Below are 115,343 nucleotides of genomic sequence, written 5' to 3' on the forward strand. Positions count from 1 at the left end.
CCGTCCAGACTCCAGCTCAAAAGTACCTGTATTAAGTCCCCGAACAGTTTTCTTAGTCTTACCATTCCGACGATTGGAATTACCTAATGCCTTATCTTCCTGAAGATGACTCTCTAGCTCGCCATCCATCATAGACTCTAGTAAATGCTTCATTAAGGGCGCTAGAACGCCGTCGTTCGGAGATAAACTCTTCCCGTTATAAAGACCTTGCATAGCTTCCTCTTTGAAGCGTTCAAAGTCAAATGGGGTCTTGTCTTTCATGACCATGTCGTTTGAATAATTAAATATAAAAAACCTTATTGAATTATTCCGCTGACACAGTTTACGTTACAGTCTCGTAGTAAATCTTAAAGTTGTACAACATTGTGCCTTTTTTATGCATACATTTACTCATGTTCAATAGTGTCTTGTTGTAGGAATAGAATTTTAACGTTTTATATACCAAGTAATCTCTAGTCCTGTACGATTTATCGTTAATGTGTTACCGGTTTGTCACAAACTCATACTAGTAAAGGTTTAGGTCTATATAGCTTGTACTTTCGCTACGTAACATGCGTTTAAAGAAATGTAAATCAATTACAAACGATAATAAGTTCGCTTTATAGTTAATTACCTGTGTCGCAACCTATATACAGTTCCTTTCCTATTTGTATGCGTACGAGACAAAGTAGGAGCAGTTTTTGGTCTATTTATATCTTTTTATTAAGCAAGTGTGGTTTCTTGTCAAATTGCTACGTAACGAGTATATATTTTGGGCTGAATATGGTAAATAACTATGCTAGACTGCGACAAAATTGTAGCAGATTAATTTTTATTGTCGTCAGTTTCTCGGATTCTTGAATGACTTTGTCTCACATTAGAACAAGGACACATTCATGTTACGTAGCATGGGTTTGCTATTTGATCTTTTTTTTGCCGTACACCGTCAAATGTGTGGCAGTGCGCGATACACTGTGTAAGTGGTTTATTTAAGTACTAGATTGTGTTTTTCAATGTCATTTGCCGCATTCCGATAAGTGTGGTAATATTTCGAATAGAGGTCGTAATCAAGAGGGGAGAAATAAAGCAAAACGCTATTCGTTAATTTGTTGCAGCCAATCAAGTATAAGCTATAGATATAAAAGCAGAACATCACCTAATTTCTCAGGTGCTGTTCTGCTTTTGTAAAAACATAAGATACTTTTTTGTTCGTACTTATTAAGTTAAAACTTATAAGTAATACCAGCGCCTAAGATCTGTTTTACTTGAAGTCTGGCTCCTGTTCCAACTTCTACATTGTTTTCAAAAATTGGGATTTTAGTATTATCATCATAGACTAATTGGACGCCCGCATTGACAGTGATGAATTTGTTAACCTTCATAAAAAGATTAGCCGTATAGTCGACATCAACATTTTGTGGTTTTTCCCTATAGTTCGAATAAAGTTTAAGTATGTTTTCAAACGATATATTTTCCATCAGATCTACTTTATAGTATGCATCTAAAGACGCGCCGAATTCGAATCTCGATTTTTTACCCTCCTCAAGACCATATGAGGTTTCGTCTATATCTTTGTTGGTCACAAAAACAAAACGTGCAGCAGCAGGAGAAACGTTTATTTTAAAGTTGTCCGATTCTTTAAATGCAATACCTGGACCAAAACTCAAGTAGGCTGGAGCAAATCCTGCAGACAAAAGTTTATTTGTACCATCGGTGTTGTACTTATATCCTTTGGCAAACTGTGTATTAAAGTTTGTGAAGAAGGTATATAGTAATTTTTCACTGATTTGACGGCCAACTAGAGAACTGTAAACAAAGCGATCATCATTCTTCCTCCAATCGGTTTCCTTTTGGAAAGTTTGACCGTAAGCTGCCAATACCTTGTTGTCCCAGCTCCATTTGTCTTTTTTGTAGTTAAAGTCGTAATTAAGTACAATATTTCCTGCAAACGAGTTTACTCCTCCGGCAGCCCAGTTCGAAAATGTACTTTGATTAATTAGAAACGTGTTTTCTCCTTTGATTGTCCAGTTTTTTGTGGAATCAGTTTGGGCCGTTGCACAACTGAGCCCTAAAATCATTAGTGTTGTTGAAAGTAAAAAAGTTTTTTTCATATGTGTATAATTATTTCATGATCCGCCAGCTGGCGGATCGGTTTGTCTTTCATTTGTGATAAGGCTATCAGATTTATTCAGTCCAACAAGGAAATGAATAGATCATGATGGTTTCATAAAGTCTATTTTTTGTTAATAACAAAAATAGTTGAGTTTTGTTCGGTTTGTGACGGGAGACATTCCCTTTTTTTAAACCTAAAGAAATAGTAGAGGCTTAATCTTCAAAATAAAAAAAATAATACATTAACTATTTGATAGTTATAAAAAACTTTTTACCTTTGCAATCCCTTATTGGGGAAAGTATGTCTTGAGCGAAGCCCTACTGCTTCGATGGACTTTAATTAATTTAATATAAAAAATGTCAGGAATTATTGGTAAAAAAGTAGGAATGACCAGCCTGTTCAACGCTGATGGGAAGAATATCCCATGTACAGTAATCGAGGCTGGGCCGTGCGTGGTAACGCAGATACGTACGGTAGAGAAGGACGGTTATTCGGCAGTTCAGCTTGGCTATGATGATGCTAAGGAAAAGAACACGACGGCCCCTTTAAAAGGACACTTTGCAAAAGCAGGAGTGGCTCCTAAGCGTAAACTAGTTGAATTCAAAACTTTCGAGGATGAGAAGGGACTAGGAGACATCGTTGATGTAACTTTATTTGAAGAAGGAGAGTACGTAGATGTAGTCGGTACTTCTAAAGGTAAAGGTTTTCAGGGTGTAATGAAGCGTCATGGATTTGGTGGTGTAGGTGGTGCGACTCACGGTCAGCACAACAGATTACGTGCTCCAGGTTCAATTGGTGCGGCTTCATGGCCTTCACGTGTATTCAAAGGAATGCGCATGGCGGGTCGTACAGGTGGTGACAGAGTGAAAGTTCAAAACTTACAGGTTTTGAAAGTTTACGCTGAGCAAAACCTAATCGTTGTTAGTGGTTCCATTCCAGGAGCTAAAGGTTCATATGTAATCGTAGACAAATAGTAGAGATGGAAGTTAACGTATTAAATTTATCAGGTAAAGAAACAGGTGCCAAGGTGCAACTTCCTGAATCGGTATTTGGTGTAACGCCAAACGACCATGCGATCTACTTAGATGTTAAGCAGTACCTAGCGAATCAACGTCAAGGGACGCACAAGTCAAAACAACGTAATGAGATTGCGGGTTCAACTCGTAAATTACACAAACAAAAAGGTACTGGTGGTGCTCGTGCGGGTTCTATCAAATCTCCATTGTTTAATGGTGGTGGTCGTGTATTCGGTCCTCAACCTCGTGACTATAGCTTTAAATTGAATAAAAAATTGAAGCAACTAGCACGTAAATCAGCGTTGTCGTACAAAGCACAAGAAAACAATGTAGTTGTTTTAGATGCAGTTAGTTTCGATACGATCAAAACTAAAAACTATGTGTCTTTAGTAAACGCATTAAATGTAGCTGACGAGAAAACACTTTTAGTGTTGCCAGCATACGATAACAATGTTTATTTATCAAGCAGAAACTTGAAGAAAGCAAAAGTTGTAGTAGCTTCTGATTTGAATACATACGATGTATTGAATGCTACTAAATTATTGTTGACAGCAGATTCTGTTAAAACTTTGGAGGAAGCATTAGCTAAGTAATATGGAAATTATTAAAAAACCTATCTTAACTGAGAAAGCTTCATTGTTAACGGAAAAATTAAACCGTTACGCTTTCAAAGTAGATCATAGAGCAAACAAAATCCAGATTAAATCTGCTATCGAAGAGATGTTTGGTGTGACTGTAGTTGCAGTAAATACTTCTGTTGTAGCTGGAAAAGCAAAAAGCCGTTATACTAAAGCTGGCTTTGTATCAGGAAGAGCTCCTAAATATAAAAAGGCCGTCATTACAGTTAAGGATGGTGAAACTATTGATTTTTACAGTGTTATATAAGTAAAGATGGCAGTTAAAAGATTCAAACCGGTTACCCCTGGTACTCGTTTCAGAGTAGGTGCTGACTATTCAGACGTTACAACAAACGTTCCTGAGAAATCATTAGTCGTAGGTATCAACAAGAAATCAGGTGGTCGTAATAAGTCCGGTAAAATGACTATGCGTTATCTCGGTGGGGGACATAAAAAAGTATACCGGATTATAGATTTCAAACGCGATAAAAAAGATATCCCTGCAACAGTAGCTACTATCGAGTACGATCCAAATCGTACAGCACGTATTGCTTTATTGCACTACGCAGATGGTGAAAAACGTTACATTATTGCGCCAACAGGATTACAAGTTGGTCAAGTTATAGTAGCGGGCGAAAAAGTTGCTCCAGAAGTTGGTAACACATTACCATTAGCAAACATTCCATTGGGTTCTATCATTCACAACATTGAATTGAACCCAGGTCAAGGCGGTTCAATCGCTCGTTCGGCTGGTACATATGCGCAATTGTCTGCTCGTGATGGTAAATATGCTATTATCAAATTGCCTTCTGGTGAGACTCGTATGATCTTGTTGACTTGTGTTGCTACTATTGGTTCTGTTTCTAACGCAGAGAGAGCAAATCAAGTATTAGGTAAAGCAGGACGTAAGCGTCACTTAGGTCGTCGTCCTCGCGTTCGTGGTGTTGCAATGAACCCAGTCGATCACCCAATGGGTGGTGGTGAAGGCCGTACTTCTGGAGGTCACCCACGCTCACGTACAGGTGTGTTGGCTAAAGGTTACAAAACACGCTACAAGAAGAAAACATCGAATCGTTACATCATTGAAAGAAGGAAAAAATAATGGCTCGTTCAATTAAAAAAGGTCCTTATATCGATCACAACTTAGAAAGAAAAGTTCTTTCTCAGAATGAATCAAACAAAAAATCAGTAATTAAAACTTGGTCTCGTAGATCAATGATTTCTCCTGATTTTGTTGGCCATACCTTCGCAGTGCACAACGGGAATAAATTTATCCCTGTTTATGTAACAGAAAATATGGTCGGTCACAAGCTTGGTGAATTTGCGCCTACGCGTACATTCAAAGGCCACGCAGAAAAGAAAAAATAATAGGTAATGGAAGCAACAAAAAAACTCAAAAAATCTGTCTTAATTAGACAGCGCAAAGAGCAGGAAAAGGCTCAAGTAGGAGGAGCTTCTACTGCCAAGTTATTGAATTGCCCTACTTCACCTCGTAAGATGCGTTTAGTAGTGGATCTTATCCGTGGCGAAAAAGTGGAAAACGCTCTTTACATTCTTAAGCATACAGGTAAAGAAGCTGCTGCTCGTGTTGAAAAATTGTTATTATCAGCAATTAAAAACTGGGAAGCTGCGAATGAAGGCTCTTCAGTTGCAGACAGCGCTTTGTTTGTGAAAGAAGTATCTGTAGGCGGTGGCCGTCAATTGAAAAGATTACGTCCAGCTCCACAAGGTCGTGGATATAGAATCCGTAAGCGTTCTAACCATGTAACTTTGGTAGTAGATAGTTTAAATAAAGTTAACAACTAATTTATTATAAGAATGGGACAAAAAGCAAATCCAATAGGTAGCAGATTAGGTATCATCAAAGGATGGGACTCTAACTGGTTCGGCGGAAAAAACTATTCCGATAAATTAGTTGAGGACGAAAAAATCAGAAAGTACCTTTCTGTACGTATCGCTAAAGGCGGCGTAGCAAAAGTAGTTATCGAAAGAACTCTAAAGCGTGTTACAGTTACTATCCATACTGCACGTCCAGGAATCGTTATCGGTAAAGGTGGTCAAGAAGTTGACAAGATCAAAGAAGAGTTGAAAAAACTGACTAAAAAGGATGTTCAAATCAATATTTTCGAGATCAAACGTCCTGAACTTGATGCTAAACTGGTAGCGGAAGGTGTAGCTAAGCAATTAGAAGCACGTATTTCATTCCGTCGTGCAATGAAAACTTCTATCGCTTCTACTATGCGTATGGGTGCTGAAGGGATCAAGATCATGTGTTCTGGTCGTTTAGGTGGTGCTGAGATGGCGCGTACGGAGCAGTATAAAGAAGGAAGAACTCCTCTTCATACATTACGTGCAGACATCGATTACGCATTGGCTGAAGCATTAACTACATACGGTAAAATCGGTATCAAAGTTTGGATCTGTAAAGGTGAGGTTTACGGTAAACGTGACTTATCTCCTAATATTGGTCAAACTTCGAACGTGAAAACTCGTGGTGGAAATGAAGGTGCTGCAGATCGTCGTGATAACCGTGGTGGTAATAACCGTGGCCCTCGTCGTGATAACAACAACAATCGTGGTGGAAACCGTGGCGGAAATAACCGTGGTGGAGCAGCAGCTAAAAGAGATTAATTAATAACAAGATTTAAAAGTGTCCCGTCACTGGCGGGACTTAAATAAAATACGAACATGTTACAGCCAAAAAGAACGAAGTTCAGAAAGATGCAGAAGGGCCGTATGAAAGGTAACGCTACGCGTGGTGCGGAGTTATCTTTTGGTTCTTTCGGTATCAAATCAATGGAAGAAGCATGGATCACCAGCCGTCAGATTGAGGCAGCTCGTATCGCCGTAACACGTTTCATGAAACGTGAAGGTCAAGTATGGATCCGTATCTTCCCTGATAAACCGGTTACTAAAAAGCCTGCAGAGGTACGTATGGGTAAAGGTAAAGGTGCTCCCGAGTATTGGGTAGCCGTAGTCCGCCCAGGTCGTATGTTATTCGAAGCTGAAGGTGTGCCTTTAGAGGTAGCAAAAGAAGCTTTGCGTTTAGCAGCTCAAAAATTGCCGGTACAAACTAAGTTTGTTATACGTAGAGATTACGTTGAAGCATAAAAATCGTTGGTAATGTCAACAGTTTAAGCCTTGTGGCCGTTACCCACAAGGCTCAACATAAACATCGTTGATAACCCAACACAACACTGAAAGAAAATGAAGAATTCAGAAATCGTAGAATTAACAACAGAAGCTTTAACAGCTAAACTCGTAGAAGAGAAAGCTGCTTTAAACAAGTTAAAATTTGCACACGCTGTTTCTGCTATTGAGAACCCTAATGTTCTTACAGCAGCTCGCAAAAATATCGCTCGTATCTCAACCGAGATCTCGAAACGTAAAAATGCAGCAAAATCTGAAACAGCCTCTGAGGCGTAAAATTTAAGTCGAAATGGAAAGAAATTTAAGAAAAACAAGAATCGGCTTAGTAGTTAGCGATAAGATGGACAAGTCTATCGTAGTAGCTGTAGAACGTAAAGTAAAACACCCTATCTACGGTAAGTTCGTTAAGAAAACTACTAAATTCAAAGCTCATGACGAAACAAATACCTGCGGTATCGGCGACACGGTATTAATTATGGAAACTCGTCCGCTGAGTAAAACAAAGAACTGGAGATTAGTTGAAATTTTAGAAAGAGCTAAATAACATGGTACAACAGGAATCAAGACTAAATGTAGCTGACAATAGCGGTGCTAAAGAAGTTTTAGTAATCCGTGTGTTGGGCGGTACGCGTAAGCGTTATGCATCGATCGGTGATAAAATTGTTGTTACCGTAAAAAGCGCTATCCCTTCAGGAAACGTTAAAAAAGGATCAGTATCTAAGGCTGTTGTCGTACGTACAAAGAAAGAAATCCGTCGTAAAGATGGTTCTTACATTCGTTTCGATGATAATGCGGCAGTATTGTTGAATAATAACGATGAACCACGTGGAACACGTATTTTCGGCCCAGTAGCTCGTGAATTACGTGAGAAGCAGTTTATGAAAATTGTATCACTAGCACCGGAGGTTTTATAATTATGGCACAGAAAACAAAAACAACTCACAAAATCAAAATTAAGAAAGGTGATTTAGTGAAAGTTATCGCTGGTAACTCTAAAGGTGTTCAAGGAAAAGTATTGTCTATTTTAGTGGACGCTAATAGAGCTGTCGTTGAAGGCGCTAACATCGTTAAAAAACACACTAAACCAAGTGCAGCTAATCCTCAAGGTGGTATCATTGAGAAAGAAGCTGCTATCACTATCTCAAACTTAGCGTTGATCGATCCAAAAACTGGAAAGACTACTCGTGTAGGACGTAGAGTTAATGAAGATGGTAAAATTGTTCGTTACGCTAAAAAATCAGGGGAGGAAATTAAATAATGACTTACGTACCAAGATTAAAAGCAAAATATGCGGAAGAGATCCGCACTGCGCTTAAAGAAAAATTCCAGTATAAAAGCGTTATGCAAGTTCCGAAGCTAGAGAAGATAGTAGTATCACAAGGTGTCGGAGCAGCTACAGCAGATAAGAAATTGATTGATAGCGCTATTGCAGAGTTATCAATGATTACTGGACAGCAAGCTGTTGCAACGAAATCGAAAAAGGATATATCGAACTTCAAACTTCGTAAAGGAATGCCTGTTGGTGCTCGCGTTACATTGCGTGACAACAACATGTACGAGTTCTTAGATCGTTTGATCGCTGTTTCTTTGCCACGTATTCGTGACTTCCGTGGAATCAACGATAAAGGATTCGACGGTAGAGGTAACTACAATTTAGGAGTAACAGAGCAGATCATCTTCCCAGAGATCAACATTGACAAGATCAACAAGATCACAGGTATGGATATCACTTTTGTGACTTCAGCTCAAAATGATATTGAGGCATTGGAGTTATTAAAACAATTCGGTTTACCATTCAAAAATCAAAACTCGAACAACAATGGCTAAAGAAGGATTAAAAGCACGCGAAGTAAAGCGTCAAAAATTGGTAGCTAAGTATGCAGCAAAACGTGCCGCTTTAAAAGAAGCTGGTGATTATGCTGGATTAGATAAATTACCAAAGAATGCTTCACCAGTTAGATTACACAATCGTTGTAAATTAACAGGACGTCCTAAAGGATATATGCGTCAGTTCGGCATCTCTCGTGTTACTTTCCGTGAGATGGCTTTAGACGGAAAAATCCCGGGAGTTACAAAAGCTTCTTGGTAAGGATTAAAAAAATACTTACTTTTGCCCGGATAAATCCTTTTTAAGGATTTATCGGGTTTTTTGTATTGCAAATTTTATTTACAGGTAGTAGGTCTTCTCCCGAGAGTCGGGATTTGAAACCATTATCACAATTTATATTACATAATGAATACAGATCCAATAGCGGATTACCTTACACGAGTAAGGAATGCCATTAAGGCCAACCATAGGGTTGTTGAAATTCCTGCATCGAACCTTAAAAAAGAAATTACTAAAGTTCTTTTTGACAAAGGTTACATTGCTAATTACAAGTTCGTAGAAGAAGGACCTCAGGGTTCTATCAAAATTGCGTTAAAGTATAACCCAATTAGCAAAGTACCGGCTATTCGCACATTGACACGTGTGAGTAAACCTGGTTTAAGAAAGTATGCAAGTGTTGAAAACATGCCTCGCGTTTTGAACGGTTTGGGTATCGCTGTCTTGTCAACTTCTAAAGGAGTAATGACAGATAAAGAAGCCCGCTTACAGAATGTTGGTGGTGAAGTTTTATGTTACGTTTATTAATCTAGGAAAAAACACACAAAGACATGTCAAGAATTGGAAAAGCACCTATCGCTATTCCTTCGGGAGTATCGATTTCTGTATCAGACAAGAATCTGGTAACAGTAAAAGGTCCTAAAGGTGAATTAACTCAGAAAGTAGATAGCGATATTTCTGTTAAAGAAGAAGATGGAAACATCATCGTATCTCGTCCTACTGAGCAGAAAAAACACAAAGCATTACACGGGTTATACCGCGCATTAATCCAGAATATGGTTGTGGGTGTAACAGAAGGTTATAAAACTACACAAGAATTAGTCGGTGTTGGTTACCGTGCTTCAAGCAATGGTAACACATTGGAGTTGACTTTAGGTTTCTCTCACCCGATCGTTTTCGTATTGCCACAGGAAGTTAAAGTTACAACAACTGCTGAGAAGGGTAAAAACCCTACTATCACTTTGGAGTCAACAGACAAACAATTAATCGGACAAATTGCTGCGAAAATCCGTGGCTTCCGTAAACCAGAACCATACAAAGGTAAAGGTGTTAAGTTTGTAGGTGAAGTATTAAGAAGAAAAGCAGGTAAATCAGCTAAAAAATAATAACCATGGCAGGAATTAAAACATCTCGCAGAGAGCGAATTAAAAAAGGAATAAGAAAACACCTGACTGGATCTACTGAACGTCCTCGTTTGTCTGTTTTCAGATCGAATAAAGGTATCTACGCGCAAGTTATTGATGATACTACAGGTAAGACCTTAGCATCAGCTTCAAGCTTGGCAAAAGACTTTGTAGCTTCTGGAAATAAAGTAGAGCAATCTAAAGCTGTTGGTAAATTGGTAGCTGAGAAAGCTGTAGCAGCAGGTATTAGTAAAGTAGTTTTTGACCGTAATGGGTACTTATATCACGGCCGTGTGAAATCATTGGCAGAGGGTGCTCGCGAAGGCGGTTTAGACTTTTAATTGATAGAAAAAATGGCATTAAGCAATATTAAAAGAGTAAAATCAAGCGAGATTGAATTGAAAGATCGCTTAGTAAGCATCCAACGTGTAGCGAAAGTAACTAAAGGTGGTCGTACTTTCAGTTTTTCTGCTATCGTAGTAGTTGGTGACGAAAACGGTATCGTTGGTTTCGGTTTAGGAAAAGCTAAAGAGGTAACTGAGGCTATCACTAAAGGTATCGATGATGCAAAGAAAAACTTGGTGAAAGTTCCGATTATTAAAGGAACTGTTCCTCACGAGCAATACGGTAAATTTTCAGGTGGTTCAGTATTGATTAAACCAGCTGTAGGTGGTACTGGAGTATTAGCAGGTGGTGCGATGCGTGCCGTATTAGAATCTGCTGGTATTAAGGACGTATTAGCAAAATCTTTAGGATCATCAAACCCGCACAACGTGGTAAAAGCAACAATTGATGCTTTAGCTAATATGCGTGACGCATATACAGTGGCTCAACACCGCGGTGTCGATTTAAATAAAGTATTTAACGGTTAATTATCATGGCAAAAATTAAAATCACCCAGATAAAGAGCGTTATCGACAGAAGCGAGCGCCAGAAGAAAACTATTGAGGCTTTAGGATTGAGAAAAATCAATCACTCAGTAGAAGTAGAGGCTACACCGGCTATTATCGGTATGGTTCGTAAAGTGAACCACTTAGTAGCTATTGAGACTATCTAAAAACAGTACTATGGAAAGAATTTCGGTTCTTTCCATTAGTTGTTTATAATTTAATTGTTAATCGTTGTGACCTGTTTAGTGAAAGCGAAGGCACAACATAATCTTAGTTTAAAATGAACTTAAGTAATTTAAGACCAGCAGCTGGTTCAACAAAAAGCAGAAAACGTATAGGTCGTGGACAAGGTTCCGGTCGTGGCGGTACATCTACACGCGGTCACAAAGGTGCTGGATCTCGTTCTGGTCACTCTACCAAAATCGGTTTCGAAGGTGGTCAAATGCCTTTGCAACGCCGTGTGCCTAAGTTTGGATTCAAAAATGCAAACCGTGTTGAATACAATGGTGTAAACTTAGATGTTCTACAAAGTTTAGTAGAAAAATACAACCTTACTGTAGTTGATTTCGATACATTGAAAGAGCATGGTTTAGTTTCTAAAAATGACTTAGTAAAAGTTTTAGGTCGTGGAGAATTTAGTGCTAAAGTTGAGGTTAAAGCACATGCATTTTCAGCTTCAGCTCAGAAAGCTATCGAAGCCGCAGGTGGTTCCATCGTAAAACTTTAATACATGAAGAAACTAATCACAACCTTAACCAATATATGGAAAATTGAAGATTTACGCAATCGTATCGTAAATACGTTGTTATTTCTTCTCATTTATCGTATTGGATGTCACGTGGTGTTGCCAGGTGTTAATCCAGATGCATTAGCTACAGGGCAAAAAGAAGGCCTTCTTGGACTTTTGGATATGTTTGCTGGAGGTTCATTCTCTAGATCAGCTATCTTTGCTTTAGGCGTAATGCCTTATATTTCTGCATCAATCGTTGTACAATTATTGGGGATTGCTGTTCCTGCGTTTCAGAAAATGCAAAAAGAAGGTGAGTCTGGACGTAAAAAGATGACTTCGATAACTCGTTATTTGACATTAGCTATCACATTAGTGCAAGCTATCGCTTACGTTAAGACACAAATCGAACCGGCTGCAAAAACTATTGCAGATCCTATGTTCACTATTCTTGCTGCTATTGTTTTGACTGCAGGTACACTGTTTGTGATGTGGTTGGGTGAGAAAATCACCGATAAGGGTATTGGAAATGGTATTTCTTTAATCATTATGGCAGGTATTATCGCACAATTGCCAGGCGGTGCCGTGGCTGAGTGGGCTTCAAGAATGAGTCCTAGCGGTGGTGGTATCATCCCTATTCTGATTGAAGCTATTGCGTTATTCTTTATAGTGATCTTTACTATTTTGATCGTTCAGGGAGTGCGTAAAATACCAGTGCAGTACGCTAAAAAGATAGTTGGTAATAAACAAGTAGGAGGTGTACGTCAGTATATACCTTTAAAGGTAAATGCGGCTGGTGTAATGCCAATTATCTTCGCTCAGGCGATTATGTTTTTGCCAATGTCCTTAGCACAGTTTTTCCCTAATCTTCAATCCGATTTCTTGACATCGTTAACGAATTTTACTTCAGTAGCTTATAATGTGACGTTCGCAGTTTTAATTATTGCCTTCACGTTCTTTTACACAGCTATTATGGTAAATCCTCAACAGATGTCTGAAGACATGAAGAAAAATGGAGGATTTGTACCAGGGATTAAACCGGGATATGATACGAATTTGTTTATAGACAATGTAATCTCTCGTATCACTTTTCCAGGTGCGGTTTTTTTAGCAATCATTGCTATTATGCCAGCTATAGCTAGTGCCGCTGGTGTGAATAATCAATTCGCACATTTTTATGGAGGTACGTCACTTTTGATTTTGGTGGGTGTAGTATTGGATACCCTTCAGCAGATCGAGTCTCATCTATTGATGCGTCATTATGATGGTTTGATGAAAACAGGACGTGTTAAAGGACGTTCGGCTGTAGGTGTTGAAGGATACGATCAATCTGCTATTTAATATCTTTAGATGTCTAAAGTAATCTATAAAACAGAAGAACAAATTGAGCAAGTGCGAGAGTCTGCAAATGTACTCTCGCGCTTACTTGCTGAAATAGCTAAAGTTATCACTCCAGGGATTACTACATTATCCCTTGATAAATTAGCTTATGATTTTATTCATGATAATGGAGGTACTCCAGCTTTCTTGAATTATCATGGTTTTCCTTTTTCTTTATGTATTTCGGTTAACGATCAAATAGTTCATGGTTTTCCAAGTGACTATGAGATTAAAGAAGGCGACTTAGTTTCAGTAGATGGAGGCGTTAACTTAAACGGTTTCATTTCTGATTCTGCATATACATTTGGAGTAGGCGAGGTTTCGCAGAAAGCTCAACAATTGTTGGACGTTACTAAAGCATCCCTTTATAAAGGGGTGGAACAGGCAGTGGCAGGTAAAAGAGTAGGAGATATTTCATCAGCGATTCAAGAATATGTTCAGCCTTATAATTTTGGAATTGTAAGAGAGTTGGTAGGTCATGGCGTAGGATTACATTTACATGAAAAACCAGAAGTTCCAAATTACGGTAAGCGCGGTTCTGGACCAAAGTTGGAATCTGGATTAGTGATCTGTATCGAACCAATGATAAATGCCGGTAAAGCTGGTGTTAAATTTTGGGACGACGGATGGACTGTTAGTACTATCGATGGCAAACTTTCTGCTCATTTTGAACAAATGGTGGCTATAAGAAAGGGAGAGCCCGATGTGCTGTTGAATTTTGATGAAGTAGAGAAAGTTTTGAATAAAAAGTAGTTAGCTTTCAATATTTTTATTTATCTTTGCACTCCTGTTGGTGCAGGCTATACAAACGTTAATTAGTAATTGATATATGGCTAAACAAGCCTCGATAGAACAAGACGGTGTTATCAAAGAAGCATTATCTAATGCGATGTTCAGGGTAGAGTTAGAAAATGGGCATGAAATTATTGCGCACATTTCTGGTAAAATGCGTATGCATTATATTAAAATTCTACCTGGAGACAAAGTTAAATTGGAAATGTCTCCTTATGATTTAACTAAAGGAAGGATAACATATCGTTATAAATAAGGTATTGCTCTGTGAAGAGCTTAACAATTTAGTAAAATGAAAGTAAGAGCATCAGTAAAAAAACGTAGTGCGGATTGTAAGATCATCCGTCGTAAAGGAAAGATTTTTGTGATCAACAAAAAGAACCCTAAATTCAAACAACGTCAGGGATAATTAATTAACAAAATCGCTTAAAATATTATATGGCAAGGATATCAGGTATAGATTTACCTAAAAACAAAAGAGGCGTTATTGGCCTTACCTACATTTTTGGTATTGGTAGTGCGACTGCTGCATATATCTTAGATAAAGCAGGAATTAGTCAAGATGTAAAAGTTTCGGAATGGAATGATGATCAATTGGCTGCTATTCGTACGATTATCAATGATGAAATTAAAGTAGAAGGTGCTTTACGTTCAGAGGTTCAATTGAATATCAAACGTTTAATGGATATTGGTTGTTACCGTGGTTTACGTCACCGTAAGCATTTACCAGTTCGTGGTCAGCGTACTAAAAACAACTCACGTACTCGTAAAGGAAAACGTAAGACAGTTGCAAACAAGAAAAAAGCTACTAAATAACAAGTAAGAAATGGCTAAAAGTAAAAAAGTCACAAAAAAACGTATCGTTGTTATCGAGCCTGTAGGTCAAGCTCATATCAATGCTACTTTTAACAACATTATTATTACTTTGACTAATAATTCTGGTCAAACTATTTCATGGTCTTCAGCTGGTAAAATGGGCTTCAGAGGTTCTAAAAAGAATACTCCGTATGCAGCAGGTCAAGCAGCAAACGATTGTGGTAAAGTTGCACATGATCTAGGATTACGCAAAGTAGAGGTTTTCGTTAAAGGGCCTGGTGCTGGACGTGAGTCTGCTATCCGTACGTTACAAACCGTAGGAATCGATGTAACGACTATCAAGGATATTACTCCACTTCCTCACAATGGTTGTCGTCCTCCAAAACGCAGAAGAGTTTAATAATATTATTGTTTAAGATTAAGATTCATCAGCTTTAGGCTGGTAGATACTTCAAACAGAGAAAAAAAATGGCAAGATATACAGGACCAAAGTCCAAAATCGCGCGTAAATTCAGAGAGCCAATTTTTGGCCCTGATAAGGCATTAGAAAAAAAGAATTATCCTCCTGGTCAACATGGCCCATCAAAAAGAAGAGGAAAACAATCTGAATATGCTATTCAGTTGTTAGAGAAGCAAAAAGCTAAGTATACTTACGGAGTTTTAGAACGTCAGTTTGCTAACTTATTTGTAAAAGCTGCTGCAAAGCAAGGTATTACAGGTGAAAACTTCTTGAAATTATTAGAAGCACGTTTAGATAACGTAGTATACCGTTTAGGTATCGCATCGACTCGCGCTGCTGCTCGTCAGTTAGTTTCGCACAAGCATATTACTGTTAACGGTAGTGTCGTTAACATTCCATCATATAGCATTCGTCCAGGCGACGTCATCGCTGTTCGTGAGCGCTCACAAGCTTTAGAGGCTATCTCTAATTCTGTAGCAGGAAGAACAATCAACAAATACGGTTGGTTAGAGTGGGACGCAAAAGCATTAACAGGTAAGTTTTTGACATACCCAGAGCGTGCTGACATTCCTGAGAATATCAAAGAGAACTTAATCGTAGAGTTATACTCTAAATAATAATTAATAACTATGCATAATTCCGATTCTCGGGATTATGCATCTGTTATTAAGATATACATTGTTGAAAAATATTAAAATATTATAAATGGCAATTTTAGCATTTCAAAGACCGGATAAAGTTATCATGCAAAAATCAACAGATTTTGATGGTACTTTCGAATTTCGTCCATTAGAGCCAGGTTTTGGTGTTACTATTGGTAATGCTTTACGCCGTATTTTATTGTCCTCTCTAGAAGGATATGCGATTACGTCGGTAAGATTTTCGGGCGTGTCACACGAATTCTCTACGATCAAAGGTGTAGCAGAAGACGTAACTGAGATCATCTTAAACTTGAAACAAGTTCGTTTTCAAAAGAGTGGTGAACAAGGCGACAGCGAGAAGATTTTTGTAGTTATCAATGGTCAAGAACAGTTTAAAGCAGGCGATATCACTAAGTTTTCTAACAACTTTACTGTATTGAATCCAGACTTCGTAATTTGTAACATGGAAAGCTCTGTAACTATTGAGGTAGAGTTGTCTGTTTCAAAGGGACGTGGTTACGTAAATGCGGAAGAGAATAAGGTAACTGATGGACCTGTAGGTTTAATCGCTATCGATTCTATTTACACTCCGATTAAGAATGTGAAATATACCATTGAAAATTACCGTGTAGAACAAAAAACTGACTACGAGAAATTGTTGTTAGATATATCTACAGACGGATCAATTCACCCGGAGGATGCTTTGAAAGAAGCTGCTCGTATTCTTATTCAGCACTTTATGTTGTTCTCTGATGAGAATATGCTGTTGGAGTCGCAAACGAAAGAGGAAACCAAAGTCGTTGACGAGGAGATCTTACATATGCGTAAGATTTTGAAAACAGAACTAGTAGACTTAGATCTTTCTGTGCGTGCATTGAACTGTTTAAAAGCGGCGGATATTCGCACATTAGCTGAGTTAGTTACTTACGACGTAGCTGATATGTTGAAATTCCGTAATTTCGGTAAGAAATCTTTAAGTGAAATTCAGGAATTGGTAAAATCAAAAGGTTTATCATTCGGAATGAACTTGTCTAAGTTTAAATTGGACGAAGAATAATAAATAAAAATAAAAGCGACCTGTTGCGTAATTCCTCGAACGAAGTGGATTAAGTTAGAGATTAGAATCTTCTCCTCTTATTGATTTCATTTCTTTAAGAACGGTACGCACGAAAAAACACTAAGAAAATGAGACACGGAAAAAAAGTAAATCACTTAGGCCGCACTGACAGTCACCGTAAGGCGATGTTAGCTAATATGGCGACTTCATTAATCAAGCACAAACGTATTACTACTACTTTAGCAAAAGCTAAAGCTTTACGTACTTATGTTGAGCCATTAATCACGAAATCTAAAAATGATACGACACACTCTCGTCGTACGGTATTTGCTTACTTGAAAGATAAGGACGCAGTAACTATTTTGTTCCGCGAAATATCTGAGAAAGTAGCAACACGCCCAGGCGGTTATACTCGTATTATTAAGTTAGAAAACCGTTTAGGTGACAATGCTGAGATGGCATTTGTTGAGTTGGTAGATTATAACGAGGTTTACGGCAAAGACGCTAAAGCTGAGAAGAAAACTACTCGCCGCCGCGGTGGTGCTAAGAAAAAAGCTGCTGAAGGTACAGAAACAGTGGAAGTTGTTGAAGAAGTAAAAGCTGAAGAAGCTGTTGCAACCGAAGAAGCTCCTGCTACAGAAGAGAAAAAAGACTAATTTTTTCTTTCCTTAAAAATATTAGGCCTATCATCAGCGATGATAGGCCTTTTTTTGTTTAATCTTTTATATAGCTAGTTATCACAGGTTTTTTCGTTTATTCATAGCGTATTAAGTGCGTCTTAGTTATATTTGTGCATAGTTTTGTTTACACTAATTATTATTTAATTGATGAATTTGTTTGATGTTTACCCCGTTAATCCTATTAACATCGTACGGGCCACAGGATCCAAACTTTGGGATGCTGCAGGTAATGAGTATTTAGATTTGTATGGTGGCCATGCAGTGATATCTATAGGGCATACACATCCCCACTATGTTAAATCTATTACCGACCAGTTAAATAACATTGGTTTCTATTCTAATTCAATTGAAATCCCTATCCAGAAGCGGTTGGCTACACAACTTGGAGTAATATCCGGGAAAGAGGACTATTCACTTTTTTTGTGCAATTCGGGAGCAGAAGCAAATGAAAATGCATTGAAATTGGCATCTTTTCATACCGGTAGAAAGAAAGTTATAGCATTTTCAAAGGCATTTCACGGTCGAACGTCATTGGCTGTAGCTGCTACCGATAACCCCGCAATAGTAGCTCCGGTAAATCAGACAGACAATGTGACTTTTTTGCCGTTTAATGATGAACAGGCATTGTCGGAGGCCTTTACATCTTATGGAAGCGAAGTTGCAGCTGTAATTATCGAAGGAATACAGGGAGTGGGTGGAATACGAGAGGCATCTATACCGTTTATTCAATTGATTCGAAACCTATGCGATCAATACGGGGCCGCTTTTGTCGCAGATTCTGTACAGTGTGGTTATGGACGTACTGGGTTATTTTATGCCCATGATTACGCAGGAGTTCAGGCTGATATTTATACGATGGCGAAGGGAATGGGAAATGGATTTCCTATAGGAGCCATCAGTATAGCGCCTCAGTTTAAGGCATCTTTTGGTTTGTTGGGAACAACATTTGGAGGTAATCATTTAGCGTGTGCGGCAGCGGTGGCTGTGTTGGACGTGATGGAATCTGAAAAGTTGATTGAAAATGCGAAAAGTATCGGCGACTACCTGATTTCTGAATTGAAAGGGTTTGATAGGGTTCAAGAAGTGAGAGGAAGGGGCTTGATGATAGGTATTGATCTTCCTGAAGAGTTAGCACATGTGAAGAAGGATTTACTGGTGAAAAATCGTATATTTACGGGAGAGGCTAAACCAAATGTTATTCGTATTCTCCCTGCTTTAAATATCGATAAAGGTATAGCTGATAGATTCTTGACCGCCTTAGACGAGCGTCTAAAGGCTTAAGATACTATAGTTTCAACGAATTGTATATTGACTATTGGTCATTGATAACTAATAATAAGATGAAGAATTTTTTCTCCGTTGCAGATGTTGATAATCTGAGCGATCTCGTAGAAGAGGCTCTAGCTATAAAAGCTAATCCTAATACCGAAGAATCTTTGGGTAAACATAAAGTGTTGGGTTTAGTGTTTTTGAATCCGAGTTTACGTACCAGGCTTAGTACGCAAAAAGCTGCCATGAATTTAGGAATGAATGTCATGGTAATGAATATGGACAAGGACGGCTGGGCATTAGAGACACAGGACGGCGTCGTGATGAATGGCACGACAGTAGAACATATTCGCGAAGCCGCTGCCGTGATGGGAGAGTATTGCGATATCCTAGGTTTGAGGAGTTTCCCCTCTTTGAAGGATAGAGAAGCAGATTATAATGAAGATTTGTTTAATAAGTTTATCAAATTCTGTGGCGTTCCCGTTGTTTCTTTGGAGAGTGCAACCCGACATCCCCTACAGAGTCTTACTGACCTTATTACGATTACAGAGTATAAACAGGTCGATAGACCTAAGGTGGTGCTTGCATGGGCTCCCCATGTTAAAGCCCTTCCCCAGGCTGTTCCTAATTCCTTTGCCGAATGGATGGTTAAAGCACAGGAACAGAACCTGCTCGATTTCACTATCGCACACCCCCCCGGTTATGAATTAGCCGAAGAGTTTACGACAGGGGCTACTATTACACATGATCTCAACGACGCTTTATCTGAAGCAGATTTCGTATATGTCAAGAATTGGTCCTCTTACAAAGAGTATGGTGAGGTCTATCCTGTGTCCGAAAATTGGATGATGGATAATGAGAAGCTTAAACAAACAAATGATGCTAAAGTTATGCATTGTCTACCAGTCCGTAGAGATTTGGAGTTATCAGCAGAGATCTTAGATGGCCCCAATTCATTAGTAATTAAAGAAGCTAGTAATCGGGTCTGGGCTGCGCAGGTTGTTTTGAAACGCATATTGGAAAGACTCAATAAAAATATCTAAAAGAGATCTCATTTTAGAGATCAATTAAAAATTAAACTATGTCGAATAGTACATTGAATATTATTAAGATAGGAGGCAACGTAATTGATGATGATATTCAATTAGAAGCATTTTTGGAAAAATTTGCTGCCATACCGGGCAAGAAGATCTTGGTACACGGAGGAGGAAAAATTGCCACTCGCATAGCCGCTAAGCTGGATATTGAAGCTAAGATGATTGACGGCAGAAGAGTTACTGATGAATCGATGCTTGATGTGGTCACTATGGTGTATGCCGGACTGACTAATAAGAAGATTGTTGCAAAATTGCAGAAGTATCAATGTGATGCTATTGGGTTGAGCGGTGCTGATGGAAATGTAATTAAATCAGTAAAACGCCCTGTGCGCGAAATTGATTATGGTTTTGTAGGTGATATTTTAGCCGATTCAGTGAATACCTTGGCCATTAAGAAATTTTTGGATGCGGGTTTCACCCCTGTTTTTTCAGCAATCACACACAACGGTGTTGGGCAGTTGTTAAATACAAATGCAGATACTATTGCTTCAGCGCTATCAACTTGTTTATCAAGATTGTATGAGACATCTTTGATTTATTGTTTTGAAAAAAATGGCGTTTTAGCCGATATCTCTGATGATAATTCGGTTATAGAAAGTATCACTGCTAAAAAGTTTGAAGATTATAAGCAAAAAGGGATTATTAGCGATGGGATGATTCCTAAGTTAGAGAATGCTTTTGATGCGATAAATAAAGGAGTAAAATCTGTTTATATTGGTAACGCAGCCAACTTACATTTATTTCAACAACAAAAATTTGGTACCTGTTTAGTTAATAAGTAATCAACCTAATACACAATATGAGTAAGCTAACTATAATCGGATCCGGTAATATAGGTCTTTCTTTAGCAAAAGGATTGGTCAAATCGGAGTACTATCAACCGAATGAGATTGTTTTGACAAGGCGGTCGCTTGCAGCCTTGGAAGAGGAGAAAGATCTTGGTTTTGAAATCAATATAGATAATAAAGTCGCTATTCAAAACTCCGAGATTGTCATATTGTGTGTCCTTCCGCAACAGATCCGAAAAGTGATGGAAGAAATCGCTAGTAGTTTGAAATCTCATCAACTTATAGTTTCCGTTGCCTCGGGAGTGTCGTGTCAGGATATTAAAGATATCTTAGGAGAAGACCGATTAGTGGTGAGAGCCATGCCAAATACAGCAATTGCAATTGGGCAATCGATGACTTGCATAGCCACCGATAATGCTCCCGATGATGCTGTTTCTAAAGTTGAACGTATCTTTAATGCTGTAGGCTCTGTGGTGGTGATTAACGAGGATTTGATGACCTCGGCAACGGCATTGTGTGCTTGCGGTATTGCTTTTTTTCTGCGCGCTATCCGTGCTGCTTCACAAGGAGGGGTAGAGATAGGTTTTCATGCCCATGATGCTCTGAAGATGGCTATACAGACAGCTAAGGGCGCAGCGGATCTATTATTGCAAACGAATAGTCATCCCGAAAGCGAAATTGATAAAGTCACGTCTCCAAAAGGCTGTACTATTGCGGGATTAAACGAGATGGAGCATAATGGGCTCAGTTCTGCTTTCATAAAGGGGATTAAGCTTTCAGCTTTAAAAGCAGGTGGTCTCTATAATGAATAGCAGTGTTACTTCGTTGATAGAAGACAGTCTTCAGTTACTATCAAATCTCGTTGCTACACCATCTTTTAGTCGAGAGGAAGATGCTACAGCAGATTTATTGGTAAAGTTCTTAGAAGAACACGGGGTCTGTAATGTGGAACGCATTGGAAATAACGTGATAGCTTATAATAAGTTTTTCCAAGTAGAACGACCTACTATTTTGCTAAACTCACATCACGATACTGTAAAACCAAACTCGGGCTATACAAACGACCCATTTCTACCTATAAGATCGGGTGGTAAGTTGTATGGATTAGGTAGTAATGATGCCGGTGGATGTTTGGTTTCCTTGATTGCTACTTTTCTCCATTTTTATGAGGTAAATGAACTAAAATATAATCTGTGCTTAGTTGCTTCTGCTGAGGAAGAAATTTCTGGTAGGAATGGTATAGAACAGGTTTATCAGCATATTGTTCCCTGTGAGTTTGCAATTGTAGGAGAGCCTACCTTGCTAGATTTGGCAATTGCGGAAAAAGGATTAATGGTGCTGGATTGTGTGGCACAAGGACAGTCCGGCCATGCCGCACGCGAAGAAGGCGTTAACGCTATTTATAAAGCCGTTGAAGACATCCGCTGGTTTAATTCCTATCAATTTCCCAAGCAGTCAGCGTACCTTGGGCCAGTAAAGATGTCTGTAACTATGATCGAGGCCGGTACTCAGCATAATGTTGTCCCCTCATCCTGTAAATTTGTGGTCGACGTGCGTACGACTGATGTATATACTAATGAAGAAGTACTCGAGCTTATCCGTGAACACGTTCAGTCTGAAGTAAGGGCCAGATCGACTAGACTAAATCCGTCTACAATAGCGATAACTCACCCTATCGTTCAGGCTGGACAGAAATTTGGGAAAAAGTTGTACGGTAGTCCCACAATGAGTGATCAGGCACTTTTGCCAATACCTTCACTAAAAGTGGGACCAGGGGATTCTGCGCGTTCACATGCCGCAGATGAGTACATTTATGAGCATGAGGTTGCGGAAGGTATAGCATTTTATATTCAATTGTTGGACGAGATTATACGTTAATTGAGGGAAAGCTCAAGCTAAGAGAAAAAAGAACCGCGCTATATCTATTTGATACAGCGCGGTTCTTTTTTAGTAGAATTATTACGTATCCGACTATAGAAGTTGATCCAATAAGTGGTTCCAGCTTACTAAATCACCAATAATATTTCTTAACTGGTCAATCGCCACGCGCTCTTGCTCCATAGTATCACGGTGACGTATTGTTACCGTATTATCTTCTAGCGTTTGGTGATCTACCGTAATACAGTAAGGCGTTCCGATAGCATCTTGACGACGGTAACGTTTACCGATAGCATCTTTCTCGTCATATTGCATATTGAAGTCCAATTTCAATCTGTTCATGATCTCTCTAGCCTTTTCTGGTAAGCCGTCTTTTTTAGTTAACGGGAAGATCGCGGCTTTAACAGGAGCAATTGCCGGATGGAATTTTAATACCACCCTAGAATCTTGTTTCTCTTCTGTGGACAAATCTTCGTGTACCAGGGAGTTTGCAAATACAGTCAAAAATAGGCGATCTAGTCCTACCGATGTTTCGACGACGTAAGGGATATAGTTCTGATTTATTTCCGGATCAAAATATTGCATCTTTTTCTTGGAGAACTCTTGGTGCTGCTTTAGATCGAAGTCAGTACGAGAGTGGATACCCTCTACTTCTTTAAAGCCAAAAGGAAAATCATACTCGATATCTACGGCAGCATTTGCATAGTGAGCCAACTTAACGTGGTCATGATAGCGGTATTTAGCCGGATCTGAACCGAGAGCTAAGTGCCATTTTAGGCGCGTCTCTTTCCACTTTTCATACCATTCCAATTCTGTGCCTGGACGCACGAAAAACTGAAGTTCCATCTGTTCAAATTCACGCATACGCATGATAAATTGACGTGCAATTACTTCATTACGGAAAGCTTTACCAATCTGAGCTATACCAAATGGGACTTTCATTCTTCCTGTCTTTTGGACGTTTAGAAAGTTCACGAAAATACCTTGAGCAGTCTCAGGACGTAAATATACTTGTTCAGCACCATCAGCCATAGCTCCCATTTGGGTAGCAAACATCAAGTTGAATTGTCTGACATCTGTCCAATTCTTAGTGCCTGAAATAGGGCATACGATGTTATGTTCTTCGATGATCGTTTTCAAACGAACTAAATCGTCTGCGTTTAAAGCATCATCCAGATCTTTTTGAAGCTGTGCTGCCTTATCCGACTTACCATCTTTTTCATAACGATCGATTTTATCTTCAATCAGTTGATCCGCGCGATAGCGTTTCTTTGAATCCTTATTGTCAATCATTGGGTCATTAAACCCATCTACGTGTCCCGATGCTTTCCAGATTGTAGGGTGCATGAATATAGCAGAGTCGATACCGACTATGTTTTCATTCAGTTGAACCATGGATTTCCACCAGTAAGTCTTTAGGTTGTTCTTTAGTTCTGAACCTAATTGACCATAATCGTAAACGGCGCTTAAGCCATCATATATTTCACTCGACTGGAATACAAAACCGTATTCCTTTGCATGCGATACTATATTTTTAAATAAATCGTCTGTTTGCTTGCTCATAAGGCGCAAATATATATAAAAGATTAAAACTAATACAAATCAAGAATCTGCTGGGACGCATTCTTATTATCTACTTTCTTGATGATATGTTCTATATTCCCTTTTTCATCGATTACAAAAGTAGTTCTTGCGGTACCCATATATTTCTTGCCGTACATATTTTTCTCTACCCAAACACCATAGTCATTGACTATCTTTTGATTTTCATCTGCGAGAAGGTTGAAGGGTAGTTCAAACTTACTGATGAACTTTTGGTGGGATTGCTCGCTGTCAATACTTATTCCCAAGACTTCGAATCCTTTTCCTAACAACGATTGGTAATTATCTCTAAAGTTGCACGCCTCAGTCGTACATCCCGGTGTATTATCTTTTGGATAAAAATATAAGATTACTTTTTTTCCAGCGAAGTCCGAAAGATTGATTAGATCTCCGTTTTGATTTTTCGCCTGAATCGGTGGAGCCTGATCTCCAATTTTCAAATTTGACATGTTTGGTTGAATTTATAGGCCAAAGTCCTAATTTATGAAATCTTATTTAATAAAGCTAGCTTCGTAGACCTTTTGATTGTCTTTCCAATCCTTTACAATAAGCTTAAAAGTATGCGTCCCCTTAGTTAATGAAGGATCGAAGGTATGCCAAAGGTGCCTGTTTTTCGAATCGTATTCCATTAGTACCCATCTGTCGTCAATATAAGCATCAAAGGACTTAATCCCCGATAGATTATCGGATATTGTAAAGTCTATTTTCCGTTGAGCAGACACATTCTTTCCCGAACTAAGATTGCGTGGTGTTATCGTAGGAGCTATTGTGTCAACAATAACGTAAAAGCTACCGAAATTTCTTGTATTTACACTAACCCAGCCGTTCTCAAATGAACCACCTTCAGCGCCATTTTCCACAGAGGCAAGCAAAGCTTTTCCTTGGAGGTGAAGAGGGAGCGACGTCGGTTTTATGGCGAGGTTGTACGCTTGAAAAATAGGTGTCAAATTATTATGAATTTTATGTAGCTGTGAATAGGAATTTGCCGGAGCAGAAGCCGTAGAATATTCGAAATCCAAATCATCATATAGTACCTTTTGTGGGATATTAACTTTAACATCTGACCTTTCAAAGGAATTTGTCTTGTCAAATTTGAACAGTTGCAAGCCTAGGAATTTATGGCCCGTAGTTCTGTTATTGATTTTATTATCAATTTTGAAATTCAACTCACTCGTATTTCCTGCCACATCTTTGACAATATATTTTACATCATATATTTTTTGTGCCTGTAGTTCTATTCCCCTTGTATTGGGCAATGTTTTGAATATTTCTATCGGGTTTCCCGGATCTTTAAAGCTCTTTTGAATTTTTACTTTTGTTTTTTTCCAGTGTGAGTAATCAATATAAGAATGAATTCCTCGTGAGGTATTAAAATCCAACTCTTCAAAAACTACTGTTGATATCGGCTTTTCATCAATCAAAAGTTCAATCGAATAAACTCCATTTTGAAATCCTCCGCTGCGATGTCTGTCTACAGTATTGATGCCTAGTCCGAAGCGGCCATTGACAGTGATTGGGTTAGCCTGAGTTAATGTATAAATGCCCGCCTGCGAAGCCTTTACACTTAATGATTTTCTAGGTGTGTGCTCGTTGAATAATGGTACGTTCAGGTCATACAGCATTATTCCGTTGATTGTAGGCTTGAAATTATCTGTAAACTTTAATCCAAAGAGTTGAGGATTTAGAGGGTGCTGACTTTTGGTATCACGTATCTCAAAGTGAAGATGTGGCCCCCCGGAGCCACCAGAATTGCCCGCGTGGCCGATTAGCATTCCTCTGCTGACGACGACTTGGTTCCGATTTAATGTTAAATCAACATCGAATCGCTGCTGTTTATATTGTTCTGCGCGAATAATGTTAGTGAGTACCTCATTGAAATTATCCATATGCAAGTAAACGGTAGAATAACCGTTAGGATGATCGATGTATACCGAGTTACCACCGCCTCCGATCTGAACCCGTACACGTGATACATAACCTTCAGCGGCAGCATGTAGAGGCAATCCTACCCGTTGCTGAGTTCTGTAATCGTCACCGGCGTGAAAGTGCGTCGAACGTAGCTCACCAAATGTTCCAGAAGCATCCATCGCGATTGATAAAGGATTTCGAAAATATCCCTGCGGATAGTTGCGAGAAGTAATAATTTCCTTCTTTTGACCAATTGACAATGACGACTGCAACAGAAGTAGTAGTACTAAATAGCCTATTTTTTTGCGCATCCTATTACTTGATATGTGTGGTAAACATTAATTTATCCGCTATAAAGCCTTCTAATTTATCGCCTATAACAACAGGCCCTACACCTGCCGGTGTACCCGTGTAAATTAAGTCACCTTTACGTAGCGTGATATAAGCAGAGATAAAGGTAATTAAACTATCAATATCAAATATCATATCCGATGTGTTTCCTGTTTGAACAGGGAGGCCATTTTTTGTTAGCGAAAAGGGAACTGTGTTGATGTCTGTTAACTCCTCTTTAGGTATAAGGGGGCTTACTACTGCCGAATGGTCAAAGGCTTTTGCTAGTTCCCAAGGTAAGCCCTTTGCTTTAAGTTGGCTTTGTAAGTCACGAGCTGTAAAGTCTATACCTAAACCAACAGCGTCATAATATTTGTGGGCAAATTTTTTGGACACATGTTTTCCTTCGTTACAGATACGCACTACGATCTCACACTCATAATGAATGTCTTTTGAGAACTCAGGAATATAAAAATCTTTATTGTCTTTCAGAACAGCAGTGTCAGGCTTTAGGAAGATGACAGGTTGATCTGGGACTGGATTATTTAATTCTTTTGCGTGATCGATGTAGTTACGGCCTACAGCTATTATTTTCATATATAAATAATTATTTCATGATCCGCCAGCTGGCGGATCGGTTTATTTTTTAACTGTCATTAACTTGTTCCGAATTATCGGAATGGAATATCCAAATTATATTATGCACGGTTTTATTGTCAGATAGTGTGCATGCTGCTTCTCGGTTCCTCTTGTTTGCGTTGTTACATGGATATTTCATATACTTTAGTTTCAAGGGATGAAGGAAGCTTTTGCGACGTAATTAGGACGAGTTGCATAAAATAATATGTGATATCTGAGGAAATCTTCTAGAACAAACTTAACCAAAATTGCTTTTATATCCAATAACATCATCATTGCTTACTTCCCAATTTTCCATTCTATTTTATATCTTTAAGATATGACAAAGTTTAAAGGTGTACTTTTTGATTTAGACGGTACCTTAATTAATTCGGAGTATTATTATTTTTCCAATTGGCAGCCAATCTTATCCCACAGTTTTGATTTAGAAATATCGTTCGATGATTGGTTAACTTATTTTGCGGGACATACCTTAAGTAGGAATGTTGCCTTTCTTAAAGAGAAGTGGGGTATAGAGACGGACGAAACATTTATGTGGACGGAGACGAGAGCGAGTTACGCCCAGTCAGATATGACCGTAATTCAATTGATGCCTTTTGCTAAAGAGATATTAGCGTATTTGAAGAAAACCGAAATTCGCGTAGGTCTGGTTACTTCTAGTTATGAGTCTACTGTTCAGACAGTTTTAGGACATCATAAGTTGTTGTCCCATTTCGATTTTTTTGTGACTCGAGAGAATGTTGAAAATCCGAAACCTAATGCCGAACCTTATCTACAGGGAATAGACCGAATGGGGATGCCGATATCGTCGATTTTAGCGATAGAAGATACGATCACCGGAGCGACATCAGCCAAAGCCGCAGGCTTGTATTGTATAGGTGTTAGTGCACATGCTGTTGAGCGTTCTCGTTTAGACAAAACCGTTGATCATTTGGTTACGAATCTGAGAGATGTGTTAGATTATGGAAGAAATACATCGTTTTTGTAATTAAAATCATTTTGCTAAAACGTTTTTTTAGAAAATAATCTTAAATTAGATTCCTGAATTATGAATGTAATGAACAGAAGAACAGCGTTAAAACAGCTTTTCATAGTCGCAGGAGGGCTAGTAATAGCTTCATCGTGTACACAGGGAGGAAAAGGCACTTCCATCGTACTAGAGAATATTAAGTTGTCTGCAGCTGATGAATCACTTATTGGTGATTTGGTGGAGGCTATAATTCCTAAAACAGATTCTCCGGGAGCGAAGGAACTAAACTTACATCTTTTTGTGATGAAAATGTTGGATGATTGTCACAGTCCAGAAGATCAACAGGCTTTTTTAGCGGGACTTAAACTTGTAAAGAAAGCTGAATTGAAGACAGATTCTGAACGATTGGCTTACCTGAATGGGCTTGAAAAAGACGTTTTTTACGAAATCTTGAAAAAGCGTACAATACAAGGATATCTTAATTCAGAATATGTGATGAAGAATAAGTTGGTTTACGAATTGGTGCCGGGACGTTATAACGGAGCCGTAAAAGTTAATGCATAAAAAAGTATGGCAAATCTAAATATAGATTCTGAGAAAGATAGAACTTATGACGCTATTGTAATTGGTTCGGGGATTAGTGGTGGATGGTCTGCCAAAGAGCTTTGTGAACGCGGATTAAAAACTTTGGTTTTAGAACGAGGAAGAGACGTAAAACATATCAAAGATTATCCGACGACCAATATGTTCCCCTGGGAATTTGAGCATCGCAATGAGATGACCTATCAAGTCAAACAAGATAATCCTATTGTGAGCAAGTGTTATGCATTTCACGAAGATGCAGCTCATTTTTTTGTTAAAGATCAAGAACATCCTTATATACAGGACAAACCTTTCGATTGGATCAGAGGCTATCAGGTAGGCGGTAAATCACTTTTATGGGCAAGACAGACACAACGCTGGTCCGATTTTGATTTTGATGGACCCGCCCGGGATGGGTTTGCTGTCGATTGGCCTATACGTTATGCTGATTTGAAGCACTGGTATGACCATGTTGAACGTTTTGCGGGTATTGCTGGCGATCGAGATGGGTTAGCAGAGCTACCCGATGGAGAGTTTTTACCAGGTTATCCTTTAAATGTTGTTGAAAAGTATTTTAAACAGACGATTGAGGGTAAATATCCAAAAAGAAAGGTCATATCCGCCCGCTGTGCTCATATATCCAAGCCACAGCCTATACATATACAGCAGGGAAGGACTCAATGCCAAAATCGAACACTCTGTCAACGCGGTTGTCCGTTTGGCGGTTATTTCAGTTCCAACTCGTCGACTCTGCCTTGGGCGGCCAAGACTGGAAATATGACCTTGAGACCCGATTCTGTGGTTCATTCTATTTTATACGATGAGGATAAAGGGAGAGCGATCGGTGTTAAAGTGATCGATCGTAACACAAAAGAGGAAATCGAGTTTTATGCGAAGGTTATTTTCGTTAACGCTGCAGCGATAAACACGAATTTGATACTTCTAAATTCTGTATCGAACCGTTTCCCGAACGGACTGGGAAATGATAGCGAGACTTTAGGTAAATACGTCGCTTTTCACAATTATAGTGCCCGTGTTTATGCCGAGTATGAAGGATTGTTAGATTTCAAGACCGAGGGACGTAATCCTGCTGGAGGAGGGTATATGCCACGTTTCCGTAATCTACACGAGCAAGAGACAGATTATTTGCGTGGATATGCTGCTGGTTTTGGAGCATGGCGTTCTGAATCGGCAGATCAATCTGGACTGGGAAAGGACTTGAAGACTTCCTTGTTAAATCCAAAGCTAGGCAATTGGGGGGTTGGATCCCACATGATGGGAGAGACTATTCCAAAGGCAGCTAACTATGTAGCACTGGATGCCAATAAAAAGGACGATTGGGGAGTCCCATTACTAAAGATTTCGATAGATTACGATGAGAATGATCATAAGATGAAAAAAGATTATCTTGACACGATGGAAGAAATGTTTAAGGTAGCCGGTTTTACAAATATTCGTAGAGATGAAGCCTCACAAGCTCCTGGTTTAGATATTCACGAGATGGGCGGCGTACGAATGGGGCATGATGCCAAGACATCGATGCTCAACAAATGGAATCAGATGCATGCAGTGCCAAATGTGTTTGTGACAGACGGTGCCTGTATGACATCGACCTCTACGCAAAATCCTTCATTGACTTATATGGCATTTTCGGCACGATCGGTTGATTATGCGGTCAGCGAGATGAAGAAAGGTAGCCTATAATAATAAAGGTCTGCACATTGTGCAGACCTTTGTTATTATAAAACATCTATCCGTTGACCGTTCCATCCTACAGCTTTGACCGATGTAAATCCATCCGGTATGTGTACAGTGGTCTTACTTGCATCTTCCGATCCCGCACCACGGAACGCTACTTTAATTAAGGTCTCATTTTTGTACGTTTCAAAGGCAACTGCGTTCGACCATTTCGTATTGTCGATAATTATTTTTCCCTGCTCCTTTTGATATCCTATATTCTTATTACCCGCTACAGGTTGCTGTAGTCTGTATATGTCTATACTGTTTGCCGTCAGGTAGTGCAATACAGGTGTACTTGGTTTAGGGTATTGTGCCGCATGAGACTTTATTTTATTTATGTCCTCTGTTGTTATTTTCATACGACCTACAGTATAATCGTCTACGATTAGATCGATAGGGGCCAAAATTCCTGACTTCTCAAAGAAATCTGTTAAATCTAATTTGGCTACATCACACGCGTTTTTTACAAATTGTAATTGGTAGTAACTATCTTGGGGAGCATGTACAACAGTGTCATCTATCGCTTTGATGAAGACATCTCCATAAAAATCTTTATTACCCCAAGCAAATCCTTTACCGACTTTAGCAAAGTATAGTTGCAACTGCCATAATGGTACGAGTTTCACAAAATGATCTCCGCCCCAATCGCGAGGCCTTTCCCTTTGCCAACGGTCCGGACCAGCCTGTGTCAACCATTGTTGACCATGTACAAAAGCAGACTCCATATATGATGTGATTCTTCCCCCAACTTTCGCCTCATCATAATCTTTCAATTTTTCCCGTTCTAGTTTGGGCTCTGTTGGATTATACAAATATTGTGTCCATACTGAATAGATATTATTGGTAACCTCTGTCGTGCCAACCCATTTCATATTAGGACGCACCTGGTTGACATGACCAAATTCATGGGCAACGCCCCAAGAGTTCTTACGCAGATTTGGGATATTGGCGACCGAAGACATGGTGTTATCATGAAAGGCAGCACCGATCCCGTCGGCATGCATGAAGCCCTTCCAAATTACCCTGCCAAACATATGGTTTTTAGGCTCACGGTGGTACTTGACCAGTCCCATGATTTCATGTTGAATATTTATGATGGAATCATAGAGCTGCATCAAACCTACTCCATTCTCTGGGGTTTCCTTTTTCAAGGAGCTGACAGCATAGGCGAGTTGTACTTTCTTACCTACAAGATCTAAAATGGGACCTGGTGCTTGGGCCAATAGAGTTTGGTATTTTTTGTTGTCGTCTTTTGATAGGTCAAATACGCCATTGACCTTACCCGAAAGAATATGAATATCAATCGGATTTCCTGATTTGTTGTCCTTTCTAAAATATTGGATATACGAATTCCCTTTATTCTGAAGTGTAAATGTATTTATGCCTTCTTTCAGTTCATATTTACTTTGTTTGAAATGCTCATCATCCCAGTTTACAACAACTAGATTAATCACTTGACCTTTAGTTTTTCCAACCCAGATTATAGCTTCTTCTCCTGCGGTGAAATAGATCCCAGTCGGATTTTCGTATTGTGAATATGAGCTGGTTTTTAGTTGTTCCGCCAAAATTTTAGGATCAAGGTAAGCGAAATAAGTTTTGTATCTATCTTTGAGCGGATAGCTTTTATCCACCAACTGTAGAGCGGTGTTTCGTAAGCTAGGAGAGGTGATTCCTGCTAGTTGAGCATTCGTACTTCCTTTCTTTATGGCAGTAAGGTTTTCTTTCGAAAAGAATTTGAGATCATTATCTGTTTGTGCGAAGCCCAGGGATAAGCAAGTAGATAATAATAATGATAAGGCGATTTGTTTCATAATCGATAGTTTCAGGTTTACTAATGAAGATACATATATAGTTGTAATACTTAAGATGAGTAGATTATAACAAACGTTTGTGTAATACGTGTTTTACAAAGAACACCAAAATAAAACCCCCTTTCCGAATAAACGAAAAGGGGGAGAATAATTCTGTTTGAGAACTAATTAAATATCTACTGTTGCATCCATTTCAAAATCTTCATGTTTTAGATGAACAATTTCCATAGATTTTTCGTAATTCGTAGACTTCTTAGAGAAAAAGTCGTGCTGTGTAGTTTCAGTATTTAGACCGTTCAAAACAATTGGATTAACCTGTTTTACTTCAAATATAGGGTCAAATCCGAGATTCATCAACGCTTTATTGCCGTTGTAGCGAACATATTCTTTTACCTCAGAGGTCAGTCCTACGACGGTATACAGTTCTTCAGTATATTTGATTTCGTTTTCATAAAGCTCATTCAAGAGATTCAGAAAACGTTGTTTAACTTCTTCTTTATTCGGAAGTTTGGAATAGACTTCTTGTGCCATTAACCCTACGAATACACCGTGTATGGACTCATCAGCGACAATTTTTTTGATGATATCAGCCGAAGCTACCATCTGCCCTTGACCGCATAGCCATAATGGTAAGAAGAATCCTGAATAAAATAAGAAAGATTCTAAAAGTACAGATGCAGCCAAGGCCATAAACAATTCCTCATCACTAGGGTTTTGCTTATCTATACCACGGTAATATTTGTCGATAGTATTGGCTTTAAACTGCAAAAATTTGTTTTGCGAAACCCATCCAAATACATCGTTAATCTCATTGGTAGTTGATACCGTAGTGAATATTGTGGAGTACGATTTAGCGTGAATTGCTTCCATCATACACATATAGGATAGTACAGCCTTATTTTGGAGCGAGTCGATATGGTCTATAATCTTAGGCATACCAGTATGACTCTGTAATGTATCTAACAAGGTCAACCCACCTAATGCCTTTTTATAACACTCTTTCATATCCCAGCTTAGGCCCTTCCAGCTATCGATATCTTTAGATGGGATATATTCCGTGTCAATCCAAAACTGTTTGATATTTTGCTCCCAAAACATCAGGGCATAATCATTATCAGGAGTATTCCAGTTGACGGCTGTAAATTGTTTGTTCATGTACTAATTAAAAAGTAAAAATTAAAAAGTAAAAATCAGGAGAAGTGTTATTCAAAAATTCTCCTGACTTATATGTATTATCTCAAATCTGATGTCTATTAAGCTGAACAAGAGATACACTCTTCGATCGTTGATTTCCGTGTACGTGTATAGTACAAGGATTTCAAGCCCAACTTATGTGCATAGATATAATATTTTGCCAAGTCACGTGTACTGTCTTTCGAGTTCGTGTGTAGGATAGTCGATACACCTTGGTCAATGTGACGTTGAATTACAGAGATCAATTTCAACACCTTCATCTGATCCATGTCGTATGCCGATTTGAAATAGAAGTAATTATCATTTGTCAAATAAGGCATCGGGTAGTAAGTTGTACTGTCCCCATATTCACGTACTTCGATAATATCGACGATAGGCATTACAGAAGCAGTAGCATTCATGATGTAAGATGTCGACTGATTTGGAGCTATTGCCAAGCGATATGCATGGTATATACCATGTTCAGCTACTTGCGCTTTTAGGTTTTCCCAATCTTCGATCGTAGGGATGTGGATACCGTCAAATAGTTCTTTAACCTTGTCTGTTTTAGGAAGATAATCCCTATTTAAATATTTGTCAAAGTACGTTCCATCAGCATAAGCCGACTTTTCAAAACCTACAAATGTTCTACCACGTTCTTTTGCAATCTCCATAGAAGCCTCTAAGGAGTAATAGTTCATTGTCATGAAAAATGTATTCGCAAAATCCAAAGCCTCGTGCGATTCATACATAATGAAACTCTTTGCCAAGAACCCATGCAAATTCATCGCTCCTAAACCTACAGAATGCAATTCGCGGTTTGCTTTAGCGATAGATGGTACCATCTCAATATCTGTTACATCTGTTACTACAGTCAGAGCTCGCATTGCTGTTTTTACCGTTTCCTTAATGCGCTTGTTATCCATTACGGTAGCTATGTTTAGAGAGCCCAAGTTACAAGATATACCGTAGCGGATCGTATCTTCTTTACCGTAGATATTGATATCAGACACTTCGGATATTTGCATGATTTCTGTACACAGGTTCGAGAATTTTACTTTCCCTAGACCATTCAGTGCATGTTCTTTGTTCGTGTTCTCCTTGAAGAATATGTATGGATACCCAGATTCTTTTTGCGTCTGTGCAATTTTTACCAACAAGTGGCGTGCATTTATTTTCTTTTTCTTGACGTTCGGATTGGTAATCAATTCATCGTACATCGCATCCATATCCATTTCATCCAGGTATTGACCATATTCCTGCATGACCGTATGTGGATAGATTAGATAAGCCGGTTCATCCTTTTCGGCCAGTTCCATGAATTTGTCTGGCACGATAATACCGATCGATAGTGATTTGATACGGACTTTTTCGTCCACATTGATTTTTTTACAATCTAAAAACTCTTCGATATCCGAGTGAAATATGTTAAGATATACAGCTCCTGCTCCAGGACGTTGTCCCAATTGATTTGCATAAGAGAATGTATCTTCCATGATCTTCATGATTGGCAATACACCTCCTGCGCGACCATCTACACCTTTGATAGCTTCACTACGACCGCGTATTTTGGATATATTGAACGATACACCTCCACCTATAGAAGACAATTTCATCGCCGAATCAACAGCATAACCGATACCATTTAAATTGTCACCGATTTCATCCAAGAAACAAGATACCAATTCTCCAGAACGTTTTTTTCCAGCATTCAAGAATGTCGGGGTAGCAGGCTGATATTCTTGACTGATCATGATCTCGGCGTATTCAATAGCTTTCTGAACGCCCTCTTCACGCGCTAGAAATAAAGAAACAGCGACAACACGGTCTTCGTAGCGTTCTAAAAACTTCTCACCGGAATCATCCCTTAAAGCATAGCTCTGGAAGAATTTGAACGCTGCCATAAAGGATTCAAAGCGAAATTTCTTGGCATATACATAGTTGAATACCTGCTCCATTTCTTCGAATGTAAACCACTGATAGAAATTGATATAGTAGTCATGCTCCACTAAATAATCTATTTTCTCTTTTAGATTATAAAAGAAAACAGTGTTCTTATTTACATATTCCAGGAAATAAGCGCGTACAGCCTCTTTATCTTTGTGAAGGCTATACTCGTCATCATGTTTGATCATGATTTCGTTATTAAGCAATATCCAGTTTTTTGCTACCTCGTTTGCTATCATAGTATTGATTCTTAATTATTTCTATAAATTGATTTATATCTTCCATTGTGCCCGATAGCTCAAATTTAAAGGCTAACGGGATATCATGTATTGCTGAAGCCTTATCTGCTGCTACCGCGAAATTTCTGCCCCAATTGCGATTCCCACTTGAGGTTACAGAAAATAACTTGCTGCTATTGTTGGTCAAAAACTCTTCTGTTAAAGGAGGAATCTTTCCAAAATTTGTCGTAAACGTAACTAAATGTCCAGATTCTTCGACAATCATGTCCTTTTGTATCTTGCTGGCTTGCCATCCTGTTATCTGTACCACTTTATCGATAAAGCGTTGTACATTTCCAGTCTTGCTGTCAAAATATAAATGTATCATAATCTTGGCTTTTTATGATGACCTTCCTTATTGAGCAATAGCTTCTTCTAGTTCTTGTGGTTTAAAACCTATAATACGGTGTTTTATTTCTTCACCATCCAAAACAATTACAGTAGGGACCGTACGCACTTTAAACCTGACAGCTAATTCAGGGGAATCAAACGGATTAACTCTCTCGTACGAAATACCCTTGTTGTCTAAGTAAGTCGACACTTGATCGCATGGTACGCAATCGTTTTTTTCGAATTTGATGATTCTTGCCATGTTATGTTAAGTTTGATTGTAAACTGCCCTCTTCATAGGGAGAATAGTTTACTAAAGTGTATAAAAAAACGCTGATCGTAGAGACAGTGACAGTCTCAACAAGAACAAATATCCAATATTTTCATTCGGAGCGTTAGTCATACTTTTCCACACTCTTCGAGCGAAGTCGTTCAAAATGCACGTGGTAGCAGGGGTTTTTGGGTAAATGCTTGAAAAGCAGTGATTAATCTATGTTGATAACTTTAAAAACGCTTTTGTCAACTTATTTCTACAACTTTAAAAACGTGATTTTTTTAGTGTTTTTTATGTCAAAAAAAAGATGTTCTTTGCTTGATTATGAAGAAAAATATGTATATTATATGTCGAATTTGTGCCTGTAAAATAAAACATAATAAATTTATAAACCAATACGTAATGAAGATAATTAACTTGTTTTTGTTTAATTTGATCGTATTATTCTTGGTGCCCAGTTTGAGGGCTAGTGCACAGGAGAATATTACATTTCAACAGCCTTCTCCAGAAATAATGGCACTGGCCGATTATGAGCGCCCGCCCGGCATTCGATTGAGTCCCGACAAAAAGTGGGTGTTATTTATGTATCGACCGACCTATAAGACACTGGAAGAATTGGGACAAGAAGAGTTGCGGTTGGCCGGATTAAGGATAAATGCTAAGGCTAGAATCTCAAGTACAGAGACCTACTTTAATAATCTCCGAATAAAATCTGTTGATGCAGGGCAGGAATATGCGATAAAGGGATTGCCAGAGAATTCGTTAATCGCTAATATTGATTATTCTCCAGACAGCAAGTACGTTACTTTCACCAATACAAATGACAGTGGATTATCGTTATGGGTTATTGATTTAATGACACAGACAGCCAAACAACTGACAGCGTATGATCTGAATGCAGTGCTTGATGCACCATACAAATGGACGCGAAATAGTGACCGTTTGTTGATCAGTAAACGACCTGCTGTGGCTAAGGACCTTATCGACCATAGTAAAGATCTGCCTAAAGGACCTGTAGTATCTACGAGCGATGGTAAGGTATCCCAGCTGCGTACTTACCAAGATTTGTTGAAAAATCCGCAGGACGAACAGGATTTTGAAACCCTAGCTACCTCTGAGCTTTTTTGGTTGAATCTGGCAGGTGCGCAGGAGAAGTTTCTGCCCGCAGGCATGTATACCCAAAGTTCTTTATCTCCTGACGGCAAGTATGTCCTTGTGTCATCGCTCAAAAAACCATTTTCTTATATAGTAGGCTATAGTTCATTTCCTCAAGAATCTTCTGTGTATGATGTTAATGGGACAATAATTAAAAGAGTAAATGAGACCCCGTTGTTGGAAATAGTACCTAAGGGTTTTTCTTCGACACGCGTAGGTAAGCGCTCCATGACATGGCGACTTGATAAGGCTGCTACTTTGTTCTTTGTGGAGGCGTTGGATGGTGGGGATGCAAATAAGCCTGCCGAATTCAGAGATGAGCTTTTTGTTTGGGACCTGCCTTTTGATCAAGAACCAAAGTCTTTAATGAAGCTACAGGATCGTTTCGCTGGCGTGATCTGGGGTAATGCTAATTATGCTTTAGTTTCTTCTCAGTGGTATGACACCCGCAATGTCAAAACATTTTTGTTAAATCCAGCTTCAGGGCATAATAAAGTGATCATCGATCGCAACAGTCAGGATGTCTATTCCAATCCAGGCAATGTCTTCCGCGATAAAAATGAGTTTGGAGTTTATACGATGTATATCAATAAAGACAGAGTTTACTTTGTAGGCGATGGCTTTACGAAAGTAGGAGAGTTCCCGTTTATAGATGAGTTAAATCTTAAGTCGCTGAAGAAGAATCGGATTTATGTGGCAAAGGAGTCCGATCTACAAGAGCGTATATCTCAAGTTATTGATATTACAAAGGGCGATATCTTAATCTCATTACAGTCGGCTACGCAATACCCTAACTTTTACCGTAAGAACATCAAAACCGGTAAACAGGCCGCGGTTACTAACATCGAAAATCCATTTAAATCTTTGGATAAGGTACATAAAGAAGTCTTGAATTATACCCGGAATGATGGAGTTGCCTTGTCTGGGACCCTGTATCTCCCTGCCGATTATGATAAGAAAGAAAAGCTTCCGTTATTGATTTGGGCTTACCCTCGTGAGTATAAAGACAAGAATACCGCGGGACAAAGTACTGCCAACCCTAAGGAGTTTACCTTTCCTGGGTATGGATCGTTTATCTATTGGGTATCCAAAGGCTATGCCGTCTTAGACAATGCTGCTTTCCCAATCGTAGGGGAGGGCAATCAAGAACCGAACGATACTTTTATCGGGCAACTCGTGGCCAATGCCGAAGCTGCTATAAATGCTGTAGACAAGCTCGGTTATATTGACCGTAAGAAGGTAGCGGTGGGAGGACATTCATATGGTGCTTTTATGACTGCTCACCTTTTATCTAATTCTAATCTTTTTGCGGCTGGTATAGCTCGTTCTGGAGCTTATAACAGGACGCTTACACCTTTTGGCTTTCAGAGTGAGCAACGCAATTTTTGGGATGATCCCCAGCTTTACATGACGATGTCCCCATTTATGAGTGCAGATCGTATGAAGACTCCGATGCTATTGGTACATGGTGCCGCAGATAATAACCCAGGTACATTTACCTTACAGACCGAGCGATACTTTCAGGCACTGAAAAATTTGGGTGCTCCGGTACGGATGGTTATTTTGCCAAGAGAGTCTCACGGCTATGCTGCCAAAGAAAATATCTTTCACCTTCTCTGGGAGCAGGATCAATTTCTGGAGAAATACCTGAAAGGCAAGTAGTGTTTAATAATAAAGGCTGCCCTAGGGCAGCCTTTATTATTAAACCAGATACTCGAAGAGGGTCTGATCCTTGTTGATTTCTATAAAGTCGAATTTATAAGCTTTTAATTTTTCAATGAACGTCGTGTAATCCTTTGGGTCATTAAGTTCGATTCCGATTAATGCTGGACCGCGTTCACGTTCTGTTTTCTTGATGTATTCAAAACGAGTGATATCATCTTTAGGTCCCAATACTTCTGCCACGAGCAGACGTAAAGCCCCAGGACGTTGTGGGAAGCGAACGATAAAGTAATGTTTAAATCCTTCGTATAGCAAGGACATTTCCTTGATCTCACTCATTCTGTCGATATCGTTATTTCCGCCAGACACGACACACACGACCTTTTTACCTTTGATTTCTTCTTTGTGAAAATCCAATGCAGCGATAGATAGTGCTCCTGCCGGCTCGACCACAATAGCATCTTTATTATAGAGTTCCAGTATGGTTGTACACACTTTCCCCTCAGGGATAGATTTGATACTATCCAGTACTTGACTACTAATCTCGTAATTCAGACTGCCTACTTTTTTTACAGCCGCGCCATCTACAAACTTGTTGATATGTTCCAGTTCAATCGGACCTCCATTTTGGATCGCGGCCTGCATGGAAGGGGCACCTTCAGGTTCTACACCGTACACTTTAGTATGAGGTGTATTCTTTTTGATGTGATATCCTACTCCCGAAGAAAGACCTCCACCACCTATAGGTAAGATGATGGCATCAAGATCGGGTAGGTCTTCAAGTATTTCAACTGCTACGGTGCCCTGTCCTTCGATGATTTTAAGATCATCAAAAGGCGGGATGAAGGTCATGTTATGCTCTTGGGCATATTCCAGAGCTCCTTTTTGACAATCGTCAAACGTATCGCCTACTAGGATGATTTCAATATTCCCGTTTCCCCACATTTCCGTTTGTGTTATTTTTTGGCGTGGAGTAGGCCCTGGCATAAATATAACACCTTTAATATCTAGTCTTTTACAGGAAAAAGCAACGCCTTGAGCGTGATTGCCCGCACTAGCGCATACAACACCACGCGCACGTTCTTCATCTGTAAGACTGCTTATTTTATTGAACGCGCCACGCAATTTGTACGATCGAACCACTTGAAGGTCTTCCCGTTTTAGGTAAATATCTGCACCATATTTTTCAGAAAGATGCAGGTTATATTGCAAAGGTGTGCGTGTTACTACATCCTTTAAGCGGGCCTTCGCCTGCAAGCAATTTATAGGTAAAGTAGCTAAATCCAAGCTCATTTTTATGAATTCGTTTGTTTAGGTGATTGTATTATAAAAATAGGCGAAGCAATAATGCAGAGCTATTTTTAGATAAAAGAACAAGGGCAGATTTGTCCGTAACTGTTTTGCCCTTGCTCTTTTGTCCTATTTCATCAACGAGAGTAAGTCTTCGTCGTTAATGTCTTTTTTTGCATCGGCCAATGTTAAGAAACGTTCATATGTACTAGCAAGACTATCCTTATCGAGGTGATGACCAAGACGCTCCAAGTGATGCTTTAAGGCATGACGTCCCGAACGTGCTGTTAAGATGATATCTGCCTCTTCCAGACCGACATCTTCCGGACGTATGATTTCGTAGTTTTCACGATGCTTTAAGAAGCCATCCTGATGAATGCCCGAGCTGTGTGCAAATGCATTTCGTCCCACAATAGCCTTATTGGGCTGTACAGGCATATTCATCATATCTGATACCTTTCTAGAAAGGTAAGTAAACATCTTACTGTTAATATTGGATGTTAATCCTCCAAACGTCTGATTATGCACCTTTAAGATCATTGCGACTTCTTCCAAAGAAGTATTCCCTGCACGCTCGCCTATACCGTTAATAGTACATTCTACCTGACGAGCGCCATTTTGAATAGCAGCAATAGAATTCGCAGTTGCCAGACCTAAGTCGTTATGACAATGCGCCGAGATAATAGCCTGATCAATGTTGCTTACATGTTCTGTCAGGTACTTAATCTTAGCACCATATTGGTCTGGTAAGCAATAGCCATTTGTATCAGGTATATTCACGACGGTAGCTCCTGCTCCAATGACAGCTTCTACCATCTTCGCTAAAAATTCCAAATCAGCACGTCCGGCATCCTCTGCATAAAACTCCACATCCTCTACGTAAGATTTAGCGTGTTTTACAGCTGCAACAGCCCTTTCCAGAATTTCCTCTCGAGTACTATTGAATTTATATTTAATATGCATATCCGATGAACCTATACCGGTATGGATACGAGGGCGCTTGGCAAATTTTAAAGCTTCGGCCGCGACATCGATATCATTTTTGTTGGCGCGGGTCAAAGCACAGATGATAACATCATTTACGGCTTTGGAAAGCTCTACCACCGATTGAAAATCTCCCGGGCTAGAGACCGGAAAGCCTGCTTCAATAATATCGACACCTAGGTTTTCTAGATCTTTTGCTATTTCGATTTTTTCCGTAGTTGTCAATTGACAACCAGGAACCTGCTCGCCATCACGTAATGTCGTGTCGAAAATGTATAAGTGATTAGGATCGTGTAACATAATTTTTTAATTAAAAAGTTAAAATTAAAAAGGCAAAAGCCTATTTATTTATTCCTATTGCTTGTTTTTTAGTGTACATGAAAAATTGCGTAACGGAAAACGGAACTATAAGATCAACATTCGTGCGTTTACCATTTTTTAATTTTTACTTCTACCTTTTTATTTTAAGTACGTAAGTACCTTTTGTCCCATTTCATTTGTTCCCAAGATCTGATCCTTAGGTGTGTCGCTGTTTGCAATGTCCCCTGTTCTCCATCCCGCTTTCAAGGTGTCTGCAACAGCTGTTGTTACTGCTTTCGCTTCATCCTGTAGGCCAAATGCGATATCCAACATTAGAGCGGCCGAAAGAATAGAAGCCAATGGATTTGCTTTGTTCTGACCTGCGATGTCGTGGGCAGATCCGTGTATCGGTTCAAAAAAACCTGTCCCATCACCTATAGATGCAGAAGCAAGCATACCCATAGAACCTGCTATCTGAGAGGCCTCGTCCGTCAGGATATCACCGAAAAGGTTTGCCGTAAGAACTACGTCAAATTTTTTCGGGTTTTTAACCAACTGCATCGCGGCATTGTCGATAAACATGTGTTCTGTCTCTACATCTGGATATTCGGCTGAAATTTCCTGAACCACTTCTCTCCAAAGGCGAGACGTTTCTAGTACATTGGCTTTGTCTACAGAGCACAATTTTTTGCCGCGTGTGCGAGCTGCTTCATAAGCTTTTCGCGCAATACGTTCCACCTCATAACGGTTGTAATTCATTAAGTCTGAAGCAAAGGTATTATCCTCATTACGCTTTTTCTCTCCGAAATAGACATCTCCGGTCAGCTCACGAAAGAATAAGATATCCGTTCCACGTAACACCTCAGGCTTTAAGCTCGAAGCGTCCAGTAGTTCATCAAATAATAAGATGGGGCGTAAGTTGGCGTATAGGCCTAGCTCCTTACGGATTTTAAGAAGCCCTTGCTCCGGGCGTACCTTTGCTGAAGGGTCATTGTCATACTTAGCATGTCCTATGGCGCCAAAAAGAATTGCGTCAGAAGATTTTGCTTTTTCTAATGTTTCATCAGGAAGCGGGTTGCCTGTGGCTTCTATAGCCGTATGCCCCATTATAGCCTCGTCAAAAACAAATTCATGATTATATTTTTGAGCAACAGTTTCTAAGACTTGCTTGCCCCATGTTGTGACTTCTTGTCCAATTCCATCACCTGGAATAATTAGAATATTTTTCTTCATTATATTTTCGTTACGCTCGTTTTTACAATATTGCGTTTTCCTTTTCTAAATAGCTTTCTTGTTTTATGTTGTATGTTGTCGTTTTGACTTCGCCTTTTTCCAAAACCAATCTATGGTCAATACAGCTAGGTAACTGACTTTCATAATGCCCTACATAAATAAGGGTAGTGCCGTGTTGAGCGAGCTCATCGATGACGGCATTAAAGTAACTCGTCTGCGCTGCATCTAGCCCCTGACAAGGTTCATCCAACACCAGTAGGGGAGGATTCTTGATGATAGTACGCGCTAATAATGCTAAGCGCTGTTGACCGAGTGGGAGATGTTGTAGTTTTTGATTTTTGAAGGCGGTCAATCCAAAGAACTCCAAGAGCTCTTCAATCTGTTGTTTCTCCTGAAATTTAACATCTACAAACCATCCTATGCTGTCGTAAAAGCCGGAGGCAAGCGTGTGCCATACCGTTGCGTTCTGGTCAAAGTACCAGTGCATCTCCGGCGAGATGATACCTATTTTCTTCTTGATATCCCAAATGCTCTCACCTGTGCCTCTCTTTTGGTCAAACAGATGAATATCTAGCCCATAGGACTGCGGATGATCTCCGTTGATGAGGCTCAATAAGGTGGATTTGCCCGAGCCATTTGGACCTTGCAATAACCATTTTTCACCAGTTTTAACCTCCCAGGATATGTTTTTCAAAATTTCTTTTTCCCCATAGCGTATAGAGACGTCATGGAGTTTTGCTATATGCGTATAGTCATGTCGAGGTGCTGAAGCCAGAAAATCAGGAAGCTTCATTATTATTCTTTCTGGATTTTTGGACAATAGCTCGGGACTATCCACCTGTTCTATTTTACCCTCTACGATATGAACAAAGCGATTTATAGCGCGTGGTAACTGACTATCATTGCTGATTAAGATAAGCTGTACTCCCGTTGTGGCAAGATCATCCAGCCAATCGTTTAAAATAATTCGAGATTGCGCATCTAGTCCGGTATAAGGTTCATCAATAATCAATAGCTCGGGCTTGGACCATAAACCCTTTATAAGCTGCAGTTTCTTGTGTTCCCCACTTGAGAGCTCGATAAGTTGTGACTGTAACGTGTCCTTGAACCCAAAATCCACGATTCGGTCCTGTATGTCAGAAAGATCGAGATTTTCCCTTTGGGCATGGTGTTCCAGCTCGGCCAATACCGTCAAAGTATCATGGCCCTGGTGTCTATTATAGCGTTGCTGATAATAGAAATTGCGATCTCCCTCCAGATTGGTAAATTGGTACCAGTTGGAGATATACAGAGCTTTTGCAGGATTAGCCTCTGCAAAAGCCTTTGCTAGTGTCGTCTTTCCAGATCCACTTTCCCCGCCCAGAAGATAATGTTCACCTTTATTTAATACCCAAGTGAGACCATTCAATACTTTTTTATTCTGGTATTGAATCGTTAAATCCTGAATGTACACAAAGGGCTCTTTCATCTATCCGTTAGTAAAAGGAAAAAGGTCTAGTTTGTTCAAACGCTTCTACTTCTTTGGTATGACTTAGAATGAAATCGATGTCATCATAGCCATTGATCAAGCAAGATTTTTTGTACGGGTTTATTTCAAACTCAAACGTATCACCTGTTGCCAATAGTGTTACGGTTTGTTTTTCCAGATCTACTTGAATCTCAGTTGCGGGATCAGCGAATACCGTAGCGAATATTTTTTCTAAAAACTCTTCAGGTACAGTAATCGGTAATACACCATTGTTGAGGGCATTACCTTTGAAGATGTCGGCAAAGAACGAACTGATTACAACATTGAAACCGTAATCCTCTATGGCCCATGCTGCGTGCTCACGGGATGATCCACAGCCAAAGTTCTTGCCTGCAACTAGTACTTTGCCTGCAAATGTAGGATCGTTTAATACGAAGTCTGCCTTCGGCTGATCATCCCCATCAAAACGCCAGTCACGGAATAAGTTATTTCCGAAACCTTCACGTGTCGTTGCTTTCAAGAAACGAGCAGGGATGATTTGATCGGTATCAATATTTTCAATAGGTAATGGAACTACCTTTGAAGTTAGTTTTTCAAATTTTTTCATCTGTTTATATTTAGTACGGCTCTTACTTCTCTAAGTTTTAATGTCATACTTTGTGCTTCGTTGTCTGCCCAGTTATTGTAGTCCTCAATTGCCTCTAGACGATTCTCATCGCTGATATACCCTTCATCCACCATCTGTTTCGAATTGGCTACATTGGACCATATTTTAATTTTAGCCTTGTGCGAAGGGGTACTACTCTCGTAATGTTCATCCGCATTGAAAACCTCAATCTGATCAAAGCCATGTTCTTCAAGTATATCTGCGATATCAAATCCAATTCTATTATTCATTCCTGCGTCTTTGCGCCACATTAAGAACATATTGTAGAAATTTTGCATACTCTTAGGTATTTTGGGCGTCCAATCAATCATTTCATGATTATAATCAAGGATCGAGATCTGACCGTTAGGCTTTAATAGCATTTTGATCTTGTCAACAGCTTTTCCGATTGTCGAAATCCATTGAAAAGTCCGTGCAGACACAATTAAATCAAATTTTTCCTCCGAATCAAAATCAAGCACATCGCAATGAATCAATTCTAGGTTTTGAATGTCGGAGTATAAATTCTGACCTTCGGTTACAAAGGATGCGGTATTGTCAATACCAACAACATGTCCAGTAGGACCAACTCTATTAGCAATATCTTTGGTGATGGCTCCTGTTCCACAACCGATATCTAAAACACGAAGACCAGGCCTTAAAGCAGTCATTAGCGTGCGATAATCATGCTCCAGAGATCTTTGGTTAAAGATATTGTTGGCAGACTGGGATTCCCGATGAATCACCTTATTTTGAGATACTTCTACTGTTTGGCAAATACGACACATTTTTTCTTACGTCCTCCGCGATCTATATTAATTCCCTTACATCTACGACTTTTCCCGTAATAGCTGCTGCTGCTGCTGTTAGTGGGCTCACCAGCATCGTACGCGCGTTAGGGCCTTGGCGGCCTTCAAAGTTGCGGTTCGATGTTGATACACAGTATTTTCCTGCGGGAATTTTATCTTCATTCATACCCAGACATGCCGAACATCCTGGCTCACGCAGTTGGAAGCCAGCTGCTTCAAATACTTTATCGATACCTTCTGCTTTCGCTTGTGCTTCGACTTGCTTCGAGCCCGGTACGATCCATACCTCTACACCTGCTGCTTTCTGTTTACCTTTTATAAATTCGGCTACCTGACGTAAGTCCTCGATGCGTGAGTTTGTACAGCTGCCTATAAAAACATAATCCACAGGCTTATTCAAGACCTGTTCGCCATCGTGAAAGCCCATATAATCTAGTGCCTTCTGGTACGATGGACGCTCGTTATCCGGTTGAGATACCGTAGTTGGGATCCTTTCGGTAACACCTATCCCCATTCCAGGGTTAGTACCGTAGGTAATCATAGGTTGGATATCCGCAGCCTCAAAAGTTAATACCGAATCAAAGTTAGCATCTTCATCCGAATACAGAGTCGACCAGTAAGATACTGCTTTATCCCAATCCTCTCCGTCAGCTGATGGGGCAAATTCTCTGCCTTTAATATAGTCAAAAGTCGTTTGATCCGGAGCTATAAGTCCACCTCTTGCACCCATCTCGATACTCATGTTACACACTGTCATACGGCCTTCCATACTCAGTGAGCGGATTGCAGAACCCGCAAATTCCACAAAGTAACCTGTACCACCAGCAGCAGTAGTTTTTGAAATGACGTATAGAATAATATCCTTCGCACTTACGCCTTTACCTAGTTGTCCATTGATTTCGATTTTCATGGTTTTAGGTTTTTGCAGCAGTAGACACTGCGTGGCAAATACCTGTTCTACCTGAGATGTGCCTATACCAAATGCAATAGCACCAAAAGCACCGTGTGTAGAGGTATGACTATCACCACATACCATGGTTTTTCCAGGTAGTGTGATGCCTAGTTCAGGTCCGATAACATGTACAATACCCTGATAAGGATGTCCCAAACCATATAGTTCTATTCCAAATTCTTTGCAGTTTTTGGTTAACATATCCACTTGATAGCGTGATAGTTCTTCTTTGATTGGCAGGTGTTGATTTAAAGTTGGGACATTGTGATCAGCCGTAGCGACGGTTTGTTTCGGACGAAACACCGGGAGGCCTCTCTTGCGTAGCCCGTCAAAGGCCTGAGGCGACGTTACCTCATGGATAAGATGGGTGTCGATATACAATATATCAGGAAACCCTTCTTGCTGCTTGACGACATGCGCATCCCAAATTTTTTCTACTAGTGTTTTTCCCATTTTCTCTCTTTCTCTATTATAAGTTGTAATTTTAAAATGAGGATGAATTATAATATTTATAATTTCATCCTCATCGTGTGCATTAAAATTACGAAAATTTTAAATTGTTTTAATGGCTTTCATTGCAGTCATTGCTTTACGCAATTCGCGACCGACTCTCTCAACAGGGTGGTTGCGTAACACCTCATTGATTTGAACCAGTTTTACATTATCTACACCGCTGTCTTTTCCGCTGTTAAAATCTTTTCCGACTACATCGGTATCGATTTTTGTCATAAAGTCTTTTAACAATGGTTTACAAGCTTGATCGAATAAGTAACAACCGTATTCCGCAGTATCTGAGATGACACGATTCATTTCAAATAATTTTTTACGAGCGATTGTATTAGCGATCAAAGGTGTTTCGTGCAGAGACTCATAGTATGCTGATTCCGGTTTAATACCAGCTTCAACCATGGTTTCAAAAGCTAGCTCTACACCAGCTCTCACAAAAGCAACCATTAAGAGGTAGTTGTCAAAGTACTCTTGTTCGGTGATTTTGACATCACCAGCAGCAGTTTTTTCAAAGGCAGTTTCTCCTGTTTCAGCTCTCCATTTCAATAGGTTGGCATCACCATTGGACCAGTCCTCCATCATCGTCTTACTGAATTCGCCAGACATGATGTCGTCCTGATGTTTTTGGAATAAAGGGCGCATAATGTCTTTTAGCTCCTCAGAAAGTTCAAAAGCTTTCACTTTTGCAGGATTACTTAAGCGATCCAACATACCGCTTACTCCACCATGCTTTAAAGCCTCAGTGATTACCTCTACACCATATTGTACCAGTTTAGAAGCATAACCAGCATCGATACCTTTTTCGATCATTTTATCGAAAGAAAGGATAGAACCTGTCTGCAATAATCCACAAAGGATTGTCTGTTCGCCCATAAGGTCAGATTTTACCTCTGCTACGAAAGAAGATTTTAATACACCTGCACGATGTCCACCTGTACCTACACAGTAAGCTTTAGCCTCAGGCCATCCCTTACCTTGTGGATCATTCTCTGGGTGTACAGCTATTAGGGTTGGTACCCCAAAACCTCTCAGGTATTCTGCACGCACCTCTGATCCAGGGCACTTAGGTGCCACCATGATTACCGTGATATCTTTACGGATCTGCATGCCTTCTTCAACGATATTGAAACCGTGTGAGTAAGAAAGTGTAGCACCTTGTTTCATCAACGGCATTACTGCATTGACTACAGATGTATGTTGTTTATCGGGAGTTAGATTAATGACAAGATCCGCTGTTGGGATTAACTCTTCGTAGGTACCTACTGTAAAGTTATTATCTGTTGCATTTTTCCAAGAGTCTCTTTTTTGTTCAATAGCTTCTTTGCGTAAAGCGTAAGATACATCAAGTCCACTGTCTCTAAGGTTCAATCCTTGGTTTAAACCTTGTGCACCCGCACCTACAATTACGATTTTTTTACCTTTTAAAGCGTCCACACCATCCGCAAACTCGGACGAATTCATGAATTCTGCAATACCTAATTGGTTCAATTGCTCTCTAAGCGGTAACGTGTTGAAATAATTTGCCATTGTTTTTACTATTTAAAGTTTTTCTTTGTTTAGATTTAGTTATTTGTTGTTGATTATTCGGTTTTGTGCTATAGCGTATCCATAGTGTAGATTATCATGCCCCGCAGACAATTGGATTATTTCTTCGATAGTCGACATGGTTTCTTTGTACGTATCAGTAGCGAATGGAGTAATCTCTTTAAAGACCTCTGCTTTGTAATCTTTTTCTATTTGTTGGATAGTGGTTATTGCAAGTTGTTTTAGATCATCTACTTCTTCTTGAGTGACCGTATAGCTTGGTTTCGAGCCCTTAACGTACGACTTGAGATATTTTACCATAGAGATGTCAGCACTTACCCCACTTCTTAAATAGCACAATGCCGGTGCGACTACGACGATATGGCCAAAATTCCATATGATGTTGTTATTGAAACCCGCTGGAATCTCATTAAGTTGTTCTAAGGTCAAGCTGTCAATCAGTTGAATGAAAGCTTTACGTGTCTGCAGTATAAATTTAAATGTATTTTCCATGTTGTATATAAGTGATGTTGTTATCGAGTTATCATGTGATGTAGTTATAACTATATGACGCTGTAACCTTGTAACTTTATAACCTTACATCGTAAATACTTGATCCTGTTGGTCTAAAAACTCGTTCTCTACAATTTCTGGAGCTGGTTCCTCACGTTCAAACTGTTTTAGTTTGGCGTGAAACCCAGCACTGTCTTTGATAATTGCAATACGTGCCCCTCTGACAAATTCGATTAGGCCGTATTTTGTTAGTTCTTGTGTCAATCGATCGATCTCTTCCCGGTGACCTGCTGTCTCAAAGACAATATAGTCTGGACGGATCACAACCACATTAGCACCATATTGACGCAACAAGCGCTCCACGTAAACTTTCTCGTTGACTACATCTGCCGGTACTTTGTATAAAGCCTGCTCTTGCCATATCAACTCCTCATTGGTATTGAAGTAGGCTTTTAAGACTTCGACTTGTTTCTCAATCTGACGGCACAGTTTGCGTACCACCTCTTCGCCTTCTGATATTAGGATGGTAAAGCGGTGTATGCCTTCTACTTCTGAAGGAGAAGTGTTTAAGCTTTCTATGTTGATTTTACGACGAGAGAATATATTCGAGATACGGCCGATCATACCAATCGAATTCTCTGTATATATTGTGATGGTAAATTCTTGTTTTTCCATTTTATTTTAATCTTATTTCTGAGACACTCGTCCCTTGTGCAACCATAGGGAAAACATTATTCTCTTTTCCTACCATCACTTCCAATAAGTAGGAGCTATCGTGGTTCAACATTGTTTCCAATGCCGCACGAAGGTCTTTACGTTCAGAGACTTTATTTCCCTCGATATAATATCCTTTTGCTACAGCAACGAAGTCAGGGCTGGTGATGTTTACAAAGGAGTAACGTTTGTCGTTAAACAACTGCTGCCATTGACGTACCATACCAAGAAATTGATTGTTCAGGATCAATATCTTAACCTTCGCTCCAAATTGCATGATAGTGCCCAGTTCCTGTATTGTCATCTGAAAACCACCATCACCAATGATAGCGATGACGTCGCGATCGGGCGCACCATACCAAGCTCCAATAGCCGCAGGTAGTCCGAATCCCATAGTGCCGAGTCCGCCAGAGGTAACGTTTGATTTCGATTGGTTGAACTTCGCATAACGACAGGCAATCATTTGGTGCTGACCAACATCGGTCGCTATGATAGCATTTCCTCCGGTTAGTTCGTTTAATACATTGACGACTTCACCCATGGTTAGTACGTCACCTTTCGGATTTAATTCGTCTTGGATTACTTCTTTAATTTCTTCTTTCTCTAGTTCGCGGAATTGTTGTAACCACGCTGTATGATCGCCTTTATTGATCAGTTCAGTCAATAACGGTAATGTCTCCTTACAGTCGCCCCATACTGGAACAGTAGTTTTTACATTTTTGTCTATTTCGGCAGGATCTATATCCAAGTGTACCACTTTTGCTTGCTTGGCATACTTATCAAGACGTCCCGTAACACGGTCATCAAATCGCATTCCGACAGCAATCAGTACATCACATTCGTTGGTCATTACATTGGGAGCATAATTTCCATGCATACCCAACATTCCTACGTGTAGCGGATGGTCGGTTTCCAAGGCACTTAATCCCATGACCGTTGTCGCGGAAGGTAAGCCCCCTTTTTCGATAAAGGACTTGAACTCTTGCTCAGCCTTTCCGAGTATGATGCCTTGTCCAAAGAGAACAAACGGTTTCTTTGCTGCATTGATTACTTCGGCAGCTTTTTGTATATATTCTTTCCTTACGATAGGAGCTGGACGGTAGGAACGGATATGTGTACATTTCTCATAACCTAAATAGTCGAATAGCTCTATTTGCGCATTTTTAGTAATATCGATTAATACTGGGCCTGGTCTCCCGGTGTTAGCGACATAAAAAGCTTTAGCTAGTGCGGTAGGGATTTCGGATGCTTCTGTTACCTGGTAACTCCATTTAGTGACCGGAGAGGTAATGTTGATAACATCAGTTTCCTGAAAAGCGTCTGTTCCTAATAGAGACGCAAACACCTGTCCGGTAATGCAGACGATAGGGTTACTATCAATCATGGCATCTGCTAAACCTGTGACCAGATTTGTTGCGCCCGGACCACTCGTTGCAAAAGCTACACCTACACGTCCTGATGTACGTGCATACCCCTGTGCAGCATGAATTCCACCTTGCTCATGGCGTACCAAGATATGCTTCAATCGATCATTGTAATCATACAATGCATCATAAATCGGCATAATGGCGCCACCCGGATAGCCAAATACGGTATCCACACCTTCGTGGATTAAGGCCTCCAATACCGCTTGTGAGCCGGTTAATTGGGACACTGCCGTAGTAGTTTGGTTGTCCTTTGTTTCGGTTTTTTCCAGTGTACTCATTTTTATTTAAGTCAAAAGTTAAAAGTAAAAAGTCAAAAATTGAGTCGACGTATTACTTTTTTAATTTTTAATTTTTCTCTTTTTAATTCTATAGGTCTGTTACACAGCCTTGCGAAGCATTCGCTACTGTTTTAGCATATTTATACAAAACACCTTTGCTCACCTTTAGAGCAGGTTGTTTCCAAGCACTACGGCGTTCTGCTATTATTTCATCAGAGACCTTTAGACTTATAGTGTTGTTCACCGCGTCGATTTCGATAGTATCATCGTCTTGTACGAGTCCGATAAGTCCGCCTTCGTATGCTTCGGGCGTAATATGACCCACCACAAAACCGTGTGTACCTCCAGAAAATCTGCCATCAGTAATCAAGGCTACAGAATTGCCAAGGCCAGCACCGATAATTAGGGCTGTCGGTTTGAGCATCTCGGGCATACCTGGAGCCCCTTTAGGTCCTTCGTTTTTAATGACAATAACATCTCCCGGTTTGATACGGCCCGAAGAAACCCCCGCTACGAGGTCGTGCTCTCCATCAAACACACGGGCAGGGCCAACAAATTTTTCGCCCTCTTTTCCCGATATCTTAGCGACAGAACCCTGCTCAGCAAGATTTCCATACAATATCTGTAAATGCCCAGTTTGCTTGATAGGCTTGTTTAGGGGCTGTATGATAGGCTGTTCATGGTCCATGATCGATTTGACATCTTCGAGATTCTCGGCAAGCGTTTTTCCCGTTACGGTCAAGCATTCGCCATGTAATAAGCCTTCATTCAACAAGTATTTTAATACAGCAGGTACGCCTCCATAGTTGTGCAGATCCTGCATGAGGTATTTTCCCGAAGGCTTTAAGTCGGCTAATACCGGAGTCTCATCTGACATACGTTGGAAGTCGTCTGGCGTGATCTCTACACCCACTGCGTGGCCCATAGCTATAAAATGTAAGACAGCATTTGTCGAACCACCAAGTATTACGATGGTACGGATGGCGTTTTCAAAAGCCTTTCGCGTCATGATATCCGAAGGTTTTATATCTTTTTCTAATAGAATACGGATATATTTCCCTGCTTCTAGACATTCTTTTTTCTTTTCTTCTGATACCGCTGGATTGGAAGACGAGTAGGGTAGACTCATACCCAATGCTTCAATTGCAGAAGCCATCGTGTTTGCCGTATACATACCGCCACAAGCACCAGCGCCAGGACAGGTATGACGTATCACACCATCATAGTCTTCATCTGATATTGTTCCTGCAATTTTTTTTCCCAACGCTTCAAAGGCCGATACAATATTCAATTCTTCCCCCTTGTAGTGGCCAGGAGCGATTGTCCCTCCGTATACCATGATAGCAGGACGGTTCAAGCGACCCATTGCCATGATAGCACCGGGCATGTTTTTGTCACATCCAGGGATAGCTACAACACCATCATAGTACTGTCCACCGCAGATTGTCTCAATACTGTCGGCGATGACATCTCTCGATACCAATGAATAACGCATACCATCGGTACCATTGCTCATCCCATCACTGACACCGATAGTACCAAAAGTTAACCCCACAAGGTCATTGGCCCATATACCTTTTTTAACAATTTGTGCAAGATCATTTAAATGCATGTTGCAGGTATTACCATCGTATCCCATACTGGCAATACCGACTTGAGCTTTGTCCATATCGGCATCGGTAAGGCCGATCCCGTACAACATTGCTTTGGCCGCGGGTTGTGTTTCGTCCTGCGTGAATATTCTACTGTACTTGTTTAATGCTTTTTCGTTATCAGATGATGACTTCATAATTTTCTTGTTCTAAAACTAAGTTTTTATATTTTCTTTGGATAGATGAACCTATGCTATGTTCCCAGTCCTCTTTATAGATGACATGGTCTACTTGTTTGATCCCAATAATTTCAGCAGCAGTTCCGCTTAGAAAGGCAGAGTCTGCACCATATATATCCTGGATCGTTAATTTTTTTTCAATAATGTCAAACCCTAATTCTTTACATATATTAATGACAGTCTGACGGGTGATTCCTGGAAATACATTGTCTAAAGGAGGCGTATATATCTTAAAATCTTTCTCGATAAAGATATTCTCGCTTGATGCTTGAGCTACAAACCCTTCTCTATCCAGTAAAAGCGCTTCGTCAAAGCCATGACGTAGGGCTTCACTTGTAGCTAGTATTGAGTTTATATATTGTCCGGAGGCCTTTGCTTCAATAGGAAAGGATTTTGGATTCGGACGTTCAATAGTAGAGATATTAACCCTAAGCAGATTCTGTCCCAGATAAGGTCCCCATTCCCAGGCTGCGATCATGATGTTAGCCTGTTCCGAAGGAGTGAGATGCATGTTTGATCCCGAAAAGACCAAGGGTCTGATGTAGGCCGATCTTAGGTTGTTCGTCTCTAGCAGTTCATAGCTCTTTTCTATGAGCGTACGGTTGTCCCAGTTGTAAGGCAATCTAATAGCCTCGCAGGATTTTCTTAAACGTTCGAAGTGCGCTTCGGCTTTAAATATACGAGTTCCATTGTGTGTGTTGTAAGCACGCAGCCCTTCAAAGGCACCATAACCGTAATGCAAGGATTGACCAAATAGGTCAACACCAGCTTGATTCGCTTTCACAAATTCGCCGTTAAGATAGACTAATGTATTCTGATTATAGTATTGCATAGGCTTGCCCATTTATTCACTTCCTCAAGTTAGCTCGATTTAAAATTTTATACAATAGGCAAATAGAGTATTTTGAAAAAGTTTATTATTTTATGTTGTTTTTATTTTTGTTTTACTCTAATCTTGTTTGTTGTATTTTTCAGAATTTTATTTTGTTGAACGTGAACCCGAATTAAAATTGGTTCATTTTTTAAGGTTTATCATTTTTATGAATTTCCGTCAAATTCTTCCTAAAATCGCCAAATACCCATTTAGTTTTTTCAAAATAGCAAGTCTATAGACCAAAAAAAGAGCCCTTAAAACTTGAAGTCTTAAGGGCTCTTTTATTATCGTTTTCTTTCTTTATTCTTGCACAATTCCTTCCGCTAAAACGATGATATTGTTGTCCTTTACTTCAACCACACCACCTTTAATAATAATGACGTGCTCGACACTACTAATATCCTTAATAATGACTTTTCCGTCGTCTAGCGTAGACACAATAGCAGCGTGGCCTTTCAAAATTTGAAAAGAACCTGCCGATCCCGGTACAGTGACAGCAGTCACGTCGCCTTCGTAAGCTAATTTGTCTGGAGTTATTATTGTTAATTTCATTCTTTGATAGTATTAAGTAGTTAGTACTTAGTATTTAGAATATATTTTCCTAATTGATAGCAAGACAAGATATCTAACTACTGTATACTAAATACTATCTACTCTATATTAAACTGCTTCTGCTAATAATTTCTTACCTTTCTCGATAGCGTCTTCAATTGTACCTACCAAGTTGAAAGCTGCTTCTGGGTATTCATCTACTTCACCATCAATAATCATGTTGAATCCTTTGATAGTGTCTTTGATGTCTACTAAACATCCTTTTAAGCCTGTAAATTGTTCTGCTACGTGGAATGGTTGCGATAAGAAACGTTGTACACGACGAGCGCGCGTTACAGTTAATTTATCTTCTTCCGACAACTCATCCATACCCAAGATCGCAATAATATCTTGAAGTTCTTTATAACGTTGAAGAATTTCTTTTACGCGTTGAGCAGTGTTGTAGTGCTCATCACCTAATACTGCAGGGGATAAGATACGTGAAGTTGAATCCAATGGATCCACCGCAGGGTAGATACCAAGCTCAGAAATTTTACGAGACAATACTGTAGTAGCATCCAAGTGAGCGAAAGTTGTCGCTGGAGCAGGGTCAGTTAAGTCATCGGCAGGTACGTATACGGCCTGTACTGAAGTGATTGATCCGTTTTTAGTTGAAGTAATACGCTCTTGCATCAATCCCATCTCTGTCGCTAATGTAGGTTGGTAACCTACAGCTGAAGGCATACGACCTAATAAAGCAGATACTTCGGAACCAGCTTGTGTAAAACGGAAGATATTATCGATAAAGAATAAGACGTCACGTCCTTGTCCTTCGCCATCACCATCGCGGAAGTACTCTGCAATAGTAAGACCTGATAATGCTACACGTGCACGCGCACCTGGAGGCTCATTCATCTGACCGAATACAAATGTACATTTAGAGTCTTTCATTAACTCTGAATCTACAGTATTTAAAGGCCATTCACCTTTTTCCATACCTTCCATGAAATGCTCTCCGTATTTGATAATACCAGATTCCAACATTTCACGAAGTAAGTCATTTCCTTCACGTGTACGCTCTCCAACACCGGCAAATACCGAAAGACCACCGTGTCCTTTTGCGATATTGTTGATTAATTCTTGAATTAATACTGTTTTACCTACACCAGCACCACCGAATAATCCGATTTTACCACCTTTTGCATAAGGCTCTAAAAGGTCAATTACTTTGATACCTGTGAAAAGAACTTCTGACTCTGTAGAAAGATCGTCAAATTTAGGAGGAGTGTTGTGGATAGACCGTCCGTTTGTTTTGTCCAATTCAGGAAGGCCGTCAATCGGCGAACCGACTACGTTAAATACACGACCTTTGATCTCTTCACCAATAGGCATTTTGATCGGAGCACCAGTATCAACTACTTTCATGCCACGTACCAAACCTTCTGTTGCATCCATCGCAATCGTACGAACACGCTCTTCACCAAGGTGTTGTTGAACTTCTAAAACGACACGTTGTCCATTTTCTTTTTCAATGTACAATGCATCGTAAATCTTAGGAAGATTTTCATTGTCGGCAAAGTTGACGTCAACCACTGGGCCGATAATCTGCGCTATTTTACCAATATTGGGCATATTATAGGGACTAAAATTTATTAATCTATTTATAAACAGCTATTTTCATAGCTGTATTTTGGAATGCAAAAATAAGGTATATCTATTTAAAAGCAAAACATATAAAAAAATAAATAGTAAGTTTTTTTTAAGCTATTTATGAATCCCTTTTTAACTGCTCGTCGAGTAGTTGTCTTTTTAGTAATTGTTCTTTTTCCATAGCCTTCTTTTTGTACTGCGCGAACTCATTTTGAGCCTCTTCGGCCGTTTTTTTATGTTCCACAGTGTCCACCTTCGCTTTGCGGAAAGAAATCAACATCGTAAAGAAACCAATACCTAATACCGCAATGATTACCCATACAATAGTGTGGTAGGCGCCTTTGGCGAAATCTATTCCAAGAAAAGAGATACTATCTGTTTTTTGTTTTTCCGTTTGTAGTTCGCTTTGAACGGAACTCAACGAGTCTCTTAAGCCCGTTACCGTAGCGACCGACGAAGAAGAATTGTTTTTAAGAGACGCTATTTCTTTGGTGTATTTAGAGATGGAGTCACTTACATTCTTCTGTATGATTTCTATATTAGATTTTCTTATTACTTTAAAATCAGCATCTTGAGATCTGGATTGAGCCAACAAAACTTGAAATTGCGACGTGAGGTTTAAGTTAGATTGTAGTTTTTGCTGCAAGGTCAATTGTGCGAAGCTGTTGGATACTAAGAATAGAAAAACTAAAGATAAAATGGACTTATGCATAGTTAGAAATAGATAAATGATGTTAAATACATCATAAATGTCCTAAATATAATGAAGGAATACAAGAAAAATTAAACTTTCATGATTCAATTGAATCATGAAAGTTCTTGATGTCCATTAAATACGGACACTTTCAGAAAAAAACAATAAACGAATAAAACCGCTAAATCGTAAAATGAGGATCGATCTAACGGTTTTAGATTTAACTATTATTCTGATATCTTTATTTTTTCAATATCGGCAACGGGTACTCTTTCATGATGCCGGAGACTACTTTAGGTAGTTCATTTATCGCTCTTTCGGGTTCATTTACCTCTGAAGTACCTCTAGCTTGCCAGATCACATTATTTGTTTTGCGATCGATAGCCTCAAAGATAATGTGGCCATACCTTACTCTTTCTTTAGCGACTGGATAAGAACCGCCGTAATAGCCGCCCCAGCCCCAGTATCCGCCCCAACCCCAAGGACCTCCCCAGCCCCAGCCACCATAATAAGGTGTGCTGTATACCATTCTGCTCTTATTGTTGACAATAGCGATATAGCGGAACAAAATATCCGGATTATCTTTGGAATAGGTTAGACCTCGTGCTTCAATTTCTTTGTTAGCTGTAGTCATAATATTACCCTTCGCAATATCATTGTTGTAATAGTCCTTGGATAGTGAATCCAATGGAGGTAACCAGCCATACGTTTTAAACTGACTGAAGTCCATATTTTGGACGCGTGTCGTGTGGTACTTGTGCGAAGAACACGATGCAAACGCTAAAAGTACAAATGCTGTTATAAATATTGCTAATTTTTTCATATTTGTTTAATTTGATTTTAACCTGCAATATGGAATATCCCAACGAAGTTTATTCGTGATATGGCGGACCGTGCTACAGGGATATTTCATAACTAAACCTAATTATATACGATATGACTTCTTGTGATTCAAAAGGTTTAACGTTTAGAACGAAAATTTTGCGACTAAAGGTATTTGTCTTCCTGAACCAAAAGCTTTGGGGCTTACTCTTAATATGGGCGGGGCCTGAAAGCGTTTGAACTCTGCGTTATTTACCAATTTCGTAACTCGCCTGACTAGCTGTTCCTCAAAACCTAAATGTATGATTTCAGAGCCTGCTTTCTCCAGTTCGATCAACTGATATAGAATAGCGTCTAGTATGGCATAGTCCGGAAGCGAATCCGAATCTTTTTGATCTGGTCTAAGTTCGGCAGAAGGGGGTTTCACTATCGTATTGATAGGGATTATTTCTCGATCCCGGTTTATATACTTGGCCAATTTATAAGCTTGGGTTTTATACACATCGCCAATTACACTTAATGACCCCGCCATGTCACCATATAGGGTGCCATAACCAACAGCTGCTTCGCTTTTGTTGGAGGTATTAAGAAGGATGTGACCAAACTTGTTGGAAATAGCCATTAATAAGGTGCCCCGGGTACGGGCTTGTATATTCTCTTCTGTCGTGTCGGCCGATAAGCCCTTGAAGGCATCACTTAAAGTGTCTTCAAAAGATTGAGCGATCTCTTTTATGGGTAACACGATGTGTTGACAACTTGTATTGTTTACCAGGTCCAATGCATCTTTAAGAGAATGCTCGGTAGAATAGACCGAAGGCATTAATACGGCCAATACATTATCTGCACCTAAGGCTTCGACGGCTAGAGCTGCTACGATAGCAGAGTCTAATCCGCCCGATAGACCTAATACGGCTTTTTTAAAACCCGATTTGGAGAAATAGTCCTTCAGACCCAAGATCAAAGCTTGATGTATACGGGCTGTTTCTGTTAGCTCTTCGGGGCGAAAATCTACGGTAGTATGGAGATCACCTCTTTCGAAGGTAACGTATTGTAGATCTTCTTCGAAGGCCTGGAGTTCTGCAATGACGGATGCACTTTTGGTCATGGCGAGTGAGCGGCCATCGAATATGATATCTGTGTGAGCACCAACTTGATTGACGTAGATTAAAGGCGCATTAGCCTTCAAAGCATTTGCGCTCAGTACTGCTATACGTTTTTCGTAATGTACGTATGAAAATGGAGAAGCTGCAATATTAATGATGAGATCCGGCTTTTCCTGGGCCAATTCCAGCATCAGATCGCCTTTATAAGAATTGTCCTGGTCATTGTCCCATAGATCCTCACAAACGGTAAGCGCGATCTTAAGGTCAGATAGTTCAATACAGTGTAGATCGCGGTTTGGTTCGAAATACCGGTACTCATCAAAAACATCGTAATCTGGGAGTAGCGATTTTTTGTAACTATTCTGTACTTTTCCCTTCGATAGAACCACTGCTGCATTGGATAAAGGTTTTCCCTCTTCCTTACCATTATGTATAGGGGCACCTATAATACAGTCTATCGTGTCACAGTGTGTGGCGATCCGGGATAAGGACTGTTGACATTGATCGAGGAAAACAGCATTGCGCAGAAGATCTTTGGCCGGATAGCCACCTATAGCCAGCTCTGCAAATACGATAAGATTTGCTTTCGCTTCCTTTGCCTGATTAATGGCTCTGACTATTTTCTCTTCGTTTTGTTCAAAATTACCAATATGATAATTAAGCTGGGCTAATGCTATTCTCATTTATTTTATCTAGTTTTTGATTTTAAACTTATCACTTCTGACTTCTTTTAAAAAAGCAAGCCGATATTAAGTGCGGCATACGATGATCTCGGTTTACCGTCCTTTATAGCTCTCGTAAAACCATTATTGAAAGTCACTCCGGTCATAAGCCCCATATCATTGCCCAGTCTCCACTCTGCACCACCACCAATTTGGAGCCCGAGACGGAAGAGGTCAGTACCACTCATCGTTTGTTTCTTGTCATTCTCGAATTTCTCTTTTGCGGATACCTTGACTCCGGCTGTAAAACCAAATTGTCCATAGAAGCGGCCCAGGTCATTTTCCGTACTTTTTAGTTTGATTGTCAAAGGTACTTCAACATATTTCAAAGAGATGTCTTTGTAGGTGGGTATAGCAGGATCATTTTTGTCGACGCTCAGATATGCGGGCTCTGTACGGCTATTTATGGAGTTGATTAATAGACCTGTAGAGAAATAATAGTTTCTCGCAAAGCCCAGATCTGCAACTAGGCCATAGGAAAAACCGATTTTAGGACTTGATTCCTGATCGTTTTCATAACGTAACCAGCCAAGATTAGGATTTACGGTAAGACCTAAACGGATATTTTTCTCCCTACCACCGTAGTAGCTCTGTGCGTAGGCTTCTTGCGTCGAAATAAGGGAGCAGCATATGAAAATGAAAGAAAAGAAAGCCTTTGTAATATGGACCATAGTTTTTAATTGTTATATAAATTATACTTTTGTGTTTTAAGTTGATAGCTATGTATTTGAAACTACTACAAAAATATTCCTTTTTTTTAATTATTGCTCTTTTCCATGTCACAATAAGTTCTTGTAGTCAAGAAGAGACTATAAAGAGACCGGATGTCTCGAAGATAGATCTTACCGTTAAGGTCGAGCGCTTCGATCAGCGTTTCAATACCCTTAAAGATTCGGATATCATTTTAAAGAATACCGAATGGCAGCAGGAATATCCTTATTTCTATTCAGACTACTTGAATCAAATGTTGGAAGTAGGTGATCCGGGGGATAGTTTGATGCTGGCAGATCATTTGAGCCAGGTCCTAAAGAAAAAAGATTTTATAGATCTGGCGCATGAAGTAGCGCAGAAATTCCCGAATTTGGATAAACAGGAAGAAGAGCTTACCAAGGCATTTAAGTATATTAAGTATTATTTTCCGGCATATAAGATGCCTCGGTTTATAGCTTTTATGGGAGGCTTCTCCTTTCAGACCCCCATTGGAGAAGATTATATAGGTATAGGATTAGATATGTTTTTAGGTGTCGATTCCAAATTTTATCCGGCATTGGTACGTTCTATTCCGCTGTATATGTCGCGGCGGTTTACCCCCGAAAATATAACACCCCGTGTGGTAGAGACTGTTCTTCGCGAAGAAATTCTACCTCAGGATAATGTTAATCAGAATACGCTACAACATATGCTGTATAACGGCAAGATCTTGTATGCGATGGACGTATTGTTAGAAGAGGCTTCTGATGAGGTAAAGATAGGGTATACAGCAGAGCAGCTTGCATGGGCAAAGAAATATCAGAAAGATATCTGGGCTTGGTTTCTTCAAGAAGGGCTATTGTACGACACAGACTACTTGAAGACACAAAAATATTTTACGGATGCGCCTTTCACTCCCGAATTGGGTGAGAATAATGAATCTGCGCCCAAGTTAGGTTCTTATATCGGCTGGATGATGGTACGTAAATACATGGAAAGTCATCCCGAAATTGATCTTGTCGCGCTTTTCAAGGAAAAAGATGCGCAAAAGATATTGGAGCAATCTAAGTTTAAAGGCAAGTAGGGGGTACAGTTTCAGCGTTAAGCTGTAACTGTACCGACATAAATACTGTCTATTCTTTGATTGCTATGATCTGTTGCGACAAAGCCAAGGTGGATATGATAGAGCTTATCCTTGTCAGGAGAGGCTGGGATAGTCATCTCTTCTTGCCTATGCGTTAGATCCCTGTTCAAAGCATCACCACAGATACTGAGATTTTGGTCTTCGGGTATAGCTACGAAAAGCGTACGAAAGAAACCAGCACTTCTAACTGTCTTTGGGTCGTAATCCCAATGGCAACTTAGTATGCCATCTTCATATATTAGTGTCGCGTCTGTCAATGGAGATTCAATCCCTTTACTGATATGGAATAACGAATGGTCGATGAAAAAGCCATCATCATCAGACTTTACGGCATTATTTAGGGTATATGACATTGCCGAATTAAAAGCCGTCTGGTTTTGCTTGTAATTGTGGAAGCCAAGTCTTAGTACCTCAGTAAGATTACTTAAAAACCTTTGCGTGTAACCAAATTTGCCTCGGTTTTTTTTCTCATCAGTTGAGAGTTTACGTTTTTTATTAACTCGGGGCCTGCTTCGAACACAGTCCTTATCTTTCCATTTGTAATATACGAGAGGCCCGACTTTTCCGCTGGCAGATCCCATAGGTCCATTTTCAGTTTTTCCCATCTTACTTTAAGTTTATTCAGTTGATACTAATATACTAAATAATAGGGGGCAAGTTAGTACCATATTATATTTTAAAAAAGAATATACTTGGATATTACCCACAGATAATAAGCACTTTATTCGATTTTATCCGAATGAAGTCCGTACTATCTCCGAATGAAGTCCGAATAAAATCCTTGTTAAATAGTAAAGTGCTCCCTAGTTGATATCTAGTTCAACCCTAGTGGGCTGTATGGAGAGAATAATGAAAAGTTAACCAAAATAAAAACAGCGCCTGAGACAATCAGGCGCTGTTTTTATTATTATGAGACTATTTTAGTCGGAATTACTTTATGTCTACGACCTCAATTTCAAAATATAAAGGTGAATTTGCTGGAATTTTTACATTTCCATCGGGTCCTTTACTACCTAGTGCGTCATATGCCCAAGGAGAAGAAGTGACAAACCTTATTTTAGACCCCTTTTTTAAGCCAGTGCTCGTTAATCCAATTAGAGGATATTTGTTTCCATTGTAAGTAATTTCTTTTGGTAAAAAAGCAAATTGCCAGGCTTTAATTGTATTTGCTAAAGAGAACGTAGCTGTTTTATCCGTTTCTGTTTGATCAAATATAGTTCCGTCAAGAAAAGTTCCCTTATATTTTACTGTTACTTCAGGTGCTATGATACCTCCGTTAGGGTGTGGTCTGTATGAATATGAGTCTTCTTGTCCTACGGCATCAACTATAAACCAAATACCTAAAGAGTCGATTAGAGTGGCACCCGGCATTTTATCATTTGCAAAGATTTTAAGGTCTGACGCCTGCTTTTTAATAAGATCATCTATGCGTGCCCTTTCAATTGAGTCTCGTTTGGCCTGCTCTTTTTGAGCAGCTTCAAAGTCAAAATCATTTTTGTTGCAGGAAGTAATCAAAATTACAAAGGCAAAAACTGCTACTAAATAGGAAAGTGTTTTGTTCATAATATTACTGTTCATTTTTTGTTCAAAAAAAAGAGAAGACAATTGTCTTCTCTCTAAATATAGGCTTTTTTTACTTATTGAATACTTAGTACTTCAAATTCGTAAACCAGTGGTGAGTTTGCTGGAATCTTTACTAGAGTGTTCGTCCCATCAGCCTCTTTAGCAACAGAACCATATGCGTATATGGACGGTGTAACAACCCGAATTTTACTTCCTTTCTTTAATCCATTTTTGGTGAAACCTCCAATAACAGTATTATTTGAGTTGTTTTTTATAGAATAAGGGATGAACGTATAATACCATGTGGATGTAAATACTTTGGAGTCCGTTTTAAATGGTGTTATATCGTAATTACTTCCTTCTAAATCTGATTCAACAATAGTACCATCTAATAGTTTCGCTGTGTATTTAAGTTTCACTTTAGCGGGTTTAGCGATATAGCTATATCCTGAAGTTGTTAACTCCCAAGTGTACGCTTTGTCATCTTCTTCGGTAGGTGTAGTCACAACGTCATACCAAAAGCCTCTTTTGACCTTCTTTTCTAAAACTTGGAAAGGGATTAGTAGTGAATCGGCTTGCGCTCCGCTACCAAAATTGGCCGTAACATAATCTTCAATTTCAATGCTCTCTTTAGACAATTGAGCATCTATAAGTTTTTCTTGCTCGAGCACTCGTTGTCTTTCTCCTTCATAATCAAAATCATCTTTGCTATTACACGAAGCAAACATTACAGTTCCAACAGCAGCAAACAATACGGTCTTAAATAGATTTTTCATTAAATATAAGTTGTTTTTAAGTGGCAATGAATCTTTCATAAATGAAGTTTTCATTATCTAAATTTATAGTTATTTTAGGGTTAGAACGCTAAAGTTAAGATCTACGCTACATTTTTTTGTTAAAATTAGTAAAATTTTAACAACTGCTTTATAACTAGATAGTTTGTTTTTGTGTTTTACCTCTTAAATCTATTTGCTATTGCACTTTATAACCGTTCTTTTTCTAGGGTATCTAGTAGTTCATTTATCTGTTGTGGGCGTAGCACACCTCCATGCCGAAAGAGTACCTGGTAATTTTTGTCCAGTAGTACCCAGGTTGGAAAAGCTAGTTTGTTTGGACCATTTAATGCTACAGCGAGTTCGTGGGTGCCAACATTGGCGCCAGTGGGCTTGAATACATACTCCTTGCCTTGAAATTGGATAGGTGTTTTGAGTTCAGCATCAAATTCCACATAATGGAATAGACTTTCCTTTTGTAGGAATTTGTTGTTTTTACGGATCTGCTGTTTCTGCATTTGGCAGTACTGACACCATTCCGTAGAAAGCAATATCAGCAGAGGCTTTGGCTCGTTTGTTAATAGGCTATCGACATGTGCAATGGATATCGGTTTTATTTGCGACAGGCTAGTGCCTGTCACAAATAAAACCGATATTAAAAGTAAAGATCGTATATGGGATAGATATTTCACCATTAACAATTTACCATTGATCATTATTTAAAGATATTATACCTTACTCCAAGGAAGCCACGTATTCCTTGATTAGGCCCGTACACATAGTTCGGGTCAAATGGAAGTAAATTGGGATCATCAATTTTCTCAAACGGATCATGAGCACGTGAAATCAAGAAAGGGATTCCTTTTGTTGGCGTCCAGTTTAATAGATTTTTTACCCCGCCAAATACTTCAATACCATGTTTGAAATGCTTGGTCAATTGGATGTTCTGTATACTATACGCTTTGGATTTATCTGGACGCTCGTCACCTTTTCCTAACACAGGTAGTCGCATCGGACCTATTACATTTCCAGTATAATCTATACTTAATCCGATCGGTTTAATGTTGTAGCCAATAGTCCAGGTTGCCATGTATTTTTCGGTCAACATCTGCCATTCGCGTACGCCTTTTTCTTCACTGTAGGTATCCATCACGGTACCACCTATCATTGCTTTTAGGCCGCTATGGTGTGCCCAGTCCAGGTTGAGTGATATCCCTTTGGAGACAGCATGTCCATCCAGGTTGGAGTAGATTATCTTATTGATATCTGTCTCGTAGTCAGGAATGATTTTATTGGTAAAGTACGTGTAGAAGCCTGTCGCGTCTATAGCGAAAACCGATCCGTTATCCGAGTAGAATTTCTTTACATAGTTGACGTTTGCATTCCAAGAGGTTTCTGGTTTCAGGTCACCAATAAATTCAACCTCGCGTGCCCCAGTTAGTGCGGCATGGTCTTCTGTGAATACATTGGCTACACGGTAGCCGTTGCCACCGCCGATCCGTAATACATGGCTCTTGTCTTTGGAATTCCACTTGTAATTGATCCTTGGAGATAAAATGCTTCCGTGGATAGAGTTGTAATCATAACGGCCACTTAACAGCAATTTATGCTGTGGGTGCAACGTGATCTCGTCCTGTACGAATAACCCGGGCAAATGTGTGTGCGAGGATTCTGTCGTAGCAGGGGTGTTATCGTTGTAGTAGGTGTATCGATAAGCCAAACCTGTTAGTAAATCGTGGTTTTTAAGAACTTTGTTCCAGGTCAGCTGTCCAAAGAAAATGCGCTGGTCGGCTAGATATTTGGTATTACCATATACTGAGTTTTGGTTGTGACCGTTAGCACTGATGGAGAGAGAGAGATCTTCATTGCCTGGAAGATCGTATATACCCATTAACTCCCATCGTTTGGTATAGATGCTTTCCCCATAGACTTCGCTACCTCCACGGTATTTTTTGTTCCACTGCATTTCACCACCCCAACGATCTTCATGAACAAAACGTCCAGCTACAGATAACGTTTTATTGTCTTTGCGCGCAAAATTCCACTTATTGAACAGTGAAATGCGGTCCTGTAATGTGACGTCGGTGAAATTATCTTTGTTTTTGTCTATAGGATTGGAATAATTAAAATAGTTGACACCAATGAGGGATTGAGCAGATCCGACTTTAACTTTTCCGCCAAGATCGATATTATATTCCTGCCAGGTTGTGCCAAAAGTTTCTAAACTAAACATCGGAGCATTGGCCGGCGTTTTTGTAATAATATTGATAAGCCCGCCCACAGCTTCACTTCCGTATAGTGTAGATGCAGGACCTTTGACGATTTCTACGCGTTCGATCAATGCCTGAGGGATACCGTTTAATCCGTATACTGTTGATAAACCTGAAACGATAGGCATACCGTCAATAAGTACCATCGTATAAGGGCCTTCTAAACCATTAATGTGGATATCTCCTGTGTTACACACACTACAATTAATCTGTGGACGGACCCCGTTGATGTTCTGCAAGGACTCAAATATAGTAGGGGCAGGATTCGCTCTGAAGAATTTAGCCGAATATACTTCTACCGGAATCGGGCTATCTAGCCGGGATACTTCTTTTAGCGTGCCGGATACGACCACTTCATCGAGATTGCGGTTATCTTTCTCCAAAATGAAGATGTTTCCGCTTTTATATGTCGTTTTTTCAATGATTTGCTGTATAGAGATATATCCTATTGCACGAATGGAAAGTTTTGTTTTTGAACTTGGTAATGCTAGTTCAAATTTTCCATCAGATGCGGTTTTTGTTCCAGTATTGTTTCCTTCGAAGCGGACTGTGGCATTTTCAATGGGGTTGCCGTCTGCATCATGGACATACCCTGTTATCTGTTGTGCATATACACTGAGTGTGTGGCATAGTATAAATACGGCCGTGATAAGGCCATAGTAAAATTTGGACATAATTATATGTTGTGCTTGTTTTTCGCTAATAACGTGTTAATAAGTTAGGATTATGAGGATTAGCCTCATATGGGATGTCTTTTTCAGACTATAGCTTAAAAAAGTGGATATACAACATAGGACCTAATACACCATTACGCATGCCAGCGACGCTAGATGGTAATACAGCAGATCCATATTTTATTATATATCGTTGTTTTTAACCGATTGTCTAAAAAAGATATTAAACAAGCACTGGTGGGCCTCGAAGGTAGGTATCAAGGTGTTCGGTAAAATGGTAGGTTTTTGTGTAGGACGGATAAGATACATATTCGAATTCCTGAAAATAAGGTGCTTCAAATACGGTAAAAACCGTCTCAATGAATGTACCCTGAAAAACAACGTTGAGATATTGGATCTCTGCATCGTTTTTGTGGTGGTGTTTATCTTTTTTGTTGGTAAAATTATAAGGGTGGATGTGTGTAATAATCTCACCCTTAGAAGTTACCTCTTTGTGCATAAACACTATTCCACTAATGATAATAACAGACATCCACCCTGCAAGAAGGTAGGCGAATAGTCTGCGATATCTAGAAATAGTGTTTATCAATTTTCTTATTTTATAAGACGATTATGGTCGTCTGGGAATACCAATCTTGGTTCGTGTTTTTTTGCTTCTTCTCTTTCCATCGTTGCATAGGAAATAATGATGACGATATCACCAACCTGAACCAGCCTGGCTGCTGCACCATTAAGGCATATTGTTCCAGATCCTCTTTGTCCCGGAATGACATAAGTTTCCAATCGAGCACCGTTGTTATTGTTGACAATCTGTACCTTTTCGTTGGCGATTATATCAGCTGCATCCATCAAGTCCTCGTCGATGGTGATGCTCCCCACATAATTCAATTCGGCTTGTGTGACACGAGCCCTATGAATTTTCGACTTCATTACTTCAATCATCATAATACAAAATTAGCTTTTATCTTATTAATAGTTTGCTATAAAATGTTATTTATTCTTTAATTGTTACGGGTTTAGTAGCATGTTGTCTATGAGACGTACGCCTTCTACCCAGGCGACCACTAAGGCGACATATTTTTTGGATTCGTCTTTCGTGGTGGCTTCTTTCAAAGTTCGGGTTTCACATACGGCAAAATACTCCAACTTGACGTGTTGATCTGCTGTCAATCTATCTACAGCCTCCTCTTTCAACGTTGCTAGTGATTTGCTTTCAAAATCAATTTTAGTCTGCGCTAATGTTTTATAAAGGACTAAAGCATCTCGTAGTCCTTTATCGGAGAGACGTGCATTCCTAGAGCTTAGTGCCAGGCCTTCATTACTGCGTATGGTCGGGCATATTAGGAGAGAAATAGGCAGCTTTTTGAGGTCGATCATGTACTGTATGACCATTACCTGTTGAAAATCCTTTTGTCCGAAGCACGCTACATCGGGTGATACGAGGTTAAATAGCTTGTATACAATCTGTGTGACACCCTGGAAATGTCCCGGTCTTTGTGCTCCTTCCCATATTTTGTCAAGGTCTCCAAGATCTATTTCCCAGCTTTCATTTGTCGAAGGATACATCTCTTCAACCGTAGGTAAGAAAAGGATATCGCATTGTTGCTGTTCTAACAATTTAATGTCATTTGCAATGGGGCGAGGATATTTCTCTAGATCCTGTGGGTCGTTAAACTGTGTGGGGTTCACAAATATACTACATACTACTACATCAGCAGCTTTTTGAGCCTCCTGTATCAGTGAAATATGTCCTTCGTGTAGGGCACCCATTGTGGGTACCAATGCAATCTTTTTACCAGCCTCTCGTATCTGCTGTAGCTGGGCCTGAAGTTCGCTTTTTGTACTATATATTTCCATAGTTGCTTGAGCAAAATAGGGGGCAAAATTGCATAATATATTTGTAATTAGAAAGGTGTCTTTTTTAATGAATTGTAAAAATTGGATATTATTCGTATCTTTGTAGACCGATTTTACTGTTCAAATAAATAAAAAAAGCAATTGGAGATGGCAAAAACGAAAATATTGTTTGTTACCCACGAGATGTCGCCTTTCCTTGAAATAAGTAAAATTTCTGAAATAACTCGTCAATTACCACAGGCTATGCAGGAAAAAGGATTCGAAATACGTATCCTAATGCCACGCTTTGGTAATATTAATGAGCGCAGAAATCGTCTTCACGAGGTGATAAGGTTGTCGGGAATGAATATAGTGGTGGATAATAACGATAATCCATTAATCATTAAAGTGGCTTCTTTGCCTGCGGCGCGTATGCAGGTGTATTTCTTGGATAATGAGGAATACTTCCAAAGAAAGAAGATTTTTAGGGATGAGGGTGGAAAGTTCTTTGATGATAACAATGAAAGATCATTGTTTTTCTGCAAAGGCGCACTGGAGACAGTCAAGAAATTGGGATGGTCGCCAGATGTAGTACACTGTCATGGATGGTTTACAGCTATGATACCAATGTATCTTAAAAAGGTGTACCATGATGATCCTACATTTAAAGATGCAAAAGTTTTCTATTCGTTGTTTAACGAAGATAAGGATTTTGCAGCTGCGGACAGTCTAGGTGTTAAGTATGCAGGGATGGCGGCGCAGGAGGATGTTTCTGAGGCGGATGCCGAAGTATACGGTTCTGGAAGTTATGCGGATGTTCACAAAGGAGCATTAAGTTACACTGATGTAGTAGTAATGGCGGATGATAATCTGAATAAAGATGTTCTTCAGTTTGTGGAGGATCAAAAAATCAGAGTGTTTAAGCCTGAATCTGCTGAAGATTACGAAAACTTTGCCACACTGTACGAAGAATTTGCTTCGGAAGAAGTCGAAGCTTAAAAGCATATAAAAAGGCTGTCAATATGACAGCCTTTTTTGTGTTATAACATTATCACTTTTTCAATGGACGATACTTTTTTGTAATAATCGATAACATCGTCGGCACTGTTTACAAAAGTTTCAATCGTCAACGAGTTGTATTTTCCAGTCTTTGAATCTTTTACCTGGATTTTTGTGCTTGGGTGTTCAAAGAGCTTTTCTATTGTTTGCTTGTTTTCTTCTGTAGCAGGTACAATAAATTTAAAGGTATATAATGTAGGGAATTGTTCGACATCTACCAGTTTTTCTCTGAAGCTGGTATAGAAATCTTTCCCATCGTTATCATTAATATCCTTAATGTTTATGTTTCCCAAATCTTTCATGTGGTAATTTCCTTTCTTTTGAACATTTAGTTACAATATCTGTGCCTGTGTTATTTTGGCAGTTTGCTTTTGATAGAGCTCCTTTACGGCCTACTGCTTAAAGCCTGTCCAAACTTCTTATTTGGTTTTGATCCCATTTCGAATACAAGCTTCCCGCCTTGAATTAAGTCGGTATGTAGGATATAGCTCTTCTCATAAGGTTTACCGTTCCACGTTACTTTTTGGATATAAGCATTGTCAGTCCCGGAGTTTTTTACGTTAATTTCAAACTGTTTGCCATTAGGTAGATTTATTTTGGCGGATTCCATCAATGGTGAGCCAAATACATATTTACCATCCATAGGATTAGCTGGGTAGATGCCCACTGCAGAGAATACATACCAAGCACTCATCTGTCCTGCGTCATCATTTCCACATAGACCATTTGGCATTTCTGTGTAGTATTTAGTCATTGCTTTACGTACGAGTTCTGCACCTTTCCACTGTTGACCTGCGTACGCATATAGATAAGGGACGTGGTGATTGGGTTCATTACCTTGGGCATATTGTCCGATCATTCCTGAAATGTCGGGAGATGCATTGTCTAGTATTTCTGGGAGTTGAACAAATTCATCCAACTTGTTGATGAATTTTTGGTCGCCACCGAATAAATTGATTAGACCATGTGCATCTTGGGGAACCAACCAAGTGTATTGCCATGCATTTCCTTCGCAGTAGTCGTTTTCCCTATGTTTTGCCATGAGTGGATCAAATGGTCTACGGAATTTTCCGTCGGCATGTCGACCTACAAAGTGGCCCACTTCTTTATCAAAGTATTTTTCGTATAGTTTATAGCGTTTTTCGAAATAGTCGGCGTCTTCTTTTTTATTTAAGAATTTTGCCATTTGATAGGCGCCGAAATCAGCGATAGCATACTCCAATGCCCATGCGACGGATTCGTGATCCATACTGTCGATCGGTATATAGCTCAAGTCTCTAACGAATTTTAAACCATTGTCATGCCCCATTGCAGTCGTTTTTACGGCTTCAAATGCTAATTCATGATCTTCCTTGTCGATAAATCCTTTAAGCAGAGCGTCGGCCACAACAGGAATAGCAGGGAGTCCCACCATAGTGTTTGTTTCGTTCGCCCAAAGATGCCATACGGGAAGCTTACCCTGTTGTTGGTAAATCTTAAGCATGGTTTTAATATAATCTTTGTTCTTCTTGTCCTCCAGGATGGTCATTAGTGGGTGTAGTGAACGGTAGGTGTCCCAAAGAGAAAAGAACGTGTAGTTGTCGAAGTTTTCACGGCGATGGATCTGTTTGTCTGTACCCATGTAATCTCCATTGGCATCATTGAATAGGGTAGGTGCAAAATAAGAATGGTACAGGGCGGTGTAAAAAATTGTTTTCAGTTTTTCATCCGCTTGATAATCAATCTTCGCCAATACGTCATTCCATTTCTTCTTTGCATTTGTTTTTGCCCTTTCAAAATTCCAGAAGGGAATCTCTTGTTGAATATTGTCTAATGCATTGTTGAAACTTACTGGAGAGAGACCCACTTTTAGCTCGACCGGTCGACTGGGGTCGACGTCTATTAGCGCCTTGATGTTTTCACCTTTTACCACTAGGGATCCATTGATTGGAGTGTTGGTATTATAAAACTTAAGGTTTTTTAGTGAAGTGGAAGCTTTTATGGCAAAGTAAACTTTTTGATCATTGGCCCAACCTTTTGAAAAACGATAACCAACAATCGTGCTGTCATTGACGAGCTTTAAGTAGGTGTCTGTGGGGGTATCCCAGCCCATGCGAAAGCTGAGGTCAATCAGTAAATGTGCATTGTCTTTATTTTGGAACGTATATCGATGATAACCGACACGTTCTGAGCTGGTCATTTCGGCCAGTATGTTGTAATCTTCTAGGAGGACACGGTAGTAGCCGGGGTTTACAGCTTCGTTGGCTTTGCTGATCCTGGAACCGTAGCCTTGATCCATTTTGCCGAAAGGAGCTGGCGATAAGTGTTTCTTTCCGGTTGCCGGAAGAATCAAGATATCGTTGAGGTCTCCGATTCCAGTGCCACTGAGATGTGTGTGCGTAAAGCCCAGAATTTCCTCGCTTTTATAGTTGTAGCCGCTACACCAGTCCCAACCATTGAATTTGTCCCAAGTTTGAGCAATCTGGCTTGGACCAACTTGGACAGCGCCAGATGGAACGTTGGCTCCGACAAATACGTGACCATGATCTGCTGATCCAATGTAAGGATTCACGTATTGGGTGTAATCTGTTTGCTGTGCTTTAGTTTGTCCCAAGCATAAGAATAGGATGGCGACAGCAAACCGGGCTTTGTTTGATTTGTACGTCATGAGTTTAGTTTATGGATATGATCTTCTAGCTGTGAAGATAAAACCTTTTAGCAAATAATTGGTTATTTACTTGCTAAAATTTTGTAATATTTTAGTAGTTTAGGAAAATGAAGAAGCGACTATCTATTTCCGATATTGCCAAGAACCTGGGAATTTCCGTAACTACAGTGTCATTTATATTGAATGATAAAGCTAAAGAGAAGCGTATCAGTGATGCGTTGACTAAGAGGGTTTTGGATTATGTGAATAAAGTAGGGTATAAACCAAATCAGTTGGCGAAGAGTTTGAGGACAGGAAAGTCAAAGACTTTAGGGCTTTTGGTAGAAGATATTTCGAATTCTTTTTTTGCTAATATAGCAGACCAGATTGAGAAGCTAGCTTATGATTTTGGTTATCACATTGTGTATTGTAGTATGAATAATGATGTGAATAGGGCAAAAGAGCTAATTCAATTATTTTATGATAGGCAGATCGATGGTTTCATCATCGCTCCTACGGAAGGGTTGACCGAGGTTATTCAGAAATTACTTAAAAATAATGTTCCTGTTGTTTTATTTGATCGACATCTAGAAGATTTGGAAACGAACTTTGTGATTTCGGAAAATCACAATGGGGCACTTATTGGTACACGTTTTTTGCTGGAGGAAAAGAAAGCTTCTCGAGTAGGATTGGTTACGATAAATTCCAACCAATTGCAGATGCGTGGTCGTATGGAAGGGTATATGGAAGCAGTAGACGCTATGGGAAAAGATATGTTGATCAAGAAAATAGTGCGGGCGCAGGCTGATGAGGATACTATTCTACAAATAAGAGACTTTATTCAGGATAATAGGCTGGATGGGGTTTTGTTTGCGACCAATTATTTAGCACTTTCAGGTTTGAAAGCCATAAAACGATATGACCTTGGTATTGAAAAGGTAGTGTCGTTTGATGAGAATGCTGTTTTTTCGTTGGTCGAACCCGCTGTATCAGCCATTTCTCAAAATATTCACGAAATCGCTCGAAAGGTAGTCGACATACTAATAAATGAGATTAACGGTAAAAATAAGGAGCTTGTGCAGGTTGTTGTGCCCTGTGAGATTATCGCCCGTTAGTTTTGTTCGCTTTTGTGAATACAGGTTTCGAGGAAAGAATGGGTCAAAAGGTATGCGCGCTATGCCTGCCTAGAAGAGTAAGCTAAGTATAGCTATATACAGTTTTACTTTTAGGCACAGATACTAAGGTAGTTGTTTTAATTTTACCAATAAATGATTTTCGCTACGTAAAAGCGTCGGTACTGTCACTTATTTCTAAACCGTCGATTTGTTAGAGTTTTTGCTGGGTGTATAGCTTTGTTTTTAGTGTCCTGAGCTCAGTTTTCTTAATATCTATCCAGTTATTTAGAATGGTTTTAAATTGATCTTTTGCGTCATTAAATTGTCAGGGATTGTTTATAAAGTTATACTTTTGTGCATTGTTTGGTAGGACTGTGTGCTCCGGCAATAGAGTAAAGTAATTTTTATATTCATAAATAAATAGTATAAAGTGCTAAATATGAGAAATATCTCATCCGTATTGGGAAGACTTGCGAAGTCAATATCGATCAGTTTGGTATTGTTATTTGCCGTTACAATGACATCCAACGCGCAGGATGCAAAAGAAGGAGCTGCGTTATTTAAGGCTAACTGTACTTCTTGTCACAAGATTGATAAGAAATTTACAGGACCTGCATTGGCAGGTATGTCTGAACGTCATGATGAAGAGTGGTTGGTGAAGTGGATTAAAAACTCTGGGGCAATGATTGCTTCTGGAGATCCAATGGCTAAGCAAATCTTTGAAGAGTATAACAAGGTAGCGATGCCTGCGTTTACACAATTCTCCGATGATCAAATTAAAGGAATTATTGCCTTTGTAAAAGAAGAAGAAGCTCGTTTAGCTGCTGGACCTGCTGCAGGTGCTGCTACGGGTGGTGCTGCTGCTAGTTCCGATGCTAATAATTTTATGATTATTGGTATGGTGGCTATCTTCTTGTTGGCTATTGGTGTGATTGTTATCTTAAGTCGTGTTACGAAGACGTTAGAGAAAGTTATTGCAAATAACCAAGCGGCAGTAGAAGCGGCTCGTGTACGTAATGAGTCGGTAGAGGAAAGCGGTCGAGTTAGGTTTGCTCAGAAATTTCTTAAAAACAAAAAGCTTGTTGGTTTTACGGCTTTAATGGTTGTTGGCTTGTTAGCTGTTTTAGGCTGGCAGACAATGTGGAATGTGGGTGTACATCAGGGGTATAAGCCTGTTCAGCCTATTAAGTTCTCCCACCAGATACACGCTGGGGTGAATCAGATCGAGTGTCAATACTGTCACGGTGGTGCTTACAAGTCTAAGAATGCATCGATTCCATCTGCAAATGTGTGTATGAACTGTCATAATACAATTACTGCATCGGATCATTATGAGGGAGAAACTTCTCCAGAAATCTTGAAATTATACCGTGCGGTAGATTGGAATCCAGATACACGTACGTATGGTGACAATCCTCGTCCTATAGAATGGGTTAGAATTCATAATTTGCCTGATTTTGCATATTTTAATCACTCGCAGCACGTTACTGTCGCAGGGTTGGAATGTCAGACTTGTCACGGTCCTATAGAGACTATGGAAGAGGTTTATCAGTACTCGCCGTTAACGATGAAGTGGTGTGTGGACTGTCATAAAACGACAGAGGTGAATGCTGATAATAAATACTATGATCAGTTGATCGAGGCACACGAGAAGTTGAAGAAAGGTGAAAAAATGACTGCAGCGATGATCGGTGGTCTAGAGTGTGGTAAGTGTCACTATTAATAATTAATTAGGGAAACGCAATCTTATATACAGCTTAAATGGATAGCAATAAAAAATATTGGAAAGGTTTAGAAGAGTTGAATCAAACACCTGCTTTTGTTGAGAATAGCAAAACGGAGTTTGCTGAACCTATTCCTGTAGAAGATGTATTAAATGAAGCAGGCTTAAGTACAAGAACTCCACGTCGTGATTTCTTGAAGGCTTTAGGTTTTGGTTTAGGAGCTGTTACGTTGGCAGCGTGTAACCGTACTCCGGTTCACAAGGCTGTTCCTTATGTAATCAAACCCGAGGAGATTACTCCAGGTATTCCAAACTATTATGCTTCATCTTTTAATGGACAGAGTATTTTGGTTAGAACTCGTGAGGGGCGTCCTATTTCAGTAGAGGCAAATCCAAACGCGGTTGGTTTGAACCAAGGTACTGATGCAAATACAGTAGCATCTGTTCTTGATTTGTACGATATGTCCAAATTACAGAACCCTCAAATCGGAGGTAAAGATGTAGAGTGGTCTAAGTTAGATAGTACGGTTATAGCGGCATTAACTAAAGCTGCAGCAGCTGGAAAACAAATTACGATCGTTTCAAATACAGTTAATTCGCCTTCAACATTAGCTTCTATAGCTAAGTTGACAGCGAAATACCCTACGACAAATCACGTTCAGGTAGACGCGATTTCTTACAGTGGTATAGTTGAAGCAAACAAAAGTTCATTTGGCAAAGCGGTAGTTCCTAGCTACAACTTTGGAAATGCACAAGTGGTAGTTTCTGTGGCTGCTGATTTCTTAGGATCTTGGTTGGCTGGAGAAGAACATACACAAGATTATATTAAAAATCGTGACTACAAATCGTTGAAAAACGGTAAGATGTCGCGTCATATTCAATTTGAATCGGGTCTTTCTATGACAGGTTCAAATGCGGATGTGCGTATCGTAATTAAGCCATCGGAAGAGGGAGCTGTGTTAATCGCGTTGTTCAATGCGATTACTGGTCAGTCTTTAGCTGGTGGAACTGCGAATGCAAAAGCACAGACTGCTATCAAATTAGCTGCTAAAGAATTAGTAAATGCTAAAGGATCAGCAGTTGTTGTCGCCGGATCTAACGATGTAAATGTACAGTTGTTGGTGAATGCAATCAATACGCAGTTGGGCGCTTATGGAGCTATTATAGATTTAGATAATTACTCGAAGCAACACCAAGGCTCTGACGCTTCGTTCCAACAATTCTTGACAGCTGCTAAAGCTGGACAGGTCGGTGTCGCATTCTTCTTAAACAGTAACCCTGCTTACGATTATTTCAAAGCGGATGATGTTAAAGCTGCTATCGCTAAGATCGACTTTACATTATCATTTGCGGATCGTTCGGATGAGACTGCTTCTACATTGAAAGCTATCGCTCCGATTCCTACCTATTTAGAGTCATGGGGTGATGCTTCTAGTAAAGAAGGATTATTTACAGTGATACAACCTACAATTAATCCAGTTTTCAACACAAGACAGGCTGAACAGAGTTTGTTAGTTTGGGCTGGAGAGACGATTAGTGTATATGACTTCGTGAAGCAAACTTGGGACGCTAGTATTTTAGCCGGTACAGGTAAATCTTGGAAGGATGTTTTGCAAACGGGATACATCTATAAAGGATCTAATCAAGGGTCGGCTTATTCAGCTAATGTAGATGTTAATGCTGTTGCTTCTGCTATCGTTGCTGATGCTAAGAAGATTGCTGGAGATGTAGAATTGAAGTTGTACGAGTCCACAGTAATGCGCGACGGTCGTTATGCAAACAATGCTTACTTGCAGGAGTTGCCTGATCCAGTTTCTAAAGTTACTTGGGATAACTACGCTGCTCTTAATCCAAAGTTTGCTGAGCAATTGGGCTTGGGCGAAAATGGTAAGGTGAAAGTGGAAGCTAATGGTTACAGTATAGAGTTACCAGTAGTGTTGCAACCAGGTCAAGCAATGGGTACAGTGTCTGTAGCATTAGGTTATGGTCGTACGCAAGTTGGTAAAGCGGGTAATAATGTTGGACAGAATGCATATCCTTTTGCTTCTTTAGTAAATGGCACAGTACAATTAGCTGCTAAAGCTACGGTTACAAAAGCTTCTGGCACATACGAATTAGCACAAACGCAAACACACCATACTATTGAAGGACGTAATATCGTTCGCGAAACTACATTTGCTAAATACTTAAAAGATCCAAATTCGGAGTCCGGACGTTTTTCAGATTCGCACAAGACATACGATTTGTGGAACAAATTTGAGCAGCCAGGTCACAAATGGGTGATGGCTATCGATTTGAACGCTTGTACAGGTTGTGGATCATGTATTGTAGCTTGTAACGTAGAAAACAATATTCCTGTAGTAGGACGTGATGAGGTTCGTCGTCGTCGTGAAATGCACTGGTTGCGCATCGACCGTTATTACACGATCGAAGATAACGGTACGAAGTATACGAAAGAGAAAGAGATTGCACACATAGAAGATTTCGAAAATGTAACGGTAGTACACCAACCAATGTTGTGTCAACACTGTGAGCATGCTCCATGTGAAACAGTATGTCCGGTATTGGCGACTGTCCACTCTTCGGAAGGACTTAACCACATGGCTTACAACCGTTGTTTCGGAACACGTTACTGTGCGAATAACTGTCCATATAAAGTACGTCGTTTTAACTGGTTTAACTACTGGAACGATTCTCGTTTTGACAATTATTTGAACAACGAGTTTACACAATTGGTGTTGAACCCTGATGTTACTACACGTTCGCGTGGGGTAATGGAAAAATGTTCAATGTGTATTCAACGTATTCAGGCTGGGAAGTTACAGGCTAAGATGGAGAATCGCAAATTGAAGGATGGTGATGTTAAAATGGCTTGTCAAGCGGCATGTTCGGCTAACGCTATCATCTTTGGAGATGCTAATGATCCAGAGTCTGAAGTTTCAAAAGCATTACGTAACGAACGTGTTTACTACGTATTGGAAGAGATCAATGTTCAACCGAACATCGGTTATATGACTAAGGTAAGAAATACATTTGAAGCATAATTTTATTCTATATCTGAAATAAAACAACTATGTCATCGCATAACGAATCAATATTAAGAGAACCATTAATGACCGGTAAGGGCATCACTTACGCACAAGTGACTGATGATATCCTACTGCCGGTTGAAAATAAACCAAACAAAGCTTGGTGGATAGGATTTATCGTAGCCGTGTGTGGAGCTATGCTATGGGTCATAAGTGTTGGATACACGTTTTGGACGGGTATCGGTGCTTGGGGTCTAAATAAAACTGTAGGTTGGGCTTGGGATATCACCGACTTTGTGTGGTGGGTAGGTATCGGTCACGCCGGAACGCTGATTTCAGCGGTATTATTAATTTTCCGTCAGAACTGGCGTAACTCCATTAACCGTTCGGCAGAGGCGATGACGATTTTCGCTGTAATCTGTGCTGCGACGTATGTAGTGGCCCACATGGGACGTCCTTGGTTGGCTTACTGGATTTTCCCGTTGCCAAACCAATTCGGATCACTTTGGGTAAACTTTAACTCACCGCTAGTATGGGATGCCTTTGCGATTTCAACGTACTTTACGGTATCATTGGTATTCTGGTACTGTGGTTTATTACCAGATATCGCGTCAGTACGTGACCGTGCACAAGGATTGAGAAAGAGAATTTATTCTGTTCTATCTTTTGGATGGAATGGATCTGTGAAATCTTGGCAGAGATTTGAGATCGTTTCGCTAATCTTAGCAGGTATCTCTACACCACTTGTATTATCTGTACACACTATCGTATCTATGGACTTTGCAACATCCGTAATTCCAGGATGGCATACGACCATTTTCCCTCCTTACTTTGTTGCGGGAGCGATTTTCTCCGGTTTTGCGATGGTACAGACCTTATTACTTATTCTTCGTAAGGTAATGAACTTTGAGCACTACATCACGATGTTCCACATTGAAGCGATGAATAAGATTATCATGGTTACGGGTTCGATTGTTGGGGTTGCTTATTTAACGGAGCTATTTATCGCTTGGTATTCGGGTTCAGAGTATGAGATGTATGCTTTCGCAAACCGTGTAGCAGGACCTTACGCTTGGGCTTATTGGGCGATGATGACCTGTAACGTGATCTCTCCACAGTTGTTTTGGTTCAAGAAGATCCGTACCAGTATCCCAATCTCTTGGGTATTATCTATCATCGTAAATATTGGTATGTGGTTTGAGCGTTTTGTAATTATCGTTACTTCATTGCACCGTGATTATTTACCGTCTTCATGGGCGATGTTCTATCCTACATGGGTAGACGTCGGTATCTTTGTTGGATCAATTGGTTTATTCTTTACCCTGTTCTTATTATTCTTAAGATTCTTACCAGGTATTGCGATTGCCGAAGTGAAGTTGTTATTGAAGAGCTCTAGTTTACAACACAAAACTAAGCTTGTTCAAGAAGGAGCTTTCCCTGATGATCAGGTTGAATTCTTTAAGAATTCTTTGAGAAAATACGATTCTGTTACAGAAGAAGAAATTAACGCATTACGTAAAAAATAATAGCAATGAGCAATACAAAATATATAGTAGGAAGTTTTGCGGATCCTGATGATATGATGCACGGGATTGATAAATTGCAAGCAAATAATGTCAGTATATATGATTGTTTTACCCCTATGCCTATTCACGGTATTGAAGCGAAGCTAGGAGTGAAGCCTTCAAGATTGCCGATAGCAGCATTTTGCTTCGGATGTTTGGGTACGATATTAGGTTTTAGCTTGTTGTATTACACGATGTCTTACGATTGGCCAATGAATATCGGAGGAAAGCCTTCTATGCCATTACCTAACTTTGTACCGGTTACTTTTGAGGTAACGATTTTATTATGTGCTTTAGGTATGGTTGCTACTTTCTTTTTTCGCAATCATTTATTTCCAGGCCGCGCACCTCGCGTTATGGATTTAAGAGCGACAGATGATCGTTTTATCATTGCAATTGATGCTAGAGATAATGCAGATCACGCCCTAATTGATAGTTTGTTGAAAGAAGCTGGAGCAGTTGAAGTTAAATACAATGAAAGAAAATATGTTAGTTATGAATAAGAAGAATTTTCTTAGCGCTGTATGTGTAGCGTTTGCTTTTGCAGCAGTAACTACTGCTTGCGGCGACGGTACAACGCGTAGCACCGGTTTGGAATTTTCGCGTAATATGTATGATCCGATCGCTTATAATCCGGATCAACCTAATAATAATTTTAAAAATAAACAGACAGCTCAAACTCCTCCTGCAGGAACAGATCCTATCGGTTTTGAGAGATTTGGTGCTGACTACAAAAATACAATTGAGGATTATACCAAAGCTGGTCTTGAAGTAAGCAATCCTTTAGCTGTAACCAAAGAGAATATCGCGGCTGGTGAGCATTTGTTTATGGCAAACTGTGCGGTATGTCATGGTAAAGAAGGAAAAGGAGATGGTTCTATCACTAAGGATCGTCAAGTTACAGATTCTAGAGGTACTAGAAAGTTGGAAAATTTTCCTCCTCCGCCATCATATGCGAAGTCATCTGCAGCAAACTCTTCTAGAGGAGGTTTGATGTCAGATCTTACGGCAGGAAAAATTTATCATACTATTTACTACGGTTTGAATACAATGGGGTCGCATGCGTCTCAGTTGAATCCAGAGGAACGTTGGAAAGTAGTTATGTACGTACAAGAATTACAAAAGAAATAACCTAACATCAATTTTATAAATGGGAACTCACAATCATCATCACGATTATAATTTCAGCGAGCAGTACACTTTTGCTGGCACGGCTAAGGTAGTTAGCTTAGTTGCTATCGTATTGGGTATAGCTGCCATCGCATTCGGTATGTTATCAAGTGAACATATTATTGTTGAGCGTACATATGCTAACCTATTGTTGATGGGGTATTACTTTACTTGTGTATGTGCAGCGGGCGCATTTTTCGTCGCTCTTCAATTAGTAACACAATCAGCTTGGTCTGCCGGATTAATTCGTATTCCTCAGGCGATGGCTAGTATTCTTCCTATTGCATCTTTATTACTTCTTGTAATCGTTGCATTAGGTTTGTATACGCACAATCTTTACCATCACTGGCATGCAGACGGTCTTATGGACCCGAACAGCCCGAATTACGATGCGCTAGTAGCTGGTAAGGCAGCTTTTTTAAATGTACCTGGATTTTTGATTCGTCAAATCTTGTTTATGGGTAGTTATAGCATTTTTGCATTTATTCTTGCTAAGTTATCTTACAATGAAGATTTGCAAGGAGGATTGACATCTTACAAGAAGGGCTTCAAGCTTTCAGCAATTTTTTTAGTTGTTTTTGGATTTACAACACCAATCTGGTCTTTCGATACGATCATGTCTTTAGAAGCGCACTGGTTTTCTACTATGTTCGGTTGGTATAACTTTGCAGCGATGTGGGTATCTGGTATATCTGTTATCACTGTAATATTGATTCTCTTGAAAAAGGGTGGATATATGTCTTGGGTTAACGAAAACCACTTACATGATTTAGGTAAACTTATGTTCGGTTTCTCTATCTTCTGGACTTACGTTTGGTTTGCGCAGTTTATGTTGATTTGGTATTCGAATATTCCTGAGGAGACGGTTTATTTCTACAAGCGTTTTGAACCAGAATATAAACCATGGTTTTGGTTAAGTATTATCATTAACTTTGTCGCACCTTTGTTGTTATTGGTAGATAGAGATGTAAAACGTAAGCAAAACTTGATGTTATTTGTAGCTGTATTGTTGTTATGTGGTCACTGGTTGGATTATTATATCATGATTATGCCTGGTACAGTGGAAACACAAAGAGGATTTGGTATTATCGAGATAGGTACGGCTATTGGTTTCTTTGGATTGTTTACTTTCTTAGTCTTAAATAAGATAAGCAAGCATGCTTTGGCACCTAAGCATCATCCATTCTTAGACGAAAGTTTACACCATCAGATTTAATAGAACTAACGAGATCACGTTCAAACGTTTATTATAAGAAATGAATTTAAAAATAAATAACAGGTTCAAATCCATATTGGGTTTACTACTATTGATCAGCTTGTATTTTGTGGCTCCTGTTACGGCAGCACAAAGTGATTCTACTGTAGTGGATACTGTGGCGGCTGTTGCGACAACCGCGACAACTGACTCTGCAACGGTAGATACTACTGCTGCAGCTGTTGTTACAGATTCTAGCGCAACTACAGTGTCTGCAACCGCTGCTGATGGAACTGCAGCTGCTAAAGTAGCAGAGGTTAAAAAGATCGACCCTCAGGTCTATAAGAATTTTTTCTATTATTTGTTACTGTTTTTGGTAGCATGTACAATCATTGCGGTTATTGGTAAGATCCATTCCGTTTACGTATTGACACGTAAAATGAATGGTAAGCACAATCCGTTGAGCAATAACAACTGGCAAGCGGCATTGTTGTTCTTGTTTTTGATTGTTTTCTTAGCAGGTATTTACTACTCGTACACTGTATGGGGAAGCTGGGCTTGGAGAGATGCTGTCACAGAACATGGTAAAGAGATCGATCAAATGTTTATTATCACTTTAGCTATCACGACCTTCGTTTTAGTAGTGACACATATCATTTTGTTGACATTTACTTATGTGTATAGAATGAGAGCTAAACGTATGGCTTACTACTATCCACACAATGACTCTATCGAGCGTATTTGGACAATTGTTCCTGCTATTGTTTTGACTGTTTTGGTATTGTTTGGCTTCTTCACATGGAGATCCATCACTAATGTACCTGAAGAGCTTCAAAAGTCTGCTTTACAAGTAGAGGTTTTAGGAGAGCAGTTTCAATGGCATGTACGTTACCCAGGGGCTGACGGTAAGATCGGAAAACGTAATTACAAGCTTACTACAGCTACTAACGGTTACGGTATCGATTTTAACGATAAGAACTCATGGGATGATATCCGTGGCGGAGACATCGTGATCCCTGTTAATAAGTCAGTTCGTTTCCATATCATTTCGAAAGATATTATTCACTCCTTCTTTATTCCTGATTTCCGTGTTCAAGTAAATGCGGTACCAGGTATGACGAATTACTTCCAGTTCACGCCTACAGTAACTACTGAGGAAATGCGTGATCGCATGAATGATCCAAAATATGATTTTATTATGTTGTGTAATAAAATATGTGGTTCTGGTCACTGGAATATGGCGAAGAAAGTAGTAGTAGTTACTGAAGCTGAATATAAAGAGTGGTTGAGTAAGCAAGAGAAGTACTTTACGGAGGATCTCCAAAAAGAGTTTGCTAACAACAGCCCAGTAGAAGGGGTTACAACAGCTTCTGTAAATTAATTGTAAAAAGAATTTATAATAGAATATGTCAAGTACAGTTATATCACACGACGCAGGTCATCATGATGCACATGGTCATCACCATGAGACTTTCCTAACTAAATATATATTTAGTCAGGATCATAAGATGATTGCGAAGCAATTCTTGATCACAGGTATCATTATGGCAGTTTTTGCCATGTTATTGTCGCTTTTGTTCCGGATTCAATTAGCATGGCCGGATAAGGATTTTCCGATCTTAGAAGTATTTTTGGGTAAATGGGCTGAAGGTGGTCGTATAAAGCCGGAGTTCTTTTTATCATTGGTTACCATTCACGGTACAATGATGGTGTTTTTCGTATTGACAGCAGGTTTGTCAGGTACGTTTAGTAACCTTTTGATACCTTATCAATTGGGTGCACGCGATATGGCATCTCCGTTTATGAATATGTTGTCATACTGGTTCTTCTTTGTAGCCTGTGTGATTATGATTGGATCATTTTTCGTAGAAAGTGGACCTGCATCTGCTGGATGGACAATTTATCCGCCACTATCAGCTCTTCCTACGTCAATTGCTGGATCAGGACTAGGGATGACACTTTGGTTAGCAAGTATGGTACTGTTTATCGCGTCTCAGGTAATGGGCGGTGTTAACTATATCAGTACTGTTTTGAATATGCGTACAAAAGGTATGGACTTATGGAGAATGCCATTGACTATTTGGTCTTTCTTCTTAACAGCGATTGTCGGTTTACTTTCGTTCCCTGTTTTAGTTTCTGCTGTTGTATTATTAATTTTTGACCGTTCTGCCGGTACATCTTTCTATTTGTCAGATTTAGTAGTGGGTGGACAGATTTTGCCAAACGAAGGTGGTTCTCCAATTTTATTCCAACACTTGTTTTGGTTCTTAGGTCACCCTGAGGTATATATCGTTGTGATGCCTGCGTTAGGATTGACTTCTGAAGTTATTTCAACAAACTCTCGTAAGCCTATCTTCGGTTACCATGCGATGGTTTATTCGTTGGTTGGTATTACTGTATTATCATTTATTGTATGGGGTCACCACATGTTCGTGACGGGTATGAATCCGTTCTTAGGAGGTGTGTTTATGATTACGACATTGATTATTGCGGTACCTTCAGCGGTTAAGGCATTTAACTATATGGCTACGTTGTGGCGAGGAAACATTCGCTTTACGCCAGCGATGATGTTCGCTATCGGTATGGTATCTTTCTTTATCTCTGGTGGTGTGACAGGTATTTTTCTAGGAAATGCTGCTTTGGATATCAACTTACATGATACATACTTTGTTGTAGCTCACTTCCACTTGGTAATGGGTTCTGCATCTATCTTTGGTATGTTATGTGGTGTATACCACTGGTATCCAAAAATGTTCGGTAGAATGATGAACGAGAAATTGGGTTATTTCCACTTCTGGTTGACATTTGTCGGCGCTTACTTGGTATTCTTCCCAATGCACTTTATGGGTATTGATGGTGTGCCTCGTCGTTACTACGCGTTTACGGAGTTCCCTTTCATGGAAAAATGGGTTTCTGTCAACGTATTGGTTACTTGGGCCGCTATTATAGCTGGATTAGGTCAGATTGCATTTTTAATTAATTTCTTCGGATCTATCTGGAATGGAAGAAAAGCTCCTCAGAACCCATGGAACTCGAACACATTAGAGTGGACGACACCTGTTGAACATATTCATGGTAACTGGCCTGGAGAGATCCCAACTGTATACCGTTGGCCTTATGATTATTCAAAACCAGGTCATGATGAAGATTTTATTCCTCAGAACGTGCCTTATTCCGAGACTATGAGCTCTAACATGATGCATGATTTTGAAGGAGATGAAGAAGCTGTTCGTATTCAGGAGCAGTGGAATAAAGAGAATAATAGAGTGGTAGAAGGATAGGTATATCCTATCTTCTACTACTTTTGATTAGATAAAGTGTAGCTACATGTATCCAGCTGGAGAGAAGCGATTTGTTAAAGTTAATAGATTCACGATATTTATTTTATTTGTCGTTATCGCAGCTGGTGGAATAGTAAGAAGTACGGGGTCGGGGATGGGATGTCCGGATTGGCCAAAGTGTTTTAACCGAATTATCCCGCCTACAGATGTTTCTCAATTGCCGGAGGGTTATGAAGAACACTACATCGAAGGACGTGCTAAGAAGAATATGCGTTTTGCTAAACTCGTCGAAGCTTTTGGTTTTAAAGAGTTAGCAGATAATATCAGGCACGACGAGTCCATCTTGAAGCATGAGGAGTTTAATGCGATAAAGACTTGGACAGAGTATTTGAATCGATTGGCGGGGGTGATTGCTGGGTTTGCGCTTCTTTTTTCTGCTGTTTACGCTTTTACATATATCAAGTCCAAGCCTTCTATTTTTGTTTGGAGCGTTCTTAATCTTTTTGCAGTAGTATTACAGGCTTGGTTAGGCTCGATAGTTGTTTCTACGAATTTAATGCCATGGATTATCACAGTACATATGTTGCTTGCGCTTATTATCGTTGCAATCAGTATATATACCTTTTACATAGCTACAACTTTTAGGAATAAAACTATTTTGATCACCTATCCTTCCTCTGGACTTAAGGCTTTGGCTATATTTTCTTTAGTCATTACTTTGGTACAGGTGGTATACGGAACTGAAGTTCGTGAGACGATCGATCATTTGAATTACTTGGGTAAGGAAAGGTCATCTTGGATCGATTCTATTGGTGGCGCGTATGATGTGCATCGAATTTTGGCCTATGTGACACTGGGTATTACTGTTCTGTTTTTCTTTTTGGTGAAAAATAGATTTAGTAAGCTTTCTATACAAAGTCGATATGCTTGGATTGTTTTGATTCTCGTATTGATTCAGATGGCGTCGGGTATTATTTTGGCACGTTTTGCTGTACCTGCTTTTGCACAGACTACGCACTTGGTAATAGCTAGTTTGTTTTTTGGAGCACAATATTATTTGATGCTTTTGATGACTAAGGTAAAAAGATGATGAAAGTCTTTTCTGTTAGATTATCATATTTAGCGTACTGGGAGGTGAAGAATTAAATGAGAACTTTTATTTCTGATTTTAACAAATTAGTCAAATTAAGATTAACGTTAACTGTTGTTTTTTCAGCATCTATTTCTTTTTTGATTGGAGCGAAACAACAGGGTGAAGTAATGTGGTTCAATTGGTTGATGTTAACTATTGGTGGTTTCTTGGTTACAGGTGCTGCTAATGGATTTAACGAAATCATTGAAAAGGATATTGATAAGCTCATGAAACGCACAATGGATAGACCATTGCCTTCAGGTAGGATGACTACAGGTCAGGCATTGGTATTGAGTGTGTTTATGGGAATATTGGGTACGATGGTTTTAGTCCAGTTGAATTTTATAGCTGGTTTACTGTCTGTTTTTTCAATATTCTTATATGCTTTCGTTTATACACCATTGAAGCAAAAATCTCCAATAGCGGTTTTTGTTGGGGCTATACCAGGAGCACTTCCTCCGTTAATCGGGTACTATGCCGCTTTTAAGTCCGCAGGGTTTGGTTTAGCTTATGCATCGGTTAGCGAGGCAGCAGTTGTGATAACACCCTTGGTCTTGTTCGCTATTCAGTTTGTATGGCAATATCCGCATTTTTGGGCAATTGCGTGGGTAGCAGACGAGGATTACAAGAATGCGGGAATCCGGTTATTACCGACGACAAAAAAGGATTCAGTTTCAGCAGCGATGATCATGATTTCTGCTTTGTTAATGATACCTGTTGGTTTTTTACCGATGCATTACGGATTTGGAGGATGGGTCTTTACGGTGGTTTCCTTGATCGGAGGATTGGCATTTACTTGGTACGGTTATCAGCATTATATGTTGCGTACCGATGCTTCAGCAAAGAAGGTGATGTACGTTTCTTTTTTGTATTTGCCGCTGACACAACTGGTGCTTTTATTTGATTTTATTCCTTTTAATTAAAGATGGGAAATATTGCAATGAACTTAGAAGACTTAGAACAATCGAGAAAAGCTAAGAAGTTTAACCTTTGGTTAGGCATTATTGGCATGTTTATGATGTTCGCAGCCCTTTCTAGTGGATTTATAGTTTATACCGCTAGTGGAGTAGATAAAGGGATTAAAACTATTTTACCACAGGCTTTTATTTATAGTACATTAACAATTATCGTTAGTAGTATAACCTTGCATTTGGCGTATGGTGCTGCGAAAGTTGGAAATATCGGTAGACAGAAATTGTTGTTAGTTACAACTGTTGTTCTCGGTATCGTATTTTTTGTATTGCAGGTGGAAGCGTGGACGGTGTTGACATCGAAGGGTGTGTACTTTATTAATAATAATGCATCACAATCTTTCATTTACATCTTTACCGGATTACACCTTTTACACATTGTCGTTGGAATTATTGTCCTACTTCGTGCCTTAATAGGTACGATGCGAGGTATTCCTCAAGGTGATAATGTGTTTCGGATGGATCTAGCTACTGTTTTTTGGCATTTTCTAGATCTTTTATGGATTTATATATATGTTTTCTTACTTTTGAATCAATAATAGTAAACAATGAGTACAACTGTATCGCAATTGGATAAGGTTAAAGACGGACCATGGAACGGTGGTAAGTCACCTTGGAGCTTAGAGTATGGAAAGATCATGATGTGGTTTTTCTTGGTGTCGGATGCCTTTACATTTTCAGCATTCCTAATTTATTATGGTGCTCAGAAATTCGCGCAGCCTACTTGGATTGATGCCGACAAGGTGTTTCAATCTATCCCAGGAATAGCTGATTCAGGTCAACCGTTGGTTTTTGTCGGTATCATGACTTTTATCTTGATCATGTCATCTGTCACTATGGTTTTGGCTGTTGAGGCGGGGCATCGAAATTCTAAGCAAGAGGTCGTGAAATGGATGTTATGGACGATTTTGGGAGGTTTGATGTTCGTTGGCTGTCAAGCTTTAGAATGGTCTCACTTGCACCACCAAGGATTTTGGTTCGGAAGTAACCCAGCTACTGGTATGACGGATCCTGCACTAATAGCAGAAACATTAAGACCTTACTTTACGAATGATATTTCCTACACAGCAGCATTGCAGTTTGCGAACTTGTTCTTTACTATTACTGGTTTTCACGGATTTCACGTATCAATTGGTATTCTACTAAATATAATCATACTTTGTATGACACTAAATAATACCTTTGAAAAAAGAGGATCTTATTTAATGGTTGAAAAAGTAGGTCTCTACTGGCACTTTGTGGATTTGGTGTGGGTATTCGTATTTACATTCTTCTACTTAATCTAATTTTTAACTAAGAAATTTATCTAAAGAAATGGCACACAACGAACATATAGCTGGACACGATGCGCATGCGCACGGTGAAGGCATGGATAAGAAGCGTATTTGGTCTGTATTTTTTGTATTATTAGCGCTTACATGTTTAGAGTTCTTAATCGCGTTAGGGTTTGTTCACCATTGGCAGATCTTACAAAAAGGAGCTTTAGTTAATACAATTTATATTGTCTTGACACTTATAAAGGCATATTATATCGTAGCATTCTTTATGCACTTGAAGTTTGAGAAGTCAGGTTTTATTGTGACTTGTTCTATCGTATTTCTTTTCATTATTTATTTTATCATCCTACTTTTAGTTGAGGGAGATTACCTATTGCACCATTTACAAGAGCACGCTGTGTTTCCAAATAAGTAGTAATGCAAAATAAATCGAGAAGAAAGAATATTTCGACTTTCATAATCCTGGCTATAGTACTACTAGTGCCAGGATTTTTGTATGTAGCGCTTAATAAAATGGGTTCTAATACCTATGTAAAATTGCCTGTGTATGGTGAAAAGCATTTATCGGGTAAGATGAATCGTAAGATGGGAAGAGAAATCCCGGATACAATCTTTCATCAAATTAAGCCTATTTCTCTGTTGGACGTTAAGGGGGATTCAGTTCCTTTTTTAGCGGCTGATTCCTCAATAGCTGTCGTCCATACATTCTATGGGTCGGATAAAGGGTTGTCTGTAGCGATGTTACAGAACTTGCGTAGTGTTGCTGAACGCTTTAAAAATAATCATAAGGTAAAGTTTTATTCGATATCTATTGATTCTGCGGACAGTTCTGTAGATTTGGAAAAGACGGTGACTAAATTTAGATCGGGTCTTGAAGCCAATTGGTACGTGTTAAAAGGTGGAGCAGATATTTTGGCTTTTGTACGAGAGCAGTTATTAAGTGACGCGCTGCAGGATCCGAACGACGAACGGAAGTTTATCATTAGTAGTCAGTATATATTAATAGATGCTCACCGTAGAATACGTGGGTTTTACGATATTAATTTGAAAACGAATATCGAGCGTTTGGAAGATGAAATAAAGGTACAATTGGTGGAAGAGGCTCGTGACAATCCTCCTAAAATAGAGAAGAAGTAATTATGGCAATGACGGAAGAAGAGAAAAAATATAAAGGTTGGATTTGGACATTATCCATAGTTATTCCTCTGGCGGTAGCGGCTTTATTTGGTGTGAATTTACCCAAGTTGGGTTATGATGTAGAACCATTATCGTTTTTACCTCCTATATACGCTACTATTAACGGACTGACAGCTGTATTGTTGGTTTGGGCGGTATCGGCTGTAAAGCGACGTCAGTTAAAACTACATGAGAATTTGATAAAAATCTGTATGCTATGTTCGTCTTTATTCTTATTGATGTACGTAGCTTATCATATGACCTCGGTATCGACTTCGTACGGTGGAGAAGGTGCTATCCGATATGTATACTTTTTTATCTTAATTACACATATTGTTCTTTCTGTCGTGATAATTCCGTTCGTGTTGTTCACGTTCGTACGAGGAATAGCTGGTGCATACGAACGACACAAGCGGTTGGCGCGTATTACTTATCCAATGTGGTTGTACGTGGCGGTAACAGGTGTGGTGGTGTATCTTATGATATCCCCATATTATGCGCATTAAAAAGTGACGGAGGTGAAAGTGACGAAGGTGACGGTGGTTATATAGGTTCAACAGGAGTAGAATAGCATAAGTTTAAATACGAGGTACTAAATACGAACAAGATGAATAGAGTTTGGATATATCAGGCGGATAGGTTGCTTTCCGATGAGCAGGTGCAAATTGTAGAAGTGGCGCTTGCTGATTTCGTTTCATCATGGACTGCGCATGGTTCTGCGTTAGCAGGGAAGGGAATCGTGAAGGATAATCTTTTTGTGATTTTAGAAGTTGACGAGGAACAGGCTGGAGTTACCGGCTGTTCAATCGATAAATCTGTCCATTTTTTGAAAGGATTGGGAGAGCGACTAGACGTTGATTTTTTTGATCGTATGAAAGTCTCCTTTATTGATGACAGGGGAATTGTTAACCTCGTCGGTAGAGGTGAGTTTGAATCTCTTGTTAAAATTGGGACTGTAAACGCAGAAACGCTGGTCTTTAATAATCTAGTACAGAATTCAACAGATTTTGAGTCGAAATGGATCATCCCTTTTCGGGATAGTTGGCATAGTAAAGTCTTTTAACAAAAAAAGCGCCCCTTGGGGCGCTTTTTTTGTTAAAAGATTATAAAGATGTTCTTGGCGATGCGGATCGTATTTCGGCACTAGCCTCATCTTCGTATTGTTTGAAATTGTTAACGAAAAGCTGAGCAAGCGCTAGGGCCTGCTTATCGTAAGCATCCGTATCTGTCCATGTTGTTCTTGGGTTCAATACTTCTGCCGGAACACCTGGGCATGACTGTGGTTTTAGTAAACCAAAAACTACATGTGGTACATATTCAACGTCATTCAGATCGCCGCGCATTGCCGCGTTAATCATCGCACGTGTATATTTAAGATTCATACGTTTACCTACGCCATATTTTCCACCGGTCCATCCGGTATTTATAAGCCATACATTGACATCTGGATTTTTTTCTAGTTTCTCACCTAAAAGCTCTGCATATTTTGTAGGATGAAGAGGCAAAAATACACGACCGAAACAAGCAGAGAATGTTGTTTGTGGTTCGGTAATACCCACTTCAGTGCCGGCTACTTTTGCAGTATATCCAGATATAAAGTGATACATAGCCTGCGCTTTAGTTAACTTCGATATTGGAGGAAGGATACCAAAGGCATCGCATGTCAAAAAGAATATATTTTTTGGTTTTCCGCCTAAAGAAGGTTCTTTCGCATTTGGAATATAATCAATAGGGTAAGCTGCGCGCGTATTTTCCGTGATACTTGCATCAGCGAAGTCTACGATATTACTGTCTTTGAAAAAGGAAATATTTTCTAGCAATGCACCGGGTTTAATTGCAGCATAAATCTCTGGTTCTTTTTCAGCACTTAAATCGATACATTTTGCATAGCATCCGCCTTCAAAATTGAAAACAGAGCCCTCTGCCCAACCATGTTCGTCATCACCAATAAGTGATCTATTTGCATCTGCTGATAGCGTCGTTTTACCTGTACCACTAAGTCCAAAAAATAACGACACATCACCATCCTTTCCTTCATTGGCCGAACAGTGCATCGGTAATACGTTGTATTGGTGCGGAAGTATAAAATTGAGTACGGAGAAAATTCCTTTTTTCATTTCTCCTGTGTAAGCAGTACCACCTATTAAAATGACTTTTTCGGTAAAGTTTACAATCGTAAAGTTTGCTGATCTTGTGCCATCTACAGCTGGATCTGCCTCAAATTCTGGAATTTGTAGAATAACCCATTCCTTTTCAAAAGTTGTTAGTTCCTCTTCTGTAGGTCTGATGAAAAGATTGTTACAGAATAGATTGGCCCAAGGCATTGTATTTACCACTGTTACATTCAATCTATATGTAGGATCTGCTCCAGCATAGCTATGTCTAATCCACACCTCTCTTCCCGCTAGAAAAGAACGCATCTTTTGATATAGATTATCAAAGATGTCTTTTGAAATTGCGATATTAATGTCGCCCCAGTCCACACTGTTTTCGGTAAGGCTGTCCTTTACAACAAATTTGTCCTTAGGTGATCTTCCAGTAAATTTACCGGTATTCACACAAAGTGCTCCTTTGTCATTTAATGTGCCTTGTCCTAGCTCTAGGGTTTGAGCAGTAAGCTTTTCGTTGCTTAAGTTCCAGTGTATTGTTCCTGCATTTAACCCAATTGAATTCAAATCGAATGAAGAACTCTTTGTCCCAAATTCACGTAGCTCCATTATTACCATAATTTTGTTTTACGAAGCTAAGGTAGGCACAATAGCAAAATGAAAATAAACAAAGTTTATTTTTGTGAAAAATGCTTCTAATGACGGATATCTATCGTTTATTTTATCGATTTTTCAATAAATCTTATTTATTTAATGATGAATAAACCTAACTTTTGAAATTATTTAAATTCAGAAGTATCCATTACAATGAATAGAGTGGCTGATTTGGGCAAAATATGTTAATTGTTGTTACCTTTTGTCTACACTATATTTTCCCGGCCCTGTCAGGAATAGAGCGATGAATACCGCCATGAGTTCGATAGCATGCGAGGCTACATTAAATCCATCACCTGCAGTTAAATGTGAAATCGTGGCAATTAACATGGTAAAAGCTAATAAGATGCTATTGGGCCTAGTCCACAATCCGAGGACAATGAATAAAGCGCATAAACTTTCAACAATTGAAGCGGAGAACCCCCAAACACTAGGAAGGAAGTCTATACCTAAATTGCCCATAGATAGTCCAATCTTTTTCCATTTTTCTGGACCGCCCATCAATTTTGGTAGTCCATGAAATATTAACATAGTGAGACCTATTGTGACTCGCAATATCAAGAGGGCAATATCTTTTTTTGTGTTGACTGTGCTCATTTTCTATTTGGATAGGTAATTGATGTTTTTTCTGTTGTTACTGTTAGCTCTATTTCCTCGCCGAAAACTAGTGCTCTATTGTCGTCGATATGTCCTGCGGGACAGTTGAATGCTACTGGGTAATCAAATTCTCGAACTTTATCTATAATAATTTCTTCGATAGTCTGCCCGAACGAAGGATCGGAATCCTTGAGCGAGGTGAAGCCTCCGATGATAAGTCCTTTCAGTTTGTCTAGTTTCTTCGCCCGTTTTAATGTCCATAGCATTCGATCGATATTGTAATAGGATTCGCCTACGTCCTCCAGAAATAGAATTTTATCTTCGTAATCGACATCCGACGCCGATGCTAATATGCTTTGTAAAATAGCCAGGTTACCCCCGGTTAATATTCCTCGACTGTGACCGGGACGATTGTTCGGACTTGGTGTGCTGTAGTGGAGGTCGGTATTTTTACCAAAGAGTGTTTTTTTTAAGGTTTGCAACGACTCGGGACTTGCGTCTAAGAAAGATTTAACCATCTGTCCGTGAATTGTTGGTATCTGAAATTGCCGTTGAATATGACTATGAATAACGGTGATGTCGCTAAAACCCACAAGCCACTTTGGCTGTTTTTTAAACTTTGAAAAGTCTAATGTATCAATCAAGCGGACTGATCCGTATCCACCTCTTCCCGCAATGATGGCTTTGATATCTGGATTATCCAATGCCTGTTGTAAATCGTGCGCCCGTAGTTTGTCTTCGCCGGCAAACTGGTTGAATTGAGCTTCGGTAGACGGGGCTATCTCAAGTTCGAGTCCCCAATCGAGGAGTATATTGTACGCTGGTGTTAAATCTCCGGAGATATAACTCGCTGGACACAATATTGCTATTTTATCCCCTTTTTTTAGGTATGCTGGAGTATTCATCTTTGTTTTCAAAAGCTTTTAGAGTTGCGTTTAGTCCTAAAAATAAAAGATAAGTATTTTTATGGGATAAATCTAAACGGGCTCTTATTTATTAAGCGCAAATTGAGTTATCTTTGTAAACAATGTTACCATTTAATTTTTAGTATTACCATTAAAAGTACAATATCTTGAGCAATTTATCTAAAAAACGTTATACCATCACCTCAGCATTACCGTATGCCAATGGGCCCTTGCACATAGGACATTTGGCTGGTGCGTATATTCCTGGGGATATTTTTGTGCGCTTCTTACGATTGAATAATAAGGATGTCGTTTACGTCTGCGGTTCGGATGAGCATGGAGCCGCGATCACCATAAAAGCAAAAAAGGAGGGCGTTACTCCTCGTGAAATTATTGATAAGTATAATCAACAGATTAAACAGTCTTTTGAAGATTTCGGGATTGCTTTTGATATTTATCACCGCACTTCAGAACCCATTCATCATGAGCTTTCGCAAGAGTTTTTCCTAAACCTTTATGAAAAAGGGGAATTTATCGAGAAGTTTTCGGAGCAATATTATGATGAAGAATTTCATCAGTTTTTGGCGGATCGCTATATTACGGGTACTTGTCCGCATTGCCAAAATGAAGGGGCTTATGGAGACCAATGTGAGAAGTGTGGAACGTCGTTAAGTCCTACCGATTTAATTAATCCAAAATCGACCCTGAGTGGAAAGACACCGATTTTAAAGGAAACGAAGCATTGGTATTTACCATTGGACAAATACCAACCCTGGTTGGAAAAATGGTTAATTGAAGGCAAGAAGGATGTGTTAAAGTCCAACGTGTTCGGTCAATGTCAGTCTTGGTTGAAATCAGGATTGCAACCTCGGTCTATGACACGTGACTTAGATTGGGGGGTCGATGTACCTTTGGAAGAAGCTGTCGGAAAAAAACTGTATGTATGGTTGGATGCTCCAATCGGCTATATCTCAGCTACAAAGCAATGGGCTATAGATAATGGTAAAAATTGGGAAAGTTATTGGAAAAAACAATCAAACCCGGAGGATGACGCGACATTAATTCACTTCATAGGTAAGGATAACATCGTATTCCACTGTATTATTTTTCCGGCTATATTGCATGCACATGGAGAGTACATTTTGCCCGATAATATACCTGCCAACGAATTTTTAAATTTAGAAGGTGACAAGTTATCGACATCTCGTAATCATGCCGTATGGTTGCACGAATACTTAGAAGAATTTCCGGGTAAACAGGATGAATTACGTTATGTACTGACGTCTATATTACCGGAGACTTCGGATAGCGAATTTACGTGGAAGGATTTTCAAGCACGTGTGAATAATGAGCTTGTTGCCATTTTAGGCAATTTTGTAAATCGGGTTATGGTGTTGTCGCACAAATACTTTGAAGGGAAAGTGTTGAAAGGAAGTGCATATAATGCAGTGGATAATACAGTCTTTGATGAGCTATCGAAATTTCCAACGTTGATTGAGCAGTCTTTGTCAAGCTATAGATTTAGAGAGGCATTGAGTCATTTTATGAACGCAGCTCGTTTAGGGAATAAGTATTTGGCGGATGAAGAGCCTTGGAAAGTTATCAAGACGGACGAAGAGCGCGTGAAAACAGTGCTTAATGTGGCTACGCAGATAGTTGCTAATTTAGCAATCTTGGCGCAACCTTTCCTACCGAAGACCGCTGACCGACTTTTTGAGATGCTACAGATTTCTGTGCGCGAGTGGGATAAAGCGGGTACTTCAGATCTTATTGATGAAGATCATAGCCTGGGTGAAGTACAATTATTATTTGATAAAATAACGGATGAGCAGGTGGAATTCCAATTGGAGAAATTGGCCGCCGCGAAAGTAAATAATGCGAAGGCAGCTGTCAGTGTGGCTCCTGCAAAGGCGAATATAAATTTCGATGATTTTATGAAATTGGATATTCGTGTGGGAACGATACTGGAGGCGGAGAAAATTGCAAAGACAAAGAAATTATTGAAACTCAAGATAGACACAGGGATCGATCAACGTACCGTTGTATCGGGAATAGCTGAGTTTTTTGATCCTGAAGATATTGTTGGTAAACAGGTTTCTATTTTGGTAAACCTTGAGCCTCGTGAAATTAAGGGGATTCAGTCGCAAGGTATGATATTGATGGCGGAAGATGCGGACGGAAGATTAGACTTTGTTAACCCTCAAACATCTATTACGGCAGGGAGTGTGGTTCGTTAAGTCGAATTATACGATGTTGTTGATCAGCCCTAGTTTCCGCTAGGGCTGATTTTTTTGTATCGCAAACTGATTATATAACCTATTCCAAATCCTATAGCGGAAGGAAGTGCCCAGCCCAGATCGATTTCGAATAAAGGGATTTTATTCCAGATTGACAGTATAGGGGCTGACCATAGCCCAAGTACTTTGATCAGACTTAATACGGCTATTGCTGTGGATGCGATTAAAGCGCCGACATAAGGGAGCTTGGACTTCACGTGTCTGCCGAAAACTACAATGTATAATACTAATGTAATCACGATAGGATATACAAATGCCAGGGGCGGATATGCAAACTGAATGATATTGTCTACACCGGTAATAGATAAAGCGGCAGATAGCAGACAGCAAGTCGTGACCAAGGTCTTATAGCCTAGTCTGCCGTTTGTTAGCTGGTTGAAGAATGTACCTACAGCAGACGTCAAAGCGATAGCTGTGGTGAGACAGGCGAGCGCAATGCTCAACGCTATTGCGATCATCCCGGAATCTCCTAGATTATTCTTTGCGATATGTATGAGTAAAGCGGATCTGCTAATCTGTGGGTCTGCGACATTGGAGGTTGAACCCAAGTAAAGTAAACCTCCATAAATCAGGAATAAACAGATTGCAGACAGCGCTCCTGAGGCTATTACTACTTTACTTTTTTCTTCGGTTTTTTGGTATCCTTTGGCGTGGGCCGCAGCGATAATGATACCTGCGAATATGACGGAAGCGAGTACATCCAGTGTTTGGTACCCCTCGGTAAAACCTAAAGCAAAGGCTTCTGATGAAGATATCTCTGTTTGAGAATATGCTCCAAGGGGATTGCTGATGCCTACAATGATCAATGACAACAGCAGTACCAACAAAGCAGGTGTTAGAAAATTTCCTATGATATCGACCACTCTAGATGGTACTATTGTCAGGCACCACGTGATTCCGAAAAACAATACTGCTGACCATATCGGATTAAAGTTTGGAAAGAGCGGTAGTAACCCGACTTCAAAAGTCGTTGCGGCAGTTCGCGGAATGGCAATGAGCGGTCCTATGCACAGCATGATTATGGCTCCGAGTATGGGCGCTAGCAAAGGATGTAGCCTGTTGCCCAGATCTTGGATTGAGTTTCCGGATTGGACAATAGATAATACGCCAAGAAAGGGTAGTAGTATACCTGTCAGGCCAAAAGCTAAGATGGTTATCGCGATATGATGACCTATTTGCAGTCCGATAAATGGAGGTAATAACAGGTTTCCTGCGCCAAAAAACATGGCAAAAAGAGCAAAACCAATAGTGATAATATCTTTGTTTTTTTTCAAAATAGCTAGGTGTAAAATAAAGTAACTAATTGCTTGGCCTCCAATACATCATGTACGCGGAGTATTTGTACTCCTTTTTGTAGGAGCAATGTGTTAAGTGCTGTGGTGGCAGATAGCGCTTGCTGTGGCGTTATTTCTAATTTTTTGTAAATCATTGATTTACGGGATATACCTGCTAGTATTGGAAGCTCTAAATACTGGAGTTCGGCTATGCGATGTAGTAGGTCATAATTTTGAGCTATAGTTTTTGAGAAGCCAAAACCAGGATCTAGGATAATATCTTTTACACCTAGTGATCTTAGTTTGGCTATACGTTCTCCAAAATACACTGCTATGTCTTCGACAATGTCTTCATAGTCTGTATATTGTTGCATAGTTTCGGGGGTACCCTGCATATGCATAAGAATGTATGGAACCTGTAATGAAGCTACAGTGGCAAACATGTGTTCATCTAAGCTACCTCCTGAAATATCATTAATAATGTGTGCCCCCACCTGAACGGCTTGTTGAGCAACGTCGGCGCGGAAGGTATCGATGGATAGGAGCGTATCAGGATAGTTCTTAGAAAGGAATTCGATAATAGGTAATGCACGGTCGATTTCTTCCTGCGAAGAGATAAGCGGCGCTCCAGGTCGCGATGAGTAAGCGCCTATGTCAAGAATGTTGGCACCGTGGTTTATCAGTTGTTCTGCTTTTTTTGAAGCCGCTTCTAGTGTATTGTGCTGACCCCCATCAAAAAAGGAATCTGGTGTAACATTTAGAATGCCCATGATTAAGGGGCTTTCGAACGTTATCAAAGAGCCTTTAGCATTAATACAAGAGCAGGGCGCAGTATGAAGTGTTTGCATAAGGTTAAGGAGATTCAAAAAAAAGAAGGTGCTTCTGAAAAAGCGCCTTCTTTAATGATGGATAAATAGGTGATCTACTTTATTACAAGTACACCATCAGCAATAAAGCTAATGTCTTTTTTGGGTTCTTTGATTTTTGCTTTCCCTTCAACCACAACGGTTTTGCCAATAAGGTCTTGGGGTACAAAGTAGCCATAATCTGTGAACCGAACTGTAATAGGTTCAGCTCCTTCTCGCTTTAAAGTCATATAGCAGCCTTTTGATTTGCAGACTTCTACGACCTGTGCTTCTACTTTTCCGGTATAATTACCTTTTTCCTTTAATGTCGTTTCTAAAGCTTTTACAGATATTGCATTTTTCTTTTCAATAGCTTTTCCATAGTTTACACCCGCTTTAGCAGGTTCGATCGCCTGTTGGGCAGATACTAAGGTTGTCATTGCGAATAGAAAGACAAAAATAGATGCTAACTTGTTCATATGTATAAAATTTGTTCTTTAAGTGTCATATGGAATATCCATGTAGCAATGGCTAAATGGATATTTCATATTTTCTTATTTACGTAGGAATTCGAATTTGCCACTGGGATCTAGCTTCATGATAATTGAGGGCTTACCAGGGGTATTGTCGTATTGTCCAAATTTAACGATATAATCTACATTTTCCTTGATCAAGTCATCAATTTGGTCAAAAGTGGTTGCAGAAGGTTGGCCACTGATATTTGCAGATGTTGAAATAATAGGCTTTTTGAAACGTTGTAAAAGTTGTTGACAGAAGGGGTGATCTACAATACGAATTCCTATCGTACCATCTTGTGCAATGGCATTTGGAGCAAGGTTTTTTGCCCCTGAATAAATGATCGTAAGCGGCCTATCGAAGGTGTCAATTAGTTCGTAAGCTACTTCTGGAATTTCGCGCACATAACTTGCCAATTGGTTTTCGTTGTGTAAGAGAACCAACATGCTTTTGCTTAAATCTCTGCCTTTTAAAGCAAATACTTTTTCAACTGCATCTGGATTGGTCGCATCACAGCCTATACCCCAGATCGTGTCTGTGGGATACAAAATCAGCCCTCCATTTTTTAACGTTTCAAGAGCTTGATTGATGTCTTCTTTGTCCACAAAAGGTCTGTTCATATTTTAAACAGCTACGTTGTGATCGCGTAATGCATCGTTTAGAGATGTCTTTTTGTCTGTAGACTCCTTGCGCTTACCAATGATTAATGCACAAGGGACCTGATAATCGCCTGCAGGGAATTTTTTGGTGTATGAGCCCGGGATTACCACCGAACGTGCTGGTACACGCCCTTTGTACTCGATAGGTTCAGGACCCGATACATCTATGATTTTGGTTGATGCAGTTAAGACCACATTAGCTCCTAAAACAGCTTCTGATTCTACATGAACACCTTCTACGACAATAACACGAGAACCAACGAATACGTTGTCTTCAATGATTACAGGTGCAGCTTGTACGGGTTCTAATACGCCTCCAATACCAACACCTCCGGACAAGTGAACATGTTTTCCTATCTGTGCGCAAGAACCAACAGTGGCCCAAGTGTCTACCATCGTACCTTCGCCGACATAAGCACCGATATTCACATACGAAGGCATCATGATCACACCTTTAGCTAAATATGCGCCATAGCGTGCCGATGCCCCAGGAACAACGCGAACACCTAATTCTTTGTAGTTCGTTTTTAACTTCATCTTGTCGTGATAGACGAAAGGCTTGTTTTCAATCTCTTTCATCTCACGTATAGGGAAATATAGGATAACTGCTTTTTTTATCCAGTCATTTACGTGCCAACGGTCGCCAACAGGTTCAGCGACACGTAGTTCGCCATTATCCAGCTTCATGATGACAGTTTGTATAGCTTCAAAATATTCTTTAAATTCTAAAAGGTGTCTTTCTTCCCAAGCTTCTTCGATTAGTTTTTGCAAGTTTTGCATTTTTTACGGTGTTAGTTATGACTATTTTCTAAGTTACAAACTTAGAAAAAATGCTTTGTATTCACCCAATGACAGGTGTAAATATTCGCTAGGAATGATGTGATTGAGTCTTTATTGACCGTTTTTATGATTTGGAATCTATCAATTTGCGGTACGATGTAATGTATAGATTTTACTGCTGATCGGTGGAGATTTCTTTTTTGTTAGAAAAGCGGTATTTTTGTTTCATGGCAAGTGAAAATGAAAAATTACGTATTGATAAATATTTATGGGCTATTCGTCTATTTAAGACGCGTAGTTTAGCAACGGAGGCCTGTAAGGCAGGACGTGTTAAATTGAATGGCTCAAATGTTAAAGCATCTTATATTGTCAAGGTAGGGGAGATCTATAGTATTCAGAAAGGTATCGAACGTAAGGTGATTTTGGTAACGGGGTTGTTGGAACGAAGAGGAGATGCTAAAATTGCAGCCGCTCATTATACAGATCAAACTCCTGTTGAGGATACATATGGATTTAAATCCACCTTTCATGCACCGGTTTTGAAGCGGGATCGTGGAACAGGAAGGCCAACAAAGCGGGATCGGCGCGAGATTGATGGGCTTCAAAGTAGTGAATGGTGGGAGGAAGCTGATAAGAATTAAAAAAGGCAGAAATTTTAATTTCTGCCTTTTTTAATTCTTATCGTTTGTCGAAGTCTATGTATTGACGATCGGTTTCGCCTGTATAAACTTGTCTTGGACGTCCAATAGGTTCTTTATTATCACGCATTTCTTTCCATTGTGCAATCCATCCTGGAAGACGGCCTAAGGCAAATAGAACCGTAAACATATCTGATTTAAATCCTAACGCACGATAGATAATACCTGAATAAAAGTCAACATTAGGATATAATTTTCTGTCGATAAAGTACTGATCACTTAATGCTGCTGCTTCTAATCCTTTTGCGATATCCAAAACAGGATCTTCAACACCTAATTTTTCCAATACGTCGTCACAAGCTTTTTTAATCAATTTGGCACGTGGGTCAAAGTTTTTGTAAACCCGGTGACCAAAGCCCATTAGACGGAAAGGGTCGTTTTTATCTTTTGCTTTTGCAAGGTATTTTTCTACATCACCACCATCATTTTTGATGTCCTCTAACATTTCGATCACAGCTTGGTTGGCACCACCATGAAGTGGACCCCATAAGGCATTGATACCTGCAGAAACTGATGCGTATAAGTTTGCGTTGGATGATCCAACGATGCGAACAGTAGATGTTGAACAATTTTGCTCATGGTCTGCATGAAGGATCAATAAAATACGCATAGCGTCTAATACCGCTTCATCAAATATTTTATCGCAATTTACCTCACCGAAAATCATATTCATGAAATTGTCGATGTATCCTAGATCTTTCTTTGGATATACTACAGGATGGCCTAGTGATTTCTTTTGAATCCAGGATACGATGGTTGGCATTTTGCCAAGTAAGTTGATGATCGTCTTGTATTCTTCCTCTTCGGATTGATTCGGGTTTAAGGACTCTGGATAGAAAGCTGATAGTGCGCCTACTAAACAGGATAGTTGTCCCATAGGGTGTGATTTGGATGGAAATCCAGAGAAGAACATCTTCATGTCCTCGTGTACCATCATCTGTTTTTTGATATCTGTCCTGAACTGCTCTAATACTTCTTTAGAAGGAAGATATCCAAAGATTAATAAATAAGCAACCTCTAAAAAGGTCGATTTTTCTGCTAAATCTTCAATTTTGTAACCACGGTATTTTAATATTCCTTTTTCGCCATCTAAAAAGGTAATTGCACTTTTGGCAGCGCCTGTATTTTTGAAGCCAGGATCTATGGTAATATATCCTGATTGATCTCTTAGTTTTGAAATATCAATAGCTTTTTCATTTTCAGTTCCTGTTATAACAGGAAATTCAAGCGTTTCGCCATTTAAAGTAAAGGATGCTGTTTCAGACATAATCAAATTTCTATGTGTATTCACAAAAATATAAAAATGAATGACAAAATAACCCATGCTTTAAATTTTAAATGACATCTATTGGTAAAAAATGCAAATTTTTCAGTGAGACAACTTTTGTTACATATTCATTTCGGTCATTTATTTATTTTCTATGTTAATAACGTGCAGAGAGCTATGCGATTTGGAAAAATAAAAAAACATTGTGGTTATTACGAATATTTCGTAGACTTGCGTAATAATAGTATTAAGTGATATGGAAATAGAGAAGTTAACAATTCAGGAAGAACAGGCTATGTTGTCGGTGTGGCAACTGGAGGGGGGCTTTATTAAAGAGATATTGGACAATATGAAGGGAGAGCCTGTCCCGTATACGACCTTGGCGTCAACAATAAAGAATCTGGAAAAAAAGGGGTATGTAAAACCTGTGCGTTATGCAAATGCGAAGCGGTATGAGCCAGTGATCTCAGAGGAAGAATATAAGGGTAAGTATATGAGTTCTTTTGTTGGAGACTATTTCCGTAACTCGTATAAGGAAATGGTGTCTTTCTTTGTCAAGGAAGAAAAGTTGTCGGAAGGGGAACTTAAAGAGATTATGGATATGATTAAAAACGGCAAATCTTAGTGCTATGACTTCGGCTAAGTTGTTGTTTGTGATAATTGTTTCTTTAGGTATAAACTCTGCCTCTGCGATCGAGGTAGATTCTTTGTTAAGTCGTGTTTATGAACGAATAGCTATAGGTAAGTTTCAATATAAAATGGTAAGAGAGTTAGATTATGATATGGGAGGTGGTACTAAGGATTACACGCAGCAGCAATGGCAGACAAAGATTGGTTTCGTAAGTAAGGAGCTGCTCGGGTTTAACTTTGAAATCTTGGATAAAGATCGGATTCTTTGTTTTGCCAACGAGGAGTATGTAGAGAAAAATTTGGCTGGGGCAACATTAAAGGAAACAAGTGGTAATGAGGCTACGAAAGAGTTGAAGGGCTTGAGCTCGCTTTATAATTCATTAATCACCCTGCGGAATATAATACCGGTATTGTTGAGTGCTAATGATATAATCCGGGAAGTTAGAGAGGAAAAAGATGCGTACGTATTTGTCTGTAATTTGGGCAAGAGAAGGATCCAAAATTTGGGTGCGGCATTTGATGAAATGAAGACAGATTATGACTTTGTATATCGTATTTATGTCGATAATATATCGCTGATACCTTATCGTATTGTGCAGCGTTACGGAAGTTCAGAGATTAGAACGAAGTTTGAAGGGATAACTGTGATAAATTAATTATGGAAAGTATACTGACATATATTTTGCAAGTCAATCTTTTATTGACTATCGTGTTTTTTGGCTATGCGCTGTTATTAAGGAGATTGACATTTTATAGACTGAATAGAATTTATCTTTTTGTTGGGGGCGCTTATGCTTTGTTGTATCCTTTTTTGGATATTAATAGTTGGTTTAAGGAGGATATTGTTATACACCTTCCCCTGATGTTGGATTATGTGGAGTATTATTTGCCTAAGCAGGGGGCTTCTACCCTCACGATCGGACATTTGTTAGTAATCGGCCTTGCGGTGGGCGCGGGCGTCCTACTGTTCAAGTTGAGTGTGCAGCTCATAAGCTTATTGCGGATACATTTTTATTCTAAGCCCTCAAAGTGGCAGCATTATTTTTTTAGGAATGTGTTGTTTCCAATCGTTCCCTTTTCTTTTTTCAATAAAATATATATACATCAGGATCAACATCAGGATCCTGAGTTGTTTGATATTTTCAAACATGAAGATATTCATGTGAAAGGCCTTCACACGGTGGATATTCTTTTGTTTGAAATACTCTTGATAGGATGTTGGTATAACCCTCTTGTATGGCTTATGCGCAAAGCTGTGCGTCAAAATCTGGAATTTCTGACTGATCAACAGGTTCTGGATAAGGGAGTGGATCGACAGACCTATCAATATTCATTGTTGACTGTAACCAAGCAGGGAGCTGCTGTGGGGATCGGTAATCAGTTTAATTTTAAAACTTTAAAAAAGCGCATTATGATGATGAACAAAAGACGCTCTTCGAAAATTGAGTTGAGCAAATACGCCTTTCTGCTGCCGATCGTGATTTTTGCAGGGGCAACTTTTACGGTCAATAGGGCCGAAGGAAAGATCGAAGAATTGGTGGATAAAGTGAAAGCTATTCCCGTAGATGTGGTACTACCGATTTCTAAGACGGAACAAGCGGTCTCTCTTCAAGATACTTTGAAGGGAGGTATTGTAGGGATCTCTTATAAAGCCGATACCTTACAGCTTACAGCTAATCAAAATGGATTTCCTATAGGAGGAACTAAAGGGGATCAACTGTTTATACACAACGATGTGGGATTTGGAGATGTATTGACTGTATTGGATGGAGTACCTGTGAAGAGTGAAGAGATGAAGAATCTAGCTCCCGATGATATAGAGAGTATTACCGTGCTGAAGGATAAGTCTGCAACGGCTTTGTATGGGGATAAGGGAAAGAACGGGGTACTCTTAATTGTCAGCAAATCGGGTAACGCTGCTAAAACATTGCAAGGGAAATTTGCAGGGGTTAGATGGAGTCCTACTGATAGTACCAAATCTGGAGCAGCTAAAATTGTGATGCGCAATGGTCCAGGCAGAGACCCCTTGATGATTGTTGATGGCAAGGAGATGCCTGTTGGTTTTAATATGTCAACATTGGACGCTAACGATATAGAAAGTATAGAAGTGCTGAAAGATAAATCCGCTGAAAGTATTTACGGTACAAAGGGTAAGGAAGGTGTGGTAATTATCACCACTAAAATTGCGAATGAATTATCTCCAGAAAAAGAAGGCGCGTTAAATAGAACATGGACTTTGTCTCGGAATGCGACTAAAGACGAACGAGAGGTATTTTACGGTCAGCAACAAAAGGTATACAAAGATGATATTAAAGAAGTTACTGTAATTGGTTTTGCTTCAAAGGATGCAAAAGGTAAAGCGGTGGAGAAATTAGATACGCAACCAGAACCAGAAGGTGGAATAGATGCTTTTAGAAAATGGGTCGGTAATAATTTTGCCTATCCTCAAGCGGCAATAGATGCACGTGTAAAAGGGACAATTTATGTGACTTTTGTCGTTGAAAAGGATGGCGCATTAAGCAATATTAATGTCGCTCGAGATTTAGGGTATGGAACTGGTGAAAATGCAGTGAATCTTATAAAAAAATCTCCGAAATGGAAACCGGGGCTTAAAGATGGTGAACCTGTCCGGGTAGAATATAGTTTTCCTATTCGATTGGATTTAACTAAATAAAAAAAGAATGCCTGACAACAGGCATTCTTTTTTTATTTAGTATTTAGATTTGTCATCGTTAACTCTATTCCGATATTGACAAAACTATGGACCATCTTGACGGCGTGCTCAATCAGTGCTGGTAATTCTTTCTGTTCTTCTTTGTCAAAAGGGCCCAAAACGTAATCAACCTGTCTACCTTTTGGGTAGTTGTCGCCGATGCCAAAACGTAATCTAGGGTATGCTTGTCCGCCGCATAAAGCTTCGATAGATTTTAGCCCATTATGTCCGGCTGCAGAGCCTTTTGGTTTTATACGTAGCGAACCAAAAGGAATAGCGAGGTCATCTACGATAACCAAGACGTTCTGGATCGGTACTTTGAGTTGTTGCATCCAATAATTGACGGCTTTACCACTGAGATTCATGTATGTAGTCGGTTTGATCACATAGACATTGTGTCCCCGCTGCTTAAACTCCGTGTAGTAAGCGTGTTTTAACGTAGACCACGACGAGCCTGCTTGGTTAGCCAGCTCGTCTGCTACCATAAAACCAATATTGTGTCGGGTATCTGCATATTCCCGTCCGATGTTTCCTAGACCAACAATCAAATAGTTCATGGCTGTAAAAGTAAAAAGTAAAAGGTGAAAAGTAAAAAAGAGCACCGGAATCTCCGATGCTCTTTATAAAATAAATACTCAGTACTAAATACCGAAATTATTTCTTTTTGCCTCCTTGAGCTGCTTTCGCTGCTTCTTGCTCTGCTTGACGTAAAGCACGAGACATGATTACTGAAACGATTGTATCGTCTGAGTTGTTTAATACTTTAGCGTTCTCTAATGTTACTTGGCGTACGCGGAAAGATTTACCAACCTCTAAGGACTCCATAGGAACCTCGATCTCTTGTGGAAGATTGTTAGGTAATGCTTTAACACGAAGGTTACGTAATTTTTGAACTAATTTACCCCCCATTTTAACACCAGGAGAAGTTCCTGTTAATTTGATTGGGATGTTTACAGATACTTCTTTGTCATCGAATAACTCTAAAAAGTCAACGTGAGTAACTTGATCTGTTAATGGGTGGAATTGTGCTTCTTGAACGATAGCTCTTACTTTTTTACCGTCGATGTTTAATTCAATGAAAATAACATCAGCAGTGTAAAGAACTGGTTTCAAATCAGCTGCGGACACAGAAAGGTGAGTTTGTTCTTTTCCTCCGTAAAGAACTGCAGGAACTTGTCCTTCGTAACGCAATCCTTTTGCATCTCTTTTCCCTACGTTCCCTCTAAGAGAACCGCTAATAGCAATTGATTTCATGTTGTTTAAAATATTAAAATTTGAGGTGCAAAAATAATGAAAAAATGTGAGAAAACAATCCTTTTTAAGTATTTGTAAAAACCGTAATACATTAGCTGTTTTTTTCTTTATTAAAAATTTTATGTATTTATATTTGAGTTGTTTAAAAAAAACAATTAACTTTAAATCTTGGGAACCTAAAATAATCATAATAAACATGGAAAAACAACATACTTCAAGACGTGATTTTATTAAAAAATCATTGATTGGAGCCGCAGCATTCACTATTGTGCCACGGTTTGTATTGGGTAAGGGGTATCTGGCTCCAAGTGATCATCTGACCAAGGGTGTGATCGGTGTTGGGTCGATGGGGCGTGGACATTTCGGTTACGCAGGCACAAAAACAGTAGCTATATGTGATGTAGATACCAGACATTTGGCTTTGGCGCAAAAAGCTTTGGGGGGAGGTGTAAAAGAGCATCATGACTTTCGTGATCTGATCGCAAATCCAGAAGTGGATATTGTACATATCGCCACTCCTCCACATTGGCATGGTTTAATGGCACTGGAAGCTGCTCGTTCAGGTAAGGATATCTGGTGTGAAAAACCTATGACAAGAACTATAGGTGAGGGTAAGAAGGTTAAAGAAGCCATTGCTCAGCACGGTAATATATTTCGCTTGAATACGTGGTTCCGTTTCGATGCTAATTTCTACGGTATGAATGTGCCAGTTAAGAAGATAAAGAAAGTTGTTGATACGGGTATGTTGGGTTGGCCTTTGAAGGTTACTATAAGTAAGCACACTGGTTTTGATTGGAAGTTTTATTGGGTGGGTAAAGAAAACCTACCAGTTGAACAGGCTCCCAAAGAGTTGGATTATGAGATGTGGTTAGGACCTGCTCCATATAAGCCTTATAGTACACATCGGGTACATACGACTTTCCGTGGCTACTGGGATTATGATGGTGGGGGATTAGGTGATATGGGACAGCACTATTTGGATCCTGTACAGTATTTCTTAGGTAAAGATAATGAAAGCCCTGTTAAAATAGAAGTGGATGCACCTCAGCAGCATTCTGATGCGGTAGGTACTTGGCGTAAAATTACCTATACTTATGCGGATGGCTGTCAGATTATATTGGACGGGGAAGGAACAGAGGTTGGTAAGGCTTATATAGAAGGACCTAAGGGTAAGTTGTACAGAGGTTTTGTATCTGATATCCCTGATTTGGAACGTAAACTGGCTCAATATCCTGATCCAGCACCTCAAATGACAGATTTTGTGGAAGCTGTGCGCACTAGACAAAAATTTGCCCTTAATGAGGAGAATGGTTACTATTCTTGTACGTTGGTGAATCTGGGGTTGGCTGCATTGCGTCTTAATAGAACGTTGCATTACGATTCGGCTAAACAAGAATTTGTAAATGATGAAGCTGCTAATCGTTTGATCAATCAACCTATGAGAGGTCCTTGGACTTTCTAACCTGAAATAAACACATGAAAAAGATTTTTAATACTATATCTATATTGTTGTTGTTGCAGACGGCATCGTATGCGCAACAGCCTGCTAATCGTACTGCTGCTACGAAGATTGCAGATGTACTGGCACAGCAACCTGCCGCGGAACAATCTAAGTTTTTGGCAGCGATGAAAGAATTGGAAGGATTTAATTCGGAAGATGTGGTTGCCTTGTTGCAAGGATTAAAGCCGCAAGGTGGAAATAATGCCTCTATCGAATATGCTACGAATTCTTATGCTTTTTATGTAATGCAGCCGGGTAAGGATGCCCTGCGGGACAAGTACGCAAAAGGTTTGTTAGGGGCATTGGACAATTTAAAGGATCAAAATAACAAAGCCTTTGTTTTTGAGCTACTTAAGTTTTGTGCGAAAAACGAGTCTGTAGAAAAGGTGGCGACTTATCTGAATGATCCTTATTTTGCGGAGAAGGCAGCGCGCGTGTTAAGTGCTATACATACACCTGAAGCCGCCGCAGCGCTAAACAAAGCTTTGGCGGGTAACGTAACCGAACAAACAGCTACAGCTATAATAGGCGCGCTTGGTGAATTGAAATCTAAAGATGCTGAGGAACGTGTGATCGCATTGGTGGGGCAGTATCAGTCTGAGAATTTTCAACGGAATGCGTTGACAACATTGAGTAAAATTGGTGGAGAAAAATCCTACGATACGTTCTATGGAAAAGCCAAATCAATAAATTATGCCTTTGATAGGTCTAATGTTGCTGCGTTGACACTGGAGTATGCTAATGCGTTGGCTAAAGGTGGTAATAAGGGATTGGCTTACAAACTTTCGTCTGCAGTATTTGCTGAAGCGCAAGATCCTAAGGCTATTGGTGCGCGTGTTGCGGCTTTGGAGTTAATGAGTCGCTTAGAGCCGGCCAAGGAGAAGAAGAATCTGCTTAAGTTGTCTACGGGCGAGGATGCGATATTGAGAAATGTGGCATTGGGTCTTTTGGGGTCTGATGCAACGGCATCAGATATTAAGAAGATAGCATCATCGCTGACTAAATTGTCGCCCGAGTCTCAGGAGAGTGTATTGAATTTTTTGACTAAAAAAGATGCAACGGCTACTATTCCTGTGATTGAAAAGAGCTTAAAGGCTGTAAAAGATCCGGAAGCACGTATTGCGGCTTTCAATACCCTGTCTGCACTGAGTAAGGGAACAAATACCTCTTTTGTAATTAAACAATTGGCAACAGCGAATGATGCAGAGGTCAATGCGTTAAAAACACTTTTGTTGACTGCTAAGGGAGCGGGGACGGTTTCTGAAATTAATAAAGCGATTTCGGGAGCTGATGAAAAGACTAAATTAGCCTTGTTGGATGTGCTATCTAAGCGTTCTGATAAAAACTCTGCTAAAGAAGTTTTTGCATTAATTGAGCAAGGGAGTCCTGCTGTTCGATCGGCAGCTTTCAAAGCGTTGCCAAACGTTGTTAACGATGCTGATTTTGAAGCAGTAGTTAATGTGTTGGGGAAAGCCGAAGGAGAGGATGTGAAATCGGCACAACAAGCTGCTATAGTAGCATTAAGAAATAATAGTAATAAGGAGGCTATCATTCAACGCCTTGCTGCTACCATTTCTAGATCTCAAGCGCCTTCTGCTGCTCGATTGTTTCCTGTTTTTGCTGGAGAAGGTGGAGAAGAGTCTTTGAAGACTGTAAAAGGATATGTGGGAGCAGGGAATCCACTTAAAAATGACGCAATACAAGCGTTGGCTAGTTGGTCTAATACTTCTTCACTAGATGGATTGACTACATTGCTTCGCACAGAGAAAGATGCGGCTTTATTTAAAACTATTTTTTCTGGTTTTATAAAGCAGTTGAATGCAAGTGGAATTAAGAATGAACAAAAGACGTTGTTATTAAGAGATGCATTTGAGTATGCGCAAACCAAAGAGCAACGTAGTTCGGCGCTTTCGGCAATGAAGGCTACCGGTACCTACCAAGCACTTGTTTTTGCGAGCAAATACTTGAATGATGCGGAGCTTAAAGGGGTTGCTACGGATGTGGTGATGAATATCATAATGGATAATAAAGCTTTTGTCGGAACGGATGTCCGTAATTGGTTGCAGACGGCCGAAGGTAATCTATCCGGAAGCGAAAGTTCCTATTTGAAAGAAGCTATTGTGAGACATCTAACAGAGATGCCTGCTAAAGAAGGTTATATTGCTTTGTTTAATGGTAAAGATCTTACTGGTTGGAAAGGATTAGTGGAAAATCCTATTAAGCGCGCTAAAATGACTCCGAAGGAACTGGAGCAGAAGCAAGCAGAGGCTGATAAGAAAATGCGCGAAAGCTGGTCTGCGATCAATGGAGATTTGGTGTTTGCTGGTCATGGTGATAATATTGCGACAGTTAAGCAGTATGGAGACTTTGAGATGCTATTGGATTGGAAGTTAGATAAAAATGGCAAAGAGCCGGATGCGGGTGTTTATCTGAGAGGTACTCCTCAGGTTCAGATCTGGGATATTTCTAGGACAAATGTAGGTGCGGAAGTTGGATCAGGCGGTTTGTACAATAATAAATCTAATTCAAAGCCGCTAAAAGTTGCCGATAATCCGCTTGGTGAATGGAATAACTTTAAAATCCGCATGGTCGGTGAGAATGTATGGGTGTGGTTAAATGGTGAATTGGTTGTGGATAATGTGCCTTTGGAGAATTACTGGGATAGAAACCAATCGATATTCCCTACAGAACAAATCGAACTACAGGCTCATGGATCCCGGGTTTGGTATAGAGACGTTTATTTGAAAGAATTGCCACGTAAAGTTGTCTATGCGCTAAGTGACCAAGAGAAATCAGAAGGATTTGAAATGCTTTTTGATGGAACAAATTTGGATAAATGGACACCTTCTACTGCTTATGAAATCAATGAAGAAGGCGTGTTACGCTCGAATCCTGTAGCAAAATTTGGTAAAAATATTTATACGAAAGAGCAGTATGGGGATTTTGTATACCGATTTGAGTTTAAATTGACTCCAGGAGCTAACAATGGTGTTGGGGTGCGTGCTCCTTTGGAGGGAGATGCTGCTTATTTAGGATATGAAGTTCAGATCCTGGATGATAACGCCGAAGTATATAGTAAATTAAAACCTTATCAATATCATGGATCGGTATACGGAATCATTGCTGCTAAAAGAGGTTCTTTAAAGCCGGTGGGCGAATGGAATCAGGAGGAAATCCGTATACAAGGGGATAAAATTAAAGTAACAGTAAATGGTCAGGTGATTGTGGATGGTGATATTAAAGCTGCTTCAAAGGCTGGTGCTGCTGATGGAAAGGATCATCCTGGATTAAAAACCAAGACAGGTCATATCGGATTTTTAGGGCATGGCACAGAGGTATTTCTAAGAAATATCCGGGTCAAAAAACTTTAAAATTGTATATTGTTTGTTTAAAGCCGTTCTGAAGTAAATTCAGGACGGCTTTTTTGTTTTTACTTTCGAGGTTTTGAGCGATCTCCCATTGTGGTATGTTTTTTGCAAACTTTAGATCCAAAGCCTTATTAACGCACTAACTACATGTGAAAAAGGCCATCTGCTAATTTGCAGGTGGCCTTCTTGCATTTATAATATATATAATTATTATTCGACAACGAAAAGCTCCGCGATAGAAGCGTGTTCATTGACATTTTTAATAGCTTTGGCAAATAAATCTGCTGTAGATAATACTTTTATTTTTGAACAGGCTTTAGATCTTTCGGGATCCAACTGTATGGTGTCGGTAACGATCATCTCTGTTAATACCGAATTTTCAATAGTTTCATATGCCTTGCCTGATAGTACAGCGTGTGTACATACTGCTCTAACCGAGTTTGCTCCATTTTCCATAATTAAGGCGGCTGCCTTTGAAAGTGTGCCAGCAGTGTCACATATGTCATCCATCAAGACAACATCTTGTCCGGTAACATCACCGATGATTGACATCGATTCAATTTCATTGGCACGCTTGCGTCGCTTGTCACAGATGATAACTTCAGCATTAAAAAACTTAGCGAAAGTACGTGCGCGGTAGGATCCGCCCATGTCTGGTGAAGCTATTGTTAGATTAGGAAGGTTCAGAGATTTGATGTAAGGCACAAAAATCACTGATCCGTCTAAGTGATCTACCGGGATATCGAAAAAACCTTGAATCTGAGCTGCGTGAAGGTCCATAGTCATAATGCGATGTGCACCGGCTGCTGTAATAAGATTAGCGATCATCTTAGCTCCAATAGCTACACGTGGCTTGTCTTTACGGTCCTGACGAGCATAGCCAAAGTAAGGAACTACGGCTGTGATGTAATGTGCAGAAGCTCTTTTCGCCGCGTCAATCATCAACAGTAACTCAAAAAGATTGTCTGTTGGTTGGTTGGTAGATTGTATTAAGAATAAATCACTTCCCCGAACTGACTCATTGTAGAATGGCTGGATTTCTCCATCACTGAATTTGGCGAGCGTTTTGTCTCCTAGTGGTTTACCAAAGGAAGTCGAGATTTTTTCTGCAAGTTCTTGTGTGCCAGAACCAGCAAATAATTTAACCGTGTTAAATTGCAAAGGCATGGTTTAAATATATTTGTATCTAAAATGTTTTGGCAAAGGTAGAGAATTGATGTTAAAATAAAAAGCTAAAGATGGAGCTTCAATAGTGTGGTAGAGATTATCAATACATAAAAAAAGAGAGCTACAATCTGTAACTCTCTTTGTTGTCCGACCTGGATTCGAACCAAGACAAACAGTACCAAAAACTGTCGTACTACCCTTATACTATCGGACAATCATTCATTTATCAAGCATTTTGTGTCATTGTTTCCCTGTTTGATGATGCAAATATACACCCGTTTTTTATAAGTGCAAAACTTATTTTCAATATTTTTGTTTTAGCTTGATTTTCAGGATGGTATTTTTTGTGTTTGTGTTGAGGGTAAAAAAACAGATCTCTTTTTTTATGATAGTGACCGTATTATTGAATCGAAATTACATCTCAAGGTATCAATGAGCTCTCTTCGTTCGTTTCAATGGACATCAAGAACTTTTTTTTACGGAGTTGTTGTTTACTATTGGTATTCAAGAGCACACTCGATACAATCGAGTGTGGTTGATCTTTGTTGGTGATTCAACGGAATCATGAAAGTTTTTGAGTATAATCTTTGTTAAATATTAATTTGTTATTCTTTTGTAACGATGTAATCCTTATTTTCGAAGCGAAGTTTAGGGTTTGACCTCATACGACTTAAAGTTGTTTCTGTTCGATCAAATCCCTAAAGTCTTTTGAAAAGCAATTTATAGTATGATGAATTACAATAAGATTAATAATCTTTTAGGATGGTTTTGTGCCATTGTCGCTACATTGGTGTATGTTATCACCGCTGAGCGTACCACGAGTTGGTGGGATTGTGGTGAGTTTATCGCGTCGGCATATAAGATGCAGATTGTACACCAGCCAGGAGCACCTTTGTTTTTGATGGTGCAGAATGTGTTTTCCAATCTAGCTATGGGAGATAAAACACAAATCGCCTATTGGATGAATATCGGTTCGGCTGTTTCTTCGGGTTTGACGATTTTATTTTTGTTTTGGTCTATCACAGCGTTAGGGCGGAAGTTGATTCTTGGTAAAGCAGATATTAGAGTTCCGTTGGCGGAGAATGATGTATTACGCATAATGGGTGCAGGACTTGTCGGAGCTTTGGCTTATGCCTTTAGCGATACATTTTGGTTTTCTGCCGTAGAATCTGAAGTGTATGCGATGTCTTCATTGTGTACAGCTGTTGTATTCTGGGCTATATTGAAATGGGAAGTCAGAGCGGATGAAGCTGGTGCAGATAGATGGTTGATCCTTATTGCCTATGTGATGGGCCTTTCTATTGGGGTTCACTTATTGAATTTACTGGTTATTCCTGCTATTGCTTTGGTGATTTATTTCAGAAGGAGTAAGAGTGTTACGACTAAAGGGGTCATCAAATCGCTTTTGATTGGTGTTATCGTATTGGCTTTGATATTGTGGGGTGTAATACAATACCTGATCAAATTTGCGGCCTTCACGGACTTATTCTTTGTAAATACACTTGGGCTGGGTTTTGGAACTGGTGTAACCGCTTTTGTATTGCTGATCGCTGGAGGTATGCTTTATGGAATCTGGTATTCTATCAAAAAGGTAAAACCTATTCTTAACATCGCATTGATCTCATTGGGTTTTGTGATTTTCGGTTATAGTTCTTTTACGATGATATTGATTCGTGCAAAAGCGAATCCGACGTTGAACAACTCTGACCCTGATAATGCATTTAGTTTCTTGAGTTATTTGAACCGTGAGCAGTATGGTGATGAGCCCTTATTTAAAGGTCGTTTTTTTGATGCAAAGCCTATCGATATATTCGAATCAGGTCAGATATACCGTAAGGATAAGGATAAATATGTTGTAGCGAAAAAGAAGACCGACTATAAGTACGATAGAGAGACTCTTTTTCCACGTATTTATAGTGAGAAGAATGATCATCCAACATTTTATAGGCAATATCTTGGGTTAGGACCTAATGAGCAGCCTACTTTTGCT

The 115,343-nt window shown here is 39.5% G+C and carries 116 protein-coding genes and 1 pseudogene (1 of these 117 running past the window's edge); 65 read left to right on the top strand and 52 right to left on the bottom strand.

Annotated features, from left to right (window positions below; translation table 11 throughout):
* Both B5X76_RS11465 and B5X76_RS11470 read right to left on the bottom strand, forming a co-directional pair.
* Positions 1-261, bottom strand: a pseudogene (locus tag B5X76_RS11465) (IS256 family transposase); the annotation flags it as partial.
* A 941-nt stretch (positions 262-1,202) separates the two neighbouring features.
* A complete protein-coding gene (locus B5X76_RS11470) occupies positions 1,203-2,090 on the bottom strand; it encodes a DUF3078 domain-containing protein (protein ID WP_079643260.1) in 888 nt (295 codons plus the stop codon).
* 358 nt (positions 2,091-2,448) lie between these two features.
* Here B5X76_RS11470 and rplC point away from each other — a divergent pair, with 358 nt between their 5' ends.
* The 34 genes from rplC to B5X76_RS11640 all read left to right on the top strand — a co-directional run bounded on the left by rplC (position 2,449) and on the right by B5X76_RS11640 (position 22,578).
* Positions 2,449-3,066, top strand: coding sequence for a 50S ribosomal protein L3 (gene rplC / locus B5X76_RS11475; protein ID WP_079643261.1), 618 nt, complete (start codon positions 2,449-2,451; stop codon positions 3,064-3,066).
* A gap of 5 nt (positions 3,067-3,071) precedes the next feature.
* Positions 3,072-3,701 carry a 50S ribosomal protein L4 gene (rplD, locus tag B5X76_RS11480; RefSeq protein ID WP_079643262.1) on the top strand — a complete coding sequence of 210 codons (630 nt, stop codon included), beginning with the start codon at positions 3,072-3,074 and terminating at the stop codon, positions 3,699-3,701.
* A gap of 1 nt (position 3,702) precedes the next feature.
* Entirely contained in the window at positions 3,703-3,993 is a 291-nt protein-coding gene (rplW, locus tag B5X76_RS11485) for a 50S ribosomal protein L23 (protein WP_079643263.1), read from the top strand.
* Positions 3,994-3,999: 6 nt separating this feature from the next.
* On the top strand, positions 4,000-4,827 hold the full coding sequence (gene rplB, locus B5X76_RS11490) for a 50S ribosomal protein L2 (RefSeq protein ID WP_079643264.1): 828 nt from the start codon (positions 4,000-4,002) through the stop codon (positions 4,825-4,827).
* Positions 4,827-5,093 carry a 30S ribosomal protein S19 gene (gene rpsS, locus B5X76_RS11495; RefSeq protein WP_021071214.1) on the top strand — a complete coding sequence of 89 codons (267 nt, stop codon included), beginning with the start codon at positions 4,827-4,829 and terminating at the stop codon, positions 5,091-5,093. The genes rplB and rpsS overlap by 1 nt, the downstream gene beginning before the upstream one ends.
* 6 nt (positions 5,094-5,099) lie before the next feature.
* On the top strand, positions 5,100-5,531 hold the full coding sequence (gene rplV, locus B5X76_RS11500) for a 50S ribosomal protein L22 (protein WP_079643265.1): 432 nt from the start codon (positions 5,100-5,102) through the stop codon (positions 5,529-5,531).
* Positions 5,532-5,543: 12 nt separating this feature from the next.
* A complete protein-coding gene (gene rpsC, locus B5X76_RS11505; RefSeq protein ID WP_079643266.1) occupies positions 5,544-6,356 on the top strand; it encodes a 30S ribosomal protein S3 in 813 nt (270 codons plus the stop codon).
* A gap of 57 nt (positions 6,357-6,413) precedes the next feature.
* Positions 6,414-6,836 carry a 50S ribosomal protein L16 gene (rplP, locus tag B5X76_RS11510; RefSeq protein WP_079643267.1) on the top strand — a complete coding sequence of 141 codons (423 nt, stop codon included), beginning with the start codon at positions 6,414-6,416 and terminating at the stop codon, positions 6,834-6,836.
* A gap of 96 nt (positions 6,837-6,932) precedes the next feature.
* On the top strand, positions 6,933-7,151 hold the full coding sequence (gene rpmC, locus B5X76_RS11515) for a 50S ribosomal protein L29 (RefSeq protein WP_021071218.1): 219 nt from the start codon (positions 6,933-6,935) through the stop codon (positions 7,149-7,151).
* A 13-nt stretch (positions 7,152-7,164) separates the two neighbouring features.
* Positions 7,165-7,419 (top strand): 30S ribosomal protein S17, encoded by a 255-nt coding sequence (gene rpsQ / locus B5X76_RS11520; protein WP_021071219.1) that lies wholly within the window; start codon positions 7,165-7,167, stop codon positions 7,417-7,419.
* A gap of 1 nt (position 7,420) precedes the next feature.
* Positions 7,421-7,789, top strand: coding sequence for a 50S ribosomal protein L14 (gene rplN / locus B5X76_RS11525; protein ID WP_037498951.1), 369 nt, complete (start codon positions 7,421-7,423; stop codon positions 7,787-7,789).
* A 2-nt stretch (positions 7,790-7,791) separates the two neighbouring features.
* Positions 7,792-8,133 (top strand): 50S ribosomal protein L24, encoded by a 342-nt coding sequence (gene rplX / locus B5X76_RS11530; RefSeq protein WP_079643268.1) that lies wholly within the window; start codon positions 7,792-7,794, stop codon positions 8,131-8,133.
* Entirely contained in the window at positions 8,133-8,702 is a 570-nt protein-coding gene (rplE, locus tag B5X76_RS11535) for a 50S ribosomal protein L5 (protein ID WP_079643269.1), read from the top strand. Before rplX ends, rplE begins: the two co-directional genes overlap by 1 nt.
* Entirely contained in the window at positions 8,695-8,964 is a 270-nt protein-coding gene (rpsN, locus tag B5X76_RS11540) for a 30S ribosomal protein S14 (protein ID WP_079643270.1), read from the top strand. Before rplE ends, rpsN begins: the two co-directional genes overlap by 8 nt.
* Positions 8,965-9,108: 144 nt before the next feature.
* A complete protein-coding gene (gene rpsH, locus B5X76_RS11545; RefSeq protein ID WP_021071223.1) occupies positions 9,109-9,507 on the top strand; it encodes a 30S ribosomal protein S8 in 399 nt (132 codons plus the stop codon).
* Between the two features lie 23 nt (positions 9,508-9,530).
* Positions 9,531-10,085, top strand: coding sequence for a 50S ribosomal protein L6 (rplF, locus tag B5X76_RS11550; protein WP_079643271.1), 555 nt, complete (start codon positions 9,531-9,533; stop codon positions 10,083-10,085).
* Positions 10,086-10,090: 5 nt separating this feature from the next.
* A complete protein-coding gene (rplR, locus tag B5X76_RS11555; protein ID WP_079643272.1) occupies positions 10,091-10,444 on the top strand; it encodes a 50S ribosomal protein L18 in 354 nt (117 codons plus the stop codon).
* A gap of 12 nt (positions 10,445-10,456) precedes the next feature.
* The gene (gene rpsE, locus B5X76_RS11560) at positions 10,457-10,975 is read left to right on the top strand and encodes a 30S ribosomal protein S5 (protein ID WP_079643273.1); all 519 of its coding nucleotides are present in this window, start codon (positions 10,457-10,459) and stop codon (positions 10,973-10,975) included.
* Positions 10,976-10,980: 5 nt separating this feature from the next.
* Entirely contained in the window at positions 10,981-11,160 is a 180-nt protein-coding gene (rpmD, locus tag B5X76_RS11565; protein ID WP_079643274.1) for a 50S ribosomal protein L30, read from the top strand.
* A 113-nt stretch (positions 11,161-11,273) separates the two neighbouring features.
* The gene (gene rplO, locus B5X76_RS11570) at positions 11,274-11,720 is read left to right on the top strand and encodes a 50S ribosomal protein L15 (RefSeq protein ID WP_079643275.1); all 447 of its coding nucleotides are present in this window, start codon (positions 11,274-11,276) and stop codon (positions 11,718-11,720) included.
* A gap of 3 nt (positions 11,721-11,723) precedes the next feature.
* Positions 11,724-13,061, top strand: coding sequence for a preprotein translocase subunit SecY (gene secY / locus B5X76_RS11575; RefSeq protein WP_079643276.1), 1,338 nt, complete (start codon positions 11,724-11,726; stop codon positions 13,059-13,061).
* A gap of 9 nt (positions 13,062-13,070) precedes the next feature.
* On the top strand, positions 13,071-13,853 hold the full coding sequence (map, locus tag B5X76_RS11580) for a type I methionyl aminopeptidase (protein ID WP_079643277.1): 783 nt from the start codon (positions 13,071-13,073) through the stop codon (positions 13,851-13,853).
* Between the two features lie 76 nt (positions 13,854-13,929).
* Positions 13,930-14,148, top strand: a complete 219-nt coding sequence (gene infA, locus B5X76_RS11585) for a translation initiation factor IF-1 (RefSeq protein ID WP_079643278.1) — start codon at positions 13,930-13,932, stop codon at positions 14,146-14,148.
* Positions 14,149-14,184: 36 nt separating this feature from the next.
* On the top strand, positions 14,185-14,301 hold the full coding sequence (gene ykgO / locus B5X76_RS11590; RefSeq protein WP_021071232.1) for a type B 50S ribosomal protein L36: 117 nt from the start codon (positions 14,185-14,187) through the stop codon (positions 14,299-14,301).
* Between the two features lie 29 nt (positions 14,302-14,330).
* On the top strand, positions 14,331-14,708 hold the full coding sequence (gene rpsM, locus B5X76_RS11595; protein WP_021071233.1) for a 30S ribosomal protein S13: 378 nt from the start codon (positions 14,331-14,333) through the stop codon (positions 14,706-14,708).
* 10 nt (positions 14,709-14,718) lie between these two features.
* Positions 14,719-15,108, top strand: coding sequence for a 30S ribosomal protein S11 (gene rpsK / locus B5X76_RS11600; RefSeq protein ID WP_079643279.1), 390 nt, complete (start codon positions 14,719-14,721; stop codon positions 15,106-15,108).
* Positions 15,109-15,176: 68 nt separating this feature from the next.
* The gene (rpsD, locus tag B5X76_RS11605; RefSeq protein ID WP_079643280.1) at positions 15,177-15,785 is read left to right on the top strand and encodes a 30S ribosomal protein S4; all 609 of its coding nucleotides are present in this window, start codon (positions 15,177-15,179) and stop codon (positions 15,783-15,785) included.
* Positions 15,786-15,873: 88 nt separating this feature from the next.
* A complete protein-coding gene (locus B5X76_RS11610; RefSeq protein WP_079643281.1) occupies positions 15,874-16,866 on the top strand; it encodes a DNA-directed RNA polymerase subunit alpha in 993 nt (330 codons plus the stop codon).
* A 128-nt stretch (positions 16,867-16,994) separates the two neighbouring features.
* The gene (rplQ, locus tag B5X76_RS11615; RefSeq protein WP_079643282.1) at positions 16,995-17,522 is read left to right on the top strand and encodes a 50S ribosomal protein L17; all 528 of its coding nucleotides are present in this window, start codon (positions 16,995-16,997) and stop codon (positions 17,520-17,522) included.
* A gap of 171 nt (positions 17,523-17,693) precedes the next feature.
* On the top strand, positions 17,694-18,827 hold the full coding sequence (locus B5X76_RS11620; protein WP_079643283.1) for an aspartate aminotransferase family protein: 1,134 nt from the start codon (positions 17,694-17,696) through the stop codon (positions 18,825-18,827).
* A gap of 59 nt (positions 18,828-18,886) precedes the next feature.
* Positions 18,887-19,858 carry a Rossmann-fold NAD(P)-binding domain-containing protein gene (locus B5X76_RS11625; RefSeq protein ID WP_079643284.1) on the top strand — a complete coding sequence of 324 codons (972 nt, stop codon included), beginning with the start codon at positions 18,887-18,889 and terminating at the stop codon, positions 19,856-19,858.
* Between the two features lie 38 nt (positions 19,859-19,896).
* Positions 19,897-20,694, top strand: a complete 798-nt coding sequence (gene argB / locus B5X76_RS11630; protein ID WP_079643285.1) for an acetylglutamate kinase — start codon at positions 19,897-19,899, stop codon at positions 20,692-20,694.
* Between the two features lie 17 nt (positions 20,695-20,711).
* On the top strand, positions 20,712-21,512 hold the full coding sequence (proC, locus tag B5X76_RS11635; protein WP_079643286.1) for a pyrroline-5-carboxylate reductase: 801 nt from the start codon (positions 20,712-20,714) through the stop codon (positions 21,510-21,512).
* On the top strand, positions 21,505-22,578 hold the full coding sequence (locus tag B5X76_RS11640; RefSeq protein WP_079643287.1) for a M20 family metallo-hydrolase: 1,074 nt from the start codon (positions 21,505-21,507) through the stop codon (positions 22,576-22,578). The genes proC and B5X76_RS11640 overlap by 8 nt, the downstream gene beginning before the upstream one ends.
* Before the next feature lie 93 nt (positions 22,579-22,671).
* Here B5X76_RS11640 and B5X76_RS11645 read toward each other — a convergent pair whose 3' ends face one another.
* Genes B5X76_RS11645 through B5X76_RS11660 form a run of 4 tightly spaced genes read right to left on the bottom strand, consistent with a single transcriptional unit; the run spans position 22,672 to position 27,015 of the window.
* The gene (locus B5X76_RS11645) at positions 22,672-24,141 is read right to left on the bottom strand and encodes a glycine--tRNA ligase (RefSeq protein WP_079643288.1); all 1,470 of its coding nucleotides are present in this window, start codon (positions 24,139-24,141) and stop codon (positions 22,672-22,674) included.
* Positions 24,142-24,170: 29 nt separating this feature from the next.
* Positions 24,171-24,629, bottom strand: coding sequence for a thioredoxin-dependent thiol peroxidase (gene bcp, locus B5X76_RS11650; RefSeq protein ID WP_079643289.1), 459 nt, complete (start codon positions 24,627-24,629; stop codon positions 24,171-24,173).
* Positions 24,630-24,671: 42 nt separating this feature from the next.
* Positions 24,672-26,399, bottom strand: a complete 1,728-nt coding sequence (locus B5X76_RS11655) for a M23 family metallopeptidase (protein WP_079643290.1) — start codon at positions 26,397-26,399, stop codon at positions 24,672-24,674.
* A gap of 4 nt (positions 26,400-26,403) precedes the next feature.
* On the bottom strand, positions 26,404-27,015 hold the full coding sequence (locus B5X76_RS11660) for a fumarylacetoacetate hydrolase family protein (protein WP_079643291.1): 612 nt from the start codon (positions 27,013-27,015) through the stop codon (positions 26,404-26,406).
* Between the two features lie 361 nt (positions 27,016-27,376).
* On the opposite strand from B5X76_RS11660, the gene B5X76_RS11665 reads away from it, so the two are divergent.
* The 3 genes from B5X76_RS11665 to B5X76_RS11675 all read left to right on the top strand — a co-directional run bounded on the left by B5X76_RS11665 (position 27,377) and on the right by B5X76_RS11675 (position 30,313).
* Positions 27,377-28,045 carry an HAD family hydrolase gene (locus tag B5X76_RS11665; RefSeq protein WP_079643292.1) on the top strand — a complete coding sequence of 223 codons (669 nt, stop codon included), beginning with the start codon at positions 27,377-27,379 and terminating at the stop codon, positions 28,043-28,045.
* A gap of 69 nt (positions 28,046-28,114) precedes the next feature.
* Positions 28,115-28,591, top strand: a complete 477-nt coding sequence (locus tag B5X76_RS11670; RefSeq protein ID WP_079643403.1) for a gluconate 2-dehydrogenase subunit 3 family protein — start codon at positions 28,115-28,117, stop codon at positions 28,589-28,591.
* A 6-nt stretch (positions 28,592-28,597) separates the two neighbouring features.
* The gene (locus tag B5X76_RS11675) at positions 28,598-30,313 is read left to right on the top strand and encodes a GMC oxidoreductase (protein ID WP_079643293.1); all 1,716 of its coding nucleotides are present in this window, start codon (positions 28,598-28,600) and stop codon (positions 30,311-30,313) included.
* A gap of 35 nt (positions 30,314-30,348) precedes the next feature.
* On the opposite strand, the gene B5X76_RS11680 is transcribed toward B5X76_RS11675, so the two are convergent.
* The 5 genes from B5X76_RS11680 to B5X76_RS11700 all read right to left on the bottom strand — a co-directional run bounded on the left by B5X76_RS11680 (position 30,349) and on the right by B5X76_RS11700 (position 36,150).
* Positions 30,349-32,160 (bottom strand): M60 family metallopeptidase, encoded by a 1,812-nt coding sequence (locus tag B5X76_RS11680; protein ID WP_079643294.1) that lies wholly within the window; start codon positions 32,158-32,160, stop codon positions 30,349-30,351.
* Between the two features lie 168 nt (positions 32,161-32,328).
* Entirely contained in the window at positions 32,329-33,315 is a 987-nt protein-coding gene (gene nrdF, locus B5X76_RS11685; protein ID WP_079643295.1) for a class 1b ribonucleoside-diphosphate reductase subunit beta, read from the bottom strand.
* A gap of 98 nt (positions 33,316-33,413) precedes the next feature.
* A complete protein-coding gene (gene nrdE, locus B5X76_RS11690) occupies positions 33,414-35,519 on the bottom strand; it encodes a class 1b ribonucleoside-diphosphate reductase subunit alpha (protein WP_079643296.1) in 2,106 nt (701 codons plus the stop codon).
* The gene (gene nrdI, locus B5X76_RS11695) at positions 35,479-35,886 is read right to left on the bottom strand and encodes a class Ib ribonucleoside-diphosphate reductase assembly flavoprotein NrdI (protein ID WP_079643297.1); all 408 of its coding nucleotides are present in this window, start codon (positions 35,884-35,886) and stop codon (positions 35,479-35,481) included. The genes nrdE and nrdI overlap by 41 nt, the downstream gene beginning before the upstream one ends.
* 27 nt (positions 35,887-35,913) lie before the next feature.
* Entirely contained in the window at positions 35,914-36,150 is a 237-nt protein-coding gene (locus B5X76_RS11700) for a glutaredoxin family protein (RefSeq protein WP_079643298.1), read from the bottom strand.
* A 414-nt stretch (positions 36,151-36,564) separates the two neighbouring features.
* On the opposite strand from B5X76_RS11700, the gene B5X76_RS11705 reads away from it, so the two are divergent.
* Entirely contained in the window at positions 36,565-38,979 is a 2,415-nt protein-coding gene (locus B5X76_RS11705; protein ID WP_079643299.1) for a S9 family peptidase, read from the top strand.
* Positions 38,980-39,018: 39 nt separating this feature from the next.
* Here B5X76_RS11705 and ilvA read toward each other — a convergent pair whose 3' ends face one another.
* The 19 genes from ilvA to B5X76_RS11800 form a co-directional block, all read right to left on the bottom strand.
* Complete coding sequence (gene ilvA, locus B5X76_RS11710; protein WP_079643300.1) at positions 39,019-40,272, bottom strand: threonine ammonia-lyase IlvA; 1,254 nt, start codon at positions 40,270-40,272, stop codon at positions 39,019-39,021.
* Between the two features lie 126 nt (positions 40,273-40,398).
* A complete protein-coding gene (locus B5X76_RS11715; protein ID WP_079643301.1) occupies positions 40,399-41,553 on the bottom strand; it encodes a 2-isopropylmalate synthase in 1,155 nt (384 codons plus the stop codon).
* A gap of 159 nt (positions 41,554-41,712) precedes the next feature.
* Positions 41,713-42,786, bottom strand: coding sequence for a 3-isopropylmalate dehydrogenase (gene leuB / locus B5X76_RS11720; RefSeq protein ID WP_079643302.1), 1,074 nt, complete (start codon positions 42,784-42,786; stop codon positions 41,713-41,715).
* Between the two features lie 22 nt (positions 42,787-42,808).
* A complete protein-coding gene (locus B5X76_RS11725) occupies positions 42,809-44,254 on the bottom strand; it encodes an ATP-binding cassette domain-containing protein (RefSeq protein WP_079643303.1) in 1,446 nt (481 codons plus the stop codon).
* A 7-nt stretch (positions 44,255-44,261) separates the two neighbouring features.
* A complete protein-coding gene (gene leuD, locus B5X76_RS11730; protein ID WP_079643304.1) occupies positions 44,262-44,861 on the bottom strand; it encodes a 3-isopropylmalate dehydratase small subunit in 600 nt (199 codons plus the stop codon).
* Complete coding sequence (locus tag B5X76_RS11735) at positions 44,858-45,688, bottom strand: methyltransferase domain-containing protein (RefSeq protein ID WP_079643305.1); 831 nt, start codon at positions 45,686-45,688, stop codon at positions 44,858-44,860. Before B5X76_RS11735 ends, leuD begins: the two co-directional genes overlap by 4 nt.
* Before the next feature lie 22 nt (positions 45,689-45,710).
* Positions 45,711-47,114 (bottom strand): 3-isopropylmalate dehydratase large subunit, encoded by a 1,404-nt coding sequence (gene leuC / locus B5X76_RS11740; protein WP_079643306.1) that lies wholly within the window; start codon positions 47,112-47,114, stop codon positions 45,711-45,713.
* 99 nt (positions 47,115-47,213) lie between these two features.
* Complete coding sequence (gene ilvC, locus B5X76_RS11745; RefSeq protein WP_079643307.1) at positions 47,214-48,695, bottom strand: ketol-acid reductoisomerase; 1,482 nt, start codon at positions 48,693-48,695, stop codon at positions 47,214-47,216.
* A gap of 39 nt (positions 48,696-48,734) precedes the next feature.
* On the bottom strand, positions 48,735-49,205 hold the full coding sequence (locus B5X76_RS11750) for a DinB family protein (RefSeq protein ID WP_079643308.1): 471 nt from the start codon (positions 49,203-49,205) through the stop codon (positions 48,735-48,737).
* Positions 49,206-49,289: 84 nt separating this feature from the next.
* Positions 49,290-49,880 (bottom strand): acetolactate synthase small subunit, encoded by a 591-nt coding sequence (gene ilvN / locus B5X76_RS11755; protein ID WP_079643309.1) that lies wholly within the window; start codon positions 49,878-49,880, stop codon positions 49,290-49,292.
* A gap of 1 nt (position 49,881) precedes the next feature.
* Complete coding sequence (gene ilvB / locus B5X76_RS11760; RefSeq protein ID WP_079643310.1) at positions 49,882-51,624, bottom strand: biosynthetic-type acetolactate synthase large subunit; 1,743 nt, start codon at positions 51,622-51,624, stop codon at positions 49,882-49,884.
* An 88-nt stretch (positions 51,625-51,712) separates the two neighbouring features.
* Positions 51,713-53,413 (bottom strand): dihydroxy-acid dehydratase, encoded by a 1,701-nt coding sequence (ilvD, locus tag B5X76_RS11765; RefSeq protein ID WP_079643311.1) that lies wholly within the window; start codon positions 53,411-53,413, stop codon positions 51,713-51,715.
* Positions 53,397-54,287, bottom strand: a complete 891-nt coding sequence (locus B5X76_RS11770; RefSeq protein WP_079643404.1) for a branched-chain amino acid transaminase — start codon at positions 54,285-54,287, stop codon at positions 53,397-53,399. The genes ilvD and B5X76_RS11770 overlap by 17 nt, the downstream gene beginning before the upstream one ends.
* A 342-nt stretch (positions 54,288-54,629) precedes the next feature.
* Positions 54,630-54,881: an ATP synthase F1 subunit epsilon gene (atpC, locus tag B5X76_RS11775; RefSeq protein ID WP_021071268.1), complete on the bottom strand. Its 252-nt coding sequence runs from the start codon at positions 54,879-54,881 to the stop codon at positions 54,630-54,632.
* A gap of 108 nt (positions 54,882-54,989) precedes the next feature.
* Positions 54,990-56,492 (bottom strand): F0F1 ATP synthase subunit beta, encoded by a 1,503-nt coding sequence (gene atpD / locus B5X76_RS11780; RefSeq protein WP_079643312.1) that lies wholly within the window; start codon positions 56,490-56,492, stop codon positions 54,990-54,992.
* 136 nt (positions 56,493-56,628) lie between these two features.
* Entirely contained in the window at positions 56,629-57,222 is a 594-nt protein-coding gene (locus B5X76_RS11785) for a hypothetical protein (RefSeq protein ID WP_079643313.1), read from the bottom strand.
* A gap of 223 nt (positions 57,223-57,445) precedes the next feature.
* Positions 57,446-58,027 carry a DUF4136 domain-containing protein gene (locus B5X76_RS11790; protein ID WP_079643314.1) on the bottom strand — a complete coding sequence of 194 codons (582 nt, stop codon included), beginning with the start codon at positions 58,025-58,027 and terminating at the stop codon, positions 57,446-57,448.
* 144 nt (positions 58,028-58,171) lie between these two features.
* Positions 58,172-59,812 (bottom strand): NAD+ synthase, encoded by a 1,641-nt coding sequence (locus B5X76_RS11795; protein WP_079643315.1) that lies wholly within the window; start codon positions 59,810-59,812, stop codon positions 58,172-58,174.
* 47 nt (positions 59,813-59,859) lie between these two features.
* Positions 59,860-60,522 carry a porin family protein gene (locus B5X76_RS11800; protein WP_079643316.1) on the bottom strand — a complete coding sequence of 221 codons (663 nt, stop codon included), beginning with the start codon at positions 60,520-60,522 and terminating at the stop codon, positions 59,860-59,862.
* 50 nt (positions 60,523-60,572) lie between these two features.
* Between B5X76_RS11800 and gldB the strand changes: the two genes are divergently transcribed.
* Positions 60,573-61,625, top strand: coding sequence for a gliding motility lipoprotein GldB (gene gldB / locus B5X76_RS11805; protein ID WP_245801028.1), 1,053 nt, complete (start codon positions 60,573-60,575; stop codon positions 61,623-61,625).
* Positions 61,626-61,642: 17 nt separating this feature from the next.
* On the opposite strand, the gene B5X76_RS11810 is transcribed toward gldB, so the two are convergent.
* The 8 genes from B5X76_RS11810 to panC form a co-directional block, all read right to left on the bottom strand.
* Entirely contained in the window at positions 61,643-62,290 is a 648-nt protein-coding gene (locus tag B5X76_RS11810; protein WP_079643318.1) for a DUF6266 family protein, read from the bottom strand.
* A 325-nt stretch (positions 62,291-62,615) separates the two neighbouring features.
* Positions 62,616-63,248 carry an FKBP-type peptidyl-prolyl cis-trans isomerase gene (locus B5X76_RS11815; protein WP_079643319.1) on the bottom strand — a complete coding sequence of 211 codons (633 nt, stop codon included), beginning with the start codon at positions 63,246-63,248 and terminating at the stop codon, positions 62,616-62,618.
* A gap of 74 nt (positions 63,249-63,322) precedes the next feature.
* The gene (locus tag B5X76_RS11820; RefSeq protein ID WP_176141049.1) at positions 63,323-64,024 is read right to left on the bottom strand and encodes an FKBP-type peptidyl-prolyl cis-trans isomerase; all 702 of its coding nucleotides are present in this window, start codon (positions 64,022-64,024) and stop codon (positions 63,323-63,325) included.
* Positions 64,025-64,230: 206 nt separating this feature from the next.
* Positions 64,231-64,737 carry a thioredoxin family protein gene (locus B5X76_RS11825; RefSeq protein ID WP_079643321.1) on the bottom strand — a complete coding sequence of 169 codons (507 nt, stop codon included), beginning with the start codon at positions 64,735-64,737 and terminating at the stop codon, positions 64,231-64,233.
* Positions 64,737-66,965, bottom strand: a complete 2,229-nt coding sequence (locus B5X76_RS11830) for a TonB-dependent receptor (protein WP_079643322.1) — start codon at positions 66,963-66,965, stop codon at positions 64,737-64,739. Before B5X76_RS11830 ends, B5X76_RS11825 begins: the two co-directional genes overlap by 1 nt.
* 223 nt (positions 66,966-67,188) lie before the next feature.
* The gene (locus B5X76_RS11835; RefSeq protein WP_245801029.1) at positions 67,189-67,554 is read right to left on the bottom strand and encodes a hypothetical protein; all 366 of its coding nucleotides are present in this window, start codon (positions 67,552-67,554) and stop codon (positions 67,189-67,191) included.
* 5 nt (positions 67,555-67,559) lie between these two features.
* The gene (gene panD, locus B5X76_RS11840; RefSeq protein WP_079643324.1) at positions 67,560-67,910 is read right to left on the bottom strand and encodes an aspartate 1-decarboxylase; all 351 of its coding nucleotides are present in this window, start codon (positions 67,908-67,910) and stop codon (positions 67,560-67,562) included.
* A 63-nt stretch (positions 67,911-67,973) separates the two neighbouring features.
* On the bottom strand, positions 67,974-68,822 hold the full coding sequence (panC, locus tag B5X76_RS11845; RefSeq protein ID WP_079643325.1) for a pantoate--beta-alanine ligase: 849 nt from the start codon (positions 68,820-68,822) through the stop codon (positions 67,974-67,976).
* A 147-nt stretch (positions 68,823-68,969) separates the two neighbouring features.
* Here panC and B5X76_RS11850 point away from each other — a divergent pair, with 147 nt between their 5' ends.
* Positions 68,970-69,800 (top strand): glycogen/starch synthase, encoded by an 831-nt coding sequence (locus B5X76_RS11850; protein WP_079643326.1) that lies wholly within the window; start codon positions 68,970-68,972, stop codon positions 69,798-69,800.
* 41 nt (positions 69,801-69,841) lie between these two features.
* Here the strand turns inward: B5X76_RS11850 and B5X76_RS11855 are convergent, their stop codons facing one another.
* Together B5X76_RS11855 and B5X76_RS11860 are read right to left on the bottom strand one after the other, a co-directional pair.
* Positions 69,842-70,162 carry a DUF493 domain-containing protein gene (locus B5X76_RS11855; protein ID WP_079643327.1) on the bottom strand — a complete coding sequence of 107 codons (321 nt, stop codon included), beginning with the start codon at positions 70,160-70,162 and terminating at the stop codon, positions 69,842-69,844.
* Between the two features lie 83 nt (positions 70,163-70,245).
* Positions 70,246-72,507: a GH92 family glycosyl hydrolase gene (locus B5X76_RS11860; protein ID WP_079643328.1), complete on the bottom strand. Its 2,262-nt coding sequence runs from the start codon at positions 72,505-72,507 to the stop codon at positions 70,246-70,248.
* A gap of 107 nt (positions 72,508-72,614) precedes the next feature.
* Between B5X76_RS11860 and B5X76_RS11865 the strand changes: the two genes are divergently transcribed.
* From B5X76_RS11865 to B5X76_RS11945, 17 genes are all read left to right on the top strand, one after another.
* The gene (locus B5X76_RS11865; RefSeq protein WP_079643329.1) at positions 72,615-73,601 is read left to right on the top strand and encodes a LacI family DNA-binding transcriptional regulator; all 987 of its coding nucleotides are present in this window, start codon (positions 72,615-72,617) and stop codon (positions 73,599-73,601) included.
* Between the two features lie 439 nt (positions 73,602-74,040).
* Positions 74,041-75,324 (top strand): cytochrome c3 family protein, encoded by a 1,284-nt coding sequence (locus tag B5X76_RS11870; protein ID WP_079643330.1) that lies wholly within the window; start codon positions 74,041-74,043, stop codon positions 75,322-75,324.
* 38 nt (positions 75,325-75,362) lie between these two features.
* Positions 75,363-78,368: a TAT-variant-translocated molybdopterin oxidoreductase gene (locus B5X76_RS11875; protein ID WP_079643331.1), complete on the top strand. Its 3,006-nt coding sequence runs from the start codon at positions 75,363-75,365 to the stop codon at positions 78,366-78,368.
* A 29-nt stretch (positions 78,369-78,397) separates the two neighbouring features.
* Positions 78,398-79,879, top strand: a complete 1,482-nt coding sequence (nrfD, locus tag B5X76_RS11880; RefSeq protein WP_079643332.1) for an NrfD/PsrC family molybdoenzyme membrane anchor subunit — start codon at positions 78,398-78,400, stop codon at positions 79,877-79,879.
* Between the two features lie 5 nt (positions 79,880-79,884).
* Positions 79,885-80,421 carry a DUF3341 domain-containing protein gene (locus B5X76_RS11885; protein WP_079643333.1) on the top strand — a complete coding sequence of 179 codons (537 nt, stop codon included), beginning with the start codon at positions 79,885-79,887 and terminating at the stop codon, positions 80,419-80,421.
* Positions 80,393-81,049: a c-type cytochrome gene (locus tag B5X76_RS11890; protein ID WP_079643334.1), complete on the top strand. Its 657-nt coding sequence runs from the start codon at positions 80,393-80,395 to the stop codon at positions 81,047-81,049. The genes B5X76_RS11885 and B5X76_RS11890 overlap by 29 nt, the downstream gene beginning before the upstream one ends.
* Before the next feature lie 19 nt (positions 81,050-81,068).
* Positions 81,069-82,304, top strand: a complete 1,236-nt coding sequence (locus tag B5X76_RS11895) for a quinol:cytochrome C oxidoreductase (protein ID WP_079643335.1) — start codon at positions 81,069-81,071, stop codon at positions 82,302-82,304.
* Positions 82,305-82,344: 40 nt separating this feature from the next.
* Complete coding sequence (locus tag B5X76_RS11900) at positions 82,345-83,664, top strand: cytochrome c oxidase subunit II (RefSeq protein WP_139375287.1); 1,320 nt, start codon at positions 82,345-82,347, stop codon at positions 83,662-83,664.
* A gap of 25 nt (positions 83,665-83,689) precedes the next feature.
* On the top strand, positions 83,690-85,564 hold the full coding sequence (locus tag B5X76_RS11905) for a cytochrome c oxidase subunit I (protein WP_176141050.1): 1,875 nt from the start codon (positions 83,690-83,692) through the stop codon (positions 85,562-85,564).
* Between the two features lie 46 nt (positions 85,565-85,610).
* Positions 85,611-86,654, top strand: a complete 1,044-nt coding sequence (locus tag B5X76_RS11910; RefSeq protein ID WP_079643336.1) for a COX15/CtaA family protein — start codon at positions 85,611-85,613, stop codon at positions 86,652-86,654.
* Between the two features lie 56 nt (positions 86,655-86,710).
* Positions 86,711-87,619: a heme o synthase gene (gene cyoE / locus B5X76_RS11915; RefSeq protein WP_079643337.1), complete on the top strand. Its 909-nt coding sequence runs from the start codon at positions 86,711-86,713 to the stop codon at positions 87,617-87,619.
* A 2-nt stretch (positions 87,620-87,621) separates the two neighbouring features.
* Positions 87,622-88,206 carry a cytochrome c oxidase subunit 3 gene (locus tag B5X76_RS11920; protein ID WP_079643338.1) on the top strand — a complete coding sequence of 195 codons (585 nt, stop codon included), beginning with the start codon at positions 87,622-87,624 and terminating at the stop codon, positions 88,204-88,206.
* Positions 88,207-88,215: 9 nt separating this feature from the next.
* Complete coding sequence (locus B5X76_RS11925) at positions 88,216-88,953, top strand: cytochrome c oxidase subunit 3 (RefSeq protein ID WP_079643339.1); 738 nt, start codon at positions 88,216-88,218, stop codon at positions 88,951-88,953.
* Positions 88,954-88,981: 28 nt separating this feature from the next.
* Positions 88,982-89,359: a cytochrome C oxidase subunit IV family protein gene (locus tag B5X76_RS11930; protein WP_079643340.1), complete on the top strand. Its 378-nt coding sequence runs from the start codon at positions 88,982-88,984 to the stop codon at positions 89,357-89,359.
* Positions 89,360-89,361: 2 nt separating this feature from the next.
* Complete coding sequence (locus B5X76_RS11935; RefSeq protein WP_079643341.1) at positions 89,362-90,081, top strand: SCO family protein; 720 nt, start codon at positions 89,362-89,364, stop codon at positions 90,079-90,081.
* Between the two features lie 2 nt (positions 90,082-90,083).
* Positions 90,084-90,626, top strand: coding sequence for a DUF420 domain-containing protein (locus tag B5X76_RS11940; RefSeq protein WP_079643342.1), 543 nt, complete (start codon positions 90,084-90,086; stop codon positions 90,624-90,626).
* A gap of 101 nt (positions 90,627-90,727) precedes the next feature.
* The gene (locus B5X76_RS11945) at positions 90,728-91,183 is read left to right on the top strand and encodes an ABC transporter ATPase (RefSeq protein WP_079643343.1); all 456 of its coding nucleotides are present in this window, start codon (positions 90,728-90,730) and stop codon (positions 91,181-91,183) included.
* Between the two features lie 40 nt (positions 91,184-91,223).
* On the opposite strand, the gene pckA is transcribed toward B5X76_RS11945, so the two are convergent.
* The 3 genes from pckA to B5X76_RS11960 all read right to left on the bottom strand — a co-directional run bounded on the left by pckA (position 91,224) and on the right by B5X76_RS11960 (position 94,384).
* Entirely contained in the window at positions 91,224-92,837 is a 1,614-nt protein-coding gene (gene pckA, locus B5X76_RS11950; RefSeq protein ID WP_079643407.1) for a phosphoenolpyruvate carboxykinase (ATP), read from the bottom strand.
* A 240-nt stretch (positions 92,838-93,077) separates the two neighbouring features.
* Positions 93,078-93,479 (bottom strand): DoxX family protein, encoded by a 402-nt coding sequence (locus B5X76_RS11955; RefSeq protein WP_079643344.1) that lies wholly within the window; start codon positions 93,477-93,479, stop codon positions 93,078-93,080.
* Positions 93,476-94,384 (bottom strand): S66 peptidase family protein, encoded by a 909-nt coding sequence (locus tag B5X76_RS11960; RefSeq protein WP_079643345.1) that lies wholly within the window; start codon positions 94,382-94,384, stop codon positions 93,476-93,478. Before B5X76_RS11960 ends, B5X76_RS11955 begins: the two co-directional genes overlap by 4 nt.
* 167 nt (positions 94,385-94,551) lie before the next feature.
* Between B5X76_RS11960 and metG the strand changes: the two genes are divergently transcribed.
* The gene (gene metG / locus B5X76_RS11965; protein WP_079643346.1) at positions 94,552-96,621 is read left to right on the top strand and encodes a methionine--tRNA ligase; all 2,070 of its coding nucleotides are present in this window, start codon (positions 94,552-94,554) and stop codon (positions 96,619-96,621) included.
* Between the two features lie 29 nt (positions 96,622-96,650).
* Here the strand turns inward: metG and brnQ are convergent, their stop codons facing one another.
* The 5 genes from brnQ to B5X76_RS11990 all read right to left on the bottom strand — a co-directional run bounded on the left by brnQ (position 96,651) and on the right by B5X76_RS11990 (position 100,755).
* Positions 96,651-97,955: a branched-chain amino acid transport system II carrier protein gene (gene brnQ, locus B5X76_RS11970; RefSeq protein WP_079643347.1), complete on the bottom strand. Its 1,305-nt coding sequence runs from the start codon at positions 97,953-97,955 to the stop codon at positions 96,651-96,653.
* Between the two features lie 5 nt (positions 97,956-97,960).
* The gene (gene folP, locus B5X76_RS11975; RefSeq protein ID WP_079643348.1) at positions 97,961-98,803 is read right to left on the bottom strand and encodes a dihydropteroate synthase; all 843 of its coding nucleotides are present in this window, start codon (positions 98,801-98,803) and stop codon (positions 97,961-97,963) included.
* Positions 98,804-98,877: 74 nt separating this feature from the next.
* On the bottom strand, positions 98,878-99,279 hold the full coding sequence (locus tag B5X76_RS11980; RefSeq protein WP_079643349.1) for a DUF4920 domain-containing protein: 402 nt from the start codon (positions 99,277-99,279) through the stop codon (positions 98,878-98,880).
* Between the two features lie 75 nt (positions 99,280-99,354).
* A complete protein-coding gene (locus B5X76_RS11985) occupies positions 99,355-99,936 on the bottom strand; it encodes an L-threonylcarbamoyladenylate synthase (RefSeq protein ID WP_079643350.1) in 582 nt (193 codons plus the stop codon).
* A 3-nt stretch (positions 99,937-99,939) separates the two neighbouring features.
* Complete coding sequence (locus tag B5X76_RS11990) at positions 99,940-100,755, bottom strand: 2,3,4,5-tetrahydropyridine-2,6-dicarboxylate N-succinyltransferase (protein WP_079643351.1); 816 nt, start codon at positions 100,753-100,755, stop codon at positions 99,940-99,942.
* Positions 100,756-100,982: 227 nt separating this feature from the next.
* On the opposite strand from B5X76_RS11990, the gene B5X76_RS11995 reads away from it, so the two are divergent.
* Positions 100,983-101,396 carry an RNA-binding S4 domain-containing protein gene (locus B5X76_RS11995; protein WP_079643352.1) on the top strand — a complete coding sequence of 138 codons (414 nt, stop codon included), beginning with the start codon at positions 100,983-100,985 and terminating at the stop codon, positions 101,394-101,396.
* 37 nt (positions 101,397-101,433) lie between these two features.
* Here the strand turns inward: B5X76_RS11995 and B5X76_RS12000 are convergent, their stop codons facing one another.
* Positions 101,434-102,720 (bottom strand): citrate synthase, encoded by a 1,287-nt coding sequence (locus tag B5X76_RS12000; RefSeq protein WP_079643408.1) that lies wholly within the window; start codon positions 102,718-102,720, stop codon positions 101,434-101,436.
* A 256-nt stretch (positions 102,721-102,976) separates the two neighbouring features.
* Between B5X76_RS12000 and B5X76_RS12005 the strand changes: the two genes are divergently transcribed.
* From B5X76_RS12005 to B5X76_RS12015, 3 genes are read left to right on the top strand one after another with little or no spacing between them, the layout of a single operon-like run.
* A complete protein-coding gene (locus B5X76_RS12005) occupies positions 102,977-103,345 on the top strand; it encodes a BlaI/MecI/CopY family transcriptional regulator (protein WP_245801030.1) in 369 nt (122 codons plus the stop codon).
* Positions 103,346-103,349: 4 nt separating this feature from the next.
* A complete protein-coding gene (locus B5X76_RS12010) occupies positions 103,350-104,006 on the top strand; it encodes a hypothetical protein (protein ID WP_079643353.1) in 657 nt (218 codons plus the stop codon).
* Between the two features lie 2 nt (positions 104,007-104,008).
* A complete protein-coding gene (locus tag B5X76_RS12015; RefSeq protein WP_079643354.1) occupies positions 104,009-106,024 on the top strand; it encodes a M56 family metallopeptidase in 2,016 nt (671 codons plus the stop codon).
* A gap of 32 nt (positions 106,025-106,056) precedes the next feature.
* Here B5X76_RS12015 and pth read toward each other — a convergent pair whose 3' ends face one another.
* Both pth and B5X76_RS12025 read right to left on the bottom strand, forming a co-directional pair.
* Positions 106,057-106,620, bottom strand: a complete 564-nt coding sequence (gene pth / locus B5X76_RS12020; protein WP_079643355.1) for an aminoacyl-tRNA hydrolase — start codon at positions 106,618-106,620, stop codon at positions 106,057-106,059.
* Positions 106,621-106,717: 97 nt separating this feature from the next.
* Positions 106,718-107,317 carry a 50S ribosomal protein L25/general stress protein Ctc gene (locus B5X76_RS12025; RefSeq protein WP_079643410.1) on the bottom strand — a complete coding sequence of 200 codons (600 nt, stop codon included), beginning with the start codon at positions 107,315-107,317 and terminating at the stop codon, positions 106,718-106,720.
* 196 nt (positions 107,318-107,513) lie between these two features.
* Here B5X76_RS12025 and B5X76_RS12030 point away from each other — a divergent pair, with 196 nt between their 5' ends.
* Positions 107,514-108,779, top strand: coding sequence for a Gfo/Idh/MocA family oxidoreductase (locus tag B5X76_RS12030; protein ID WP_079643356.1), 1,266 nt, complete (start codon positions 107,514-107,516; stop codon positions 108,777-108,779).
* 14 nt (positions 108,780-108,793) lie between these two features.
* Positions 108,794-112,189, top strand: a complete 3,396-nt coding sequence (locus B5X76_RS12035) for a DUF1080 domain-containing protein (RefSeq protein ID WP_079643357.1) — start codon at positions 108,794-108,796, stop codon at positions 112,187-112,189.
* Between the two features lie 207 nt (positions 112,190-112,396).
* Here B5X76_RS12035 and B5X76_RS12040 read toward each other — a convergent pair whose 3' ends face one another.
* Positions 112,397-113,353, bottom strand: a complete 957-nt coding sequence (locus B5X76_RS12040) for a ribose-phosphate pyrophosphokinase (RefSeq protein WP_079643358.1) — start codon at positions 113,351-113,353, stop codon at positions 112,397-112,399.
* 727 nt (positions 113,354-114,080) lie between these two features.
* Here B5X76_RS12040 and B5X76_RS12050 point away from each other — a divergent pair.
* A protein-coding gene (locus B5X76_RS12050; RefSeq protein ID WP_245801031.1) for a glycosyltransferase family 117 protein crosses the window boundary here: on the top strand, positions 114,081-115,343 show its beginning. The gene runs 1,773 nt beyond the window's last position; the window shows 1,263 of its 3,036 coding nt (coding positions 1-1,263); its start codon is at positions 114,081-114,083; the stop codon falls past the right edge of the window.

The organism is Sphingobacterium nematocida (assembly GCF_900168125.1).
GTDB classification, from domain to species: domain Bacteria; phylum Bacteroidota; class Bacteroidia; order Sphingobacteriales; family Sphingobacteriaceae; genus Sphingobacterium; species Sphingobacterium nematocida.

What these genes read in the sequence shown, in the direction of transcription:
- rplD (WP_079643262.1), top strand. Translation starts at nt 3,072, where the DNA reads ATGGAAGTTAACGTATTAAATTTATCAGGTAAAGAAACAGGTGCCAAG.
- B5X76_RS11795 (WP_079643315.1), bottom strand. Translation starts at nt 59,812, where the DNA reads ATGAGAATAGCATTAGCCCAGCTTAATTATCATATTGGTAATTTTGAA.
- nrdI (WP_079643297.1), bottom strand. Translation starts at nt 35,886, where the DNA reads ATGATACATTTATATTTTGACAGCAAGACTGGAAATGTACAACGCTTT.
- argB (WP_079643285.1), top strand. Translation starts at nt 19,897, where the DNA reads ATGTCGAATAGTACATTGAATATTATTAAGATAGGAGGCAACGTAATT.
- B5X76_RS12035 (WP_079643357.1), top strand. Translation starts at nt 108,794, where the DNA reads ATGAAAAAGATTTTTAATACTATATCTATATTGTTGTTGTTGCAGACG.
- proC (WP_079643286.1), top strand. Translation starts at nt 20,712, where the DNA reads ATGAGTAAGCTAACTATAATCGGATCCGGTAATATAGGTCTTTCTTTA.
- nrdE (WP_079643296.1), bottom strand. Translation starts at nt 35,519, where the DNA reads ATGATAGCAAACGAGGTAGCAAAAAACTGGATATTGCTTAATAACGAA.
- B5X76_RS11920 (WP_079643338.1), top strand. Translation starts at nt 87,622, where the DNA reads ATGGGAAATATTGCAATGAACTTAGAAGACTTAGAACAATCGAGAAAA.
- B5X76_RS11875 (WP_079643331.1), top strand. Translation starts at nt 75,363, where the DNA reads ATGGATAGCAATAAAAAATATTGGAAAGGTTTAGAAGAGTTGAATCAA.
- B5X76_RS11625 (WP_079643284.1), top strand. Translation starts at nt 18,887, where the DNA reads ATGAAGAATTTTTTCTCCGTTGCAGATGTTGATAATCTGAGCGATCTC.
- rpsN (WP_079643270.1), top strand. Translation starts at nt 8,695, where the DNA reads ATGGCTAAAGAAGGATTAAAAGCACGCGAAGTAAAGCGTCAAAAATTG.
- folP (WP_079643348.1), bottom strand. Translation starts at nt 98,803, where the DNA reads ATGCAAACACTTCATACTGCGCCCTGCTCTTGTATTAATGCTAAAGGC.
- rpmC (WP_021071218.1), top strand. Translation starts at nt 6,933, where the DNA reads ATGAAGAATTCAGAAATCGTAGAATTAACAACAGAAGCTTTAACAGCT.
- rpsS (WP_021071214.1), top strand. Translation starts at nt 4,827, where the DNA reads ATGGCTCGTTCAATTAAAAAAGGTCCTTATATCGATCACAACTTAGAA.
- gldB (WP_245801028.1), top strand. Translation starts at nt 60,573, where the DNA reads ATGTATTTGAAACTACTACAAAAATATTCCTTTTTTTTAATTATTGCT.
- nrdF (WP_079643295.1), bottom strand. Translation starts at nt 33,315, where the DNA reads ATGAACAAACAATTTACAGCCGTCAACTGGAATACTCCTGATAATGAT.
- rpsC (WP_079643266.1), top strand. Translation starts at nt 5,544, where the DNA reads ATGGGACAAAAAGCAAATCCAATAGGTAGCAGATTAGGTATCATCAAA.
- ilvB (WP_079643310.1), bottom strand. Translation starts at nt 51,624, where the DNA reads ATGAGTACACTGGAAAAAACCGAAACAAAGGACAACCAAACTACTACG.
- rpmD (WP_079643274.1), top strand. Translation starts at nt 10,981, where the DNA reads ATGGCAAAAATTAAAATCACCCAGATAAAGAGCGTTATCGACAGAAGC.
- infA (WP_079643278.1), top strand. Translation starts at nt 13,930, where the DNA reads ATGGCTAAACAAGCCTCGATAGAACAAGACGGTGTTATCAAAGAAGCA.
- rplX (WP_079643268.1), top strand. Translation starts at nt 7,792, where the DNA reads ATGGCACAGAAAACAAAAACAACTCACAAAATCAAAATTAAGAAAGGT.
- B5X76_RS11935 (WP_079643341.1), top strand. Translation starts at nt 89,362, where the DNA reads ATGCAAAATAAATCGAGAAGAAAGAATATTTCGACTTTCATAATCCTG.
- atpD (WP_079643312.1), bottom strand. Translation starts at nt 56,492, where the DNA reads ATGCCCAATATTGGTAAAATAGCGCAGATTATCGGCCCAGTGGTTGAC.
- pckA (WP_079643407.1), bottom strand. Translation starts at nt 92,837, where the DNA reads ATGGAGCTACGTGAATTTGGGACAAAGAGTTCTTCATTCGATTTGAAT.
- ilvA (WP_079643300.1), bottom strand. Translation starts at nt 40,272, where the DNA reads ATGAGCTTGGATTTAGCTACTTTACCTATAAATTGCTTGCAGGCGAAG.
- B5X76_RS12025 (WP_079643410.1), bottom strand. Translation starts at nt 107,317, where the DNA reads ATGAAATCAATTGCTATTAGCGGTTCTCTTAGAGGGAACGTAGGGAAA.
- B5X76_RS11890 (WP_079643334.1), top strand. Translation starts at nt 80,393, where the DNA reads ATGAAAGAAAATATGTTAGTTATGAATAAGAAGAATTTTCTTAGCGCT.
- B5X76_RS11790 (WP_079643314.1), bottom strand. Translation starts at nt 58,027, where the DNA reads ATGAAAAAATTAGCAATATTTATAACAGCATTTGTACTTTTAGCGTTT.
- ilvD (WP_079643311.1), bottom strand. Translation starts at nt 53,413, where the DNA reads ATGAAGTCATCATCTGATAACGAAAAAGCATTAAACAAGTACAGTAGA.
- B5X76_RS11655 (WP_079643290.1), bottom strand. Translation starts at nt 26,399, where the DNA reads ATGCGCAAAAAAATAGGCTATTTAGTACTACTACTTCTGTTGCAGTCG.
- B5X76_RS11990 (WP_079643351.1), bottom strand. Translation starts at nt 100,755, where the DNA reads ATGCAAAACTTGCAAAAACTAATCGAAGAAGCTTGGGAAGAAAGACAC.
- B5X76_RS11620 (WP_079643283.1), top strand. Translation starts at nt 17,694, where the DNA reads ATGAATTTGTTTGATGTTTACCCCGTTAATCCTATTAACATCGTACGG.
- B5X76_RS11750 (WP_079643308.1), bottom strand. Translation starts at nt 49,205, where the DNA reads ATGGAAAATACATTTAAATTTATACTGCAGACACGTAAAGCTTTCATT.
- B5X76_RS11715 (WP_079643301.1), bottom strand. Translation starts at nt 41,553, where the DNA reads ATGTTACACGATCCTAATCACTTATACATTTTCGACACGACATTACGT.
- B5X76_RS11725 (WP_079643303.1), bottom strand. Translation starts at nt 44,254, where the DNA reads ATGAAAGAGCCCTTTGTGTACATTCAGGATTTAACGATTCAATACCAG.
- B5X76_RS11825 (WP_079643321.1), bottom strand. Translation starts at nt 64,737, where the DNA reads ATGATCAATGGTAAATTGTTAATGGTGAAATATCTATCCCATATACGA.
- leuD (WP_079643304.1), bottom strand. Translation starts at nt 44,861, where the DNA reads ATGAAAAAATTTGAAAAACTAACTTCAAAGGTAGTTCCATTACCTATT.
- B5X76_RS11895 (WP_079643335.1), top strand. Translation starts at nt 81,069, where the DNA reads ATGGGAACTCACAATCATCATCACGATTATAATTTCAGCGAGCAGTAC.
- B5X76_RS11675 (WP_079643293.1), top strand. Translation starts at nt 28,598, where the DNA reads ATGGCAAATCTAAATATAGATTCTGAGAAAGATAGAACTTATGACGCT.
- B5X76_RS11860 (WP_079643328.1), bottom strand. Translation starts at nt 72,507, where the DNA reads ATGACGTACAAATCAAACAAAGCCCGGTTTGCTGTCGCCATCCTATTC.
- rpsQ (WP_021071219.1), top strand. Translation starts at nt 7,165, where the DNA reads ATGGAAAGAAATTTAAGAAAAACAAGAATCGGCTTAGTAGTTAGCGAT.
- ilvC (WP_079643307.1), bottom strand. Translation starts at nt 48,695, where the DNA reads ATGGCAAATTATTTCAACACGTTACCGCTTAGAGAGCAATTGAACCAA.
- panD (WP_079643324.1), bottom strand. Translation starts at nt 67,910, where the DNA reads ATGATGATTGAAGTAATGAAGTCGAAAATTCATAGGGCTCGTGTCACA.
- ykgO (WP_021071232.1), top strand. Translation starts at nt 14,185, where the DNA reads ATGAAAGTAAGAGCATCAGTAAAAAAACGTAGTGCGGATTGTAAGATC.
- B5X76_RS11645 (WP_079643288.1), bottom strand. Translation starts at nt 24,141, where the DNA reads ATGAGCAAGCAAACAGACGATTTATTTAAAAATATAGTATCGCATGCA.
- rpsM (WP_021071233.1), top strand. Translation starts at nt 14,331, where the DNA reads ATGGCAAGGATATCAGGTATAGATTTACCTAAAAACAAAAGAGGCGTT.
- rplO (WP_079643275.1), top strand. Translation starts at nt 11,274, where the DNA reads ATGAACTTAAGTAATTTAAGACCAGCAGCTGGTTCAACAAAAAGCAGA.
- rplF (WP_079643271.1), top strand. Translation starts at nt 9,531, where the DNA reads ATGTCAAGAATTGGAAAAGCACCTATCGCTATTCCTTCGGGAGTATCG.
- B5X76_RS11735 (WP_079643305.1), bottom strand. Translation starts at nt 45,688, where the DNA reads ATGTGTCGTATTTGCCAAACAGTAGAAGTATCTCAAAATAAGGTGATT.
- secY (WP_079643276.1), top strand. Translation starts at nt 11,724, where the DNA reads ATGAAGAAACTAATCACAACCTTAACCAATATATGGAAAATTGAAGAT.
- B5X76_RS12005 (WP_245801030.1), top strand. Translation starts at nt 102,977, where the DNA reads ATGGAAATAGAGAAGTTAACAATTCAGGAAGAACAGGCTATGTTGTCG.
- rplP (WP_079643267.1), top strand. Translation starts at nt 6,414, where the DNA reads ATGTTACAGCCAAAAAGAACGAAGTTCAGAAAGATGCAGAAGGGCCGT.
- B5X76_RS11955 (WP_079643344.1), bottom strand. Translation starts at nt 93,479, where the DNA reads ATGAGCACAGTCAACACAAAAAAAGATATTGCCCTCTTGATATTGCGA.
- B5X76_RS11810 (WP_079643318.1), bottom strand. Translation starts at nt 62,290, where the DNA reads ATGGGAAAAACTGAAAATGGACCTATGGGATCTGCCAGCGGAAAAGTC.
- map (WP_079643277.1), top strand. Translation starts at nt 13,071, where the DNA reads ATGTCTAAAGTAATCTATAAAACAGAAGAACAAATTGAGCAAGTGCGA.
- leuB (WP_079643302.1), bottom strand. Translation starts at nt 42,786, where the DNA reads ATGAAGAAAAATATTCTAATTATTCCAGGTGATGGAATTGGACAAGAA.
- B5X76_RS11665 (WP_079643292.1), top strand. Translation starts at nt 27,377, where the DNA reads ATGACAAAGTTTAAAGGTGTACTTTTTGATTTAGACGGTACCTTAATT.
- B5X76_RS11680 (WP_079643294.1), bottom strand. Translation starts at nt 32,160, where the DNA reads ATGAAACAAATCGCCTTATCATTATTATTATCTACTTGCTTATCCCTG.
- rpsK (WP_079643279.1), top strand. Translation starts at nt 14,719, where the DNA reads ATGGCTAAAAGTAAAAAAGTCACAAAAAAACGTATCGTTGTTATCGAG.
- B5X76_RS11470 (WP_079643260.1), bottom strand. Translation starts at nt 2,090, where the DNA reads ATGAAAAAAACTTTTTTACTTTCAACAACACTAATGATTTTAGGGCTC.
- B5X76_RS11910 (WP_079643336.1), top strand. Translation starts at nt 85,611, where the DNA reads ATGTATCCAGCTGGAGAGAAGCGATTTGTTAAAGTTAATAGATTCACG.
- B5X76_RS11670 (WP_079643403.1), top strand. Translation starts at nt 28,115, where the DNA reads ATGAACAGAAGAACAGCGTTAAAACAGCTTTTCATAGTCGCAGGAGGG.
- rpsH (WP_021071223.1), top strand. Translation starts at nt 9,109, where the DNA reads ATGAATACAGATCCAATAGCGGATTACCTTACACGAGTAAGGAATGCC.
- B5X76_RS11960 (WP_079643345.1), bottom strand. Translation starts at nt 94,384, where the DNA reads ATGAATACTCCAGCATACCTAAAAAAAGGGGATAAAATAGCAATATTG.
- B5X76_RS12030 (WP_079643356.1), top strand. Translation starts at nt 107,514, where the DNA reads ATGGAAAAACAACATACTTCAAGACGTGATTTTATTAAAAAATCATTG.
- B5X76_RS11640 (WP_079643287.1), top strand. Translation starts at nt 21,505, where the DNA reads ATGAATAGCAGTGTTACTTCGTTGATAGAAGACAGTCTTCAGTTACTA.
- atpC (WP_021071268.1), bottom strand. Translation starts at nt 54,881, where the DNA reads ATGAAATTAACAATAATAACTCCAGACAAATTAGCTTACGAAGGCGAC.
- B5X76_RS11705 (WP_079643299.1), top strand. Translation starts at nt 36,565, where the DNA reads ATGAAGATAATTAACTTGTTTTTGTTTAATTTGATCGTATTATTCTTG.
- rplQ (WP_079643282.1), top strand. Translation starts at nt 16,995, where the DNA reads ATGAGACACGGAAAAAAAGTAAATCACTTAGGCCGCACTGACAGTCAC.
- ilvN (WP_079643309.1), bottom strand. Translation starts at nt 49,880, where the DNA reads ATGGAAAAACAAGAATTTACCATCACAATATATACAGAGAATTCGATT.
- cyoE (WP_079643337.1), top strand. Translation starts at nt 86,711, where the DNA reads ATGAGAACTTTTATTTCTGATTTTAACAAATTAGTCAAATTAAGATTA.
- B5X76_RS11905 (WP_176141050.1), top strand. Translation starts at nt 83,690, where the DNA reads ATGTCAAGTACAGTTATATCACACGACGCAGGTCATCATGATGCACAT.
- rpsE (WP_079643273.1), top strand. Translation starts at nt 10,457, where the DNA reads ATGGCATTAAGCAATATTAAAAGAGTAAAATCAAGCGAGATTGAATTG.
- B5X76_RS11865 (WP_079643329.1), top strand. Translation starts at nt 72,615, where the DNA reads ATGAAGAAGCGACTATCTATTTCCGATATTGCCAAGAACCTGGGAATT.
- B5X76_RS11870 (WP_079643330.1), top strand. Translation starts at nt 74,041, where the DNA reads ATGAGAAATATCTCATCCGTATTGGGAAGACTTGCGAAGTCAATATCG.
- B5X76_RS12010 (WP_079643353.1), top strand. Translation starts at nt 103,350, where the DNA reads ATGACTTCGGCTAAGTTGTTGTTTGTGATAATTGTTTCTTTAGGTATA.
- B5X76_RS12040 (WP_079643358.1), bottom strand. Translation starts at nt 113,353, where the DNA reads ATGCCTTTGCAATTTAACACGGTTAAATTATTTGCTGGTTCTGGCACA.
- rplB (WP_079643264.1), top strand. Translation starts at nt 4,000, where the DNA reads ATGGCAGTTAAAAGATTCAAACCGGTTACCCCTGGTACTCGTTTCAGA.
- rplN (WP_037498951.1), top strand. Translation starts at nt 7,421, where the DNA reads ATGGTACAACAGGAATCAAGACTAAATGTAGCTGACAATAGCGGTGCT.
- leuC (WP_079643306.1), bottom strand. Translation starts at nt 47,114, where the DNA reads ATGGGAAAAACACTAGTAGAAAAAATTTGGGATGCGCATGTCGTCAAG.
- panC (WP_079643325.1), bottom strand. Translation starts at nt 68,822, where the DNA reads ATGGAAATATATAGTACAAAAAGCGAACTTCAGGCCCAGCTACAGCAG.
- B5X76_RS11900 (WP_139375287.1), top strand. Translation starts at nt 82,345, where the DNA reads ATGAATTTAAAAATAAATAACAGGTTCAAATCCATATTGGGTTTACTA.
- B5X76_RS11800 (WP_079643316.1), bottom strand. Translation starts at nt 60,522, where the DNA reads ATGGTCCATATTACAAAGGCTTTCTTTTCTTTCATTTTCATATGCTGC.
- rplE (WP_079643269.1), top strand. Translation starts at nt 8,133, where the DNA reads ATGACTTACGTACCAAGATTAAAAGCAAAATATGCGGAAGAGATCCGC.
- B5X76_RS11850 (WP_079643326.1), top strand. Translation starts at nt 68,970, where the DNA reads ATGGCAAAAACGAAAATATTGTTTGTTACCCACGAGATGTCGCCTTTC.
- rpsD (WP_079643280.1), top strand. Translation starts at nt 15,177, where the DNA reads ATGGCAAGATATACAGGACCAAAGTCCAAAATCGCGCGTAAATTCAGA.
- B5X76_RS11815 (WP_079643319.1), bottom strand. Translation starts at nt 63,248, where the DNA reads ATGAACAAAACACTTTCCTATTTAGTAGCAGTTTTTGCCTTTGTAATT.
- B5X76_RS11885 (WP_079643333.1), top strand. Translation starts at nt 79,885, where the DNA reads ATGAGCAATACAAAATATATAGTAGGAAGTTTTGCGGATCCTGATGAT.
- nrfD (WP_079643332.1), top strand. Translation starts at nt 78,398, where the DNA reads ATGTCATCGCATAACGAATCAATATTAAGAGAACCATTAATGACCGGT.
- B5X76_RS11830 (WP_079643322.1), bottom strand. Translation starts at nt 66,965, where the DNA reads ATGTCCAAATTTTACTATGGCCTTATCACGGCCGTATTTATACTATGC.
- B5X76_RS12000 (WP_079643408.1), bottom strand. Translation starts at nt 102,720, where the DNA reads ATGTCTGAAACAGCATCCTTTACTTTAAATGGCGAAACGCTTGAATTT.
- B5X76_RS11660 (WP_079643291.1), bottom strand. Translation starts at nt 27,015, where the DNA reads ATGAAAATAATAGCTGTAGGCCGTAACTACATCGATCACGCAAAAGAA.
- B5X76_RS11930 (WP_079643340.1), top strand. Translation starts at nt 88,982, where the DNA reads ATGGCACACAACGAACATATAGCTGGACACGATGCGCATGCGCACGGT.
- B5X76_RS11940 (WP_079643342.1), top strand. Translation starts at nt 90,084, where the DNA reads ATGGCAATGACGGAAGAAGAGAAAAAATATAAAGGTTGGATTTGGACA.
- B5X76_RS11855 (WP_079643327.1), bottom strand. Translation starts at nt 70,162, where the DNA reads ATGAAAGATTTGGGAAACATAAACATTAAGGATATTAATGATAACGAT.
- rplR (WP_079643272.1), top strand. Translation starts at nt 10,091, where the DNA reads ATGGCAGGAATTAAAACATCTCGCAGAGAGCGAATTAAAAAAGGAATA.
- B5X76_RS11820 (WP_176141049.1), bottom strand. Translation starts at nt 64,024, where the DNA reads ATGAAAAATCTATTTAAGACCGTATTGTTTGCTGCTGTTGGAACTGTA.
- B5X76_RS11985 (WP_079643350.1), bottom strand. Translation starts at nt 99,936, where the DNA reads ATGAACAGACCTTTTGTGGACAAAGAAGACATCAATCAAGCTCTTGAA.
- bcp (WP_079643289.1), bottom strand. Translation starts at nt 24,629, where the DNA reads ATGTCAAATTTGAAAATTGGAGATCAGGCTCCACCGATTCAGGCGAAA.
- B5X76_RS11925 (WP_079643339.1), top strand. Translation starts at nt 88,216, where the DNA reads ATGAGTACAACTGTATCGCAATTGGATAAGGTTAAAGACGGACCATGG.
- B5X76_RS11980 (WP_079643349.1), bottom strand. Translation starts at nt 99,279, where the DNA reads ATGAACAAGTTAGCATCTATTTTTGTCTTTCTATTCGCAATGACAACC.
- rplC (WP_079643261.1), top strand. Translation starts at nt 2,449, where the DNA reads ATGTCAGGAATTATTGGTAAAAAAGTAGGAATGACCAGCCTGTTCAAC.
- pth (WP_079643355.1), bottom strand. Translation starts at nt 106,620, where the DNA reads ATGAACTATTTGATTGTTGGTCTAGGAAACATCGGACGGGAATATGCA.
- B5X76_RS11610 (WP_079643281.1), top strand. Translation starts at nt 15,874, where the DNA reads ATGGCAATTTTAGCATTTCAAAGACCGGATAAAGTTATCATGCAAAAA.
- B5X76_RS11995 (WP_079643352.1), top strand. Translation starts at nt 100,983, where the DNA reads ATGGCAAGTGAAAATGAAAAATTACGTATTGATAAATATTTATGGGCT.
- B5X76_RS11700 (WP_079643298.1), bottom strand. Translation starts at nt 36,150, where the DNA reads ATGGCAAGAATCATCAAATTCGAAAAAAACGATTGCGTACCATGCGAT.
- B5X76_RS12015 (WP_079643354.1), top strand. Translation starts at nt 104,009, where the DNA reads ATGGAAAGTATACTGACATATATTTTGCAAGTCAATCTTTTATTGACT.
- B5X76_RS11770 (WP_079643404.1), bottom strand. Translation starts at nt 54,287, where the DNA reads ATGCAATACTATAATCAGAATACATTAGTCTATCTTAACGGCGAATTT.
- B5X76_RS11785 (WP_079643313.1), bottom strand. Translation starts at nt 57,222, where the DNA reads ATGCATAAGTCCATTTTATCTTTAGTTTTTCTATTCTTAGTATCCAAC.
- B5X76_RS11945 (WP_079643343.1), top strand. Translation starts at nt 90,728, where the DNA reads ATGAATAGAGTTTGGATATATCAGGCGGATAGGTTGCTTTCCGATGAG.
- rplW (WP_079643263.1), top strand. Translation starts at nt 3,703, where the DNA reads ATGGAAATTATTAAAAAACCTATCTTAACTGAGAAAGCTTCATTGTTA.
- rplV (WP_079643265.1), top strand. Translation starts at nt 5,100, where the DNA reads ATGGAAGCAACAAAAAAACTCAAAAAATCTGTCTTAATTAGACAGCGC.